This is a genomic window from Streptomyces sp. ISL-87 (genome assembly GCF_018614095.1).
Classification (GTDB): Bacteria; Actinomycetota; Actinomycetes; order Streptomycetales; family Streptomycetaceae; genus Streptomyces.
The window spans coordinates 1-115343 of the sequence record NZ_JAGGOY010000076.1 but is presented as its reverse complement, the minus strand read 5'-3'; the positions used below and the strand labels follow the sequence as shown (position 1 = coordinate 115343).

Genomic DNA, 115343 nt, shown 5'->3' with positions numbered 1-115343 from the left:
AGGGACGGCCACCGCGTGGTTCCGGACCAGGGCGGCGCGGGTTCCGGTACGGAGGTCGACTCGCCCGGCACGGGGCGGACCGAGCCGGCCGGCCCGGAGCCGGGTACCGAGACCCCGCCCGCCTCCCCGGCGCCTACGCCCCCGCCCGGGCCGAAGCCCGCGCCGACGCCCGCCCCGTCACCGACCGCCGACCCGCCGGACGGCGGCGCGAAGACCAGGCCGCCCCTGGTCACGGCCCCGAGTCCCGCTCCCGGCGCCGGGATCCACGTGCCCGGTGACGGCGTCCTTCCGGATACCGGCATGGTCCCCGGCAACGGTTAGGACTCACTCGCGCATCACCCCCTCCACAACACCATGTACCCGGAGGTAACCTCCCGGGTCATGGCGACGACGGACAGGCATCCTCCGCACCCGGCCGGACCGGGTGACGACTCGGCCCACCTGCGGTGGCAGCGCATGTGGGGCCATCGCGAGCAGCTGCTCAAGGTGGCGCGCCGCAGGTCCATGAGCGCCGAGGACGCCGAGGACGCGGTGCAGGAGGCGATGCTGCGCGGCGCGCAGCACACACACCTTGACGAGGCGCGGCTGGGCGCATGGCTGACGACCGTGACCATGCGCCTGTGCGTCGACCGGTACCGGCAGGTCTACCGCGAGGCCCAGCTGAGCGGTACGCCCAAGCTCACCGCCCCCGGCCCGGTCCCCGTCGATGAGGCGGTGTGCGACCGGGCGGAGGCCAGGTGGCTGGCCTTCCGGAGCAGGGAACTGCCCGCCCGCCAGGCGGAGGCACTCCGCCTGAAGTCGGAGGAGCGGGACGTCGGGCAGATCGCCCGCGAGATGGGGCTGAGCTACGAGGCGGTCGAGTCCCTGCTGGCCAGGGCCCGGCGTACGCTGCGCAACTCGCTGGCCGGGACCCTGGCGCTCGGCCTGTGGCTGATCGGGCGCGGCCGGGACCAGGCGGGTCAGGCGGGTGCGCATGCCCCCGCCCTGGCCGCGGCCTCGGCGGCCGCGACGCTGGCCATGGTGGGACTGGCCCTGCCCTTCGCGTACGAGCCGAGTGCGCCGGTGCCGCCTCTGCCGGAGATGGCGGTGGTGGGGGAGGAGCCGGGCGCGGCAGTTGACCGTGTACCGACTGCCTCGTCCGTACGACCGGACGCCCCCGGTTCCGTACGCCCGACCGGAACGGTGTCGCCCACGGCCCGCCCCGGCGCCCTCCCGGCGGTGCTGCCGGAGCTGCCGGAGCTGCCGGAGGTGGCGGCGACCCTGCCCGCCGCACCGGACCTGCCCACCCCGGCTCTGACCGCCCCGGCCCTTCCCGCCCCGGCCCTCCCCGCCCCCGCCGTGTCCGTGCCGCCGCTGCCGTCCACGCCGCCGCTCCCCGACAGCACGACCGTGCCGGACCTCCCCGGTGCCCTCTCCACCCGCCTGTCGTAAAAAATCTTGGTCTCGCCGCGACGGACCCGCCGCCCTTCCCCGTAGAGCAGATGTCGGAGCTGCTCCCCGTTGAAGGGTGAACCGGATGGGTGTCGAGATCTGCGTGGAAGGGTTGACCAAATCCTTCGGCCACCAGGTCATCTGGCAGGACGTGTCGCTGACGCTGCCCGCCGGGGAGGTGTCCGTCATGCTCGGCCCCTCGGGTACGGGCAAGTCGGTGTTCCTCAAGACACTCGTGGGCCTGCTCAAGCCGGACCGGGGATCGATCCGGATCGCCGGTACGGACATCACCGAGCTCCGCGAGCACGACCTGTACGAGGTGCGCAAGCTCTTCGGCGTGCTGTTCCAGGACGGCGCCCTGTTCGGGTCGATGAGCCTGTACGACAACATCGCCTTCCCGCTGCGCGAGCACACCCGTAAGCCGGAAAGCGAGATCAGACGGATCGTCCTGGAGAAGATGGACATGGTCGGTCTGATCGGTGCCGAGGAGAAGCTGCCCGGCGAGATATCCGGCGGGATGCGCAAGCGGGCGGGCCTGGCGCGGGCGCTGGTGCTCGACCCGGAGATCATCCTGTTCGACGAGCCGGACTCGGGGCTCGACCCGGTGCGGGTGGCCTATCTCAATCAGTTGATCGTGGACCTGAACGCGCAGATCGACGCGACCTTCCTGATCGTCACCCACGACATCGCCTCGGCCCGCCAGGTCCCGGACAACATCGGGCTGCTGTTCCGGCGCGAACTGGTGATGTTCGGCCCCCGCGAGAAGCTGCTGACCAGCGACGAGCCGGTCGTAGGGCAGTTCCTCAACGGCCGTATGCAGGGGCCGATCGGCATGGCGGAGGAGAAGGACGCCGCCCAGGTCGAGCAGGAGCTGGCAGGCCTCGCCGACGGGGACGACGCCATTCCCGAAATGACCCCGCGCCTGCTGCCCAGCCCCGGGGTCACCCGGCCGCCCCGCTGGCAGGCGATCGCCGACCGCGAGGCGGAGCTGCACCGCCGGGACCCCTCCGGGGAGGCTGACCCGGCCCCGGCCCCGGCCCCGGCCCCGGGCATGGCGGCAGAGCTGCGCCCAGGGGCTGACACGGACCGGAAGGCGGCGGAGCCGAGCCCGGCACAGGGGGCAGACGGATGAGCTTCTCACCCGGCGGAGCGCTCCGGCATACCGGCAGCCTCTTCGCCATGGCCCTGGACGTCCTCCGGACCCTGCCTCGACGCCCCTTTCAGGTACGGGAGTTCATCCAGCAGGCGTGGTTCATCGCGAGCGTCACCATCCTGCCCACGGCCCTGGTCTCCATCCCCTTCGGAGCGGTCATCGCGCTCCAGATCGGCAGCCTGACCCGGCAGCTCGGCGCCCAGTCGTTCTCCGGCGCCGCCTCTGTCCTGGCGGTACTTCGGGAGGCGTCCCCCATCGTCACGGCGCTGCTCATCGCCGGCGCCGGCGGCACCGCGATCTGCGCGGACCTCGGGGCACGCAAGATCCGGGAGGAGATCGACGCCATGCAGGTGCTCGGTATCGACCCGATCCACCGGCTGGTCGTGCCCCGGGTGCTGGCCACCATGCTCGTGGCGGTCTTGCTCAACGGCCTGGTCTCCGTTGTCGGGGTGGCCGGTGGCTATTTCTTCAACGTGGTCATGCAGAACGGCACTCCCGGTGCCTACCTGGCCTCCTTCACCACCCTCGCTCAGCTGTCCGACCTCTGGGCGGCCGAACTGAAGGCGCTGGTCTTCGGCGCCATCGCCGCGATCGTCGCCTCGTACAAGGGCCTGACCGCCAAGGGCGGGCCCAAGGGAGTCGGTGACGCCGTGAACCAGTCCGTGGTCATCACCTTCATGTTGCTGTTTGTGACGAACTTCGTGCTGACCGCCGTCTACTTCCAAATCGTTCCGCAGAGGGGATGACGATGACTCTGCTGAAACCTCTGAGGGTGCTCAAACAGGCCGGGCGCTCCCTGGAGGAGCTGGGCGCGCAACTGGTCTTCTACGGCCGCTCCCTCGCCTGGACCGGCCGCACCCTGCGCCGCTACAAGAAGGAAGTCCTGCGCCTGCTCGCCGAGGTGAGCTTCGGCCGCGGCGCGCTGGCGGTCGTCGGCGGCACGGTCGGCGTCATCGCCTTCCTCTCCTTCTTCACCGGTACCGAGGTCGGACTCCAGGGCTACGCGGCGCTCAACCAGCTGGGCACGTCCAACTTCGTGGCGTTCCTGTCCGCGTACTTCAACACCCGCGAGATCGCCCCGCTGGTGGCCGGGCTCGCGCTGTCGGCGACGGTCGGCGCGGGCTTCACCGCCCAGCTCGGCGCGATGCGGATCAGCGAGGAGACCGACGCGCTTGAGGTGATGGGTGTCCCGTCGCTGCCGTTCCTGGTCACCACCCGGATGATCGCCGGCTTCGTGGCGGTGATCCCGCTGTACGTGATCGGGCTGCTGTCCTCCTACTTCGCCGCCCGTACCATCACCACCGGCTACTACGGGCAGTCCACCGGCACGTACGACCACTACTTCCAGCAGTACCTGCCACCGGTCGACGTGCTGTGGTCCTTCGGCAAGGTGATTGTCTTCGCCGTCGTGATCATCCTGGTGCACTGCTACTACGGCTACTACGCGAGCGGCGGCCCGGCCGGTGTCGGTGTCGCGGTCGGCCGCGGCGTACGGACGTCCATCGTGGCCATCAACGTCCTCGACTTCTTCCTCAGCCTCGCCATCTGGGGCGCCAACACGACCGTACGGATAGCGGGGTAGACGGATGCGTATACGAATACCGGCCCCGGCACTCACGCGGCCCACCCAACTGCGGCTGTACGGCATCGCCTTCATCGCCGTGATCGCGCTGCTGCTGTCCCTGACGCTCGCCGTCTACCAGCAGGTGTTCACCTCCGTCGTCCGGATCACCCTGGAGGCGGACACCCTCGGCAACCAGCTGGAGCCGCGCGCGGACGTCAAGCTGCGCGGCCTGCTGGTCGGCGAGGTACGCGAGGTCAAGGCCGACGGCGAGAAGGCGACCCTCTCCCTCGCGCTGAGGCCGGAGCATGTCCCCCTCATCTCGGCCGACGTCCATGCCCGGCTGCTGCCCAAGACCCTGTTCGGCGAGAAGTACGTCGACCTGGTCGCCCCCCAGAAGCCGTCGGTACGGCATATCCGGGCCGGTGACGTCATCACCCAGGACCGCACCACGGTCGGCATAGAGCTTCAGCGGCTGATGAACGACCTGCTGCCGCTGCTGCGCACGGTGAAGCCCGGCGAGCTGAACGCCACCCTGTCCGCCCTCGCCAACGCCCTCGAAGGGCGCGGCGACCGGATCGGCGACAACCTCACCCGCTTCGACGACTACCTGCGTCGGCTCAACCCGCATATGCCCTCCCTCAAGGAGGACATCGCCCGGTTCGCCGATGTGGCCGAGGTGTACCGCGACGCCGCCCCGGACCTGCTGCGGATCCTGGACAACACCCTCACCACCAGCCGGACGCTGGTCGAGCAGAAGAATCAGCTCGCGTCCGTCCTCGCCCACACCGCCACCGCCGCGAACACCACGGAAGGCGTACTCGACGAGAACTCCGACCGGTTGATCACCCTGGGCCGCGTCTCCCGTCCCACCCTCGCCCTGTTCGCCCGCTACTCGCCGGAGTACCCGTGCCTGCTGTCCGGGCTGGTGCGCCAGGAAGCGGCGTCCGAAGAGGCATTCAAGGGCGGAAGGATGCGCATCACCCTCGAATTTGTCCACCCACGTCCCCCCTACCGCCCCGGCGAGGAACCGCGCTATGCCGACCGCTCAGGACCCAACTGCAGAGGTCTGCCCCACCCTCACGTACCAGCACCGCCGATCAAGCTCAACGACGGTACGTCGGCGAGTAGTACGGGCCGCACCGTGTCCGGAACCCCGGCCGAACAGCACGCCGTCGCCTCACTCGTGTCCCCGGTCATGGGCGTGCCCGCCGACGAGGTGCCGGCGGTCACGACCCTGCTCTTCGGACCGATGGCACGGGGAACGGCGGTGAGTGTCATATGAGCACGACGAGTCGTATCCGTCGTACGAACGCGATGGCGACAGCCCCCCAGCTGATCAAACTCGGCGTCTTCGCGGTGGTGACCGTAGCGGCGACCGCCGTGCTCGCGGCCACCATCGTCAATCTCTCCTTCACCCCCAAGGAGACCTACACCGCCGTGTTCAGCGATGTCACCAGCCTGGAGGAGGGCGACGACATCCGGGTCGCGGGGGTGCGGGTCGGCGAGGTCGAGAGCATCGCCATCACGGACCGGACGCTGGCCGTGGTGACCTTTACCGTCTCCCGCGACCGGCCGCTGCTCACCAGCACCCGTGCCGTCATCCGCTACCGGAGCCTGGTCGGGCAGCGGTACATCGCGCTGGCGGAAGGGGCGGGGGAGGGGAAGCGGCTGCGGCCCGGCGGGCGGATCCCGCTCTCCCGTACCGAGCCCGCACTCGATCTCAACGCCCTGCTGAACGGGTTCAAGCCGCTGTTCGCCGCACTGAGCCCGAAGGACGTCAACCAGCTCGCCACCGAGATCATCAAGACCCTGCAGGGCGAGGGCGGTACCGTCCGCAGCCTGCTCGCGCACACCGCCTCGCTCACCACGACACTCGCCGAACGCGACAAGCTGATCGGTTCGGTCATCGACAACCTCAATACCGTGCTGAGCACCGTGGACAAGCGCAGCACCCGCTTCTCCGACCTGATCGCGCAGCTGCAACGGCTGATCTCGGGGCTGTCGGCCGACCGTAAGCCCATCGGTGAATCGCTGGCGGGCATCAACGGCCTCGCGGAGGCCACCTCCGGCCTCCTTAACGACGCCCGGCCGCCGCTGAAGACCGATATCGCCGAGCTGGCCAAGCTCACGGAAACGCTGAACGGCCACGAGAAGACCGTGGAGGGTGTCCTGCAGCGGCTGCCCAACAAGCTCAACGAGCTGACCGGCACCGCCTCGTACGGCTCCTGGTTCAACTTCTATCTCTGCGACTTCGACGGCCGGATCGTGCTGCCGAAGACCAACGAGATCATCACCCCCGAACTCCATGTCGCCCGGGCGAGGTGCGGCCGTTGATCCCCTTCCGTGAACGCAATCCCTTGGGTGTCGGCGCCGCCGGCCTCACCACGATCGCGCTGCTGATCGCCGCCGCGTTCAACGTCGAGAGCCTTCCGCTGATCGGCGGTGGCGAGACGTACAGCGCGGCATTCTCCGAGGCCGGCGGGCTGCGCTCCGGCGACGAGGTGCGGATCGCCGGCGTCAAGTCCGGCAAGGTCGACGAGGTCGAGCTGGCCGGCGACCACGTCAAGGTGACCTTCCGGATCAAGGGAGACCCGGAGCTCGGGGCCCGTACCGGTGCGTCGATCCGTATCAAGACGATCCTGGGCGCCAAGTACCTCGCGCTGGAGCCGAAGGGCTCAGGCCGGCTGAAGCCGGGCAGCGAGATCCCACTGAGCCGCACGGTCCCGGCGTACGACGTGGTGGCGGCCTTCAGCGACCTCACCACGACCACCGAACAGATCGACAAGCAGCGGCTGGCCGCCTCCCTGGACACCATCTCCACCACCTTCGAGGACGCCCCCGAGGAGGTCAAAGCCTCCATCCAGGGGCTCTCGAAGATCTCCCGGACCGTGGCCTCGCGCGATGAGGCGCTACGCGAACTCCTCGACCACGCCAACGGGGTCACCGGAGTGCTCGCCGAGCGGAAGGACGAGTTCGGCAAGCTGGTCAAGGACGGCGACAAGCTGTTCAAGGAGATCCACGCGCGGCGCCAGGCCATCCACGCGCTGCTCAAGAGCTCCGTCGCCCTCAGCATCCAGCTCTCCGGCCTGGTCAGGGACAACCAAGCGGAGATCGGGCCGGCGCTCAGCCGCCTGAACACCGTGGTGCGGATGCTGGAACGCAATCAGGCGAGCCTCGACCGCAGCATCCAGCTCATGGCGCCCTTCGCGAGGGTCTTCACCAACACCCTCGGCAACGGCCGATGGTTCGACAGCTACATCCAGAACCTGGTCGCACCCACACCGGTGGTTCCACGGACGGGAGGGACACGATGAGGATCCCGATGCGGCTTGCGCTGAAGCTCCCGAAGCCGCCGGCGAAGCTCGCGCCGAACAGGCGTCTCGTCCGCCGCCTCGCGTTCGCCACCGTGCTGGTGGTGGCCGCCGCCCTGGCCGTCGTACAGCTCTCCGAGTCACCGAAGGTCCGGGTGACCGCGTACTTCCCGCGTACCGTCGGCATCTACCCCGGCTCCGATGTCCGCGTGCTCGGCATCCCGGTCGGCGAGGTCAAGAAGATCACGCCGCAGGGTGACCGGGTGCGCGTGGAGCTGGAGTACGACGCCCGGTACAAAGTCCCCGAGGAGGCCAAGGCGGCCATCATCAACTCCTCGGTGGTCAGCGACCGTTACGTCCAGCTGCTGCCCGTCCACCGCGGCGGCCCGGTGCTGAAGAGCGGCGCGGTCATCCCCGAGGAGCGCACGGCCGTACCGGTCGAGCTGGACCGGGTCTTCGACAGCCTCCGTATGACGGCGGACGCGCTCGGCCCCCAGGGCGCCAACAAGGACGGCTCGCTCTCCCGGCTGCTCGCTGTCGGCGCGGACAACCTCCAGGGCCAGGGCGCGCAGCTGCACCAGACGGTCGAGGACCTCTCGCAGGCCGTCACCACACTGTCCGACGGCCGGCAGGACCTGTTCGGGACCGTACGGAATCTGCAGGTGTTCACCGCCGCGCTGGCGGCCGACGACGCCGACGTCCGGTCGTTCAACGACAGCCTGGCCAAGGTGGCCGAGCAACTGGCCGGGGAACGTCAGGACCTCGCCGCGGCGATCAAGCATCTTGCGGCCGCGCTCGCCGATGTGTCCGAGTTCGTGAAGCAGAACAAGAAGGACCTGACCGCCGATGTGAAGGGCCTGGCCAACGTGACCAACGTGCTCGTCACGCAGCGCGCCGCCCTCCAGGAGCTGCTCGAAGTCGCCCCCGCCGGGCTGTCCAATCTGCAGAACGCCTACAACCCCTCATCCGGCACGCTCGACACCCGCAGCAACCCCGAACAGCTCCACGACCCGGCCGAGCTGCTGTGCTCCCTGCTGAAGACGACCGGGGAGAAGACCGACTGCCGGGATCTGAAGACCCTGTTCGACTCCCTGCCCAAGCTGCCCGCGGCCGACCCGCTCACCGGAGCGGCACTTCCCGTGGCCGGAACGGGCTCGATGGACAAGACGCTCGGCGGAATCCTGGAGGCCCGGACGTGACGTACATGAGAGCTCCGCTCAAGGCAGCCTTGTGGACGGCCGCCGGTTCGCTGCTGCTGACCGGCTGCGAGTTCAAGGGCCTGTACGAAATTCCCCTGCCCGGCGGCGCGGCCGCGGACGGGCGCAGCTACCGGGTCACGGTCGAGTTCCAGGACGTCCTCGATCTCGTCCCGCAGTCCACGGTAAAGGTCAACAACGTGACCGTTGGAGCCGTCGAGAAGGTGGAACTGGACGGGTGGCACGCCCGGGTGCGGCTGCGGATCTCCGACTCGGTCAAGCTCCCCGGCAACGCGGTCGCCGAGCTGCGCCAGACCAGCATGCTCGGTGAGAAGTACGTGGCACTGTCGGCGCCGGCGGATACCGAGCCGGTGGGCAGGCTCACCGACGGCGCGCGGATCCCGCTCTCCCGCAGCGGCCGCAACCCCGAAATCGAAGAGGTGCTGTCTGCGCTGTCGGCCCTGCTCAATGGCGGTGGAGTCGCACAGCTCCACACCATCACCACGGAGCTGAACCAAGCCTTGGAGGGTCGCGAGGATCGGGTCAAGTCCCTGCTCTCCGAGCTGGACACGTTCCTCGGTGGCCTCGACGCCCAGAAGAAGGAGATCGTCCGCGCGCTGGAGGGCGTCGACAAATTGGCCGCCACCCTCGCCAAGGAGAAGAAGACGATCGACCAGGCCCTCACCACCGTGCCGCCCGCGCTGAAGGTGCTGGCCGACGAGCGGGCCAAGCTGACCACCATGCTCACTTCGCTGTCGGCGCTGGGTGAGACGGGCACGAAGGTGATCAACGCGTCGCGCGACGACGTGATCACGAATCTGCGCGCGCTCCAGCCGATCCTGCAGCAGTTGAACAAGGCGGGCGCCGACCTGCCCAACGCACTGGAACTGCTGACGACCTATCCCTTCCCGCGCAATGTGGTGGACGCGATCAAGGGCGACTACGTCAACCTCAAGGTCACCGCCGATCTCGACCTGCGCAGCGTCTACGGAAACCTGGCCGGTCAGCCTCCGAAGCCCGCCGCGCCCGTGCCTCCTGGGCTGCCAGGCGTCCCCACTCCCGGGCTGCCCGAAGTCCCCGCGCTCCCGGGCCTCCCCGAAACCCCCGCCCTTCCACGAGTTCCCCAGGCCCCGAAGCCGCCTGGGACGCCAGAACTGCCTGGCGGTTCGGGCGGGTCGGGTGGCGTCGAGCTGGACTGCCTGCCGCTCTGCCCGTCGGCTAACCAGGCCTCGTACACCGCTTACAGCGGAGGAGACGGCAACGGTGGCCTTCCGCCGGGTGTCGACCTCGCGCTCGCCGAGCTGCTGATGAAGGGACTGGTGTCGTGATCACCGGTACGGTCAAGACCCAGCTGCTCGCCTTCACGCTCGTCACCGTGATCGGGGTGTCCTACGTCGGCGCCGAGTACACCGGACTGGCCGAACGCGTCCTGGACCGCGGATACACCGTACGGGCCGACTTCGCCGACTCGGGAGGCATCTACTCCGGGGCCGAGGTCACGTACCGAGGGGTGCCCGTGGGCCGCGTGGGCGATCTGCGGCTGACCGGCTCCGGCGGAGTCTCGGTGGGGCTGCTTCTGGAGGACTCCCCGAGGATCCCGGCGGACAGCCTGGCCGTGGTGGCGAACCGCTCGGCCGTCGGCGAGCAGTACGTGGACCTGCAGCCGCGCTCCGGCAGCGGCCCGTATCTGCGGGACGGCAGCTCCATCCCCCGCCATGACACCCGGGTGCCGATGCCAACGACGGACCTGATTCTGAGCCTGGACCGGCTGGTCAACTCGGTGGACAAGCAGGACCTGCGGATCACGGTCGACGAACTGGGCAAGGGGTTCTCCGGCACCGGCCCCCACCTGACGCGGCTGGTGGACTCGGGCAACGCCCTGGTCGAGGCGGCCTCCGATTCCCTTCCCCAGACCATCGCGCTGATCGAGGACTCCCGGAAGGTCCTGAAGACGCAGGCCGATCAAGGTTCGGCGATCACGTCCTTCTCCCGGGATCTGGCGGCGCTCACCGCGCAGTTGAGGGCGAGCGACGGTGATATCCGCGCTCTGATGGCCAACGGCACCTCCGCCGCCCAGCAGGTGGATTCCCTCATGAGGGACACCCGTCCCCACCTCCCGGTTCTGCTGGGCAACCTGATCAGCGGAGGTCAGATCACCCTCGCCCGGCTGCCCGGTGTGGAACAGATGCTGGTCACCTTCCCCGCGGTCGTCTCGGGCAGCTACACAGTGCTTCCCGGAGACGGCACAACCCACTTCGGAATGGTCGTCAACGCCGACGACCCGCCGCCTTGCCGTCCGGGGTACGGAACCCAGCGCCGCGACCCCGCCGACACCACCGACCGCCCGGCCAACACCGGCGCCCGCTGCACGGCCCCGCGCGGCGGCGACACGTCCGTCCGCGGCGCCCAGAACGCACCGGGAAGCCGCGTACAGATCGGCTCGACGGGCGGAGCACAGACCGTATTCGGAAAGGACTCCTGGCAATGGCTGCTCGTGGGCCCCATGGCATGACCCGCATACTCGCCGTCCTGGCTGCCGTACTGATGGCTTCCTCCGGCTGGCTGGGCTTCCAGCTGTACGAGCGCGATGAGGAGGACCGGCGGCACCAGGACATCCTGGCCGCCGCCCGCCAGTCGGCGCTGAACTTCACCTCGCTCGACTACCGCCAATACGAGCGGGACAGCAAGACCGTCCTGAACGGCGCGACCGGGGAGTTCAAGAAGCAGTTCTCGGCCCAGACCGCGGAGCTGACGAAGATTGTCGCCGAGAACAAGTCCGTCTCCGAGGGACAGATCATCGACGCGGGCATCGCCCGGGCCGACGACCGCACGGCCCGTGTCTTGGTGGTCGCCGACGGCAAGGTCACCAACGTCGCCGCCCCCGAGGGCACGTCCCGTAACTACCGCCTTCAGCTCGACCTCGTCTTCGAGGACGGGCAGTGGCTGACGTCCAACGTCGAATTCGTCGGCTGACAGGAGAACTACCATGGCGAACACGACCGTTCGAGCCCGCCAGCGCTCCATGGCGGCAGCCGCGCGCGCGGCAGCCAAACGCGCCGAGCAGGCAAGCCGCCGGCAGGAGGCCGACCTGGAGCCGGCCGCCCCGGAGCCGGCGGACACGATGCCCGCCAAGCCGGCTCGCAGCCGACCCCGTCGCCTCACCGCACTACTCGGCATTGTGGTCCTACTGGCCCTGACCGCAACGGCCACGCTCGCCTGGAAGCACCGAGAGGCCGAGCGCACGACCGAGGCCCGCGCAGCGGCCCTGACGGCGGCCCGCAAGGCCGCCCCGGTGATCCTCTCGTACGACTACCGCCACCTGGACCGCGACTTCGCCGCGGCCCGCGGCCACCTCACCGGCCCCTTCCTCGACCAGTACAGCAAGACCACGGAGACCGTGGTGGCGCCCACTGCCAAGACCTACAGCGGAGTGGTGAAAGCCGCCATCGCGACCGGCGACGCCGCCCCGGCGGCATCGGTGATCTCAGCATCCCCGAACAAGGCCGTCGTCCTGCTCTTCATGAACCAGCTCACCACCAGCACCCAGATCGCCACCCCCCGTCTCGACCTCAACCGCGTCCGCATGACCCTCGTCCGCACTCCACAAGGCTGGAAGGTCAGCGCTGTGGACGCGCTGTGACCGGGGCCGGGGCCCTGGAGCGGATACTCGCTGGTGCACTCGTTGTGCGGGTGGCCGCCCTGGGAGTCTGATGAAGATCTTGAAAACGCGCCCGGCTTGCACCGGTTCGACCCGATTGACATTTACTGGCAATATGGGGTGAATCGGTCGGTCGGAGCAAGATCTTCAAGAGCCTCCTAGGTGTATTGATCACGAGCGTTGTTGACGCTCGACAGGTCTTGAACATGGCGAAGACCTCCGGTGTGGTGGGAGCTGTCTAGCCTCGGGCTTTCACGAGCGGGGCCGTCCAAGGCGTGATCAAAAAAGGTGAGGAGTGCCGCTGACCTGGGACGATGGCCGGTGGCCTCCGACCTGACGGTCTCCCGTCTCATCGCCGCGCTCGCCGAGTCCGGGACGAAGGCTCTGACCGCGATCCGGTCCGCCCGTTCGCGAGCGCGTGAGCGTGTCTGGGCACTGGCCGCAAAGACCCGCCCGGACGCCGGCGGACACGTGGTCGCGGACATCGACGGCGTGCTCGTCATCGCGCACTCGGAGAAACAGGACGCGGCGCCGACCTGGAAGAAGTCCTTCGGGCACCACCCGTTGATGGCGTTCGTCGACCACGGCCCGGGCGGATCCGGCGAGCCGGTGGCCGCGCTGCTGCGGCCCGGGAACGCGGGCTCCAACACCGCAAGCGATCACATCGCCGCCGCCCGGATCGCCCTGGCCCAGCTGCCGAAGCCACTACGGCGGGGACGCCAGACACTGATCCGTACCGACTCCGCCGGTGGCACCCACGAGTTCGTCAACTGGCTGACCAAGCGGGGCCGGTGGCTGTCCTGCTCAGTCGGGATGACCATCACCGCCGACATCCACCAGGCCGTACTCAAAATTCCCGCCTCCGCGTGGACGCCCGCCGTCGACGGCGACGGTCACATACGTGACGGCGCCTGGGTCGCGGAGATCGGCGGGCGCCCGCTGACCGGCTGGCCCACCGGCATGCGGCTGATCGTCCGCAAGGAACGGCCGCACCCCGGAGCCCAGCTGCGGATCACCGACGTCGACGGCAACAGGATCGCCTGCTTCGCCACCAACACCAAGAACATCCCGATCGCCGAGCTTGAACTACGGCACCGCCGCCGAGCGCGGGCCGAGGACCGCATCCGCAATGCCCGCGACACCGGCCTGCGCAACCTGCCCCTGCACGACACCGCGCAGAACCAGCTCTGGCTGGAGATCATCTCCCTCGCCCTGGACCTGCTGGCCTGGATGCCGATGCTCGCCCTACGAGGTGAGGCCCGCCGCTGGGAACCCAAGAAACTTCGCCTCAGACTGTTCTCCGCTGCCGCCCAACTGATCAGGACCGGCCGCCGCCGCTTGCTCCGCTTCAACAACAGCTGGCCCTGGACGGACGTGATCACAGGCGCGATCCGCCGGCTCGACATCCTGCCGAACCCCGGCTCACCCGTCCCGACGACCTGATCAACCTGCCGGAACCGTGGAACCGACGCCCACCCGACGCGACAGCCGGGCCCTCACCATGGCCACGAGCGACCCGACAAGCAGAAACGGCCGCCGGACAACCGACGGCCCGTCACGAAACATCGAGGTTAGGTGGATTTTCGATCCCGGCTTGCCATGATCGGTCGGATTCGGTCCTGTCAGAGGCCCCCTTTTGCCGCCCTGAGGCTGACCGAGTCGATGGCGCATCGCGACCAGTCCAGCTCACCTCGCGCTCCGAGTCCGTCGAGGAACACGCGGTGGAGCCGGGCCCAGACACGGTCTCGGCTCCACTGGGCGAACCTGCGGTAGACCGTCTGCCAGCTCGGGCCGAACACCGGCGGAAGCTGCCGCCACGTGCAGCCGGAGGTCGCCACGAAGATGACTGCCGCCAGCGCCTCGCGGTCACCCGCACGCCGCCGCCCCCCGCCTTGCGGGCGCACAACCTCAGTCGGCGGCACCACCCGCCGGAACAACACCCATAACCCATCCGGCACCAGACGCTCAACCAGATCCATCATGCACGGATCAACGAACGATCAAGCCAAAAGAAACGCCGTCTAAGAGGTCGTTTTCACCTGAGTTGCCCTTATAGGGGGCGGTTCTCAAGGTGTGATGTGATGGGGCGGCAGGGGCCTCAGGTGTGGTTGTGGCCTGTGGGTCGGGTGGGGTGACGGGTGGGCCGGGATGCGACTTGTGCCTGTCTCATCCCAGAACGCCCGGCCTTCGGGGCCGTATGCTTCCGCCGCCATCGCTGTACGCCTGGGCGCACTCGGTTGGCGGCGGTACGTCTGAGGCATGGCTGAGCGACGTCCGTATCCGAGTGATCTGTCCGATGCCCGCTGGGAGTTGATCGAGCCGATCCTTGCCGCCTGGCGCTTCGAGCGCCGCGGCAGGGCCCTGGACTTCGGCCGGCCACCCGAGCACGACCTGCGCGACATCATGGACGCGATCTTGTATCTGGACCGCACCGGGGTCCAGTGGCGCTACCTCCCGCACGACTTCCCGCACTGGAACACCGTCTACGGCTACTTCGCGAAGTGGCAGCAGGAAGGTGTGTTTGCCCAGCTCAACGGCCTGCTCAGACAATTGTTGCGGCAGAAGGAAGGGCGGGACGCCGAGCCGTCGGCCTGTGTGATCGACGCGCAGAGCGTCAAGACCTCCACCAGCGTTCACGCCTCCAGCCAGGGCATCGACGCCGGCAAGAAGATCGTGGGACGCAAGCGGAACATCGTCACCGACACGCTCGGACTGCTGATGGCCGTGCTGGTCACCGCGGCGAGCGTGCAGGACTCCATCGCCGGCGCCCGGCTCCTGGACCAGGTCGCCGCCGAACACCCCGACATTCGCAAGGTATGGGTCGACGGCGGCTACCGCCAACACCTCGTCGAACACGCCGCAACCCTCGGCATCGACATGGAAATCACCACCCGCACCCCCGGGACCAGGGGATTCACCCCGATCCCGAAGCGGTGGGTGGTCGAGCGGACCTACGGCTGGCTCATGCTCCACCGCCGCCTCGCCCGCGACTAGGAAACCCGTCCCGAACGCTCCGAAGCCATGATTCACCTCGCCATGACCGACCTCATGGCCCGCCGCCTCACCAGCGAGAACACCATCTCCTGGCGCAACCCGAAGAATCAGGGCGAAGCCCTGATTCCGGGATAAACACTGAGTGAAAACGACCTCTGATTCTGAAAACGACCTCTTTTTTGCGAGAATGAGCGATGGCGGAAGGCTGCGGTTCACTATCAGGTTGACTCAAGATCATTCAGCTTGGTAGTGTTGCATTTCGTAGTTGCGGGGCGATTCTTTGCGCCTCCGTCATTCTATTCCCAAGGGGGGGAATGCACATGAATTCTCTTGCGTCGCGCATAGCTGGTTCGAAGGTTGCCAAGGGTGTTGTCGTTGGTGCCCTGGCGGCTGCGGCCATCGGCCTGACGGCTCCGATATCGAGCGCGTCCAACGAGGCATCCTGGAACGAGGGATGCCGGGGCTACTGGTACAGCACGTCTGGTCACGGCTATTGCTCCAGCGCGTCGAACTACCCGTCTTACGGGTACTGGACGCTTTATGACTGCAATGTCGAGGTCGACACGCAGAACTACGACAAGCTGTACAACGGATACGTGGGCAAGTATGACACCCACGAGTGCACGTTCAAGATCAACAAGACCCATGTGAGTTACTCTGTCTAGTCAGCTAGTCAGCACTAAGGAGGGCCCGCCAGTATGGCGGGCCCGTCCTTTATTTCGGGGAATCCTGCCAATGACGACACATCCTGTCGCTCGATTGACGACCCTCACGCAGGGTTACAGCGGCCGACGCATCATCGAGAATCTCGACCTGTCCATCCTGCCCGGTGTTACGGGCCTGCTGGGCCCCAACGGCGCGGGCAAGACCACGCTCTTCCGTACCCTCGCCACCATCGCGCCGCCACAGAGCGGGCAGCTGGAGCTGTTCGGCAGCCCCGTCACCAACGAACGGCAAGCGCGGCATGTCCGCCGTCGCATCGGCTATCTCCCGCAGGACTTCGGCTACTACCCGGCCTTCTCCATAACGGACTTCGTCCGCTACTGCGCCTGGCTGCGTGAGGTCCCCTCCAAGAAGGCCGACTCTGCGACCAAGGAGGCACTGGCGGCTGTGGGCCTGGCCGACCGGGCCCGGGACCGCATGAAGTCGCTGTCCGGCGGCATGCTCCGCCGGGCCGGAATCGCCGCGGCCATCGTCGGCTCTCCCTCCCTGCTTCTGTTGGATGAGCCGACCGTCGGTCTCGACCCCGCGCAGCGTCTCGACTTCCGTGAGCTCATCCGTTCCCTCGCCCACGCAGGAACGGCCGTCCTCCTCAGCACGCACCTGGTTGAGGACGTCGGCGCCGCCTGCGACACCGTCCTCGTGCTGAGCGACGGCCAGGTGCGCCACAGCGGCACACCTCAGCAGCTGGCAAACTTGGCAACCCCCGCAGCCCCGGGCGACAGCCCCCTAGAACGCGGTTACATGACGGTACTCGGCAACCGCCGACCCAACGAGGGAGCCGCATGCTGAATGCCTACCGCATCGAGCTGCGCCGCTCGCCGCTGCTGACAGCGTTTCCCGTGATGATCGCCGTGGATTTGCTGGTGCTCTTCGGTCGGTCCCGGTACTGGATCGGCGTGTGGCCCGAAGCGAGTGTGGCAGCCCAGGTCGTCACACTCTTCCTGGGACCCATCCTCGCCGGCGTATCGGCCTGGCAGGCCGGACGCTCCTCCCGCGTGGGAATGCCCGAGACCGTGCTCGCGGCCGCCCGACCAATCTGGCGGATCGAGGCCGCACGTCTGGCCGCCACTCTCACGCTCGGTTTCCTCGCCTACGCGTTCGGATGCCTGACCGCCGCGGTCATCTCGTTCAGCGAGGCGGGCCCCGGCTTCCTGTGGCCCTCTTACCTCCTGCTCGGCGCCTCGACCCTGATCATCTTTGCGTCCGTGGGCCATCTGGCCGGCCGCTGGTGGCCCTCCGCCGCCTTCACCCCCGTCGTCTGCGCGCTGGGCTGCTTCATCAGCATGCTGGCACTCCCCTTCAAGTTCAACGTCCTCGCGGGGCCGCCGGACCAGCACCTGCGCCCCCTTCCTGTCGCCGTGAGGCTGCTGTTTGCAATCGCCCTCGCTACGCTGGCGGTGACGGCACCACGACTTCGGAGGAGCGCCGAGCGCCAGATGCCGCGCCAGGCAACGTCCCTGTACATCCGCAGTGTCGCCATCGGGTCGACAGCAGCCTCCCTCTTCGCACTGGCTGCGGTGCCGGCCAGCGGCGAACTGCGAGTCGAGCGCCCGGCATCGGCGACGGCGTCGCTGTGCGACCGTGCCGAGAGGGGCGCGCCACAGGTGTGCGTGTGGCCCGAGCACCGCAAGTACCTGCCCGAATTGACTGCCATGGCCCAGCGCTTGGGCCAGCCCGTCCAACCCTCGTTGAAGTCACCCGAAGCGTTCTACGAGTTTGGGCTGCGGCGGAACAAGTGGGGCGACCGAGGATTCGATATCGCCGAGGGTCACGTCCGTACCGCAGCGATCGCCATGGCCGACCAGGTGTTCACCCAGTCGCTGGGCCTCTGCATACCTCCCCGCCAGGAGAGCCGGGCCTGGCAGGCGATGGACAACATCCGCCTATGGCTCGAGTACCGCTCCACCGGCCAAGACCCGGCTGTCGCCGACCAGGGACTCCACATGGAAGGTGTCTCCGCCGCCCAGCGCGAAGCGACCAAGGCCGCACGGATGCCCGCAGCCGAGCAGCAGGAATGGCTCGCTGAGGAACGCAGCCACATTATTCGAGACCCTTCCTGGTGCAAGCCTGATGACCGGTTCTGACTTGCTTCGTTACGCAAGAGTTCACCGGGGCGTAGCTGTCCTGGCGACGACGGCCGCTATTGCCCTCCTCTCGGCCTTCTTTGGCGGCACCGATATCGCGCTGCCTTCCATCGGCAGCGGAGGAGTCACCACGGGTGTGCCCTTCCGGCACGAACTCCCACTTCTGTCAGCCGTCTTCCTCACTGCGGCTCTCGACGGAGCCATGTCGGCACACGACGAAATGGGTGCATCCGCGATGCACCGGTTCCGTCTCAACTACTGCATTGGCCTGACACTGACAGCTTGCGCCTTATCCTTCATCACTGAGGCGCTCGCCGTCGGCACGGAAGCCGGGGTCGTCTTCATCCGATCCCTCCTGATCTGGCTCGGTCTCGCCCTGCTGTCGGTGAGGCTGCTCGGCCACCAACTTGGCTGGATCATCCCCTTGGCCTCGGCCTTCTTTTTGATCTGGTACCCCCACAAATGGTGGGACTGGACGTCAAACTCGGCCACCGACCTCTTCAGCTGGGCTGTAGCCGTGCTCGTTTTGTCCCTCGGAGTGGCTGCAACCGCAGCCACTCCGTGGCGAAGAAAAACCTTCCTCCGAAGGTAAATCTGCGAGCAAAACCTCAGATCTAGGTAGCCGCGCTTCGTATGCCGGGATATCCGTTCACGGATATCCCGGCTCTCGTTTGGGCCGGTGCCAGAAGGAGAGGAAGCTGCGGAGGGCGGGGCGGGCGGAGGTTAGCAGCGGGGGCGCGGATCGGGAGCCCGGAGCCGGTGGGGACTGTAAACCCCCGGCCCGGAGGGCCAACCTCCGATCTGGTTGCGCTGTGCCAGGCGCCGTGGTCAGCGAGCCATGCCGAGGGCGCCTGGGATTCAGCCTCCCCCCGCACCGAGCCGTGGCAAGTCCTGGGTGTCGGTCAGGCGCAAGGCGAGGTCGATAACCCCGCTGGACCCGGCTGGATCCGCCCCTACCTCGCCCAGTCGATGCCGAGGTCGCCCAGGCGCTCGCGCTGCTCGGCGGTGAGCCCGCGTCGCGAAACCCGCCCCGAACGCTCCGAAGCCATGATTCACCTCGCCATGACCGACCTCATGGCCCGCCGCCTCACCAGCGAGAACACCATCGTCTCCTGGCGCAACCCGAAGAACCAGGACGAAGCCCTGATTCCGGGATAAAATACTGGGTGAAAACGACCTCTAAGGTCGGGGCGCAGGAGTGTCGTTGGGGTCGAGGTGGAGTGCGTGAGCGTAGAGCTCGTCGAGCGACAGCCCCAGCTCGGCGGCCAGGGCGGCGACGGTGAAGAACTCGGGCGTGGACGTGCGGCCCTTCTCGATGCTGCGCACGGTCTCGACGGAGATTACTGCACTGCGCGCGAGGCTTGAGTGATCTGCTGCCTCGTCATCGTCGCCATGCTGACGGCGACGCCCGCGCGGCAGGGGGCGGTTCCGGAGCGGGCGGCAGTCCACCCCTGCGAGGGACAGTGCGGGCAGTTAAAGCTCAGTAGTACGTCGAGCGCGCCACCAACTCCAGATTGTGTGCCCCACCAGAGCGAACGCAACAGCAACTGCGATGAACCGAACAGTATTCCAGGTATTTATGACAATCAAACCTTGCCCACGCGACTCCCCATCCAAGCGCATAGAGGTCTCGTAAAAGGCTACGAGCGGAATGAGCAGCCGAAAGAAGAGGCCACCAACGCCCGGCACCCGCGCGACGTTACCCAAGAACCCAAGAGGTGCCCCGAATACAAACGCTAGCAGTCCCCATACCCCAATTTTGGAGCCTCCGCCTGAGGCGTCGGCTTGCAATCCGTCCGGGGCGGCGGCAAGAATCGAATCCTTAAATAGGTAGTAAGTAACCACCCCGATAGTCAGCCCAAAAGAAGCAAGAAGGGCTGATTCAATTTTGGATCGACGGGAATAACCCACCAGAAATGCGTAACATGCCCATGACCACCCGCCGGAGAAAACGACATCTCCGACCACACCGGCGGGACTGCCCCACTTTCCAGCAATAGGGCCTGCTAGGCCAAGCAGCAAGCCAACCCCGAGTGGCGCTGCCAGCGACACAGCACGAGCGCCCGGAAAGTTCCCGATTTCTCTTCCCCGTCCATTTTAAACCTAAGCGGAGAGTGCAGCCCTGGGTCCACACGGTTGCCCGCGTGGACCCAGGGTCGCACACCAGTCCACCCCGAATAGCAGGAATTCACCCCGCAATTCGGGGGTCGCGTTTAAACGTTGTTATAGTAGGCGTAGCAAGTGTACGCCAGGCCAATAGTTACATTAGCGTAGGAAGTCTCGCCCTTCGGCACCCAGCCACTGGAGTAGTCGATGTTTCGAACCCTCACCGTAGTGGTGTGGCCCGTGTCCGCGATGTAGTTCGAATAGCACTTCTTGCCATCCGTGCCCGCCGACTGCCATCCGTAGCACCATGTGCCATGAGTGACTTGCTTGCAGGTGTTTGCCAGCGGCTGAACAGACGAATCGTTGATTTCGATCTTTACCACACCCCACTCAGAGGGGTTACCCAGCTCTGCGGGCGACTTCACCCCGTCGCCGCGTGTGTGGATTACGGGCTGCCCGGCCGCGAGACCGTCGGTGGCTTCAATCCTGGCATTACCCGTGGCAATGTCACTCTGAGGGCTGGAAGCAGCTGCCGGGGTGGCAAAGCTACAAACCGCGAGCGCGACGCTCACGATGCCGAAAGTTATTGATCTTCCGAATTTCTTCACGATATCCCCCTCTTCAACCCCTCCCGTGGGAGTTTCGGAAAGATCCTCCATGACGGAATGGCGGCAGTCAATCACATTGAACGTCGCCGAAAATTACTTTGGCTGGTTCGTGGACCCGGCTTGGTGCGCACTGTCCACTTTTTGCCCGAATTTATGGAAATGATCTCACCCTTCCCTCCGGTAGGCGCTGTGACAGATGACTTGATCTTTGCGCTCCTACTTGACTTGTTCTCTATCTTTCAGGGTCTACCGGGACTGCTGCCACCAGTAGGGCGGTGAGGCATGGCAAGGTTGGGGACGCGCTCTCCAGCGGCCGTCGTTCATCCGGGCGTCGCGGCATTAGACACCGTTTTATTTGGTGAGGCGGCGGTGGCAGATGAGGGCTGCGGCTATGCCGACGAAGGCGAGGAAGGTGTTCGGCCTTGCGCTCGTAACGTCGGTGGAGGCGGCGGCAGCCGGCGAGCCAGGACACGGTTCTCTCCACGACCCAGCGGTGTTGGCCGAGCCGTTCGGAGGGCTCGATTCCTTTGCGTGCGATGCGGTGGCGGATGCCGCGTTTGCGTAGCCATCTGCGCAGGTGGGGATAGTCGTAGCCCTTGTCGGCGTGTAGCTTCGCCGGCTTTCGTCTGCGAGGGCCGCGGCGGGACCGGATGGGCGGGATACCGCGCACGAGCGGTTCAAGGCCGAGGCTGTCATGCAGGTTGGCGCCCGAGATCCCCAGCGAGATCGGCAGCCCGTTCCGGTCGGTGATTAGAAAACGCGAGAAGTGCTCCTGACCTGCAATGCCGGTGAGTTAGCGAGTCCGTGCAGGTCAGGCACGTGATGGTGTGGGGTTTCGGCGGGAATATCCCCTGGTGACGTTGCGTGATCCGTCACTTCTGGTGATGTGTCGGCGAGAGCCGGGACACGGCAACGGAGTTCCCGGTAGGACAGAAGATCGACCAAGATCCGACTGTCCGTGAGGGAACTCCGTTGGGTGCTCAGTGTGCCATCGTCCGCATGCCGTCTGCCATCGCCGAGGGCAGCCAGGCCCCGTTGAACGGGCTGGTGGCACCCTCGGACCAGCGCTTTGGCGAGCGCGTCCGGCTCGGCGTGTTGACCGAGGAGATCAGCCCTGGGCTGGTGGACGAGGTCGTGGAGTTGACCGGCTGCAGCGAGCGTCGCCGCCGGTTGCTGCCGGCCCGGGCGGTGGTCTACTTCGTCCTGGCGTTATGCCTGTTCAGCAGCTCCGGCAGTGCCGGTCCGCCGGGATACCGGTCGGTCCTGCGCACGCTGACCGAGAAGCTGCGGCACCTGCCGGGCCTGTGCGTGCAGCGCCTGCCCACCAGCTCGGCCCTGACCCGCGCCCGGCAGCGGCTGGGCGACAAACCGTTGCAGGCGCTGTTCGAGCGGCGGTGCGGCACGCTGGCCACACCCCTCACTCCAGGCGCGTTCGCCTTCGGGCTGCGGCTGGTCGCCTGGGACGGCACCGCGCTGGATGTCCCCGACACCCCTGCGAACGCAGCTGAGTTCGGCTTCACCGGCAAGGGCGGTGTCAACCAGAGCGGACACCCGCAGGTCCGCCTGATGGCTCTGACCGAATGCGGCACCCATGCCCTGGTCGATGCGGCCTTCGACGCGGTGGCCAAGTTCAGCGAGCACAAGCTCGCCCGCCGGCTGTTGGCCTCCCTGCGACCGGACATGCTGCTGCTGGCCGACCGCAACTTCGCCGGGTACGAACTGTGGGGCCTGGCCCGCGCCACCGGCGCCCACCTGGCCTGGCGGATCAAGAAGAACCTGGTCTTCGTGCCGCTGAGAGTGCTGTCCGACGGCTCCTACCTGTCCATCATGAGAACGCCCGCGGAGAACATCCGCCACGGTCAGGCCCGCGCGGCCGGACGCACCCTGCACGAGCCTCCCCGGGGACACCTGGTGCGGATCATCGAATACACCGTGACCATCCACCCACCGGTCGGCCTGCCCCGCACCGAGACATTCCGGCTGGTCACCAGCCTGCTGGATCCCAAGCTGGCCCCGGCCCGTCAGCTGGCGACGGCCTACCATCAGCGGTGGGAGATCGAAAACGGGTTCGCGGAACTGAAGAACCGCCTGCGCGGCGCCGGATTCATCCTGCGCTCCAAGGCGCCCGAGCTGATCTGCCAGGAGATCTACGCCCTCCTCACCGTCTACCAGGCACTGTGCGCACTGCAGACGCGCGCGGCAGAGCACGGCGGCACCGATCCCGACCGGATCTCCTTCACCGTCACAGTGCAGCTCGCCCGGCTGGCCGTCGCCGCTCAAGCCGCAGCCGACGCGACCGTGTTGGACGCCGCACGCCACGAGGTCATCACCGAGCTCCTGGCCGCCCTCCTCCCGACCCGCCGCCACCGACAGTTCCAACGCATCAAGAAGCCGTCCAAGAACACCTTCGAGGTCAGAAAACGCGACCAGCCCCGCACTCCCAGTAACGTCCACTACACACTCAAAGTCACCAAGCACTCCACCTGACCTGCACCAACGCGCTAACTCACCGGCATTGTCCTGACCTGCAGCGATAGGACTTGTCGAGGGTCCAGATCGTGCCGTGGAAAGAAGCACTTCTCAGGTGAAGAAGCGTATCGGGTCGTACCCGCGTGTCCGCGTTGAGGGTGCCGGCCGTGGGGTGGTCTCCCAGGCAGGGGGCATACTCCTGGTCGAGGCCGTCCGCAAGACCGGCCTGGACACCGCGATATCGGCCGCGCTCGCATCGTGGCGGAAGGCCCGGGCGGTGCACGATCCAGGAAAGATCCTTCTGGACGTGGCCCTGGCGGTCGCACTCGGCGGGGACTGCCTGGCCGACGCCGGGATGCTGCGGGCGGAGCCGGGCGTGTTCGGGCCGGTGGCCTCTGACCCGACCGTCTCCCGGCTCATCGACACCCTCGCCGCGGCCGGCCCGAAGGTCCTGACCGCGATCCGGTCCGCCCGGTCCGAAGTGCGCGAACACGTCTGGAAGCTGGCCGGGAAGGCGGCGCCCGACGTCGGCGGGCACGTGGTCGTGGACCTGGACGGAGTGCTGGTGCTGGCCCACTCCGACAAGCAGGACGCCGCCGCGACCTGGAAGAAGACCTATGGGCACCATCCGCTGGCCTTCGTCGACCACGGCCCCGGCGGCACCGGAGAGCCGGTGGCAGCCCTGCTGCGGCCCGGGAACGCGGGCAGCAACACCGCCGCCGACCACATCACCGTGACCCAAGTCGCCCTGGCCCAACTCCCGAAACGTCACCGGCGCGGACGGAGCACACTCATTCGTACCGACTCCGCTGGCGGGACCCACGAGTTCGTGACCTGGCTCGCGAAGCGGGGCCGGTGGCTGTCGTACTCGGTCGGCATGACCATCACCGACTCCATCCACCAAGCCGTGCTGAAGGTGCCTGCCCCGGCCTGGACGCCCGCGATCGAGCCGGGCGGTGAGATCCGCGACGGCGCCTGGGTGGCCGAGTTGGACGGCGACTGCCTGAAGGGCTGGCCGAAGGGGATGCGGCTGATCGTCCGCAAGGAACGACCGCACCCCGGCGCCCAGTTGCGGATCACCGACGCCGACGGACTGCGGCTCACCGCGTTCGCCACCAACACCACCGATGCTCCGATCGCCGCACTCGAAATGCGACACCGCCAGCGAGCACGGGCCGAGGACCGCATCCGGGCCGCCCGCGCCACCGGCCTGCGCAACCTGCCTCTACACGAGAGTGCCCAGAATCAGATCTGGCTGGAGATCGTCCAGCTCGCACTCGACCTGCTGGCCTGGCTGCCTATGCTCGCCCTGACCGGCAAACCCCGCCTCTGGGAACCCCGCCGGCTCCGGCTACGACTCTTTTCCGCCGCCGCCCAGCTCGTCACCACCGCCCGCCGCCGACACCTCCGGTTCGCCCGTCACTGGCCCTGGACCGACGTGATCACCACCGCGATCCAGCGACTTGACGCTCTCCCGAACCCAGGCTGACCAGCAGACTTACCCGTCCCAACAAGCCTGATCACCCCACCGGAGCCGTGGAACCCGGTGCCCACCCGACGCGACAGCCGGGCCACTGGCCTACCCGCGACCAGCCCACTTGGGGTGTGACGTTGCGGCAGCCCAGCAGGCGGGCGGCGGTGCGCAGCCAGCCAGCGAGCCGGGCCGGGCAGGGGCTCGACGCTGTGCACGCCCCCCGAGGGCCCGGCCAGGGCGGCCAGCGTCCATGTGTAGAGGCCGTATTCGGCGCCGATGTCCAGGCAGACATCGCCGGGGGCGACGAACTCGTCGAGTCCGGCGACCTCTTCCTCCACGAAGGAGTAGCGCGATGCCGCCCAGTGCAGGGCGGCGGCCACGCCCGTGGCGCACTTGCCGGGCCGGTTGTCGGTCCGGCTGCCCTCCTGGTTGGCGGTTCGGCTGTTTGCCCGGTGCGTCGGGCGGAGGCCGTCGGCAGAGTGCAGCGGTTGGGCCGAGGACTGGCCGGTCATTGTTCTCCTCCTGTACCGGCGTGGGCGTACGAGTGTCGGGACGGGACCACGAGGGCCATGCCGTCCGGCCGTGCTCCGCGTACCGGCAGGCTGGGAAGCGGTTCACGAGCGTCGACCAACCTGGCCCACCCCATCAGTACGAGGGGCAGTGCGAGATAGCCGAAGCGTCCGGCGGGCGCCAGGGTGAAGGCCACCAACAAGCCGATCGCGAGCCGGTCGGCCGCGGCCCGCAGATGAGCGGGCGGGAGCCGCACGAGGTAAAGGGCAACGGCGAGCGCCCCGCAGACCAGCAGACCTACGGCCGCGTACCAGCCGGCCGGACCCAGATCGGCCAGCAGCCGGCCGGGCAGCGGACTGGCGGCCGGCGTCGGCAAGTTGCCGCGTCCGGTCGGGAAGGCCAGTACCTGCTCCACCATGGCGGCGGGCGAGAGCAGTGCGCTGGGCACGATCAGCAGGGTCGTGCCGACCGCCGCGATGCCCGTGCAGCGCACGGCCGCACGGCGGCCGGCCACACAACCGAGCAGGGCCAAGGCCACGGCGATCGCGGGCCAGGCCGTCCACTTGAGGGAGCACACCACGGCGAGCGCCAGGCCCGCCGCCGCCGGGCGGCCGCGGGCCGCCAAGGCGAGCGCCAGGCAGCACAGGCCGGTCAGCGGGAGGTCCACTCCGCTGACGCACAGGGGCAGGGCCACCACGGGCGACGCGATCAGCACCGCCACGGCCGTTCCGTACGGGATCTGCTCGCGCTGCCCCGTAGAGGGGGCCGGCACGCCGGACCGACGGAGCACCAGGCGCGTCCTGCGTGACGATCGCGAGGAGACCGAACGGCCGTGTCCGGCCGGGGCTCGAGGGCAGCCTCCGAGCCCGCCGCGCAGCGTCGCGCGGCTCATCGACTTCCCGAAGGTCCGCCGCCTTCGCGGTAGGCAACCAGCTCTTGCGCCCGTGAGCACCGGACCGGCCGACAGCGGAAGTGCTCCACCAGCGGAATGGCCCACGTTGAAATCGAGTGAATTGCGGCGGTTTTGAAGTGATGAACCATCGTCAACTTGGCGAGGGTGTCGCCACCGACCTGCCTGCCGCAGATGTCGGCGGCGGCCGGCGAGGTCTGGACCGTGAGCGCGGCAAGCGTCACGAACGCGACCAGGGTCGCCTTCAAGGTGGTAAGTCGGCGCTGTGGGCGGCGCGTTGGTGTGGGCACGCGAGGGCCCCCCTCTCTACGGTTCGTTGGATGTATGGATGATCGGCTGGCCGCCGTGTGACCGTAAGAGGCCCGTCTGGATCCTGGGCGGGGACGGCGAAGGGCCCCACCCGGCGTGTACTTACGGGTGGAGCCCTTCACTGTGAGACGTGACTGCCTGGTCAGGCTACTCCTGCGCGGTGCGGCGGCGCCGCATCCACCACGTCAGGGTGACGCCGGCCGCTGCGAGGGCAGCGGCGACACCGGCGATGAGGCCCACCGGTGTGTTGGAGCCGGTGTCGGCGAGGTCGCCGTCGGGGTCCTCCGGCGTGGGCGGCGTGTTGTCACCGCCGCCGGGGTTGGTGGGGTCCGGGGCCGGGGTCGTCGGGGGGTTGGTCGGCTTGCCGGTGCCCGACGGGGTCGGTGTCGGGGTGGGGGTGGGGTCGTCGCCGGGATCTTCGCCGCCCGGGTCCTCGCCGCTGCCGTCTGTGGCCGGGCCTGCGCCGAGGTACAGGGTGTCGAGGTCCCGGTAGGAGGCGTCATCGGACTTGCCGGAGTTGACGGTCGTGTTGTCCAGGTCCCGGTCCTGGGCGTCGAACTGGGCCTTGGGGATGTTCTGCTTGGGCTGCTTGGAGAAGTCGACGCCGCCGACGCCCTGCTTATACAGCTTGCCGCCGTACTCCAGCTCGAACCACTCGATGCCCTCCTTGATGGACTGCATGTACTTGTCCCAGACCTTTTCACGGGTCCAGTCCTCATGCGGAGCGCGGATCGGCCAGGCCGAGACGTCGTTGGAGTTGATGATGTCGTGGAAGTCCGTCGGGGACTTGGCGTCCTGCTGACGGATGTACTCGGCGGCGACGCGGGCGTTGTAGACGGCGCGCAGCTCGGCGTACTTGGGGTCCTTGTTCACCCGCTCCCGGATGACCGGGACGATGTTGGCGTTGACCGACCGTTCGATGGCCTTCTTCTCGGCGTCCGAGAGGTCGGTGCATTCGGTGGAGCCGGGGACGGTGTAGTCGACGTCCAGCCACTGGGCGGAGACGTCCATCGGCGATTCGAGGATGTAGATCCCGCCGTCCTGCTCGCGGACCTTGGCCTCGTCGGGCTCAATCCAAAAGCGGGTACCGGGGAAGCAGGGGATGCCGTTGCGGCGCGGCGCGGTGTCCCAGTACAGCTTGCCCCCGGGATGCTTGTCGGGGTTCAGGGCCTCGGAGAAGTCGTGCTTCATGACCAGGTCGGCGTCGAGGAGGACGCGGCCGGCGTCGGTCTTGCCGAACTTGGCGTCCATGACCTTGCCCGGCTGGTCCGGGTTCAGGTTGACCCAGAACTTTTCGGGGGTCAGGGCGAGCCAGGTGAACAGGGCGTCGGAGGAGAGCTGCATCCGGGCTTCGCCGCCGAAGCCGGGGTTGTTGTCCGGGTCGGGCATCTGGTCGGCGCGCATGGAGTAGCTCATGCCCTTGCCCTTTTCGAGGCCGCCGACGTACCGGAGTTCCATGGTGGTGAAGTCGACGCCGCCCGGGCCGCCCCTGGGGAGGGTGCCCCTCGGGTCGAGGCGGTTGGCGTCCCGCTGGTAGCGCTTCGCCTCTTCCAGGGTCTTCCCGGAGGACAGGGCCCGGTCGTTGGCGGGGCCGCGGGTGCCGCACGTGTTGGCGCCGGCCGCCGCGAGCTGCGTTGTGCCGGTCTGGCAGGCGGGCGCGAACCACCGCTGATGGTCCGAATACCCCTTGATCGGGGTGGTCTTGGGCACCGGGTTGTATATGCGCTGGTTTCCGCGCACCTGCCCGGTCTTCCCGTTCCGCATGTTGCGGACGTCGCGCTCCAGGTCGTCGATTTGCTTGACCTGGCCCTTGGTGAAGGGCTTCGCGCCGGTGAAGCGGAACTTGTGGTCGGGCATCGACTTGGCGACGACCCGGTCATTCGCAAGCTGCTTCGCCGTCAGCTTCGAGTTCGACTTGAACTCGTTGAACTCTTTGCTCTTCTGGTTGTAGGCGTCGTACCGGCGCTCGCCGACCTTGTCGCCGTTCTTGTCGAACAGCTCGACGGTGACCTCACACAGCCAGTCCGGGCCGATCAGCTTGTAGTCCTTGACGAGCTGCCGTTCGAAGCCCGAGCCCTTGTGGTTGTTGATCTGGTTGCGGATGTACCGCTTGTCGAACCAGTGCTTGAACCCCAGGTTCTCCTTGTTCGCGAAGTACCGGGCGTAAATCTCCATCGCCCGGTCCGCGGGCTTCCCCGACGCGTTGGCGATCTTCTTCCATGCGTCGACGTTCTTGTCCAGGTCCCCGGGGACCTTCGACAGGGCCTCGGTCTTCTGGGCGGCTGTCGGTGTCTGAAGGCCGTCGTACGCCTGTCCCGGAAGGTCGAAGTCGAAGTTCCTGGGGAGGGCAGTGTCCTTGTACAGGTTCCCGGTCGGGTTGTCGGGGAACCCGGAGTCCGGCGGTGTCGTCGGGGCGGTCGGGAGGCCGTTGCGGGTGTCGCAGCGTTTCCCGGATCCCGCCTTCATCTTCGCCGAGACCGGCGGCAGCTTTGGTGGTGCGGCCTCGACGGCCTGGAGCCCGGTTGTGACGATCGCGGCCGTCAGGCCGACAGCGGCCGTGAACCTGGCCGCGAACCGCCACTTGGACGGTATACGAATGTGTTTGTTCAAGAGCTCGTCTTTCCCTCTCTGGTGGGGCCTTGAGGGGGTGCGGGCGGCGCGTGGGCCCCCGTGACGTGTACGCGCCGCCCGAACACCGTAGCCCCCACCCGCCACGAGTAAAGACGAGTTAAAGCGTGTCGACAAAGCGTCAACACCACCGCGCAGGCCGCCAGTTCACCCGTCGCGACCCTCGGCCCCAGGGGCGCCCGCCGACTTGCGCCTAGACGAAGTACAAGCTCTCCATGTCCCTCACCGCGTCCTCGGAGTGCCGTACACGGAACGCCGTCGTCTCCATCTCCTCCCACCCCCACGGATCCGAATGCCCGAGCGCCAAGCCCCCCAGGCCCGCCCAGTAGACCTCGTTCGCGGGCTCGTCCAGGTCGACGCCGGCGTTGTCCACCATCCACCCCCTGAGATCTAGGGACGCGATCACCGCACGCGGATCGCCCGAGATGACGAACGGCTCATCATCCGGCCATCCCGATGCGTGGAACATCGCTCCGTCCGGCAACCACACGATGTTCTCGGTGTGCTCCATCCCCCCGTGGTAGGAGACCCGTCCCACGATCCGCGCATCCGGGAACCGCTCCCGCAACTCCTTCGCCGCCGACCGGAGCGGCTCGTCGTTGCCGTCGGTCGCGAACGCGGGAGTCATGATGCTCAACATGCCGCCCCACGCGGCAGCGTGCACGATGTCCAGATCAGACCGTGCTGCCGATGGGAGCGGGGTCTGCGCGGAGCGCGGCCCGAGGTCCTCCAGGACGGCCTCGATGCCCTCGAACGACTCGACGAACGCGCGTGCGCGCTCAGGGTCGTTGGGGGGCAGGTTACGGGCGTCGACGTTGAATGGCGCCTCGAACGCTGTCAGGTGGCACAGACTCATCGAGCCGCGCACGATCCGGTCCGGCGCAGAGGTCCAGTAGGTGTTCTCGTTCATGCGGGCCACCGTAACGGCCGGCGATGACAGAAGCGCCGCCGCCCAGCCCCTCGGCAGATGTGCGCCCCGTGCGCTGGTGGGAACACGCCTGCGCCCCCGGGCGAGTGACCCCTTCTGGTGATCTGCCCCTGCCAGCCTGGAAGGCGACCCCCGACGGGGGAAGGAGGGAGGTCTCATGATCACGTTCCGCAGGAGTCTCGTGTAGGGCGCGCTGACGGGTCTGGCGCTCAGCGCCGTGGCGGCCACGGGTGCTGTCGCCGCGCCGGTCCAGGCCGCGCCGACCGTGGCGGTGGCGCAGGCCGGTCTGGTGTGCACGGCCAACGACAACGGCGTCAACTACCGCAGCGGGCCCGGCGCGGAGTACCCCGTCTTCGGCACCGTCAACCGGGGCCAGAGCCTCAACTGCAAGGGCCAGGAAGGGTCGTGGGTTCTCGCCGGGGCTGGGTACGGGGACGCGCTGGTGGTGACGCTGCTGGTGCAGCTCGGGATGGTGGCGGTGACTGAGCTGCTGAATCTTCGGCTGCCCCGGGTGGTCGGCTGAGACGCGGGTGGTCGGCCGAGAGCTGAGCGGGACCGGCCGCGCCCGGTACGGCAGCAGAGCCCCGATACGGCGGCAGGGCCCGGACCGCGCGTCGCGGTCCGGGCCCTGCCCCGTGCGGTGCCGCCCTGAGGCGGCGGTGCGTCAGCTCTGTGCGGTGTCGTCGCTCGCCTGCTCGGCGCCCTCAGCTGCGGCTGCCTTCTCGCGCATCTTGCGCACCAGCTCCGCCTTCTGGTCGGCGGCACCCTGGCGGTCGAGGTTGCGGTGCGGGCCGTTGTTCTGCCGTTCGGCGCGGGACAGCTTCTTGCGCTGGCCGCCGCCCTGGCCCACGGGGTTGTTGATGTTCTTGCTGTCGGTCACGGGTTCTCCCGGTGATGATGTGAAGTGATCTACGGATTCATCGGTGGGGGACGGGCGCGGCGACGTCGAAGGACGTCAGCAGGGGCCCGTCACGCTCTCACTCGTAAATCGGCGTCTGGAAGAACATGACAAAGACGTTACCCGGTTCCGTCGGCCCCGCACGCCAAGCTTTTCGCCGCCCCGGCGTCGGCCGGGCCTTCGGCGAGCGCCCGTGGTCAGCTCGGCTACAACCGGGGCCTGCGCGGTGGATGATCTGGCCGGCGTGATCGCCGTTGGAAACAACGCTCTTGCGCCCAGCTGTTCGGGACAACCTTTAGCCATGGGGTCGGACATCGGTGGTCTACGGTCAAGATCCACGGCCATTGGACAACTGCCGACTTGTAGCCGTCCGGCGGGACAGCACGGGCCTGGTGGCGGCGAACGGGTGGCGCAGCAGATGCTGTGCCACCCGTTTTCGTTACCCTCCGCAGCCGCGTGCTGCTGGAGGCGGTCGACGGCGCGGCAGGGGCATTGCCAAGGTGCAGGGGAGCGCCCCGCGGGGGCGGGCTGCGCATTCTCCCCAGATTCTCCCCAGGGGGCCTTGCGGGACGCCTCCATGCGTTCGCAAGAGCTAAGCGATCAATGACGTCGATGTGCCGCCTACAGCCAGTCGCGCTTCTTGAAGATGATGTACAGACTCGTGCACACCACTGCCATCAGCAGGATGGCGAAGGGGTAGCCGCCCGCCCACTTCAGTTCCGGCATGTCTTCGAAGTTCATGCCGTAGATGGTTCCCACCAACGTGGGTGCAAACAGGATGGCGGCCCACGAGGAGATCTTCTTGAAGTCGTCACCCGCATGCCGCTGACCTGCGGAAACTCCCCACTCGGGCGGCCTGACCTGCAGCGATCGACCTTTCCGAGTCTTTCACCCTGCTCCCCGTATGTGCAGCCGATTCCCCCCAGCCGCCCCCCAACGAGGCCTCATTCCCCCCAGATTCCCCCCAGCGGAGCAGCTTCGGGCAGCGGATTGCCGCTGGACGGGACCGTGATCCCGGCTGCACGGATGGCTACGCGACGTAGGAGGAGGGAGCGGTACGACCTGGCGATCGCCTACGACCCTGCGAATCCCGAGTCTAGGTTGGATGAGGAGGCCGTGGTCTCTGTGGCCGATGACGCTGTTGCTCTTCCGCGAGGGCCTCGGCGGGCTTGCGCCGGGTGTCCCGGTGGACCCGGCTATTGACCTCGTCGCCGAAGGTATGGCAGGCCGCCTCGAGATGCCCGAAGGCCGGGTACTGCTCCAGGAGATTCGTATCCGTGGGCACCAGATCGGCCTTCGAGATCCGCGCCGTCGCCTCGGATCCGTCCTTGGGTTCCGGGTCGGCCGGCAGACAAGTACGGATCGTCAGCCCGTAATACCTTGCGACCTCGACGATCTCCGGATTGCGGACCGCGATGTTCGCGACGTGCGCCACGCGTCGTGGTGAGCGTCTTCTCTCGTCGGTCAACGCATAGGCTGGCACTCCTCCTATGCGCCGCAATGTCGCATCGAGGCAGGCCACGATCGTCGGCAGTGTCTTGTCGAAGACCGGAACCACGACTCGGAACCTCGACCAGGCCGGCCACGCGCACCACAGTTGCGTCTGCCGCCCGCCGATCTTGGGACCATGGCTCCAGTCCCACTTCAGCCACAGACCCGGCTCGGTGATTCACGGCCAATGACCCGCCGCGAGCCCGCAGGCTCGCTTTCACCTCCGAGAGCACCCGCCGCGTCGTTCGCTCCCCGCCTGTGAAGCCCATCGCCGGGATCCGCCGGTGTACCAGATCCGCTCGGACCGGCCGTGGGAGTCCACCACCAGTTCCTCGATCTTCGCCAGGAACTCGTCGATCGGACGGGCCCGGTGCCGGCGGGCCGTCGGGCTGGCGCTCTCCGCCCGCATCCGCACATACCGGGCCACCGTGTGATGGTCGCAGCCAGCCAGCCAGCCAGCCAGCCAGCCAGCCAGCCAGCCAGCCAGCCAGCCAGCCAGCCAGCCGGCTTGGCCGCCGCTCAGCAACTCCCCGTGAGGTTGCATGCGTCCAGGATCTCCGTGATCTCCCTGCTGTTCTTCACACCGGGCCAGCTTCGCTGACCGGTATCGGTCCAGTTTCGGGGAGACATCTGGCCGTGGCCGCCTACGGGGAGTATCTACTGACAGCCGTCATTCGGCACTGCCTTCCCCTCGGATGGCGAGCCGTTTGAACTGGTGTGGCAGGGCGAAGGTCTGCTCAGCAGCAGGCTGCCTGCGAGTGACGGCAGGTTCTGCGTCTAGTCCAGCCGCCGCCCGGGCCTGTCCGGTTGCTCCCTACCGCGCGGTGGGCTCCGGAGGTGTAAGAGGTCGTTTCATCCTGCTGTTTCATTCCGGGATGCGGCTTTGCTGTACTGGTGACGGCTCGCGCCAGGAGATGGTGCTCTCGCCGGTGAGGTGGCGGGCTCGGGGTCGGTGCGAACCCTCAGGCCCTAGGGGTGCGTTGGACGATTTCGAGGTCGATGCCGAGGGTGGCGGCGTGGTCGACGAAGTGCTTGCGGTAGCCGCCGTCGACCCAGGCTTTGCGCAGGGTGGGGTGGTCGGCGGCGGACTGCTCCAGGAGGGTGCGGCCGACGGTGGAATCCTGCTGCTGGCAGCGGTGACCAGCGCTGCCAGCAGCAGGCCAAGGGTGTCAATGACGATGCTGCGCTTGCGGCCCACGATCTTCATGCCCGCGTCGATGCCCTGGCTTCGGGCGGGGACGCGGGTGGAGGTCTTGACGCTCTGTGCGTCGATCACGCAGGCCGACGGGTGGCGGTTCTTGCGCTCCTGCCGGTAGTAGGCCCACTGGCAGCCGGTGCGGTCCACGTAGAGGGTCGCGTTCGTGATCTCACGCAGTTCATGCCGTGGTGGCCGGCCGAAGTCCAGGGCCCGCCGGCGACGTTCGAAGCGCCAGGCAAGCAGCCTCCGCTCAGCTCCCAGCGGGCATCAGACAGGTCACCTGGGTACGCACGGCGCTCCGTGCACTCTCATGCCCAGTCGAGCCGGTGGGCGAGGAAGAGCCGCTTCTGACAATCCCCGCTGACCTGTGCGAACGGCGTGCCGCGACCGCTCACCCGCCTGTCGGCCCGCCCGCGGCGGGCGTATCACCACCGCACCGGCAGGGTCCGCCTCCCCCGGATCAGCATCCCCGGGAGCCATTCCCCCGGCTCCCCGTCCGCCGTCAGATCCGGGCAGCGCTCGAACAGCGTGCGCAGCGCCACCTGGCCCTCGAGGCGGGCGAGGGGGGCTCCCAGGCAGAAGTGGATCCCGTGTCCGAAGGAGAGATTGCTCCGGGCCTCCTCGCGCCGTACGTCGAAGCGTTCCGGATCGGGGAAGCGCGTCGGGTCGTGGTCCGCGCCGGCCATGGTGATCAGCACGATGGCACCGCGCGGCACCCGTACGCCGCCGATCTCGGTGTCCTCCAGGGCGATGCGCGGCGTGGTGGTCTCCACCGGCCCGTCGTAGCGCAGCGTCTCCTCCACCAGCCCCGCCGCCAGCCCTGCCGGATCGGCCCGTACGGCCGCCAGCTGCTCGGGGTGCGCGAAGAGCGCGCGCACCGCGTTGCCGATCGTGTTGACCGTCGTCTCGTGCCCGGCGACGAGCATCAGGAAGGCCAACGAGACCAGTTCGTCCTCGGTGAGCTGGTCGCCGCCCTCGTCGACCGTGTGGACGAGGGCGCTGAGCAGGTCCTCCCCGGGGTTCTCGCGCTTGGCGGCGATGAGCCCCTGGAGATACGGCATGACCTGCTCGTACGCCTCCTTCTCCGCCTCGGGGCTGGTGGGCGCGAGGGTCTCGTTGGACCAGGCGTGGAAGGCGGCGCGGTCCAGGTTGGGGACGCCGAGCAGCTCGGAGATGACGATCATGGGGAGCGGGGAGGCGAACGCCTCGATGAGGTCGGCGCCGCGCGCGCCGTCCGCCGTCATGCGGTCCAGCAGATCGTCGGTGATCTCCTGGACGCGCGCCTGCATCCCCATGACCCGCCGGGCCGTGAACTCCTGCGACACCAGCTTCCGCAGCCGGGTGTGGTGGGGCGGGTCGCTCATCAGCATGTTGGCGTTGCCGAGCATGTTCAGGGCGTACGGCGGGCTCCAGCCGGGCTGCCGGTACTCGCGCTGCCAGTCCCGGCTGAGCTGCGGGGAGATGAAGGCCTCGCGCGCGGCCTCGTACCCGACCACGAGCCACACCACGCCCCTGTCGGGGCCCACCACCTGGTGCACCGGACCGCGCTCGCGCAGCTTGCGGTAGGCGATGTAGGGGTCGGCGGTGAAGTCGGGGCTGAGCGAGGCGAGAACCTCGATCCCGCCGAGGCTGTCGGGCCGGTCTGTTCTGTCGGGTATCGCGGTATCGGCGGCGGATTTCTCGGTCTCGGTCACGACGGAATTCCCTTCGCTCAGGCTCGGGTTATCGGCCCCAGCCGACCACTCCGAGCACGGCGGCTCACTGTAATCACGCACCTCCACCCGCACAACTGGTTACTTGCCCCGCCTTCACCAAACCGACAAAGAACATCAACAGAATTCACTTAGCCAGAGCCACATATGAGAGTGCGTCGGCAACACGCCTTTGCGCACAAGCGGACTCCGTCCCCGTGCTTCGACGGGGGGGTTGCACCGCATCGGCCGCGCTGTCCGCAGGTGGACGGGGAAACCGCGCTGCTCCTGGCCGGATTTGGACGTCGATTGTTGCCTTATGCACCGTTTTTTGCAGACGTCGTCTCGGTTTCGTCGCTGCCAACGCCGCCGGGGGGTCTGAACTCAGCCTGGTTTCAGGCCAATTTGAAATCAGTCACACCCTCCGCTCTGAGCGAACGGCTTCTCAACCGCTCGTGGATGGGTGCGGAGTGCGTGTTAGCTTCGTTAAGCGCTAGGGGGCGAGTGGAGTGCTGCTTCCGGCTCCAATTGGTCGGACGGCAGCTGAACGGACTCGGTGCAAGCCCTTTAGCGGACACGCAACGACAGAGGAGTGGAATCGCATGAGCTCTCGGCAGTTTCCTCTCGAAGCAGGCCAGATGATGCCCTACGCCCGCGGCGGTGCCGGTGATGTGGTCGGCGTGGATGCGGTTTACAACCGTCTTCTCGAGGACCGCATCATCTTCCTTGGCAAGGAAGTTGACGACGACATCGCCAACCGCGTCACCGCGCAGATGCTGATGCTCGCGACGGATCCGACCCGTGACATCTACCTGTACATCCACTCACCGGGCGGCTCGGTTACCGCCGGCATGGCGGTCTACGACACCATGCAGTACATCAAGAACGACGTCGTGACCATTGCAATGGGATTCTGTGCCTCCATGGGCCAGTTCCTTCTCACCGCCGGTGCGAAGGGAAAGCGGTTCGCATTGCCGCACACCAAGATCCTCATGCACCAGCCCTCGGCCGGTTTCGCCGGCTCGGCTTCGGACATCAAGATCTACGTGGACCAGTTGGTCCGCACCAAGCGGGAAATGGCTGAGCTCATCGCGCAGCACTCCGGCCAGGACACCGAGACGATCACCCGTGACTCCGACCGGGATCGCTGGTTCACGGCCCAGGAGGCCAAGGAGTACGGCCTGATCGACGAGGTGATGACCGCGGATCACCCGGGCCTCGGCGCCGTCGGCTAGTCCTCCGCCCCGCGGATCAGCACATCCATTCACCTCGGGAGGACCACGCCCAGTGAGCACTTCTATGCCCACAGCAGCCTCGCCCCCGTTCGGGGCCGGTAACTTAAGTCCGGAAAGCCGTTACGTCGTACCCCGATTCGTGGAACGCACGTCGCAGGGAACCAGGGAGTACGACCCCTACGCGAAACTCTTCGAGGAACGCATCATCTTCCTCGGCACCCAGGTCGATGACGTCGTGGCGAACGACATCATGGCCCAGCTCTTGTGCCTCGAGTCGCAGGACGCTGAACGGGACATCTCTCTCTACATCAATTCGCCCGGTGGTGACCTCACTCCGCTCACGGCGGTCTACGACACCATGCAATTCGTGCGGCCCGACATTCAGACGGTCTGCCTCGGGCAGGCCGGTTCGGTGGCGGCCGTGATCCTGGCGGCGGGCACACCCGGGAAGCGTCTGGCTCTGCCGAGCGCCCGGATACTCCTCCAGCAGCCGCACAGCGACGGCACCCAGGGCCAAGTGTCCGACCTGGAGATCCAGGGCCGTGAGGTCCAGCGTCAGCGGGAGTTGGTCGAAGGGCTTCTCGCTAAGCACACCGGCCGGGACGTCGCGCAGATCAACAAGGACGTCGACCGAGCCCAAGTCCTCACCGCCGACCAGGCGCTGAAGTTCGGAATTGTCGACAAGGTGGTTGCTCCTCGCACCATCGCGGGTATGCGTTGACGCAGCAGGATGCAGCGGCCCGAGGTTCGACTGCGAAGGCAGGCCCAGGAGAGTGCTGACGCCGAGGTGATCGGCTTCCACAGGTGATGCTCCGCGGAGAATTCTCCAGGGCTGCCTGCCGCAGGAGAGATGCCCTGCGCGGCCCGGTCTCTGGATGGCCCCCTCCCCTGTCCTGCGGTCGTCGTCGCCGGCGACGGCGGGCGCGGCGCGTCGTCGTATCGACCGTTGCCGAGGTCAACGGCGGCCTGTCCTCCATGCCGGTGACGTGCCGGGACCGAGATCGGCGACCTGCCGGCCATCAGCGCACTTCAGCGAGGTACCGGCGTGGTCCGGTCGGCCCTGTCGGTCCGATCGTCCTGGCCGGGAGGTCGCTACAATTCGGCCCCATGATCACGGTTACCACACGCTCGGTCGCCTACCCGGCCGACGGTCTGACGATGGTCGGGCACCTGGCGCTCCCGGCCGGCTCGGATCGCCGGCCCGCAGTTCTGGTCGGGCCCGAGGGGACCGGACTGAACGACTTCCAGCGCAGCAGGGCCGATGCCCTGGCCGAGATGGGGTACGTGGCGTTCGCCTTCGACATCCATGGGGGACGGTGGTTCACCGACCCTGCCGAGATGATGGCCCGAGTGATGCCCCTGCTCGCAGATCCCGACCGGATGCGCGGGATCGGTCACGCGGCGCTCGACGTGTTGCGTGCCGAACCGCGCACCGATCCCGACCGGATCGCCGTCATCGGCTACGGTACCGGGGGCGCCATCGGGCTGGAACTCGGGCGCGACGGTGTCGACCTGCGTGTGATCGGGACGGTCAACGGCCTGACCACGGGCCGGCCGGGTGAGGCGGCGCGCATCCGCTGTCCTGTGTGGGCAGGGGTCGGATCGGAAGACCCGATCATGCCGCCCGCGCAACGGGACGCCTTCGCCGCCGAAATACTGGCCGCGGGAGTCGACTGGCGTCTCGTGGTCTACGGCGGTGCCCTGCACGCCTTCCACCACCCTCCGGTGGACCAGCGGGTGCGCCCCGGAGTGGGCCACCACCCTCGACACGCGCGACGTGCCTGGAATGATGTCGTCGGTCTGCTCGACGAATGTCTGCCCGTCGTGGAGTGATGCTTCCGGGAGCGCCGGCGCTCTCGGAAGCACGCGCTGTCGAAACATGGCCGCTTGAACGCCGCCCTCGTCCTGCCGTCCTGTCGAAACAGCCAGGTAGCGCAACAGGCCGCGAATAGTGCGCGGGTCCGTGGCTCCGTACTTCGGCAACGTCTTGTGGCCGGGTGCGGAGTAGACGCGCTGCTGGGCTTCGAGATAGGCACGGCGTCGGCGGGATCCTTTCACTGCGCGTCGCGCAGAAATATTCCCGAGCGGATCCTCGACTGCAATCGCCGAATGGGGCGTCGCGGATTCCGGCGATCTGTCCGTTTTGGGAAAGATAATCCAGCTTCCTGCCGTTCTATCCCGTGGGGCGATTTTCAGCCCCTTGATCGCTCAGATTGAGGTCAGGATTGGCGATTCTTCGGCCAAGAATGAAGGGGTTCGGAGGCAGAAGCGATCGATTCACGCCATCAGCGGGGGTGTGAGGGCGTTAATGGTCTTGTGCCATTCTCGGCTTTGGTGTTGCCTCGTGGTGTATCGCGGCCTAACGGATTCGTCATTCGGACAGGACGCGTCAACGGGGAGGAAACTTTCAATGACGCAGGTGAAGGTGATGGTCTAACCCCGCCCACTTGGTGCCGCGTCCCCGGGACGGGGTGCGGCACGCTGCGGGGATCTCGCTTCCACTGTCTGTCTCAATGCTGCCAATCGGTTTATCCGGACGTTGTTGGATTTCGCCACGCCACGACACGGCCGAGGGTGCACGCCCGAGGCTCGTAGCACCGTGAAGGAGATCACCATGACCGCACCGTCAGCGACCGCCCTGGACGAGCTGTGGAAGCTGGTTTACACCAGCTTCCGGTTCCCGTTCCTGCACGCCGCACTGCGCCTGAAGTTGTTTGCCCTCCTCAAGGAGCGGCCAGGCATAACTCGCGAAGAGATAACCCGGGCACTGGAGTTGGAGGAACGTGCGGGTCGCGTGCTGCTGCTGGGGTGCAGCACATTCGAGCTCGTGCGCAAGGAAGACGACGGGTATCACAACACCGCCGCGACTGATATCCTCGCGGGCGATCCGGGCGAATTCATGCCGGTCATCATCCGCTACACCCACGAGATGTTGTATCGCCCGATGAGCTGGCTCTACGAATCTCTGGTGGAGAACGAGAACGTGGGGCTGGACCGGGAGCTGCTTGCCGGCTCGTCGGCGACCACGCTCTACGAGCTGCTCGGCGAGGACAAGAACCTCGAAAAGGTATTCACCGCCATGATGGAGCATCAGAGCCGCTCGGTGGTGGAAGACTTCGTCAACTCCGTGGACTTCTCCTCCTACCAGCACGTGCTGGACGTCGGCGGCGGCACGGGAACGAATGCCATCGCCTTCGCCCGGCGGTGGCCGCACCTCCAGGCGACCATTCTCGAACTCCCCAACGTGGCGAAGATGGCGGAAGAGCAGATCGCCGAGGCGGGTCTCGCCGACCGTGTCCAGGCAGTCGGAGCCGACATCTGGCAGGAAGAGTTCCCCACTTCCCACGACTGCGTCGTATTCTCTCGATTCCTTGAGATCTGGTCGCCGGAGCAGGTTCGCGACCTCTTCGCGAAGACCTACCGGGCGCTGAAGCCGGGAGGTCACCTGGTGATCGTGGCGTGCGCCCAGGACGACGAGGAGACCGGTCCCGCCCACGCCGCGTTCATGTCGGCGTACGTGCAGACGATCGCGTCGCCCGAGGGCAGCATCTACACGCCGAAGGAATTCGAGCAGTGGTACACCGAAGCGGGGTTCGAGCCGATGGACCGGCAGTATCCCGGGCGGTACGACGTCATCCTGCGCGCCCGTAAGCCCGACGCCGCCTGAGTCATCCCACAGCTGAGGGCATGGGTCGCGCTGCCCGGTGGGGGCGTGCGCCAGGCCGTGCGGCGGGTCCGCCGCACGGCCTCTGTCCGGCCGCGTACGCCTCCTCGGCCGCCGTGATGCCGCCACGGCAGGGGAAAGAACGAACAACCCACTATGCGGAGCTTGAATGAAATCGCCTGATAAACTGGCTTTAGTTACCGGTGGAACCAAGGGAATCGGGCTCGAATTCAGCCGCAGACTCACGCGGATGGGATATCGAGTAGTCGCTACTTTTCGTAGTGACGAGGATTCGGCGAACCGGGCTGCACAGGAGATGAAGAAGAGCCTCTCGGTGGTCCGGTCCGATGTGTCGGATCCCGATGACGTGGCGCGGCTGGCCGACCTGGTGCGTACCGGTCACGGAACCCCCCATGTGCTGGTCAACAATGCTGGACTGAACATAGACCGGCCGGTGCTCGAGATCTCGGACACGGACTGGCGCCAGGTGCTGGACACCAACCTTTCGGGTCCCTTCTACATGACCCGGGCATTTGCTCCGCACATGTTGGAGGCCGGCGGTGGTTCCATTGTCAACATCGGTGCGACCACGGCGATCCGCCCCCGGCTGAACGGCGCCAACTACTGTTCGAGCAAAGCGGGGCTGCTCCACCTGACCAAGTGCCTGGCCATGGAGCTGGCTCCTACCATCCGGGTGAACTGCCTTATTCCGGGAATGATCGACACGGAGGAGATGCGGACTCGATTCCGCACCGCCGAGCCGGAGCACCTGAACTCGCTCCTGGACGAAATTCCGCAGCGGAGGATCGGCTCCACCGAGGAGATGGCGGACGCTCTGGAATTCCTTGTGGGTGCAGGAGCCGCCTACGTAACGGGCCAGAAGCTCATCGTGGACGGTGGCCAGTTCATGTGGTAGGGGCCTCGGCCGCCGACTGAAGTTCGTGAATCAATCACTGACGTGAGAAACCACACAGAAGGAGAAGGTCATGCGACCGCGCCTTGAACGCTATCAGGAATTCCTGGAGCAGGAGTACCGCTCCGGTTTCACGAAGTCGGATGAGTACGACATCTCCGGGATCTCGGAAGATCTCGTGAAAAAGCTGGGGAGCGGTCATTTCACCCGCATCGTCTTCAGCGGTATGGGCTGCTCGGCCATCGTGTCGGACGTGATCAAGGTCTTCTTCAGCTCGATCAGGAGCGACCTCGAAGTACATGTCTTCAACGACTACGACTTCGAGTACCTGATACCGCGCTCGGTGATCGAGGACGACCGGACGCTCATCATCCTGAGTTCGTACAGCGGCCACTCCAACGAGCCCGTCCGGGCCTTCCACGCCTTGAGCCCGGTGAACGACCGGGTACTGCTGCTCACCTCGGGCGGCCGGCTCGGCGAGCTGGGGGAGGAGCACGGGGTGTCCATCGCACGCTGGACCCTCAGTAAGCCGGACCGCGAGTACCCGCTGTTCCACGTCGGCCAGTACTTCTCGATTCTGGTCGACATGTTCCTGAAGCTCGGGCTCCTGGACGAGGACCACGGTCCGGAAGTCCGTGCCCTGGCCCAGACCCTGGAGACCGACTTCACGCCTTCGCTGCGCGAGTTGGCGGCCGATGCCGCCGTCCGGAGCGAGGACTCCAACATCATCATGCTCGGCTCGCCCAAGTGGCACGAGAGTCTGTTGAAGCTCGCGAAGATGCACTTCAACGAAATCGCCATGGTGCCCGCGACGCGGAACTACTTCCACGAGTTCTGCCACAGCGAGGTGGCCACGCTCTCGGATCCCGTGCGTCGTCACAGCATCCTCATCTTCTCCGACCCGGAGGAGGATGAATACACCCGCGCCAAGCGCAAGAACCTGGTGGCGTTGCTGACCGCGCCGATCCCGCAGAACGCGAACGTCACGGTGACCGAGGTCGAGCTCGACCAGCCGACCTTCATGCGGCAGTACTTCACCGCTCTGGAATTCGTCCAGTACCTGACCCTGGACCTCGGAAAGGGTCGGGAGACGGCGTCGCGGAACCTCATTTCGGAGGCGGCGGGAAACCCCTGGTACCACGGCACCACGATTGACGCGGAGAACGCCGGCTGACGCATCCGTACAGCCCGAGGATCGAAAGCGACAGCCGAGGAAAATGGAGCGATCGTGAATTTACGGGGGCGTAGCACTCTCACGGCCTACCAGCAGGACATCTGGGCGGCGAATTCCCTCTTCCCCGACCTACCGCAGTTCAACTGTTTCATCGCTGACCGGTTCACCGGCGAGGTCGACGTCGATCTGCTCAAGGAGTGCCTACGCCGTGCGGTCGCCCGCAATGACGCGTTCCAGCTCCGGATCGACCCCGAGGACGGGACTCCGAGCCAGTGGGCCGAGCACGAGACGTTCGACATCCCGACGATCGACCTGTCCGGGAGTGCCGAACCGCGTGCGGCCTGTGAGGCGTGGATCAAGGATGCGTTCGACGTCGCGTTCGAGGTCGAACGTCGTCGGTTGTTCACGACCGCCGTGCTCAAGGAGGGCGAGGGCACCGTCCACGCCTACGTCAAGGTGCATCACATCGTTGCGGATGCCTGGGGCCTGAACCTGTTCATGTCCCAGGTACGCGCCGAGTACGACCAGGTGCGGCGGACCGGGAGGTTCGACGACCGGTCCGTGCCGTCCTACCTGGACTTCGCCGAGGACGAGCGCCGCTACCGGGACTCGGCCGGCCACGAGGCGGACCGCGAGTTCTTCCAGGAGCAGTTGAAGGGCCTCGCGCCGGCCTTCTTCCGCCGCACCGCACCGGCAGGGTCCCGCGGGAGCGCCCGCCACAGCTTCCTGATCGAGCGTTCTCTCATCGACCGCATACGTGAGGACGGGCATTCCGTGTTCGCGTTCGTCGCGAGCGCCTTCTCCGTCTATCTCTCCCGCATCCACGGCAGCGACGAGGTCGTTCTGGGCGTACCGCTGCTGAACCGGCCCACTGACGGGCAGAAGCGGACCGTCGGGCATTTCGCCAACACGCTGCCCCTGCGGGTGAACCCGCGCCAGGACCTCGCGATGAGCGAACTGGTCGCGGAAGTGCAGTCCGCCACCAGGGCGCTCAAACCCCACGAGCGATTCTCCTTGGGCGACCTGCTGCGCGCGGTTCCGCTCCAGGACAGCGGCCGCAAGCGGCTGTTCGACACCACCATCGCCTACCTGCGCTGGCCGAGCCCGGCCGGCGTACAGGGCACGACGTACGAAACCGTCGTACAGGCCCGGGCCCATGACGATGACGTCCTGGCGGTCGTCGTGAATGAGCTGGACGATGTCCGTGACGTCCTGGTCGACATGGACTACGCCCTCGACGTCTTCGACGCGGACTTCCCCATCGAGTCGGTGGCCGCCCACCTGGAGGCGATCCTCAAGGGCGCGCTCGACCGGCCGGACCGTCCCCTGTCGGAGATATCCATGGTCGGCGCCGCAGAGCGCGCCGCCCTGGTCGCCGTGGGCAGCGGTCCGGTGACCGACTACACGCGGGACTCCACGGTCCATGCTCTCTTCGAGAAGCAGGCGGCCAGGACGCCGAACGCGGTGGCCGTCATGGCGGAGGATCCCGCCGATTCGCTCACCTTCGCTCAGCTGGACGCCTGGGCGAACCACGTCGCACACCAGTTGCAGGGCGACGGCGTGACCACGGGTGACCGGGTGGCCGTGGCGGTCGAGCGCGGCCCGCAACTCGTCGTCGCAGTGCTGGCGGCGCTCAAGGCGGGCGCCGCGTACGTACCGGTCGACCCGAGCCATCCCGCGGAACGGGTCAGGTTCCTGCTCACCGACAGCGGGGCCAAGTCCGTACTGCTGGGCACCACCGTGTCCGGACGAGTGGTGGGCGACACCGTACCGGTGCGCCGCCTGGAAGCCGCCCCGCGCCCGAGCGCCGAGCCCGCGCCGCTCGTGCCTGCCGGAGGCCCGCACGATCTCGCGTACGTCATCTACACCTCGGGGTCCACGGGGCAGCCCAAGGGCGTGCAGGTCGAGCACCGGTCCGTGGTGAACCGGCTGGAGTGGATGCAGCGCGGCTATCCGGTCGGCTCCGGCGACGTCCTGCTGCAGAAGACACCGGCGACCTTCGACGTTTCGGTGTGGGAGTTGTTCTGGTGGTCGATCACGGGCGCCGGACTCGCACTCCTCCCGCCCCGGGGTGAGCGCGATCCCCGCGCCATCCTCACGACGATGCAGGCGCACCGGGTGAGCGTGGCCCACTTCGTGCCCTCGATGCTCGGCCCCTTTCTCGATCTGCTCGAAGAGGACCCGGCGCTGCGGGACGGGATCACCGCCCTGCGCCTGGTCTTCTGCAGCGGTGAGGCGCTGACGCCCGCACACGTGCACCGGTTCAACCAGGTCTTCGCGGCGGCCGGCACCTCGGCGCCACGGCTCGTCAATCTCTATGGTCCGACCGAGGGGACGGTCGACGTCACGTACTACGACTGTCCGGCGGACCCGGCCGACGAACCGCGGCGCGTGCCGATCGGACGGCCCATCGACAACATCCGGCTCCACGTGGTCGGTGCTCACGGCGACCTCCAGCCCATCGGAGTTCCCGGTGAGTTGTGCATCTCGGGCGTCGGCGTGGCACGCGGCTACCTGGGCCGGCCCGATCTGGACGCCGCGGCGTTCGTCGACGACCCGTTCACTGCAGGCGAGCGGATGTACCGCACCGGGGACCGCGCGCGGTGGCTCGCGGACGGCGCCCTCGAGTACCTGGGCAGGCTCGACGACCAGGTCAAGATCCGCGGAAGCCGGGTGGAACTCGGCGAGGTACGCAATCACCTGACGGCCTTGGCCGGCGTCAGGGACGCCATCGTGGTGGACCGGACCACACCCTCCCGGGGCACCCATCTGGTGGGCTACTACGTGGCGGACGAGGGAGCGGAACTCACCGACCTACGGCCCCAACTGCTCGACTCCCTGCCGGAGTTCATGGTTCCCGCATTCTTCGTCCGGATCGACTCGATACCCCTCACGGCGAACGGGAAGGCCGACCGCGGCAGGCTGCCCGACCCCGCCGTCGAAGCGGACGGCGGAGCAGCAGCACCCGCCAACGAGATCGAGGCGAAGATCGCGGCGGCTTGGGGGGCGGTGCTGGGAATCGAGGAGGTCGGAGTCGACCAGGACTACTACTCCCTGGGCGGCGACTCGATCCTGATGCTTCGCATCCAGGCCGAGGCGCGCCGCGCTGGCATCCACTTCACCCTGGCCGACATGGTCCGCAACCCCACCGTGGCGGCGCTCGCCGCCCGCGCGACCACTTCGTCACCGGACGTGCGGGACGCACCGCTGGAGCCGTTCGCACTGGTGTCCGGAGTCGACCGCGCCCGACTGGCGGGTCTGGTGGACGCCTACCCGGCGACCCGGCTGCACCTCGGCCTGCTCTACCACAGCCGGGAGCACGAGAGGACGGCCGTGTACCACGACGTCTTCCGCTACTCCCTCAAGACGGCCTGGAACGAGAAGGCGCTGCGCAGTGCCTTCGACGACCTGGTGCGACGCCACCCCGTGATGCGCTCCGCGTTCGACCTCGGCGGATTCTCCGAGCCCCTTCAACTCGTCCACCGGGAGGCCGTCGGCGGGCTGGAGATCGCAGATCTGCGAAACCTGGGTGACCAGGAGGCGCAGGCGGAGATCGCCCGGCACATCGAGGAGCGGAGGTACCACGCATACCGGCTGGACAGGCCGCCGCTCTACCTCTTCCGCGCGCATGTCCTGGACGACGACACCGTGGAGCTGGTGTTCAGCTTCCACCACGCGATACTGGACGGCTGGAGCGTGGCCACCCTCGTTCGCGAACTGCTGCAGGACTACCTCCACCACGCCGGCCGTCCTGTCGAAGCCGTCTCGTCCGGACAACTGCCTTCTCCCGCCCTCTACGTACGCGAGGAACGGCGGGCCCTCGCCTCCGAGGAGACCAAGCGGTACTGGCAACGGCTGCTCACCGGCGTCGAACTGGCCCAGATCGACGGACTGAGGCCCCACGAGCCCGCAGGCGGCGAGGGCGTCATCCACCACCAGGTGGAACTGCCGGACGGCCTCGGTACAGAGCTGGGCCACCTGGCGCGCACCCACGGCCTGCCCGTCAAGTCCCTGCTGCTTGCCGCCCACTGCCTGACCCTGCGGCTGTTCTCCGACACACAGGACATCACCACCGGTCTCGTCACCGGCGGCCGGCCGGAGACGGCCGACGCCGAGAGGATCACCGGGCTCTTCCTGGAGACGCTGCCGCTGCGCCTCGACACCCGGCCGCGCAGCTGGATCGACTCGGCGCGCGAGGTGTACCAGCAGGAGCAGGACAGCCACCCCCACCGTCACTACCCGCTCAGCGCGATCCAGGAGGACCGCGGTGGCGACGTCGTCTTCGAGACGGCCTTCAACTACGTCAACCCGCACGTCCTCAGCTCGCTCTTCGAGGGCACCGACATGGAACTGACCGACTTCAGGACGTGGGAGGAGACGAACTTCAAGATCCTGGTTAACGCGGTCACCGACCCGGTGGACGAACGCCTCTGGCTGCGGATGGACTGTGACGGGCGCACTTTCTCCGCATCGCAGGTGGAGAGCATCGGCCAGACGTACCTGGCCATTCTCCGGCAGATGACCGAACACCCCGAGGAGCCGGCCGATTTCGGCTTCCTGCGCGTCTCGCCGACCGAGGCGGTACTGCGGACCGACGCCGAGCACCGCACCCCCGGCGAGCCTCCCAAGGACGTCGTACGGCGCATCGACGAGCACGTCGCAGCCACTCCGGACGCGATCGCGGTGTCCTGCGGAACACGGCAGTGGACGTACGCCCGGCTCGACGAGGCGGCGAATCGAATCGCCCAAGGCCTGAGCGGCGCCGGAGCACGGCCCGGATCGACCGTCGGCATCGCCATGGACCGCTCTCCCGAAACACTGGCGACCGTCCTGGGCGTCGGGAAGGCAGGCGCCACCTGCGTCCCGCTCGACGTGACCTATCCGCCGGCCAGGCTCGCGGCGATGGTCGCGCAGGCCGATCCGGTACGGATCCTCACGCACGAGGCGCACGCGCACCTCTTCGAGGACTCCTCCCGGCTGTTGTACGTCGCCGACCTGCTCGCCGCAGAGCCGGCGCCCGGGGGCGGGCCGGACCTGCCGGACATCACCGGCGAGACTGTCGCCTACCTGCTGTTCACCTCCGGATCCAGCGGCGAACCCAAGGGCGTCGAACTCCCGCACCGCGTGCTTGCCAACTACCAGGAGTGGCAGATCCCCTCGGCCAGCGGAGCGGCCGGAGGCAAGACCCTCCAGTTCGCACCGCTCAGCTTCGACGTGGCGTTCCAGGAGATCTACTCCACGCTGTGCGGCGGCGGCACCCTGCAGCTGATCGCCGAGGACGAGCGGAAGGACATGCCGGCCCTGCTGCGGCTTCTGGACCGCGAGGAGGTGGAGCGGGTCTTCATGCCCTACGTCGCGCTCCAGCAGCTCGCGGAGACCTCCCAGGCGCTGGGCATCCGCCCCGCTGCCCTGCGGGTGGTCATCTCCTCCGGAGAGCAGCTGAGGATCACCGACGAGATCCGCCAGTTCTGCGCGGCGCGGCCGGACACGGTCCTGGAGAACCAGTACGGACCCACCGAGACCCACCTGCTGACCCATCACACGATGACCGGCGACCCGGCCCTCTTCCCCGACCTGCCGCCCGTCGGCGTGCCCGTGGACGGGATCGAGCTGCACCTGCTCGACGGCCTGATGCGGCCGGTGCCGCCGGGCGCGAAGGGCGAGATCTACGTCGGAGGGGTATGCCTGGCCCACGGCTACCGCAACCGCCCCGACCTGACCGAGCAGCGGTTCGTCCCGGACCCGTCCGGTGAGCCGGGCGCCCGTCTGTACCGCACGGGCGACCTGGCCCGGGTCATGCCCGATGGCAACCTCGTCTGGCTCGGCCGCGCCGACTCCCAGGTCAAGGTGCGCGGCTTCCGGGTCGAGCTGGCCGAGGTGGAACTCGCCTTCTCCAAGCTCGCCGAGGAGCAGGCCGCGTCCGGTATCCGCGAGGTGGCGGTGGTGTCCCGGCGCCGGGAGAGCGGAGACGCGTTCCTCGCGGCTTTCCTCGTCGGCGACGCCGACGTCGTGGACCTGGACGAGGTGCGCAGCCGACTGCGCGCGGTGCTGCCGGACTACATGATGCCCGCGCACCTGGAGTGGCTGGCGAGCCTGCCCCTGACGCCCAGCGGCAAGCGGGACGACGCACTGCTGCGCCGCATGCCGCTGGCCGTTCCGTCGTCGGACGCCACCCCGCCCGCCGACGAGCACGAGAAGGCACTGGTGGGCATCCTGGCAGAACTGCTGGAACTGCCCACGGTGGGCGTCCGGGACAACTTCTTCGACGTCGGAGGCACGTCACTGACCGCGATGCGGCTGGTGATGACGATCGAGAAGCGCTACGGCGTCAACGTCCCGCTCTCCGCGTTCGTCGCCGCCCCCACCGTCGCCGGTCTGGCACAGCACCTGCGGGGCAGCGGCTCCGAGGCCCGGTTCGACCCGGTCGTGCCGATCCGCACCGAGGGCGACAAGCCGCCGCTGTTCCTGGTCCACCCGCTGGGCGGCCATGTGCTGTGCTACGTACGCCTCGCCCGTCACCTGCCGCAGGACCAGCCGGTCTACGCGCTCCAGGCGTCGGGGACCGTGGCGGGCACCGAGCCCCTCAGCTCGATCCCCGAGATGGCGGCGGTCTACCTGGAGGCCGTGCGGCGCGTGTGCCCCGAAGGGCCCTACGTGATCGGAGGATGGTCCTTCGGCGGCTTCATCGCTTTCGAGATGGCGCGACAGCTGCGGCGCAGCGACCCGGACGCCTTGCACGGCACCGTGCTTATCGACCCGATCGCCGTCAAGCAGGGGGAGCGGCCCGACGTTGCCGACCACTCGCTGCTGGAATGGTTCTTCTGGGAGCTGCTGTGGATGGGGCGCGGCGGCACCGCACCGGTGGTCTCGCTGCCGGACGGCCTGGAGGAGGAGGCGAAGTTCGACTTCATCGTCGAACGGGCCACCCAGGAGGGCGTCCTGCCGGCGGGCAGCTCACGCACCACCGTGCGCCGCCTGTTCGAGATGTTCAGGGCGCACTGGCAGGCGATCCTCACCTACCGGCCCGAACCGGCCGACGGGGACGTGGTGCTGCTCCGTGCGACCTCGGAACTGCCGGAGATCCTCCAGCCGATGCACGGGGCCGCGCAGAGCCTGCACACGGACCCCACCAACGGCTGGGGCGAGCTGACCACGGGACGGCTCCAGGTGGTCGACGTCCCCGGTGACCACCTGGTGCTCCTGGAGGAACCGCACGTGAACGTCGTCGCCGAGAACCTGGTTCAGGTGATGACGGCCGGCCAACCGGGCCGGAGGCGGCCGTCGAAGAGGAGTGGGAAATGACGCAGCACCCCCCGCGCAAGGCGCTTGTCATCGGAGCGGGCATCGGCGGCCTCGCAGCCGCCGCGACACTGCGCCGCGCAGGCGTCGAGGTACAGGTCTTCGAGCGGGCTCCCGAACTGCGGCCGGGCACCACGGCGGTGTCGTTGATGTGCAACGCGGTCCTGGCGCTGCGCACCCTCGACATCGACATCGCCCCGGGGCTCGACAAGCGTGCCGAGGTCTTCGACGAACTCAAGTTCCTCACCCGGCGCGGCCGTCCGATCAGGAGCATGCCGTTCCGTGAGCTCTCGGACCGGTTGGGGGCCTCGAACTACGCCGTACACCGGGCCGACCTCCAACAGACGCTGCTGGACGCGCTCGGCGACGAGAGCTCCATCGAATTCGGGGCCACGGCAGCCGGGTTCGTCAGCGGTGAGGACGGGGTCGAGGTCACCTTCGCGGACGGTAGGACCGTTTCGGGCGACGTCCTGATCGGAGCGGACGGCTTCAACTCGGCGATTCGCAGGCAGGTGGCGGGCACCGATGAACCGCGGCCCGGCAACTACGCGTGCTGGCTGGCCACGGTGCCCTTCACCCATCCGCGGATGAGCAAGGGCTACGCAGCGCACTACTGGGGGCGTGGACAGCGCTTCGGCCTCGCCGACATCGGCCGTGGCCGCGCCTACTGGTGGGCGACGAAGAACGTGCCCCCGGGTGCCTCCGGACACCTGCGGCGCGGCAAGGCAGGGCTTGAGGGCATCTTCGCGGGGTGGGCCGACGAGGTGCGGGAGGCGATCCGCACCACCCCCGAGGAATCGATCGTCCGCATCACTGCCCAGGACCGCCCGTTCCTCCAGCGGTGGGGCGCCGGGCGCACGACCCTGCTCGGCGACGCGGCCCACCCGATGCTCGTGAGTCTGGGCCAGGGGGCGGCGCTGGCCATCGAGGACGCCGTGGTCCTTGCCCAGCACCTGCGCGCGACAGCGGATCCGGTCGCGGCGCTGCGCGGCTACGAGGACGAGCGCAGGCCGCGGACGGAGGGACTGGTCGCCGCGGCACGTGCGTTGAGCGAGACCGAGCAGTTGGAGGGCCTCTTCCCCGCCCTCGCCCGTGACCTCTACACGCGGTTCGTACCGCTGTCCAAGCTCACCGGGCAGAACGAAGCGGTCCTCACCTGGCCCCCTCTGGGCTGACCACACCCCGGGACCGCTGATGGCCGGCTCGCGGGTGGGCACACACGCGCCCACCCGCGGGAGCACCCGTTTCCGCACTTTCCACAGGAGCACCTCATGGACTTCGACCCGCAGCCGGTCGCTCTCATCACCCCTGAGGGCATGCCGGTTGACCACCCGCAGTTCGACGTCACGCTGTCACCGGAGGAACTGACCGAACTGTACGAATGGATGGTCGTCACCCGCGCCGTGGACACGGAGTTCGTCAACCTCCAGCGGCAGGGACAGCTGGCCCTGTACCCCTCGTGCAGGGGGCAGGAAGCGGCCCAGGTCGGCTGCGCCGCCGCCCTGCGCAACGACGACTGGCTCTTCCCGCAGTACCGCGAGCTCGGCCTGTTCCTGATGCGCGGGATTCCCGCCTCCGCGGTCGGTGCGGTGTGGCGCGGTACCTGGCACGGCGGCTGGGGCTTTCCCGAGCACGCCTGCGCGGCGATGTCCATCCCCATCGGTACGCACGCCCTGCACGCCGTCGGTGCGGCCATGGCGGCGCCCAGGCTCGGCGAGGACTCCCTGACCGTCGCCTTCATCGGGGACGGCGCGACGAGTGAGGGAGACGTGCACGAGGCGCTGAACTTCGCCGCCGTGAAGGCGGCACCGTGTGTGTTCTACATCCAGAACAACCAGTGGGCGATCTCCGTGCCCCTCTCCGAGCAGACACGAGCCCCCTCCCTCGCACACAAGGCGATCGGTTACGGCATGCCGGGCGTACGGGTCGACGGAAACGACGTCCTCGCCTGCCGGGCGGTGACCGAACAGGCCGCCGCCCGGGCCAGGTCGGGCGGCGGACCGACCCTCATCGAGGCGGTCACCTACCGGCTCGCTCCCCACACCACCTCCGACGACCCGACCCGGTACCGCACGCAGGACGAGGTCGACCACTGGGAGCGGCTCGACCCGTTGCCCCGCTACCGGCGCTACCTCACCCACCGGGGCCTGTGGCACGAGGAGGTCGAGGAGCGTGCACGGGACAAGGCAGCCCGGATGTGCGCCGAGCTGCGGGACGGCGTGTTCGACGCTCCCGACGTGCCGCCCACCGAGTTGTTCGCCCACGTACTGCACGAGCCGACGAAGGATCTGCTGGAGCAGTCCGGGCAGCTGCTCGCCGAACTGTCCCGGAAGGAGTGAGCCGTGGCTGCGACCATGGTGGAAGCGATCAACACGGCGCTGCGCGAGGCCATGGCGGAGGACGAGCGGGTCGTCGTCTTCGGTCAGGACGTGGCGCGCCAAGGCGGAGTCTTCCGGGTGACCGAGGGCCTCGCCGAGAGGTTCGGCTCCCAGCGCTGCTTCGACACACCGCTCGCCGAGTCGGCGATCGTCGGAGTGGCCCTGGGCATGGCGATGCGGGGACTGCGTCCGGTGCCCGAGATCCAGTTCGACGGGTTCACCTATCCCGCACTGGACCAGATAGTCAGCCACCTGGCCAAGTACCGCAACCGCACCCGCGGGCAGCTCTCGGTGCCCGTCACCCTGCGCGTCCCGTCCTTCGGCGGCATCGGCGCGGTGGAGCACCACTCGGAGTCCACCGAGTCGTTCTGGGTGCACACGGCGGGGCTGCGGGTGGTGACGCCCGCGACGGCTGCGGACGCCCATGCCCTGCTTCGGCAGTCCATCGACTGTGACGACCCGGTGATCTTCCTGGAGCCCAAGCGGCGCTACTGGCAGAGCGGTGACGAGACGGCCGAGGCGCCTGCGGCGCGTCTGGACCAGGCACTGGTCCGCCGCAGCGGTACGGACGTCACGGTGGTCGCCTACGGCGGCACCGTCGGCACCGCGCTCGACGCCGCGGAGACCGCCCGGCGCGAGTACGGCTGGGAGCTGGAAGTGGTCGACCTGCGCTCCCTGGCCCCCCTCGACTTCCCAACGATCGCCGCCTCGGTGACCCGCACCGGGCGCTGCGTCGTGCTGCACGAGGGCCCGCGCACCCTGGGACTTGGAGCGGAGATTGCGGCCAGGGTGCAGGAGGAACTGTTCTGGGACCTGGAGGCCCCCGTGCTGAGGGTCACGGGATTCGACACTCCGTATCCACCCGCACGATGGGAGAAGGCATGGCTTCCGGGCGTCGACCGGTTGCTCGACAGCATCGACCGGTCCTTCGGGTACAGCAATGACTGACGCCGCCGACCGCACGATCCGAGAGTTCCTCGTGCCCGACTTGGGCGAGGGGCTGCTCGACGCGACCATCGTCGAATGGCTGGTGGTGCCGGGGGACACCGTCACCGTCAACCAGCCGCTGTGCGTCCTGGAGACGGCCAAGGCCGAGGTGGAGATCCCGTCCCCGTACGCCGGGACCGTCGTGGAACGGCGCGGTGAGCCGGGACGGACCCTGCTGGTGGGCACACCGCTGATCTTCATCGACAGCGGGGCGCCCGCGGGCACCGGCAGGGGACCGGGCGTCGCCGAGGACCCGAGCGCGGCCACGAGCGCCGGGCCGGACACGGCCGCCGGCGCGGTCAGTGCCGACCGTACCGGCGCTGATTCCGGACCGGTGCTCGTCGGATACGGCACGAGCGCGGGGACGGACACCGGGCGGCGCGCGGTCCGCAGACGCCCCGCTCCCCGCCGTTCGCCGTCCACCGTGCCGACCGACACCGGGCGCCCCCGCGCCAAGCCACCCGTACGGCATCTCGCCCGCAGGCTCGGGGTGGACCTGGCCGTGCTGGGCGCCGGCTCGGGTCCGGAGGGCACCATCACCCGCACGGACGTCCACGCGGCGGCGGCTTCCCTCAGCACGGGCACTGCCGGGGACGGCGGCAGCGAACCCGGGACCCGTTCGATCCCCGTGCGCGGCATCCGCGCACGCACGGCAGCACACATGGAGCGTGCACGCCGGGAGATCCCGGACGCCCACTGCTCCCTCACCGTCGACTTCTCCCGCCTGCTCGCTCTGCGCGACAGGCTGCGCGCACGGGACGCAGAGAGCGCCGCCACGCCCTTCGCCCTCCTGCTGCGGCTCCTGACGCTCACGCTGCGCGGACACCCCCGGCTCAACGCCACGTACGTCCAGGACGGCCCCGTGGTCCGTACGTACGACGCGGTGCACCTGGGCATCGGCACGGCCACACCGCGCGGCCTGGTCGTGCCCGTGGTGCGCGATGCCCAGGACCTGTCGACCGTGCGGCTCGCCCAGGAACTGGCGCGGCTGGCGGACGGGGCGCGCGTGGGCACGCTCACCCCCCGCGAGCTGACCGGCTCCACCTTCACGGTCTCCAACTTCGGCGCACTCGGCCTGGACGAGGGCGTGCCGGTCGTCAACCACCCCGAAGCGGCGATCCTCGGCGTGGGGGCCATCCGTCCCCGCCCCCACGTCGTGGACGGCGACCGGCTCGTCGTACGGCCCACTGCGAAGCTCACCTGCGCGTTCGACCACCGGGTGTGTGACGGCGCCGAGGCCGCGGCCTTCCTCACCGCACTGGGCGCACTTGTGGAGGACCCCGACACCATCCTGCTGCGGCTGTGAGCGGGCACCCCCGCACTCCCTCCCTGTCCCAGACTCCTGACTCCCTGTACCCGAGGAAAGGACACCACCACAGTGCCGTCGGCACAGCCCCTGCCGCCCACGCGCCCGCGCCTGCTCAGGGCCGATCGCATCCAGAACTTCCGCCCGTCCGTTTTTACCGAGACCCGCGAGCTCGCCGAGCGGTACGGTGCGATCGACCTGGGTCAGGGGGCACCCGGGCTGAGCGCCCCCCGCGTCCTCCTGGACGACGCCATGGCGGCCATCGCCGAAGGGCACAACCAGTACCCGCCCGCAGCGGGCCTGGCCGAGCTGCGGAGGGCGATAGCGAACAGCCGGTTGCGTCGCTTCGGAATCCATTACGACGCCGACCGCGAGGTCGTCGTCACCGCCGGAGCGACCGAGGCCGTCACAGCGGCCTTGCTGGCACTGTGCAACCCCGGGGACGAGGTCCTCACGCTTGACCCCTGCTACGACGCCTACGAAGCCGCCGCCTCGCTGGCGGGCGCCCGGCTCGTCGCCGTCCCGCTGGCGACGGAGGGCGACCGGTTCTGCCTGGACGAGGCCGCGCTGCGGGCGGCGGTCACCCCGCGCACCCGGTTGCTGCTGCTCAACTCACCCCACAACCCCACGGGCAAGGTCTTCACCGCTGCGGAACTGGCCGCCATGGCCCGGGTGTGCCTGGACCACGAACTGACCGCCGTCACGGACGAGGTCTACGAACACCTTGTGTACGACGGGGCCGGGCACCACTCGCTCGCCTCGGTCCCCGGCATGCGGGAGCGCACCCTGGTGGTCTCGTCTGCGGGCAAGACATTCAACGTCACCGGCTGGAAGGTCGGCTGGGCCTGCGGACCGGGCAGGCTGGTGGAAGCCGTCCTCTCCGTCAAGCAGTTCCTCACCTTCGCTTCCGGCACCCCGTTCCAGCTCGCCGTGGCGCGCATGCTCGGCGACGAGGAGGCGTGGACGGCGGCCCTGCGCGGCACGCTGCAACGCCACAGGGACCTGCTGCGCACCGGTCTCGAACAGGCCGGACTGCGCACCTATCGCGGCGAAGGCGGGTACTTCCTCCAGGCGGACGTACGGGGAGCCGGCTATCTGGACGGGACGCGGTTCTGCCGCGACCTTCCCGCGCGCGCGGGGGTAACGGCCATTCCCTGCTCCGCATTCCGACACAACCCGCAGAACCCGCACACCGACCATCTCGTGCGCTTCTCCTTCTGCAAGCCTGCGGACGTGGTGCGCGAAGCCACCTCGCGACTGACCGGGAAGTGGCAGGCCTGACCCGCCGGGCGGACTGACCCCGCCGGCTCTTCTTGTGTACGAACCCTCTCACTTAAGGACCGCCGAAGACCATGGACCATCGCCTCACCGTCGAGCACGATGAACTGCGCCGCACCGTAGCCGAGTTCGCCCATGACGTGGTGGCCCCGAAGATCGGAGATCTGTACGAGCGCCACGAGTTTCCGTACGAGATCGTGCGGGAAATGGGGCGGATGGGGCTGTTCGGGCTGCCCTTCCCGGAGGAGTACGGAGGGATGGGCGGGGACTACCTGGCCCTGGGGATCGCGTTGGAGGAGCTGGCGCGGGTGGACTCCTCGGTGGCGATCACGCTGGAGGCGGGTGTCTCGCTGGGTGCGATGCCGGTGTTCCGTTTCGGGACGGAGGAGCAGAAGCGGCAGTGGCTGCCGAAGTTGTGTGCGGGGGAAATGCTGGGGGCGTTCGGGCTGACGGAGCCGGAGTGCGGTTCGGATGCGGGCGGGACGCGGACGACGGCGGTGCGGGACGAGGCGACGGGTGAGTGGGTGATCAACGGGTCGAAGTGCTTCATCACCAACTCGGGTACGGACATCACGGGCCTGGTGACGGTGACGGCGGTGACGGGTCGCAAGCCGGACGGGCGGCCGCTGATCTCGTCGATCATCGTGCCTTCGGGGACGCCGGGCTTCACGGTGGCGGCGCCGTATTCAAAGGTGGGCTGGAACGCGTCGGACACACGTGGGCTGTCGTTCTCGGACGTGCGGGTGCCGGGTGGGAATCTGCTGGGTGAGGAGGGGCGTGGGTACGCGCAGTTCCTGCGGATCCTGGACGAGGGGCGGGTGGCGATCGCGGCGCTGGCAACGGGGTTGGCGCAGGGGTGTGTGGATGAATCGGTGAAGTACGCGCGTGAGCGTCGCGCGTTCGGGCGCCCGATCGGCGATTACCAGGCCATCCAGTTCAAGCTGGCGGACATGGAGATGCGGGCCCACATGGCGCGGGTTGGTTGGCGGGACGCGGCGTCGCGGTTGGTGCGGGGGGAGTCGTTCAAGAAGGAGGCGGCGGTGGCGAAGCTGTACTCCTCGACGGTGGCGGTGGACAACGCGCGTGAGGCGACGCAGATCCATGGTGGGTACGGGTTCATGAACGAGTACCCGGTGGCGCGGATGTGGCGGGACTCCAAGATCCTGGAGATCGGCGAGGGCACGAGCGAGGTGCAGCGCATGCTGATCGCGAGGGAACTGGGCCTCCCGGCCTGAGTTCTCGCAGGCTGCAGCGCAAGGCAGCCCTGGACGGCGGAGCCTGGGCGAGACATCGGACGCAGGGCCCGTCTGCCGGGAGCCTCGACCCAGATACGACGCTCATGCCCCATGCAGGGTCCGCCCAGGAGCCTGCTGGGCCGTGATGCGCGTTTGACGCTCCAGCCCCGGCCACCCGGCGTTCAGAAGCCGGAAAATCTTCCTGAGCTGCGCATTCTTCGGCAGCTCGAAATCGTGCTTGTTTCCGATGGCCCATCACATCGAGCGGGTCGCGACTCCTAGCGGCAGTCGCGAGGTACTGCCGCCGTGCGGAGTCAGCCATGGGCTGGAGCGTCAAGGACCCTCCGGCGAGCCGGACCCTGCCAGGTTCTGGGCGGCTCATGCGCGGGGTCCGGTCTCGTCGATCGACGGTTGCAGCTGCCGTTGACAGTCGCGCGGCCTTCCCGCAGCTCCAGGCGGCGGCGCCAGGCACTGTCCGGTGTCACTCCCTGCGATTGGCCACGGCGTCGCTGCGCGGTTGCAGGGGGCGGCGAACCGGAGGACAGGCGGCCTTGACGGCGTAGGTGCGACGTCCTGCTGGCGGGCTGGGTTCTCCCCAGATTCTCCCCAGCGTTCCCGGGTCCCTAAAAGGCCAGGTCAGAGGCCCTCTGGAGGGAGGGCGAGGAGATCACCCGCATCTATTCCCCCCAGGGACTCCCCACGGCCGCTTCTGGGCCGATCTGTGAGCGATGCGAAAGTGAAGTGCGAAGGATGGCTGAGCGTGACGCGAGGGGAATTAGAGCCAGTCACGCCGCTTGAAAATCACGTACAAACTGACACAAACCATCCCCATGAGGCAGATCGCGAGGGGGTATCCGAAGCTCCAACCCAGCTCCGGCATGGACTCAAAATTCATGCCGTAGATAGTTCCTACGAGTGTGGGAGCAAACAAAATGGCAGCCCATGAGGAAATCTTCTTGATCTCCTCGTTCTGTTCGAAGCCCGCTTCGGCCAGGGCGCGCATTTCGGCGTTCTGTTGTTGGGAGACGAGGGTGGCGTTGACGGTCAGGATTTCGGTGAGGGCCTGGCGGAAGCCGTCGACGCGTTCGCTGGTGTGGGTCACGTGGTCCGCTACGTCGCGGAGGTAGCGCTGGAGTTCCTCGTCCGTGCCGTACTTGGCGAAGCCGGCCATCAGGCCGTGGAGCATACCCACCAGGGGGCGGGTGGCGCGCTGGAACTCGACCATTTCGCGGGAGAGTTCGTAGATGCGGCGGGAGACTTCCGGGTCGCCGCGGAAGACCTCGGTCTCGATCTCGTCCATGTCGTTCTGGACGCCCTCGACCACCGGGGCGTAGCCGTCGACCACCGAGTCGAGGATGGCGTACAGGGCGGCCTCCGGGCCGAGGGAGAGGAGTTCCGGGCTCGCCTCCATGCGGCGGCGGACGGCGGAGAGGTCCGGGGCGGCGCCGTGGCGGACCGTGATGAGGAAGTCCGGGCCTACGAAGATGTGGAGCTCGCCGAAGTCGACCTCCTCCAGGGCGTCCAGGTAGCGGGCGGCGCGCAGTACGACGAAGAGGGTGTCCCCGTAACGCTCAAGCTTGGGCCGCTGGTGGGCCTCCAGGGCGTCCTCGATGGAGAGCGGGTGGAGGTTGAACTCGGAGGCCAGGGAGTGAAGTTCGGGCTCCGTGGGGCGGTGCAGGCCGATCCAGGCCATGCCGTCGGGCTGTTCGCGCAGCCGCCGGAAGGTCTCGGCGAGGGTGGCCGGGGAGGCGACGCGGCGTCCGTCGCGGTAGACCGCGGAGTCGATCACGCTGCGGTGGTTCCCGGGCGACGGGGCCGGCGGGGCGGGCTGCGGGGCGTCCGGAGGCGAGGTGGGCGGCGTCGCGGACGGGGACGCGGGGCGGCGCCAGCCCGGGCGCTTGCCGGACGACGGGGAGGGGCGGCGGTCTGGGCGCTCGGCCATCTCTGGTCACCTCCCGGTCGAACGTGCGTTTACGGGCAAGGGGCAGGATATCTGGGGAAAGGGGCGCTGGGGTTCTGCCCGGGAATGCGGCCGGGGTCGAGTTGCGGACAGGAGGTGTCCGCAAGGAGAGGTTAGCTTGCTGTCATGGCCTCCAGGACGATGTATTCGACGCATCCGACGCATCCGGCGTATCCCGTACTCGATACGCGGTCACTGAACCGTGCCACCCTTGCCCGGCAGCTCCTGCTGAGCCGCGCCGGGATGTCCGCGCGGGACGCCGTCGCGCACCTCGTGGGGCTCCAGGCCCAGAACGTGAAGCCGCCCTACTTCCAGCTGCACGCCCGGCTCGCCGGATTCCGGCCCGCCGAGCTGGCCGGGCTGATGGAGTCCCGGGAGGTGGTCCGGATGGTCACCATGCGGTCCACCATCCACACGCACACCGCGCACGACGCGCTGACCTTGAGGCCGCTCGTCCAGGCCGCCCGGGACCGGGAGGTCAACTACTTCCGCAAGGGCCTCGTCGGGGTGGACCTCGAGCGCCTCGCGGAAAGCGCCCGGGCCTACGTCGAGGCCGCGCCGCGCACCATGGGGGAGATCCGCGACGAGCTCCTCAAGGAGTGGCCCGACGCCGACCCGCAGTCCCTGTCCGTGGCCGCGCGCTGCCGGCTGCCCCTCGTCCAGGTGACCCCGCGCGGCGTGTGGGGGCGAAGCGGTCAGGTGCGGCTCACCACCGTCGACAACTGGCTCGGAAAGCCGGCCGGGGAGGCCCAGGCCGTGGACGACGTGGTGCTTCGGTACCTCGGCGCGTTCGGCCCCGCCTCCGTCAAGGACATGCAGACCTGGGCGGGGCTGACCCGGCTGCGGGACGCCTTCGAGCGGCTGCGGCCCCGGCTCGCCGTCTTCCGGGACGAGAACGGGGTGGAGCTCTTCGACCTGCCCGACGCGCCCCGGCCGGATGCCGGGACGCCCGCCCCGCCGCGCTTCCTCCCGGAGTTCGACAACCTGCTGCTCTCGCACGCCGACCGCAGCCGCGTGGTCGCCCCCGAGCACAAGGGGCGCAGCTGGGCGGGGAACCAGGCCTACTCCACCCTCCTGGTCGACGGATTCCTCGCCGGGCTGTGGAAGGTGGGGGTGGGGGCGGGGGCGAAGGCGGGAGCGGAGGCGGGGGCGGACCGGGACGTGCTCACCGTCGAGCTGTTCGGCTCGGCCTCGAAGGCGGTCAAGGACGAGATCGTCGCCGAAGGGGAGCTGCTCCTCGCGGGGATGAACGAGACGCCGGCCGGCCGGGGCTCCGTACGCTTCGGGTCAATCCGCGGCTGACGCTGCTCTAGTGATCCTTACTTCCGACGCGGCACGATGCCTCTCATGACGGAGAACAGTGCCACCGAACAGTTCCTGGCCGCTCGGGACTTCCTGCTGGAGCGCCGCGGGGACTACGACGCCGCCCGCGCCGGATTCACCTGGCCCCGCCCCGAGCGCTTCAACTGGGCCCTGGACTGGTTCGACCACATCGCCACCGGGAACGGGGCCGACGCCCTGCGGATCGTCGAGGAGGACGGCACCAGCCGCGGGCTCTCCTTCGCGGAACTGAGCGTACGGTCAGGATCGGCCGCCACCTGGCTGCGCGCCCAGGGCGTCGCCGCCGGCGACCGGATCCTGGTCATGCTCGGCAACCAGCGCGAGCTGTGGGAGGTGATGCTCGGCGCGATGAAGCTGCGCGCCGTCGTCATCCCCGCCACCCCGCTGCTCGGCCCGGCCGACCTGCGCGACCGCATCGAGCGGGGCCACGTCCGCCACGTCATCGCCCGCGCCGAGGACACCGCCAAGTTCGACGACGTCCCGGGCGGCTACACCCGGATCGCCGCCGGGCCGGAGGTTCCCACCGCGTGGCGCCGCCTGGAGGACATGTACGACGCTGACTGTAATTTCAGTCCGGACGGCGAGACCCTGGCCACCGACACCCTGATGCTGTACTTCACTTCAGGCACCACCGACCGGCCCAAGCTCGTCGAGCACACGCACGCCTCGTACCCCATCGGCCACCTGTCGACCATGTACTGGCTCGGGCTGCGCCCCGGCGACGTCCACCTCAATATCGCCTCGCCCGGCTGGGCCAAGCACGCCTGGTCGAACCTGTTCGCCCCGTGGAACGCCGGCGCCACCGTCTTCGTGCACAACTACACCCGCTTCGACGCCGAGCGGCTGATGGCCGAGATGGACCGCGGCGGCGTCACCACCTTCTGCGCCCCGCCCACCGTGTGGCGGATGCTGATCCAGTCCGACCTCACCAAGCTCCGCAACCCCCCGCGCGAGGCCGTCGCCGCAGGTGAGCCGCTCAATCCCGAGGTCATCGAGAAGGTCCGCCAGGCCTGGGGCGTGACCATCCGCGACGGCTTCGGCCAGACCGAGACCACGCTCCAGGCGGGCAATTTCCCGGGGGTCCCGGTGAAGCCCGGCTCCATGGGACGCCCCGCGCCCGGGTACGAGATCGTCCTCCTCGACCCGGTCACCGGCAAGGAGTCCCCGGACGAGGGCGAACTCTGCGTGGACCTGCGCCACCGGCCCGCCGGGGTGATGACCGGCTACCGCGACGACCCGGAGCGCACGGCCGAGGCCATGGCGGACGGGCTCTACCGCACCGGTGACATCGCCTCGCGCGACGCCGACGGCCACCTCACCTATGTGGGCCGCTCCGACGACGTCTTCAAGGCCTCCGACTACAAGATCTCCCCGTTCGAGCTGGAGAGCGCCCTGCTGGAACACGAGGCCGTCGCCGAGGCCGCCGTCGTACCGGCCCCGGACCCGCTGCGGCTCGCCGTACCGAAGGCGTACATCACGCTCGCCGCCGGCTGGGAACCCGGGGAGGAGACCGCCCGGGCGCTGTTCCAGCACTCCCGCGCGGTCCTGTCCCCGTACAAGAGGATCCGCCGCATCGAGTTCGGTGAGCTCCCGAAGACCGTGTCCGGCAAGATCCGCCGGGTGGAGCTGCGAGAGCTCACCGCCGCCGGTTCCGGGAAGGAGTACGACGAGGCAGAGCTGAGTTGAGCTGAGCCGAGGCCAGCCGAGCTGAGCGACGGAGCGGCCTTACGCGGGCAGCTGCGCCTCGATCGCGGCGACGAGCTCGGGGGACTCGGGCTCGGTGCGCGGACGGAACCGGCCGACGACCTCGCCGGCGGGGGAGATCAGGAACTTCTCGAAGTTCCACTGGATGTCCCCCGCCTCGCCCTCGGAGTCCGGGTTCTTCACCAGCTCCTCGTACAGCGGGTGCCGGTTCTCGCCGTTGACCTCGGACTTCTCCAGCATCGGGAAGGTCACGCCGAACCCGGCCGCGCAGAACGTCTGGATGTCGTCCGCGGTGCCCGGCTCCTGGCCGCCGAACTGGTTGCACGGTACACCGATGACCGTGAAGCCCTTCTCGGCGTACTTGAACTGCAGCCGGGCCAGCCCGGAGTACTGCGGCGTGAGCCCACACTGCGAGGCGGTGTTGACCAGCAGGATCGCCTTGCCCTTGAAGGCCGCGAGGCTGGTGGGCTCGTCGGACAGGGAGGTCAGCGGGATGTCGTACAGGCTCAAGGGGATCTCCTCGGCAGGAAGGGCTGATCGCCGGGCAATAGCCGACAGGCAACAGGCAACAGGCAGCGGCAACCGGCAGCGGCAACAGGTATCGCCTCCGAGCCTAGGCCCCCGCACCCATCAGCTGGTCCGCCGGGTCGTTGACCGGCTGCGGCATGCCGGTGAGATCCATGACGAACAGCGGTATCCCCAGCTCGTCCGCCCGGGTCCGGGCGTCCTCCGTGTACCCGGCGAGTGCGAAGTAGACGCTGGTCGCGGAAGCTGTCAATCCGTTCAGCCACACGCACTCCACCGCCCGCAGCCCGGCCGGCGCGGTGGTCGGGTCCACCTGCGCGACCAGCCCGGGAGCCCTCAGGTCCACCGCCGCCGAGGGGATCGGCCGCCCGTCGGGCTGCCGTACGTCTTGGAAGCCGAGCCAGCGCAGGTACAGCGCGGCCGTGGCCACCGCGTCGCGTGCGGTACGGATGGTCACCGGCCGGAACGCGGGCCGCGGGACGGGCGGCGCGCCCGGCGGCGGTGCTCCGTGCGCCGGATTCGTGCCGGACGGGTCCGGCCGCCGCGGGTCCCCCGGCCGGGGATTCCCCGGGCGCGGGTCATGCGCCTGCGGGTCCTGTGCCTGCGGGTCCTGCGGCTGCGGTTCCTCCGCCTGCGCGCCCGCCGACCGCGGAGCGGTCCGGGGCGTGCCCGCCCCTACCTCTCCCGGTGCGTGCACCGGGATCCGTACCACCGTCCCGCACGAGCCGCACCCCACCTCGGGATGCGGCCACTCGCTCTCCCGCCCGCAGGACGCGCACCGCGCCGTCACCCAGCTCTCCGACCAGGTCCGATGGGTCAGTGGCACGGCTGGCGCCGCCAAGTCCAGCGGCGGCGTGACCGGACTCCCGCAGGCACACGGGAAAACCGGGGCGGTGTAGCTGTTCTCGCGCAGGCACGCCGGGCAGCGCACTGGTACCGCTTCCGCCATGAGACCTGGACCCCCTCGTCGCTGTGCGTAGGTACATGCTCCACCACCGGCGACCGTCACGGCGACCGTGCCCGCCTTGTCCGGGCCGATGTCCCGGCCATTTGTGCAACTCACGGAACAAGACGCGGCTTTTGGTGGCTTCCGGGGTCCCGTACCGCCTTGACGTGCGCGGAGCCGCCACTTAGCTTGTTCCGTATAGCAGAACAAAACTTCCGGATTACGGAAAAGCCTGACCGCCAGACCCGCAGGAGAACTCGATGCCTCGTATGACAGCCGCCGCCGCTGCAGTGGAGATCCTCAAGCGCGAGGGTGTCGCGCAAGCGTTCGGCGTGCCCGGCGCTGCGATCAACCCGTTCTACCGCGAGCTCAAGAACGTGGGTGGCATCAAGCACACGCTGGCCCGCCACGTCGAGGGCGCCTCGCACATGGCCGAGGGCTACACCCGTACCAACCCGGGCAATATCGGTCTCTGCATCGGTACCTCCGGCCCCGCCGGCACCGACATGATCACCGGTCTGTACTCGGCGATCGCGGACTCGATCCCGATCCTCTGCATCACCGGTCAGGCTCCGGTCGCGAAGCTCCACAAGGAAGACTTCCAGGCTGTCGACATCGCCTCGATCGCCAAGCCGGTCACCAAGAAGGCCACCACCGTCCTGGAGGCCGCGCAGGTCCCGGGCGTCTTCCAGGAGGCCTTCTACCTGATGCGCTCCGGCCGTCCCGGCCCGGTCCTCATCGACCTGCCGATCGACGTCCAGCTGACCGAGATCGAGTTCGACCCGGACCTGTACGAGCCGCTGCCCGTCCACAAGCCGGCCGCGACCCGCAAGCAGGCCGAGAAGGCCATCCAGTTCCTGCTGGAGTCCGAGCGCCCGCTGATCGTCGCCGGTGGCGGCATCATCAACGCCGACGCCTCCGACCTGCTGGTCGAGTTCGCCGAGCTGACCGGCGTCCCGGTCATCTCCACCCTGATGGGCTGGGGCACCATCCCCGACGACCACGAGCTGGCCGCCGGTATGGTCGGTGTCCAGACCTCGCACCGCTACGGCAACGCGACGTTCCTCGAGTCGGACTTCGTCCTGGGTATCGGCAACCGCTGGGCCAACCGTCACACCGGTTACAACCTGGACGCCTACCTCGGGGACCGCAAGTTCGTCCACGTCGACATCGAGCCCACCCAGCTCGGCAAGATCTTCGCCCCCGACCTCGGTATCGCCTCCGATGCCAAGGCCGCGCTGGAGATCTTCATCGAGGTCGCCAAGGAGCTCAAGGCCGAGGGTAAGCTGCCCGACTTCAGCGCCTGGGTCGCCTCCCACCTGGAGCGCAAGAGCACGCTGCAGCGCCGTACGCACTTCGACAACATTCCGATGAAGCCGCAGCGCGTCTACGAGGAGATGAACAAGGCCTTCGGCCCGGAGACGCGTTACGTCACCACCATCGGTCTCTCCCAGATCGCCGGCGCGCAGATGCTGCACGTCTTCAAGCCGCGCCACTGGATCAACTGCGGCCAGGCCGGCCCGCTCGGCTGGACCATCCCGGCCGCGCTGGGTGTCGCCACCGCCGACCCGCAGACCCCCGTCGTCGCCCTCTCCGGTGACTACGACTTCCAGTTCATGCTGGAGGAGCTGGCGGTCGGTGCGCAGCACAAGATCCCGTACGTCCACGTCCTGGTGAACAACGCCTACCTGGGCCTGATCCGTCAGGCGCAGGGCGGTCTGGGCATCAACTTCGAGGTCAACCTCGAGTTCGAGAACATCAACGCCCCGGAGCTGGGTGTCTACGGCGTCGACCACGTCAAGGTCGTCGAGGGCCTGGGCTGCAAGGCGATCCGCGTCACCGACCCGAACGAGCTGGGTGCCGCCTTCGAGGAGGCCAAGAAGCTGGCCGCCGAGTTCAGCGTCCCGGTCGTCGTCGAGGCCATCCTGGAGCGCGTCACCAACATCTCGATGAGCAAGACGGTCGACATGAGCGACGTCACCGAGTTCGAGGAGCTCGCGACCGAGCCGGGCCACGCCCCGACCGCGATCCGCCCGCTGTCTGTCTGATCGCGAAGGCAGTAGTGCCGGTCCAACTGGTTTAGCTGGTCCAGCTGGTTTAGCCCGACGGCCCCCGTCCCTCCCTGAGGAGGAACGGGGGTCGTTGTGCGTAACGCCCGCCTGGGCTCTTGTCACTCGGGTTCTGTCACTCGGACTAGCTACTCGGGCTGTGCTACTCGGGCCCGAGCTCCGCGTCCACCGCGCCGGCAAACAGCTCGCGGGCCCGGGTCCAGGGTGAGCGAACCGCTCAGCCAGCGCTCGCTGAGGCCCTCCACCAGGGCGGTGAGCCGCTCGGCTGCGTCCAGCGGCGTGACGTGCAGAGCGGCCAGGCCGGCCGCCTGGGCGTCCGAGATGGCGTCGGCGGTGTCCTGGGACCAGCTGCGCGTGGACTCGGCCAGGGTCTCGCGCAGATCGGTGTCGAAGATGGCGCTGGCCCGCAGCTCGCCCCAGGCGATGCTGTTCCCGCGGACCCGGTCGGTGTCCTGGAGCTCGCTCAGGAGCAGCTGGAGGAGGACGCCGCGGGCGTCCTCGGTGTCCGCCGTGGCCTCATCGGTGTAACCGGTGGTGCGGTCACTGATGAAGGCGAGGGTGCGCCGGATCAGGTCCGCCCGGTCCTTGAAGTGTTCGTAGTGAGCGGTGTTCGTCCTGCTGGCCGCAGGCCCCCTCGGCTTCCTGTTCTTCTGTCGGCTCCAGCGCCGGCGCCCCTCACCCCTGATGGCCCCCAGCCTGCTCACCAACCGGGGCTACACCAGCGGAATCCTGGTCGCGGTCGTCTTCTTCGCCTCGTTCACCGGCCTGATGCTGGTGCTGTCCCTGTTCCTCCAGGGCCCGTTGGGGCTGTCCCCCGAAGGGGCGGGCATCAACGCGGTGCAGCAACTGGCCAACGCGGTGGGCGTGGCCCTGCTGGTCACGGTCTGGTCGGCCTTCACCGAACACGGCCGCCCGCCATCCGCCGCCCTGTCCGGCACGGCCCTGGTGACGGTGGCCCTGCTGGCGGCCGCCCTCGTCCTCTCCACCCGTCTTCCCCGGCACGCCCGGGCATGACAAAGCACCGAGTCACGGGACCGTCCGTGACTCGGCGCTTTGAGTGTGACCGCCCGACGGAGCGAGGCTGGCGCGACAGGACGTTCGCACCGCCGGGCGGAGTGTTTGTGGCCGCGGGGGGAACCCGACGGCCGGAGATGGTGGGAGGTGTCCCCGTGTATAGGGGGCTCTGTGCGTGGCCCCTATACACAAGGAATGGCTGGGACCGCGGTGGGCGGCGACGAGAACGTCGGCATCGTCTCCCTCAGGTCAAGAGACGGGCCTCGGAACCCATTACCACCGCACTGGCTCGACGCCCACCACGGTCCTCGTCCTGCCCTTACCGCGTACCACCCCTCATCCGGGTCCGCGGCTCGGGCTCAACACCCGGGGCCTGACCTCCCGTCAGGCCCCCGGTGCAGCTTTGCGGCTCAGGCGTCGCGCAGGGCGCGGACGGCCTCCTCGACGCGCTTGCCGTAGTCGGCGTCGGCGGCGTGGAAGTGAGCCAGGTTCTTCTCGATGACGTCTTCCAGGGTGACCTGAGACAGACCGCCGGCGATGTTCGCCACCAGACGCTGCTTCTCGGCCTCCGACATCAGGCGGTACAGCTCACCGGCCTGGAAGAAGTCGTCGTCCTTGGTGTGGGCCGGGGCCTCGTGGGTGCCCGTGTAGCCGGAGACGGCCTTCGGGGCGCCCAGCGCCAGACCGGTCTCGGCCGGGCCCTGGTACGAGTTGGGCTCGTAGTTCTTGTCGTGGCGCGAGCCGTTGCGCAGCGCCATGACACCGTCGCGGCCGTAGTTCTCGGCCTTCGTCGCCTTCGGGGCGTTGACCGGCAGCAGGGTGTGGTTCACACCGAGGCGGTAGCGCTGGGCGTCGGCGTACGCGAAGAGACGGCCCTGGAGCATCTTGTCCGGCGAGGCGGTGATGCCCGGGACGAAGTTGTTCGGGGAGAAGGCGGACTGCTCGACCTCGGCGAAGACGTTGTCCGGGTTGCGGTCGAGGACCAGGCGGCCCACGCGCTGGAGCGGGTAGTCGCTGTGCGGCCACACCTTGGTGAGGTCGAACGGGTTGAAGCGGTAGTCCGCGGCCTCGGCGGCCGGCATGATCTGGACGTAGAGGGTCCAGCTCGGGTTCACGCCGCGCTCGATCGCCTGGAGCAGGTCGGTCTGGTGCGAGTTGGCGTCCTTGCCGACGAGCTCGGCGGCCTGCTCGCCCGACAGGCAGCGGATGCCCTGGTTCGTCTTGAAGTGGTACTTGACGAAGAAGGCCTCGCCCGCCTCGTTGGTCCACTGGTACGTGTGGGAGCCGTAGCCGTTCATGTGACGGTACGACGCCGGGATACCGCGGTCACCCATCAGCCAGGTGATCTGGTGCGTCGCCTCGGGGGCGTGCGCCCAGAAGTCCCAGACGTTGTCCGGCTCCTGCTTGCCCGTGAAGGGGTCGCGCTTCTGGGAGTGGATGAAGTCGGGGAACTTGATCGGGTCCTTGATGAAGAACACCGGGGTGTTGTTGCCGACGAGGTCGTAGTTGCCCTCTTCGGTGTAGAACTTCAGCGCGAAGCCGCGCGGGTCGCGGACCGCGTCCGCGCCGCCCAGCGAGTCGGCCACGGTGGAGAACCGCAGGAAGGTCTCGGTCTTCTTGCCGACCGTGTTCAGGAACGCGGCGCTGGTGTACGCGGTGACGTCGTCGGTCACCTCGAAGTAGCCGTACGCGGCCGAGCCGCGGGCGTGCACCACACGCTCCGGGATGCGCTCACGGTTGAAGCGGGCAAGCTTCTCAAGGAGCTGCTGGTCCTGGACCAGGAGCGGGCCACCGACGCCGGCGGTAGCGGAGTTCTGGTTGTCGGCGACCGGGGCGCCAGACTCGGTCGTCAGCGTGCGCTTCGACATGGTGACCTTCCGTACGGGGAACTGCTGACGGAATCCGTCTTCCGTCATGCGGAACAGCCTAATTTCGGCGTGAACGCGACGTCAACAGTTTGTTGAAAAGAAAAAGTGAGGAGAGGGTAATCCGGACGGTGCCGGCGCTTGGGCGCGACAGGACAGGTGTCAGCACCGGCACCATCCGGAAACTCAGGTCCCCCTGAACGAACGAGGGGGAGCGGAGGCGCTCAGATCCGAGATCAGATCTGGGCGCCGGAGAGGCGCTCGACCGCGCGGAGCAGGGCCGAGTGGTCCAGGCCACCGTCACCCTGGGCGCGCAGCGAGGCGACCAGCTGGGCGACGACCGCGCCGACCGGGAGGGCCGCACCGACATTGCGGGCGGCGTCGGTGACGATGCCCATGTCCTTGTGGTGCAGGTCGATCCGGAAACCGGGCTTGAAGTCGCGGTTCAGGAAGTTGTCCTTCTTGCGGGTCAGGACCGTGGAGCCGGCCAGACCACCGTTGAGGACGTCCAGCGCGGCCTGGAGGTTCACGCCCGACTTCTCGAGGAAGACGACGGCCTCGGCGCACGCCTGGATGTTCACCGCGACGATGAGCTGGTTGGCAGCCTTCACCGTCTGGCCGGAGCCGTGCGGACCACACAGGACGATGGTCTTGCCGAGCGCCTGGAGGACCGGCAGGGCCTCGTCGAAGTCGGCCTGCTCGCCACCCACCATGATCGACAGGACGGCCTCGATGGCGCCGGCCTCGCCGCCGGACACCGGGGCGTCGATGACGCGGATGCCCTTCTCGGCGGCGTTCTTCGCGAGGTCGATCGAGGTCTGCGGGGTGATCGACGACATGTCGATGATCAGCGCGCCGGACTTCGCGTTCTCGAGGATGCCGTTCTCACCGTAGGAGATGGCCTCGACCTGCGGGGAGGCGGGAACCATCGTGATGATGACGTCGGCGTCCTTGACGGCCTCGGCGATCGAGCCGGCCGCGGAACCGCCGGCGGCGGCCAGGCGGTCCAGCTTGTCCTGCTCCAGGGTGAAGCCGGTGACCGAGTAGCCGGCCTTCAGGAGGTTCTCGGCCATGGGGGAGCCCATGATTCCGAGACCGATCCAGGCAATCTTGGGGAGGGTGCTCATGATGAGGGTCCTTCTCTTAATGCTTTGTACGAAAAGTGCGTGACGTGCCTGGCTGATCGCCTGGACTTTGTCCGCCTACTTGGCGGCGCGGGCCTCCGCCGGCAGCCACGCGAACGAGGCGGCGGCGTCGGCGGCCTTGTACTCCAGGCCTACGTAGCCCTCGTATCCGGCCTTCTTCAGCTGGTCGAGCAGCTCCTCGAGGGGCAGCTCGCCGGTGCCGGGGGCACCGCGTCCCGGCTTGTCCGCGATCTGGACGTGCCCGGTCTTGGCGGCGTACTTTTCGATGACCTCGGAGAGGTCCTCATCGTTCATCGCCAGGTGGTACAGGTCGAGCAGGAACTTGGCGTTCCCGAGGCCGGTGGCCTCGTTCACCTTGTCCACTACCTCGATGCCGGCCGGGGCGCTCACCAGCGGGTAGAGCGGCGACTCGGGCTTGTTGAGGGTCTCGATCAGGAGGATCGCACCCACACGGTCGGCGGCCTGAGCGGCCACGACCAGGTTCTTGAGGGCCAGCTCGTCCTGAACCGCCGGGTCCACACCCTCGACGCGGTTGCCGTAGAGGGCGTTCAGCGCCTTGCAGCCGACCGAGGCGGCGAAGTCCGCGGCCACGTTGATGTTGGCGTTGAAGCGGTCCGACTCCTCACCGGGTACCGAAACCGCACCGCGGTCCGGGCCCGGCAGCTGGCCGGCGTAGAAGTTCAGGCCCACCAGCTGGGTGCCGGCGTCCTCGAGAGCCTTCTTGAGGGCGTCGAGCTCGGCCTGAGCGGGGGTGGGGGTCTCGATCCAGGGCCACCACAGCTCGACCGCCGTGAAGCCCGCCGCGGCGGCAGCCGCGGGACGCTCCAGGAGCGGGAGTTCCGTGAAGAGGATCGAAAGGTTTACATCGAAGCGCTGGTCCGTGTATCCCATGAGGGGTGTGCGCTCCTTCCGTATTGCGGAAGTTAGTTTCTGCTTGATGGAAGACTGCATCGGGCTCGCCGTAGATGTCAAGTACGGACTGACGAAAAATCGTGACTGCGCAGTAGGTTGACCTGCGTGCGATTGAGAGTGGAGTTCACGACCGAGCCCTTCGATCTCGAAGAGGCCCCCGCCCATGCCGTGGCCGCTCGCGAGGTCATCCAGAAGGCCCAGCTGGACGCGGTGGATGTCGGCCCGTTCGGCAACACCGCCGAAGGCGAGTCCGACCAGGTGCTCACCGCGGTGGCCGCGCTGCTGCGCGACTCGCTGGAGTCCGGGGCGACCCGCGTGTCGCTCCAGGTCAATGTGATCGGGGAGGACACCCCATGACCGAGCCCCGCGACCACCCGTTCGTCACCGCGGTCAAGCCGCTGGTCGACGCGATGGGCGGCGAGCTGATGGATCCGGCCCTGGCGTCGCCCGACGACGTCGTGCTGACCTGGGAGGGTCAGGAGCTGCTGGCCGTACGCCTGCCCCAGCTGTCCGACTCGCTGGACCACATCCTGGCCGCGCTGGAGCGCCGGCACGGCGTACCGCTGTCCCAGCTCGACCGGAAGTCCAAGCAGGACGTCGTGCGGATACTGGAGGCGCGTGGCGCCTTCTCCGTGCGGCACGGCGTGGAGACGGTCGCGGGCGCCCTGGGCGTAAGCCGTTTCACGGTCTACAACTACTTGAACAGGGAAAACCCCAACAAGAGCAGCAAGGCGTGAAACCTGCTTGACCCACAGTGACGAGCCGCCGCCCAATTCACCCGGGCGGCGGCTTTTGTGTACGGGAAGTTTCAACAAAGTGTTGACGCCCGGTTGTCGAGGGCGTTAGCTATGCGCAGCCCGTCAAAGCAACAACAGGCCACGGAGGCCTACCGTGACTTCGAGTCCGACCCCGGGTCTCACCCGGTTCAACGCCTTGGACGACAGCGCGGCCACGGCCGAGCTCCACGAGGTGTGCGCCAGTTCGGCATGGGGGAGCAAGCTGCTCGCCCAGCGCCCCTTCGCCACCGCCGACTCCCTCTTCGCCGCGAACGAGGCCGCCATGGCCGAGCTCACCGCCGAGGACCTCGGCGAGGCGATGGGAGGCCACGCGCCGATCGGCCGGCCGAAGCCGGGAGACCCGACCTCCGCCCGCGAGCAGCGTGGCATGGCCGGCGCCTCGGAGGAGCTCAAGAACGAACTCCTCGAACTGAACCTGGCGTACCAGGAGAAGTTCGGCCACGTCTTCCTCATCTGCGCCACCGGTGCGACCGGTGAGTTCATGCGGGACGCGGTCAAGGTCCGGATCGACCACTCGCCGGAGCAGGAGCGAGAGATCGCCCGCGGCGAGCTTGTGAAGATCAACCGGATCCGCCTGACCCGCCTCGTAGAAGGAGAGTGAAGCCGCGCATGAGCACTGAGACCACAGCGTCGGTGTCCACCCACATCCTGGACACCAGCATCGGCAAGCCCGCCGGGGGCGTCGCCATCTCCCTGTCGGCCCGCACGGGCCTGGACGGCGAGTGGGCGGCCCTGGGCGGCTCCGCCACCGATGCGGACGGACGCTGCAAGGACCTGCCGGCCCTGCCGGAGGGCACCACCCACGTACGTCTCGACTTCGAGACCGAGACGTACTTCTATAAGAAGCAAGCCGAGGCGCAGCAGGACGCCCCCCGCGTAAGGGACAGCGGTGCGTTCTTCCCCGAGGTCACCATCACCTTCGCGGTGAACCCGGGCGAGCATTACCACGTACCGCTGCTGCTCAACCCGTTCGGCTACTCCGTTTACCGAGGGAGCTAGCAGACATGCCCACGATTCTCGGCCAGAACCAGTACGGCAAAGCAGAGAACCGCGTAGTCAAGATCACGCGGGACGGCGACACCCACCACATCAAGGACCTGAACGTCTCGGTCGCCCTCTCGGGTGACATGGACGACGTCCACTACTCCGGCTCGAACGCCAACGTCCTGCCGACGGACACCACCAAGAACACGGTGTACGCGTTCGCCAAGGAGTACGGCATCGAGTCCGCCGAGCAGTTCGGCATCCACCTGGCGCGCTGGTTCGTCAACAGCCAGGAGCCGATCCAGCGCGCGCGCATCCGGATCGAGGAGTACGCCTGGGACCGGATCGCCACCTCGGACGCCAACTCGAAGTTCATCGGCTCCGATGAGGTGAACCACTCCTTCGTCCGTCAGGGCATGGAGACCCGGGTCACCCAGATCACGTACGACGGCCAGAACTGGGAGGTCATCTCCGGCCTCAAGGACCTGGTCGTCATGAACTCCACGAACTCCGAGTTCTGGGGTTACGTGAAGGACAAGTACACGACCCTGAAGGAGGCCTACGACCGGATCCTGGCCACCCAGGTGTCGGCCCGCTGGCGCTTCAACTGGTCGGATGACGAGCAGCGGATGCCCAACTGGGAGAAGTCCTACGCCGAGACCCGCAAGCACATGCTCCAGGCCTTCGCGGAGACCTACTCCCTGTCGCTGCAGCAGACCCTGTACCAGATGGGTTCGCGCATCATCAACCACCGTTCGGAGATCGACGAGGTTCGCTTCTCGCTCCCGAACAAGCACCACTTCCTCGTCGACCTCGAGCCCTTCGGCCTCAAGAACGACAACGAGGTCTACTTCGCCGCGGACCGGCCGTACGGTCTGATCGAGGCGACGGTTCTCCGCGACGGCGTTGACGCCCGTATCCCCGTGGACATGACCAACCTCTGATGCGACACGCGCGTCCCGGGGCTCCGCAGTGGCCCCGGGACGGCGCGCAACACTCTCAACTTCCTGAATCGGCACCCGGACGCACCACTCGGGGCGGCAGTACTGTCAGCTGTCAAGGCCCCCGGCTCCGGCACTCAAATCCCCTGGGTTTTGCCGTGCCCGCACCGCCACTGAAAGCACGAGGAAGTCCCATGGCAGCATCGGCAGCCCATGACAGCGCCGTCGAGCGCATCGTCATCGAGAACTGTGCGATTGCGACGGTCGACGCGAACGACACCGAGTACGCCTCGGGTCACGTCGTCGTGGCCGGCAACAAGATCGAGTCCATCGGCGCGGGCAAGGCCCCCGAGAACCTCGAGAACGTAGTCCGCCGCATCGACGGCACCGGGCACCTCGTGACTCCCGGTCTGGTCAACACCCACCACCACTTCTACCAGTGGATCACGCGTGGTCTGGCCACCGACCACAACCTCTTCAACTGGCTCGTCGCGCTGTACCCGACGTGGGCGCGCATCGACGAGCAGATGGCGTACACGGCCGCCCAGGGCTCCCTGGCGATGATGGCCAAGGGCGGCGTCACCACCGCCATGGACCACCACTACGTCTACCCCAAGGGCTCCGGCGACCTCTCCGGCGCGATCATCCGCGCCGCGTCCGAGATGGGCGTCCGCTTCACCCTCGCCCGCGGCTCCATGGACCGCAGCGAGAAGGACGGCGGCCTGCCGCCGGACCACGCCGTCGAGACCCTCGAAGGCGCGCTCGCCGACACCGAGGCGACCGTCAAGAAGCACCACGACTACTCCTTCGACGCGATGACCCAGGTCGCCGTCGCCCCCTGCTCCCCCTTCTCGGTCTCCACCGAGCTGCTGAAGCAGGGCGCCCAGCTGGCCCGCCGCCTCGGTGTGCGCATGCACACGCACGGCAGCGAGACCGTCGAGGAAGAGCAGTTCTGCAAGGAACTGTTCGGCATGGGCCCGACCGACTACTTCGAGTCGACCGGCTGGCTCGGCGAGGACGTGTGGATGGCGCACAGCGTCCACATGAACGACTCCGACATCGCCGCGTTCGCCCGTACCAAGACCGGTGTCGCGCACTGCCCGTCCTCCAACGCCCGTCTGGCCGCCGGCATCGCCCGCGTCCCGGACATGCTCGCCGCCGGTGTCCCGGTCGGCCTCGGCGTGGACGGCACCGCCTCCAACGAGTCCGGTGAGCTGCACACCGAGCTGCGCAACGCGCTGCTGATCAACCGCCTGAACCCGGTCCACCGCGAGCGCGCCCTCAACGCGCGCCAGGCCCTGCGCCTCGGTACGTACGGTGGCGCCCAGGTCCTCGGCCGCGCCGACAACATCGGCTCGCTGGAGGTCGGCAAGTGCGCCGACCTGGTGATGTGGAACCTGAGCACCCTGGCTCACTCCTCCATCGCCGACCCGGTCACCGCGCTCGTCTTCGGTGCGGCCGCCCCGGTCACCCTCTCGCTGGTCAACGGTAAGCAGATCGTCGAGAACAACCGACTGCTCTTCGCCGACGAGGACGCCATCGCCGTGTCCACGCGGGAAGAGGCCCAGCGCCTCGCGCGGATCACCGCGCAGGGCTGATCTTCCCCCTGGCTTCGCCGGGGGGATCCCCCACCAGGCTTCGGCGGGTGGGACCCCCAGGAGTCCGGCCGAGGGGGACGGCCCTCGGCCGGCGGCCGCGGACCCGAGCGGGGTCCGCGGCAGCCGTTCCCGGGACGCGCCCGAGGTTCTTTCCGAAGGCGCCCCCGGGGGCGGTGACTTGTGCCACTGCTTCCTCGTTTTCGCGGAACGACTCGGGCGAATCGTTTCCGCATGCGACGAATCGTTTTCGCATGCCCTGAATCACTGCACCACCCCCCACCGCGCCACCACCACAACTGAACACAGGCTCGACTCGCACAGCTTTCGCACCACCTCCAAGACACCCACGTCCCTGCCGACGTGTTAACCGACCGGAGGAAGCCGTGGCCCCTACGCCCAGGTTTCGCAAAGACGCAGTCGCAGTACCGGAGGAGAAGCACCCGGTCGACGAGACCTTGCCTCCGCTGAAAATGTTCACGAGCGGTCTCCAGCACGTGGCCGCCATGTACGCGGGTGTTGTCGCCCCGCCCATGATCGTCGGCCCGGCCGTCGGTCTCTCCGCCACCGAGACCGCCTTCCTGATGGGCGCCTCGCTCTTCACCGCAGGCCTCGCCACCCTCCTCCAGACCCTCGGGTTCTGGAAGATCGGCGCCAAACTCCCCTTCGTCAACGGCGTCTCGTTCGCCGGTGTGACCCCGATGATCGCCATCGGCAAGGGGGAGGGGGACAACGCCATCCCCGTCATCTTCGGCGCGATCATCGTCGCCGGACTTCTCGGCTTCCTCGCCGCCCCCTACTTCGGGAAGCTCGTCCGCTTCTTCCCGCCCGTGGTCACGGGTACGGTCATCACCCTGATCGGCGTCTCACTGCTCCCCGTGGCCTTCAACTGGTCGCAGGGAGGCAACCACGCCGCCCCCGACTACGGCTCGGTGAAGAACATCGGCATGGCCGCCCTCACCCTGGCGATCGTCCTGCTGATGCGCAAGTTCCTGCGGGGCTTCCTCCAGCAGATCGCCATCCTGCTCGGCCTGGTCGCCGGCACCCTCATCGCGATCCCGCTGAACATGACCAGCTTCGACGCCGTCAAGAACGCGGACCTGGTCGGCTTCCCGACCCCGCTGCACTTCGGCGCCCCCCAGTTCCAGGTCGCCGCCATCATCTCGATGTGCATCGTCATGCTGGTCTGCATGACCGAGTCCACCGCGGACATCCTGGCCCTTGGCAAGATCGTGGGGCGCCCGGCGGACGAGAAGACCATCGAGGGGGGCCTGCGCGCCGACACCCTCGGCAGCGCGCTCAGCCCGCTGTTCAACGGCTTCATGTGCAGCGCCTTCGCCCAGAACATCGGGCTCGTGGCGATGACCAAGGTGCGCAGCCGGTTCGTCGTCGCGGCCGGCGGCGGCATCCTGATCCTGCTCGGTCTGTGCCCGGTGGCCGCCTCCGTCATCGGCGTCGTCCCGCTGCCGGTCCTCGGCGGCGCCGGCATCGTGCTCTTCGGCTCGGTCGCGGCCAGCGGTATCCAGACCCTGGCGGGCGCGGCCATGGAGAAGGGCGAGAATGCCCTGATCGTGGCCGCCTCGGTCGGCATCGGCCTGATCCCGATCGCGGCGCCCGAGTTCTACCACGCCTTCCCGAAGGACCTGCTGGTCGTCCTCGACTCCGGCATCAGCACGGGCTGCGTGGTGGCCATCGGGCTGAACCTGGCCTTCAACCACCTCGGCGCCGGGCGGGGCACGGCCTCGTCGGCCGCGGAACCGGTGCCGGTGCACTGAGCCCCGCCGACCCGGACTCGTACCGGACGCGGCGACGAGCGTGCGGCGGTGCGGACGCCACCCACTGCGGGTGTGGCGTCCGCACCGCCGTCGTCCGCGCGGTACTAGTGTGCCCGGACCCCTTGCCGCAACTCCCGGTAGAAGGTGTCCTGTTCCGGGTCCGCGGCCGTATACAGTGCGCCGTCCTGCGTCCGGGTTACGAGACCGGCGCGAGGTACATCCCGCTCTGGTCCGCCCCCGCGGTGTTCTTGCAGCCGAAGTTGGCGGTGGCCGGCTGCGCGGTGACCAGCGCGAGGCAGCGGCCGGCGGCCAGCTGGCCGAAGTAGTTCGGGTGCATCGACTCCTGGACCAGCCCCTGCGTCTCACTGCTGTCGATCCAGCGCGCCCACTCGCTCGTCTTCGCCGACGCCGGGACCGTGGAGGTCACCAGCGTGCTCGCCTTCGCGCACACCTCGCGCCCCTGGAGCATGTCCTTCAGGTCCAGGAACTGCACGCCCTTGGCCGCCGCGACGCCCTTCAGCCGGCCGGCGATCTGCGGCACGAGCGAGTCCCGCGCCCAGTCCGAGTCCCGGTTCCAGAACGGGCACCCGCCGGTGTTGAGGCGGCTCCAGTCGCTCTGCGTGTACCGGTTCTCCGCGCCGCGCGGTATCGGCGACGGGTAGGACTGCAGCACGATCCGGTACGCGGAGTCGGAGTACCCGGCGCCCCGCATGACGGCCCGGATCTCGTCGACGGACTTGCCGACGTTCGCCATCGCCCCGTCGATCTTCTCGTCGACCCCGGCCTGCTGGTCGTCGTAGCAGTAGGAGTTCCAGAGGATGAAGTCGTACGCGCAGGCCTTGATGATGTCCGCGAAGCCGAGGTCGTTCCCGCCGATGGACAGCGCGATCACCTTGACGTCGTGGCTGGCGGCCACGGAGGCGAGCTGGTCGGCCTGCGGGGCCTCGCCCTTGTAGGACACCCCGCCGTTGGACGCCCGGTACACGTTCTCGGAGACGGCTCCCGAACAGGCCAGGTTCACGGCCACGTCGGCGATGGCCCCAGCGCTCTTGACCTCGGCGGAGTCGGAGCGGTGACAGCCGCCGGCGGTGGTCCCGTACACCTTCGCGGGGTCGTACGTACTGCCGCTGACCCAGGCGCGGTCGGTGCCGTTGCGGCTGCCGGTGTTGGTCAGGCTGTTGCCCTTCCAGCGCCCGGCTTCGCCGGATATGTAACTGTCGCCCATGGACACCACCGCGGTGGGCCCGGTCCCGGGACTGGCTACCGAGGTCCCGGCCCCGCCCGCCACGAGCGCGCCGACGGTGAGCGGCAGAACCATCCCGATCCCGGCCATTCGTCGCACTCGACGGCGGTCCCGGTTCTTGCTGACGTTGCGGAATCCGATCACTGCGGAACTCCTGCGGTCGGCCATGGCGAAGCCAGGGAACAACTCCGTGGCATGGCTGGGGAAGTGGGGGTAACCGCCGGCCGGTGGCAAGCAGAAAGGTGGCACGTGGTGCGTTGTTACCACCAGGTAGCGGCGGATTACGATGATGTAACAACCGACCGGTCGTTCGGCTCGTGAATGCCTGGAGTCCTGGCCGAATCCGGCCTGTGCGGAGACGATTCGCGCTTACAGTCACCGAACTGACGGGGGGTGTGCAGGGGGATGGACTGGTGACGCGACGGCGGTACGACCAGCGCGTGCTCGCGCTGGTCGAGGTGCGGGGCGAGCCGCGGGACTTCGAGCAGGCCAAAGCGGAATTCGCCGGGCAGCGCTGGCCCGTCGTGGACGAGTTCGGCAGGGGCGAGGGACCGTCGGCCGGAGTGCTGAGCCCGGACCCCCGGGCGCGGCTGTTCTGGGTCGAGGTGCGGCTCTTCGGGGCGCGCAACGAGAGGACCGAGCGCGCGGCCGGCTGGCGCGTTCGCGGGCTTGCGAAAACGGCCGTCCTGGAGATGTACGTACGGCGGACCCAGCTGGTGGATCCGGACCGGGAGCAGCTGGAGGAGTACCGCTCCCACACCACGGCCCACCGGCCGGATCCCCGCCGCGCGGTCGGCCGGTGGGTGCGGGCCGCGGAGAATTCCGGCTGGTACGACACCGGGTCCATCGCGCTGGGAACGCCGTCGGAGGCCAGACGCCTCGCCCGGATGGGCCTGCCGGGAAGCGCCCCCGCCCGCGCGGATCTCGACGTACGGATGTCGCCCCGGCGCGGGCGGCGCGCGATCGAGCTGCGGCGCGAGGACGACTTCATGCGGCGACTGGCGCGGATGTTCGGCTGGCTGCTCGGGATGGCCTTCGCCGCCGGCTGCTTCAGGGAAGTGGAGGGCCATGCCCGGTGGCTGTGGCTGGCCGTCGGCTGCGGATGCCTCGCGCGGGGGCTCTTCCTCGCGAGCGGCCTCGCAGCCTCCCAGGGGCGCCTGTTCGGGTTCGCGGGCGGATGCCTCGGTGCCCTCGCCCTCCTGCTCTTCGTGTACGGGGTGCCCGGGTTGGGGACGGCCCCGTGGACACCTCGCCTGATGCTGCTCGACACGGCGGTGGTGGTCACCCCCGTCGGCATCTGGCTCCTCGTACGCCAGTGGACGACCTGGACGGAATGGCTCACGGCCACGGTCCCGCTCGCGGTGACCATGGCGGCCGGCCTCGTCGTCGCCTCCGGTTCGGTCCTGCACGGGCTGTACGGGGACGGTCTCGACCTCACCCCGGACGAGCTCGACGTGCCGGGCCTGTGGCAGGTGGTGGCCGGGGCGAAACTGGTTTCCTACCTCGGTGTCGGGCTCCTGGGGCCTGCGCTGTGGGGGATCGCCAAGCACTTCCACTTCGCCTTCACGCGTCCCGGCGAGTACCTGAACGTGGCCGTGTACGTCCTGCTCTACGTCGTGGTCGTCGCCTCACTGGCGAGCTTCGCCATGGACAACGCGGCGAGGGCCGTCGAGCGGACCAAGGCCGCCGCGGAACACCGCGGGCAGGCGCCCCCGTACTTCGGGGTCCAGCCGGAGTGGGTGTGCGTGCAGCCCACTGTTGCGGTGGCCGAGCTCAACGCGGAGGGAGGCCTGCTCGATCCGGGCCGGCCCTATCTGTTCTTCGGCGTGGCCGACGATGTTGCGCTGCTGTGGAACACCGACACGGACGCCCCGTTGAAGGAGCGGACGGACCAGGTGCGGCTCGTGCCCACCCGGGATCCCGCCCGGGCGTGCCCGCGGACGGGCGGCTGACACAGCGGACAGCCCCGCCCCCGACGCGTCAGGCGTGTCGGGAGCGGGGCTGTTCTTCAGGGTTCGGCTGCTGTGCGGTTCAGCCGAAGGCGGGGATTCAGCCGATGAGCTGGTCGTACGCGGGGAGGGTGAGGAAGTCCGCGTAGTCCGCGTCGAGCGAGACCTGGAGGAGCAGGTCGTGCGCCTGCTGCCACTTGCCGGCCGCGAAGGCCTCCTCGCCGACCTCGGCGCGGATGGCGGCCAGTTCCTCGGCGGCGATCTTGCGGGTCAGCTCGGCGGTGGCCTTCACCAGTTCGCCGTCGTGCTCGAAGGCGACCCCGGCGTTGATCCACTGCCAGATCTGCGAGCGCGAGATCTCGGCGGTGGCCGCGTCCTCCATCAGGCCGAAGATGCCGACGGCGCCCAGGCCGCGCAGCCACGCCTCGATGTAACGGGTGCCGACCTGGACCGCGTTGCGCAGGCCCTCGTACGTCGGCTTCGCGTCCAGGGAGTCGATCGCGATCAGGTCGCCCGGGGCCACCGAGACGTCCTCGCGCAGGCGGTCCTTCTGGTTCGGCTTCTCGCCGAGCACCGCATCGAAGGAGGCCATCGCGATCGGGACCAGGTCGGGGTGGGCGACCCAGGAGCCGTCGAAGCCGTCGCCCGCCTCGCGGTCCTTGTCGGCCTTGACCTTCTCGAACGCGACCTTGTTGGCCTCGGCGTCCTTGCGGGACGGGATGAAGGCCGCCATGCCGCCGATGGCGTGCGCGCCGCGCTTGTGGCAGGTGCGGACGAGGAGTTCGGTGTAGGCCCGCATGAAGGGGGCGGTCATCGTCACCGCGTTGCGGTCCGGGAGGACGAACTTCTCTCCGCCGTCGCGGAAGTTCTTCACGATGGAGAAGAGGTAGTCCCAGCGGCCCGCGTTCAGGCCCGCCGCGTGGTCGCGCAGCTCGAACAGGATCTCCTCCATCTCGTACGCGGCCGTGATCGTCTCGATCAGCACGGTCGCGCGGACGGTGCCCTGCGGGATCCCGACGTAGTCCTGGGCGAAGACGAAGATCTCGTTCCAGAGGCGCGCCTCAAGGTGCGACTCCGTCTTCGGCAGGTAGAAGTACGGGCCCTTGCCGAGGTCGATCAGGCGCTGCGCGTTGTGGAAGAAGTACAGGCCGAAGTCGACGAGCGAACCGGAGGCCGGGCTGCCGTCGATCTGGAGGTGGCGCTCCTCCAGGTGCCAGCCGCGCGGCCGCATCACGACGGTGGCGAGCTGCTCGGCGGACTTCAGGGCGTACGCCTTGCCCGTGCGCGGGTCGGTGAAGTCGATGCGGCGCTCGTAGGCGTCGATGAGGTTGAGCTGGCCGAGGACGACGTTCTCCCAGGTGGGAGCCGAGGCGTCCTCGAAGTCGGCGAGCCAGACCTTGGCGCCCGAGTTCAGGGCGTTGATGGTCATCTTGCGGTCCGTCGGACCGGTGATCTCCACGCGGCGGTCGTTCAGTGCGGCCGGGGCCGGCGCGACCTTCCAGTCGCCCTCGCGGACCTGTGCGGTGTCCGGGAGGAAGTCGAGGCTGGAGGTGCGGGCGATCTCGGCGCGCCGTTCGGCGCGGCGGGCGAGCAATTCGGCCCGGCGGGGACCGAACCGGCGATGGAGTTCCGTCACGAAGGCGAGGGCCGCTTCGGTGAGGACTTCGTCCTGCCGGGGCAGGGGCTCGGCGGCGACGATGGCCAGCGGGGACGGCGCTGGTGCGGACATATCTGTCACTCCTTCAGCGGCGGTGCCTGGCGGCCGCGGGGGAATGCTCGCGCGAGACGGCACGCAGTGCCGTCGGGTGTGGAGAGTTCCGGAATACGGTCGCGGGCGCCGTCTGGGGGTTCAGGGCGCTTCTGACCAGTGGATAGTAATTTCCTCATGGTGGAAGTTCAATGGTTTGTTGATGTCGAGATTCTCTGAGTCAACAGATTTTGACGTCCGGTGGCCCTCAGTGCCATCGCGGTCACACCCCGCTCAAGCCCCGTTCAAGCCAGACGTGCCAGGTCGGGCGGGGTGTCGATGTCGAAGGCCTCCGCGATGTCCCCGCACTCCACCAGGGTCAGATCCGCCGCATGCCGTGTCAGGTGCACCCGCGCGCCCTTGTCCCCGGTCGCCGTCGCCGCGATGTCCGCCCACCGGTCCGCCCCGAAGAGCACCGGATGGCCGCGCTCCCCGCCGTACGACGCCGCCACCAGGCTTGTGCGGGAGCCGTACGCCGCGCGGACCCGGGCCACCGCCGCGGGGCCGATGCCCGGCTGGTCCACCAGGGAGACCAGGGCCGCGCTGGCGTCCGTGCCCGCCAGCGAGGCGAGGCCGACCCGCAGCGACGAGCCCATGCCCTCGGCCCAGTCCGGGTTGTCCACGACCACGCAGCCGGTCAGGTCGGCGCGCTCGCGGACCTCGGCCGCCGAGGCGCCGAGCACCACGTGCACCGGGCCGCAGCCGGCCTCGCGCAGCACCCGTACGGCGTTCTCGACGAGCGGGCGCCCGCGATAGGGGAGCAGGGCCTTGGGGCGCCCACCGAGCCGGCGGCCGCCGCCGGCGGCGAGGAGCAGGCCCGCGATCACTGGGGGAGCGGGGTGGGCGGCGGTGTCGTCTGCCGGGTGTGTGTTGGCTGGCATGCCACCGATTCTCGCCCCTGCGCCGAACGGGCGGGCCGCCGCGCCAGAGTGCGTCGTACGGCGGCCAGCGCGGCCCCGATCCGCAGCGGCTCGGAGATCCGGTTCTCGGTGGCGGCGACCAGGGCGCGTTCGTCGCGGTCGGTGAGCCTCGTCAACATTTCGGCTGCTCCTTGCCAATCGGGGGCCAATACCGCGAGTCTGGACCCTGGATTGGCCTGGCGGGCAGAGCCAATCGGGGGAGGTTGGCATGGCAAACGGGCGAGTGGTCCAGACAGCGGACAGAACCATCGGCAGCCGCCAGCTCGCGGCCCTGCTGCCCGCCGAGGTGCTGGCCCGCCCCGGCTACCGGGCGCTCGCCGACGCCGTCCGCACCCTGGTCCTCGACGGCCGGATCGCCCTGCACGTACGGCTGCCCGCCGAGCGCGAGCTCGCCGAGGCGGTCGGCGCCAGCCGGGCCACCGTCACCGGGGCGTACGACCTGCTGCGCGAGAGCGGCTACGTACGCAGCCGGCGCGGCTCCGGCACCTGGACCGAACTCCCCGAGGGCCACGGCCCGGTCGGGGCGCACCTGCTGCTCGGGTCCGGGGGATACCGCCCCGACGGCGATCCGGGGATCGACCTCGCCATCGCCGCCATGGGAGCCCCGGACGGCGCCCTCGCCGACGCGCTCGCCTGGGCCGCGACCCGGCTGCCCGGGGCGGCCCGGGGCCCCGGGTACCACCCGTTCGGTCTGCCCGACCTGCGGACCGCCATCGCCGAGCGGTTCACCCGGCGGGGCCTGCCGACCCGGCCCGAGCAGATCCTGGTCACGGCCGGCGCCCAGCAGGCGTTCGCGCTGGTGATGAGCCTGCTGTGCCGGGCGGGGGACCGGGTCGTCACCGAGAACCCGACCTACGCCAACGCCCTGGACGCGCTGCGGCACGCCCGGTTGCGCACCGGGTCGATCGCCGTGTCCGACGCCGGGTGGGACATGGAGATCGCCGAGTCCACGCTGCGGCAGACCGTGCCGAGGCTGGCGTATGTGATTCCGGACTTCCACAACCCGACGGGTGCGCTGATGCCGCAGGAGCAGCGGCTGCGGCTGCTGGCGGCGACCCGCCGGACCGGAACCTGGCTGGTGGTGGACGAGACCATCGCCGACATCGCCCTGGACGTACCGGCGCCGGCGCCGCTGGCCTCGCTCGCCCCCAGGGGCGGTGCGGACCACGTGGTGACCATCGGGTCGCTGAGCAAGACCCACTGGGGCGGGCTGCGGGTGGGCTGGGTCCGGGCCTCCGCCAAGATGATCACGGAGCTGACGGCGGTCCGGGTCGCCGCGGACATGACCGGCTCGGTGCTGGACCAGCTGGTGGCGCTCCCGCTGCTGGAGGGGCTGGACCGGGCCCTGCCCGCGCGCCTCGCGCAGTTGCGGATCCAGCGGGAGGCGCTGGTGCGGTCGCTCCAGCGGCACGCGCCGGAGTGGTCCTGGCAGCTTCCGCCGGGCGGGCTGTCGCTGTGGGTGAACCTCGGCGAGCCGGTCAGCACCGCGCTGTCGGAGCGGGCCGCGGCCGCCGGTGTGTACATCGGCCGTGGAGCCCGCTTCGGGGTGGACCCCGGGACCTTCGAACACCGGCTCCGGATTCCGTACACGCTGCCCGCCGACCGCCTGGACGAGGGCGTACGGCTCCTCGCGCAGGCCTTCCACGACGGCGTCCCGCTGACCCCGGCGGTGGAACGGCCGTACTGGGTGGCGTAGGCCGGCCCTACGGCCGCTCGCGGAAGTACGCGTTCGCCGCCGGGCGGAACATCAGGGCCACCGCCGTCAGCACGGCCGCCAGGTGGAGCGTCCGGCTCGCGCCGAAGACCCAGGCGAGGGTGTCCGCGCCCGACAGGGCGGAGGTGAGGGAACCCCCGTCGAGGAGGTACCGCAAGGGCTCCACGACCAGCGAGGCGGTACCGACGACGCCGAGGCCGACGGCCAGGGTGATCCGGGCCCAGCGCGCACCCGAGCGCATGCGGAAGGCGACCAGGACGGCCGCGGTGAAGACGGTCAGGCGGACCACCAGGCCGCCGCCGATCTCGTCGGCCGGAACCCGGCCGAGCATGAGGGCGGTCTCGAACGCTCCGGCGGCCACCGCCGTGAGCCAGAGCGCGAATGCCGTGCGGACCTCGGCGGGGGGCGTGACAGGGCGGGGTGCGACGGCGGTGTGCATCGGGGCTCACTCTCCGGTCGGCGGACTCGACACTCCGATGCTCCCGCCGGGCCGGGCCGCGCACCCGCCTGCGTCCTGTCCGCCCTGGGGCTGGCCCCCCTACGGCGTGCGGATCAGGCGGCGGGTGGCGGCGGCCGCGACCGCGGAGGTGCGGGAGTCGACGCCGAGTTTCGCGTAGATGTGGACCAGGTGGGACTTGACCGTGGCCTGGCTGAGGAAGAGCTTCTTCGAGATCTGCTGGTTCGACAGGCCGTCCGCGACCAGCTGGAGGACCTCCAGTTCCCGCTTGGTCAGGGCCTCCGCCGGTGTCCGCATGCGGTCCATCAGGCGCAGCGCCACCGCCGGGGCCAGCGCCGACTGGCCGGCCGCCGCCGTGCGGACCGCCGCCGCCAGTTCCTCCGGCGGGGCGTCCTTCAGCAGGTAGCCCGAGGCGCCCGCCTCCACCGCCGCCAGGATGTCCGCGTCCGTGTCGTACGTGGTCAGGACCAGAACCCGGGGTGCCGAGGGACGGGCGGTGATCGCCGCGGTGGCCGCCGAGCCGTGCATGCCGGAGCCGAACTGGAGGTCCATCAGGACCACGTGCACGTCGGCGGAGGCGGCCAGCTCCACCGCCCGCTCGGCGGTGGCCGCCTCGGCGACCACCTCGAAGTCCAGCTCGGTGTCCAGGACCGCGCGCAGGCCGGCCCGGACCACCGGGTGGTCGTCGGCCAGGAGGAGACGGATGGTCACGGTGCCTCCGCGGGCAACGGCAGGGTGACGGCCACGGCGGTGCCCTGGCCCGGGGCGGACTCCACCGTGAACAGCCCGCCCAGCGTCTCGGCACGCGAACGCATCGCGGGCAGACCGAAGCCGCCCTCGCCGGAGGGGGCGGACGCGGGGTTGAAACCCTTGCCGTCGTCGACGATGTCCAGCGTGACCGACGTGTCCATGAAGGTGAGGGTGATCTCGGCGCGCCCGGCCCCCGCGTGCCGCACCACATTGGCCAGAGCCGACTGCGCGATCCGCAGCAGCGCCACCTCGTACGGGGTGGGCAGGACCCGCGGTGCCCCGCTCAGGGAGAAGCGCACGCGCGGACCGGGGGCGGCCGAGCACAGCCGTTCCAGCGCCGCCGCGAGCGATCCGTGTTCCAGATCCGGAGGCGTGAGGGCCCGTACGAAACGACGCGCCTCGGCGAGGTTCTCCTGGGCGGCCTCCCGGGCCCGGCCGATGTGCTCCAGAGCCGGGGCGTCGTCGGGCAGCGATCGCTCCGCCGCCCGCAGGAGCAGCTGGATGGACGACAGGCCCTGGGCCAGCGTGTCGTGGATCTCCCGGGCCAGCCGCTCCCGCTCGGCCAGGATCCCCGCGCTCCGCTCGGCGGCCGCCAGCTCCGCCCGTGTCGTGATGAGCTCTTCGATCAGCTCTCGGCGCCGCTCGCTCTCCCGGTACAGCGCCTGGTAGCCCAGTACGGTCGCCACCGCCACCGCCGCGCCCAGGAGCGGCCCGAGGAACGCCCCCGGGGTCACCGTGGTGCTGTGCGCCAGGAACCCGCCGATCGCCGCGCAGGCGGTCACCGCGACAGCTGTGATCCCCCAGCGCAGCCGCAGCAGGTGCAGCTCCAGGAAGTACAGCGGGAAGGCGAGCCACAGCCCGTCGGGGGAGAGCGCGAGCAGCCCCGCCCAGACGGCCCCGAGCCCCGCCAGCCACACCGCCCCGGCGACGGGCGAGCGGTGCACGGAGGGCGCCCGCACCCCGGCGAGGTACACAGCGGCGGCGACCGCGCACCCGGCGACCACCCATCCGGCGTGCGGGGCGGAGTCGGCGACGGGCCGTCCGGCGGCCAGCGCGAGCAGCCCGAAGAACAGCGCGTGCAGGCACAGGCGCAGCACGCGCGAGACGGGGGTCAGGGGGCGGGAGGCGGGGTGATCCGTAGCAGCCATGGCCCGACCAGCGTAAGTGGGCGCCGACGACCCCCGGTCAACCAAAAGTTTGATGTCCGGATGCGTCCTTCGATACCAGGATCGCTCCCGTGGCGCGATGTCCCGTGGCCACGCGGACGACGAAGGTGGGGCACATGTTCGTCGCATGGAGAGATCTACGGTTCGCCAAGGGCCGCTTCGCCCTCATGGGCTCCGTCGTCCTGCTGATCACGCTGCTGGTCGGCCTGCTTTCCGGGCTCACCTCCGGACTGGCCCGGGAGAACATCTCGGCAATCACCGGACTGCCCGCCACGCATCTGGCCTTCGCGGCGCCCGCCGGGGACCAGAAGGTGTCCTTCACCAACTCCCAGGTGCCCGAGAGCGCCTGGCAGGCCTGGCGCGGGCAGCCGGGGGTGAAGGCGGCGGAGCCGCTCGGCATCCGGACCACTAATGCCGTCTCCGGTGAGCGTGCCGCCGCCGTCTCCGTCTTCGGCGTCGACCCGGCCGGGAGGCTCGCGCCGCCGAAGTCCGGCCTCACCCAGGGCAAGGCGATCCTCACCGAGAAGGCCGCCAAGGAGCTCGGCGGGCTCACGGCGGGCGCCAGGCTCAGGGTCGGCCCCCTCGAACTCACCGTGGCCGCCGTCGCCGGCACCGCCGCCTTCAGCCACACCCCCGTGGTCTGGATGGACCTGGGCGACTGGCAGCGGATCGGCAACCCCGGCACCTCCCTCGACACCCTTGCCACCGTGATCGCCCTGGACGCCCCCGGGGCCGACCTCGCCGCCGGTGACAAGGCCGCCGCCACCAAGACCCGGACCGTCGACGGAGCGCTGAGCGCCATCGGCTCCTACACGTCGGAGAACGGCTCGCTCCAGCTGATGCGCGGCTTCCTCTTCGCGATCTCGGCCCTGGTGATAGGGGCCTTCTTCACGGTGTGGACGATCCAGCGCAGCGGTGACATCGCCGTCCTGAAGGCACTGGGTGCCTCCACCCCGTACCTGCTGGGGGACGCCCTCGGCCAGGCCGTCGTCATGCTGGCCCTCGGCACCGGACTGGGCACGGCTCTCGCCGCCGCCTTCGGCGCGCTGATCAGCGGGGGCGACGTGCCCTTCGTACTCGACGCCGCGACCGTGCTCTTCCCCGCCGCGATCATGATCGTGCTCGGCGCGCTCGGGGCGGCCCTGTCCATCCGGCGGATCACCGCCGTCGACCCCCTGACCGCCCTCGGGAGCGCCCGATGACCCTGCTCGTGCACGACGTCACGCTCACCTACCCGGACGGCGACAGCCGGCTCACCGCCCTCGACGCGGTCCGCCTGGAGGTGCCCGCGGGCACGCTGACGGCGGTGATCGGACCGTCCGGCTCCGGTAAGTCCAGCCTGCTCGCCGTAGCCGCCACCCTGGTCACCCCGGACTCCGGGCAGGTGGTGGTGGCCGGCCAGGACACCGCGCGGCTCAGCGCCGCCGAGAAGTCGGCCCTGCGCCGCGAGAAGATCGGCATCGTCTTCCAGCAGCCGAATCTGCTGGCCTCGCTGACCGCCGCCGAGCAGCTCCAGGTCATGGCCCACCTCTCCGGCCGCCCCTCCCGGCAGCTGCGCCGGCGCGCCCTGGAGCTGCTGGACGCAGTGGGCCTGGCCGACAAGGCCGACAGGCGCCCCCATCAGCTCTCCGGCGGCCAGCGACAGCGGGTGAACATCGCTCGCGCCCTGATGAACGAGCCCGCCGTGCTGCTGGTCGACGAGCCGACCAGCGCCCTCGACCACGAGCGCGGCGCGGCCGTGCTCGACCTGCTGGTCACCCTGACCCGTGAGCGCTCCACCGCGACGGTGCTGGTCACCCACGACCACGCCCACCTGGAGCGGATGGACCGCACGGCGACCATGACGGACGGCCGCCTGACGGAGACCGAGAGAGTGTCCGCCGCCTGATCCGGAGGTACGCCGGGTGCACGAAGGCCCCGGCCGCCCCTCGTGCGGGGGGCGGCCGGGGCCTTCGTACGACGGTGCCCTAGGCGGGGTTCTGGCTGGCCAGCGCCACCGACAGCTCGGCCGCGACACCCTGGAGGATCGGCACGATCGAGTCGGTCAGGGCCTCGGTGACCCGGCCCGCCGGACCGGAGATGGAGATCGCGGCGGCGGTCGGCGAGTTCGGCACCGACACGGCGAGGCAGCGGACCCCTATCTCCTGCTCATTGTCGTCGACCGCGTAGCCCGCCCTGCGGACCTGCTCCAGCGCCTCGAGGAAGCCCTCGGGCGTGGTGATGGTCTTCTCGGTCGCGGCCGGCATCCCGGTGCGCGCGAGCAGGGCCCGTACCTCGTCGGCGGGGGTGTACGCGAGCAGCGCCTTGCCCACCCCCGTGGAGTGCGGCAGGACGCGCCGGCCGACCTCGGTGAACATGCGCATGGAGTGCTTGGACGGCACCTGGGCGACGTAGACGATCTCGTCCCCGTCGAGCAGGGCCATGTTCGCCGTCTCACCGGTCTCCTCGACCAGCCGGGCGAGGTACGGGCGGGCCCAGGTGCCCAGCAGCCGCGACGCGGACTCGCCGAGGCGGATCAGCCGGGGCCCGAGGGAGTACCGTCGGTTGGGCTGCTGCCGGACATAGCCGCACGCGACGAGGGTGCGCATGAGCCGGTGGATGGTCGGCAGCGGCAGGCCGCTGGCGGCGGAGAGCTCGCTGAGGCCGACTTCGCCTCCGGCGTCGGCCATACGTTCGAGCAGATCGAAGGCGCGCTCAAGGGACTGGACGCCACCGCTGGCGGCGGTGGGCTTGGCGGAAGCGTCGGTGGTGCTGGCGCTGGACGTCGGCACGGCGCGGTCCTTTCGGTGCTGGCAGGCAAGGAAGCAGCCTACCGGTCGGTCGGCGTCGGCCCTAGAGCCGGGGCAAATGCCGTCCCCGCCGGTCAGAGGCGGTTTGTCCGGGTGGCGGACATCCTCGGGAAGTTACCTTCCCGCCCCCGGGTAGTGATAGCTACATTCTGGATAGTGAAATCTTAATTCCATCCTGTGGAAACATCCAATTGCGATGGAGACGTGTCAGTGGTCCGTCCGGGCGCTCTTGACTGGCTCCGGATCGGCGTGAAGACTCCGTCAACAGAACGTTGAATTTCGCTCTGTGGAAGTAGATGGGGAGGTTCCGTGTCCGACGTGGCTGTGGAACTGGTACTGCGCTCGACGCGCGTCATCACCCCCGAGGGGACGCGTGCCGCTTCGGTGGCCGTCGCCGGCGGGAAGATCACGGCCGTGCTGGCGTACGAGGCCGAAGTGCCGGCCGGAGCCCGGCTGGAGGACTTCGGAGACGACGTCCTGCTCCCCGGCCTGGTGGACACCCACGTCCACGTGAACGATCCCGGCCGCACCGAGTGGGAGGGCTTCTGGACGGCCACCCGCGCCGCCGCGGCCGGAGGCATCACCACGATCCTCGACATGCCCCTCAACTCCCTTCCGCCGACCACCACCGTGGACCACCTGCGCGTCAAGCAGGAGGTCGCCCGTACCAAGGCGCACGTGGACATCGGCTTCTGGGGCGGCGCGCTGCCGGACAACGTCAAGGGCCTGCGCCCGCTGCACGACGCCGGCGTCTTCGGCTTCAAGTGCTTCCTGTCGCCCTCGGGCGTGGACGAGTTCCCTCAGCTCGACCAGGAGCAGCTGGCCACCTCCCTCGCCGAGATCACCGGCTTCGGCGGTCTGCTGATCGTGCATGCCGAGGACCCGCACCACCTGGAGTCCGCGCCGCAGAACCCGGGCCCCAAGTACGCCGACTTCCTCGCCTCCCGCCCCAAGGATGCCGAGAACACCGCGATCGAGAACCTGATCGCCCAGGCGAAGCGACTGAACGCCCGCGTCCACGTCCTGCACCTGTCCTCCTCCGACGCGCTGCCGCTGATCGCCGCCGCGAAGGCCGAGGGCGTGCAGATCACGGTCGAGTCGTGCCCGCACTTCCTCACCCTGACTGCCGAGGAAGTCCCGGACGGCGCCACCGAGTTCAAGTGCTGCCCGCCCATCCGCGAGGCCGCCAACCAGGACCTGCTGTGGGACGCGCTCGCCGACGGAACGATCGACTGCATCGTCTCCGACCACTCGCCCTCCACCGCGGACCTGAAGACCGGCGACTTCGCCACCGCCTGGGGCGGCATCTCCTCGCTCCAGCTGGGCCTCCCGGCGATCTGGACCGAGGCCCGCCGCCGCGGACGCACCCTGGAGGACGTCGCCCGCTGGATGTCCGCCGCCCCGGCCGCGCTGGCCGGACTGGGCAGCAAGGGCGCGATCGAGGCCGGCCGCGACGCCGACTTCGCCGTCCTGGCCCCCGAAGAGACCTTCACCGTGGACCCGGCCGAGCTCCACCACCGCAACCAGGTCACGGCGTACGCGGGCAAGACGCTGCACGGCGTCGTGAAGTCCACCTGGCTGCGCGGTACGCAGATCGCCGACCACGGCACCCCGACCGAGCCCACGGGCCTCCTCCTCGAAAGGCAGAACTGACAGTGGCGATTCCCTCTTTCACCGGTAACGCGAACCCGTACGGAGGCGGCGACCCGTACGCGGACTACCGCACCGCGGACTTCCCCTTCACCCAGTACGCGAACCTCGCCGCCCGTGAGCTGGGCGCCGGTGTCATCGCCGCCAACGACGAGTTCTTCGCCCAGCGCGAGAACCTGCTCATCGCCGAGGCCGGGCACTTCGACCCCGAGCACTTCGGCCACAAGGGCAAGATCATGGACGGCTGGGAGACCCGCCGCCGCCGCGGTGTCTCCGCCGAGCAGCCCTGGCCGACCGCCGAGGACCACGACTGGGCGCTCGTACGCCTGGGCGCCCCCGGCGTCATCCGCGGCATCGTCGTCGACACCGCCCACTTCCGCGGCAACATGCCGCAGGCCGTCTCCATCGAGGGCACCAACTGGGAGGGCGCCCTCGCGCCGACCCCGGAGGAGCTCCAGGGCGACGACGTGAAGTGGACGACCATCGTCGCCCGCACCCCGGTCGGCGGCCACGCGGCCAACGGCTTCGAGGTGAACGCCGAGCAGCGCTTCACGCACCTGCGCGTCAACCAGCACCCCGACGGCGGCATCGCCCGCCTGCGCGTCTACGGCGAGGTCCTGCCCGACCCGAAGTGGCTCGACGCGCTCGGCTCCTTCGACGTGGTGGCCCTGGAGAACGGCGGCTCCGTCCAGGACGCCTCCAACCGCTTCTACTCCCCGCCGACCAACACCATCAACCCGGGCCGTTCCCGCAAGATGGACGACGGCTGGGAGACCGCCCGCCGCCGCGACAACGGCAACGACTGGATCCGCTACCAGCTCGTCGCCGAGTCCGAGATCCGCGCCGTCGAGATCGACACCGCCTACCTCAAGGGCAACTCGGCCGGCTGGGCCTCGCTGTCGGTCAAGACCGGCGAGGAGGGCGAGTGGACTGAGTTCCTGCCGCGCACCCGCCTGCAGCCCGACACCAACCACCGCTTCGTACTGGACGCCCCGGCGGTCGGCACGCACGTCCGGATCGACATCTTCCCGGACGGCGGCTTCTCCCGCCTGCGCCTGTACGGCTCGCTGACGGAGACGGGCGCGGCCGCGCTGACCGCCCGCCACCAGGAACTGGGCGGCTGACGCCCCCCGCCGACTGCCCCGGGGGCCGACACCCCCGGGGCGCGCACGGCCCGAAGGGGCACCGTCGACGGTGCGCCCCTTCGGCGTATTCGCACGCCCGGCGAGGGCTACGCCGCTCCGCACGCCCGGCGAGGGCTACGCCGCTCCGCACGCCCGGCGAGGGCTATGCCGCTCCGCACGCCCGGCGAGGGCTATGCCGCTCCGCACGCCCGGCGAGGGCTATGCCGCTCCGCACGCCCGGCGACGGCTATGCCGCTCCGCACGCCCGGCGAGGGCTATGCCGCTCCGCACGCCCGGCGAGGGCTATGCCGCTCCGCACGCCCGGCGAGGGCTACGCCGCGTAGCCGCCGTCCACCGCGAATTCCGCGCCCGTCACGTACACGGAGTCCGGCCCGGCCAGGAAGGACACCATGGCCGCCACCTCCGGCGCCGCGCCGAACCTGCCGAGGGCCGTCATCGCCGCCTGCGGGTCCGCGTAGGGGCCGTCCGCCGGGTTCATGTCCGTGTCCACCGGCCCGGGATGCACCAGGTTCGCGGTGATGCCGCGCCCGCCGAGCTCCCGGGCCAGCGCCTTGGTCAGCCCGGACAGCGCCGACTTGCTCATCGCGTACAGCGCGCCGCCGGGGCCCGGGACCCGCTGGGTCATGCAGCTGCCGATGGTGATGATCCGCCCGCCGGAGCCCATCCGCCCGGCCGCCGCCTGGGCGGCAAGGAACGCCCCCCGCACGTTGACGGCCAGCACCCGGTCCACATCGGCCAGGCCCAGCCCGTCGAGGGGCCCGAGTACGCCCACCCCGGCGTTGTTGACCAGGACGTCGATCTGCCCGAAGCCCCGTACGGTCTCCTCCACCGCGGCCACGGCATCGGCCGCCTCGCCCGCGTCGGCCCGTACGGCCATCGCGCGCCGCCCGAGGGCCTCCACCTTGCCGACCACCTCGGCCGCCGCCCGCGCGTCGTTGACGTACGTGACCACGACGTCGAGCCCGTCCTCCGCCAGCCGCAGCGCGCTCGCCGCGCCGATCCCGCGGCTGCCGCCCGTCACCAGTGCCACAGATCCGTTCATGGTGTCCTCCTCCGCCGAATGGTTGCGGGTTCAATGAAATGGGAGTCCGTGATCGGGCGCTGGCGGGAATCGGACATGGAGTTTTCGCGCGCCGCACCGATGAGTCCGCGGCGGCCCGGGAGTCTGAACCTGCGTACGGACGACCGAGCTAGGAGCGCAGAGCCATGGGCAAGCTGACCCTCACCACTTTCCTGACCCTCGACGGCGTGATGCAGGCCCCCGGCGGGCCGGAGGAGGACACCAGCGGCGGATTCGCGTACGGCGGGTGGGTGGTGCCGTACGCCGACGAGGAAATGGGGGAGTTCGTCACCGAGGTCTTCGGCCGGACCGGGGCGTTCCTGCTGGGGCGGCGGACGTACGAGATCTTCGCGTCGTACTGGCCGCAGCACGACGACCCCGCCGACCCGATCGCGGGCAACCTGAACAGGCTGCCGAAGTACGTGGCCTCGACCACGCTCAAGGAGCCCGCCTGGGGCCCGGCGACCGTGCTCGACGGGGAGCAGCTGCAGAGCGAGATCGTCCGGGTCAAGGACGGGCTCGACGGCGAGCTGCAGGTGCACGGCAGCGGGCAGCTCGCCCAGTGGCTGCTGGCCCGGGACCTCGTGGACGAGCTGAACCTGCTCGTCTACCCGGTGTTCCTGGGCGCCGGGCGCCGGCTGTTCCCGACCGGCGGGCTGCCGACGGCCTGCGAGCTGACGAGCTCCCGTACGACGTCGAGCGGCATCGCCATCCACACCTACCGGCCGACGGGCCGCGCCGCCTTCGGCTCGTTCCTGGATTGACCCAGGACCCGAAGCAACCGTGGCCACCGGGGGTCCAGCTCCGGCTGGACCACGTGCCCGCCGATGCCACGGGGCCGTTCATGCCACGTCCCCGCCGATGAAGGGGCCGCCGCCACCGGCCCGCAAAAGGGGTCGACCGGTCATGATCGGCTCCGGTACGGTGAGCCGCACCCGTGCGAGTCACCGAAGCCTCCACCCGCTTCCCGCCGTTGGAGACCCCGGTGACCTCGACCGCCCTGGCCGCCCTCGCCCTCGCCCCCCGCAGGGCCTGGCTCGCCGATCTGCCCGTCCTGGCCTTGGCCGTCGTCTGGGGCGGGAGCTACCTCGCCGCCAAGGGCATCACCGCCACGCACACCGTGGTCGCGGTGCTCGTCCTCCGCTTCGCGCTGGTGCTGCCGGTCCTCGTCGTCGCCGGGTGGCGGAGGCTGCGCGGGCTGAGTCCCGCCCAGCTGCGCGGCGCCGGACTGCTGGGCCTCGTACTCGGCGGGATCTTCCTGCTGGAGACCTACGGGGTCGTGCACACCTCCGCCACCAACGCCGGGCTGATCATCAGCCTGACCATGATCTTCACCCCGCTCGCCGAGGCCGCCGTCCGCCGCACCGCACCCTCGCCGGCCTTCCTCGGCGCGGCCGCCGTCTCCGTCGCCGGCGTCGTGCTGCTCACCCAGGGCGCCGGGTTCAGCGCGCCCAGCACCGGCGACCTGCTCATCCTCGGCGCCGCCCTCGCCCGCACCGCGCACGTGCTGCTGATGGCCCGGATCAAGGCCGTCCAGGACGCCGACTCGCTGTCGCTGACCACCGTCCAGCTCGGCGGCGCCGTGCTCGTGTTCGCCGTACTGGCCGCACTGCCCGGCACCGGCGACAGCCCCTGGGCCGCCGCCACCGCCTTCGGCCCCGCCGAGTGGGCGGGACTCGCCTTCCTCTCCGTCTTCTGCACCCTCTTCGCCTTCTTCGTGCAGATGTGGGCCGTACGCCGTACCTCGCCCTCCCGCGTCAGCCTGCTCCTCGGCACCGAACCCCTGTGGGCGGCCGCCGCCAGCATCGCCATCGGAGGCGAACACCTCGGCCCGGCCGGCTTCGCGGGCGCCGCGCTCGTCCTCGCAGGCACCGCCTGGGGCCGCCGCGCGGCCACCGCGTGAGTGGCCGGAAAACGGCGGGTCCAGCGCCGAACTGCCGCCGTAGGGTGGCTACATGCCACAGCCGGACATCAGCATGAACTCCGCGGACTTCCATGACGACCCGTACGCCTTCTACGCCCGACTGCGGGCGGCGGGCCCGGTTCACCGCGTCGATGTCTCGGCCACCGAGTACGCCCCGACCTGGCTCGTGGTCGGCTACGAAGAGGCCCGGCAGGCCCTCAACCACCCGGGCCTGTTGAAGAACTGGCGCGACAGCGGCGGCAACATACCGGGCCTGGTGCCCACCGCCGCCAACACCAACATGCTGGAGTCCGACCCGCCGCACCACACGCGGCTGCGCCGCCTGGTCGCCCGCGAGTTCACCGCCCGCCGCATGGAGGGCCTGCGCCCCCGCGTCGAGCAGGTCACGGGGGAACTGCTCGACGCCATGGCCGCACGCCCGCAGCGCTCCGCCGACCTCATCAAGGCCGTCGCCTTCCCGCTGCCCATGACCGTCATCTGCGAACTCCTGGGCGTCCCCGACCTGGACCGCGAGCGCTTCAGCTACTGGTCCAAGGAGGTCGTCGCGCCCAGCGGCGCCCCGGACACCAGCGCCCACCAGCAGCTCAGCGTCTATCTCGGCGAGCTCATCGAAGCCAAGGCCAAAGCCCCGGACGAGGACCTGCTCGGCGCCCTGATCCGCACCCGCGACGAGGACGGCGACTCCCTCTCCCCGGACGAGCTGATCGGGATGGCCTTCCTGCTGCTGGTCGCCGGCCACGAGACGACGGTGAACCTCATCTCCAACGGCATACGGGCCCTGCTGGCCCACCCCGACCAGCTCGCCGCCCTGCGCGCAGACTACGACGGCCTCCTCGACGGGGCGATCGAGGAGATGCTCCGCTACGAGGGCCCGGTGCAGAACGCCACCTACCGCTACGCCCGCGAGGACATGGAGCTCGGCGGCGCCCTCATCCCGGCCGGGGCCACCGTCCTGGTCTCGCTGGCCGGCGCCGACCGCGACCCCGGGCGCTACGCCGAGCCCGACACGTTCGACATCCGGCGCGGCCCCCAGGGGCACCTCGCCTTCGGGCACGGGCTGCACTTCTGCATCGGCGCCCCGCTGGCCCGTATGGAGGGCCGCACAGCCATCCGGGGCCTGCTGGAACGCTTCCCGGAGCTGGCCGAGGACCCCGACGCGGGCCCGCCGGTCTGGATCGGGGGCAGCCTGATGCGGGGCGTGACCCGGCTGCCGGTGCGCTGGTAGTCCCGGCCCATGGCCACCGGCACACCCCCCTCACAGGTCCGGGACCTCCTCCATCCGGACCCGGCGCCGCTCCCGCCGCGACAGCTCGCACGCCTCCGCCACGCGCATCGCGGCCAGGGCCTCCCGGCCGTCGCACGGGTTGGGGCCCTCTCCGCGCACCAGCCGCACGAAGGCCGCCAGCTCCGCCTCGTAGGCGGGGGCGAATCGTTCCAGGAACCCCGTCCACGGCTTGCTCGCCGGGGGCGGGCCGTGCGGTTCGGTCGAGGCGATCGGCGTACGGTCGTCCAGCCCGGAGGAGACCTGGTCCAGCTCCCCGGCCAGCTCCATCCGTACGTCGTACCCGGCGCCGTTGCACCGCGTACCGGTACACGTCGCCAGCGTCCCGTCGTCCAGCGTGAGCACGGCCGCGGCCGTGTCGATGTCACCGGCCTCCCGGAACCGCGCCGGACCCGCGTCCGACCCGGTCGCGTACACCTCGGCCACCTCGCACCCGGTCACCCAGCGCACCATGTCGAAGTCGTGCACCAGGCAGTCGCGGTACAGCCCCCCGGAGGTCGCCAGGTACGCGGCGGCCGGCGGGGCGGGATCGGCCGTCATCGTCCGTACGGTGTGCAGCCGGCCCAGCGCGCCCGAGCGGACCAGCTCCCGCGCGGTGCGGTATCCCGCGTCGAAGCGGCGCATGAACCCCAGCTGGAGCAGACCGTCCATCGCGGCCACCTCGCGCAGCACCGCCAGGCTCCGTGCCAGATCAGGGGCCACGGGCTTCTCGCAGAACACCGGCAGCCCGCCGCGCACGGCCCGGACGACCAGCTCGGCGTGTCCGTCGGTGGCGCAGGACACGACCACCGCGTCCACTCCCCAGGTGAAGATCTGTTCCACGGAGGGCGCGGCCGTGGCCCCGAGCCGGTCCGCGAGCCGCACCGCCCGCGCGGGATCGGCGTCGGCGAGCAGGAGGGAGCCCGCCTCCGGGTTGCGGGCCAGTGCCGCCGCGTGGAACGAGCCGATCCGGCCCGTTCCGATGAGCCCGATGCGCATGCACTCAACCTGACCCCGTCCGGGGGACCTGTCAATCGGCCCGGGGCGTCTCGATGGTCCTGAAGGCCCCGATGGGCTCCCGTGGTCCACTGTGGCGGATACTGGGCGGCTGGAACCGGAATGACCGCTTTGACATCAGTGGCACGCACGACGAGGGAAAGGCACGGCGACGTGGCTAGGGTTCGGACAGGGGTACGCGTCGTCGGCGCCGTGCTCGCGGCGGTGCTGGGAGCCTCCCTCGCGGGTTGCAGCAGCACGGGCGGCAAGCGCGCCGAGGAGCGGGCGAAGGCCGCCGAGGCGGGCCGGCCCGCCGTGTCCACCCCGCGCTGGACCTTCGCGATGGTCACCCATGCGGGCGACGGCGACACCTTCTGGGACATCGTGCAGAAGGGCGCCAAGGAGGCCTCGGCGAAGGACAACATCAACTTCGTCTACGCCCACGACGACCAGGCGCAGCAGCAGGCCCAGTTCGTCCAGAACGCCATCGACCAGAAGGTGGACGGGCTCATCGTGAGCCTCGCCAAGCCCGAGGCCCTCAAGGACGTGATCGCCAAGGCCGTCAAGGCCGGCATCCCGGTGGTCACCGTCAACTCCGGATCCGCCCAGTCCGCCGAGTACGGCGCCCTCACCCACATCGGCCAGGACGAGCAGATCGCCGGAGAGGCGGTCGGCACCGAGCTGACCAAGCGCGGCAGGAAGAAGGCCGTCTGCGTCCTGCACGAGCAGGGCAACGTCGGCCACGAGCAGCGCTGCGCCGGGGCCAAGAAGACCTTCGGCGGGTCCATGGAGAACCTGTACGTCGAGGGCACGAACATGCCCTCCGTCCAGGCGGCCATCCAGGCGAAGCTCCAGGCCGACCCCGCCGTCGACTCGATCCTCACCCTCGGCGCCCCCTTCGCCCCCACCGCCGTCAAGGCGAAGGACGCGGCGGGCAGCAAGGCCGAGGTGGACACCTTCGACCTCAACGAGTCCGTGGCCCGCGACCTGAAGTCCGGCGCCCTCGGCTTCGCCGTGGACCAGCAGCCCTACCTCCAGGGGTACGAGGCCGTGGACCTGCTCTGGCTCTACCGCTACAACGCGGACTCGCTCGGCGGCGGCCGCCCGGTGCTCACCGGACCGCAGATCGTCACCGGCGCCGAAGCGGCCAAGCTGGAGGAGTTCATCAAGCGGGGCAGCCGATGAGCGCGGCCACCGCCGTGGACGAACGGCTCGCGCCCACCTCCCTGGTCCGCAAGCTCCTCGGCCGCCCCGAGCTGGGCTCGGTCGTCGGCGCGGCCGCCGTCTTCGTCTTCTTCTCGTTCGCCGCCGACAGCTTCCTGCAGGCCTCCAGCCTCAGTACGGTCCTCTACTCGGCCTCCACCATCGGGATCATGGCCGTCCCGGTGGCCCTGCTGATGATCGGCGGCGAGTTCGACCTCTCGGCCGGCGTCATGGTCACCACATCGGCGCTGGTCAGCTCGATGTTCAGCTACCAGATGACCGCCAACGTGTGGGTGGGCGTCGGGGTGTCCCTGCTGGTCACCCTGGCCTTCGGCTTCTTCAACGGGTTCATGCTGACCCGCACCAAGCTCCCGAGCTTCATCATCACGCTCGGCACCTTCCTGATGCTGACCGGTCTGAACCTCGGTTTCACCAAGCTGATCAGCGGCTCGGTCTCCACCAAGACCATCGCCGACATGGAGGGCTTCTCCTCCGCGCGGGCCCTCTTCGCCTCGCAGTGGAACGTCGGCTCGGTCACCCTCAAGGTGACCATCCTGTGGTGGCTGGCCCTGGTCGCCGTCGCCACCTGGATCCTGCTGCGCACCCGCGCCGGGAACTGGATCTTCGCCGTGGGCGGCGGGGCGGACGCGGCCCGCGCGACCGGCGTGCCGGTCGTGAAGACCCGCATCGGCCTCTACATGGGCGTGGCCCTGTGCGCCTGGATCTCCGGGCAGCACATCCTCTTCTCGTTCGACGTGGTCCAGTCGGGCGAGGGCGTCGGCAACGAGTTCCTCTACATCATCGCGGCCGTCATCGGCGGCTGCCTGATGACCGGCGGCTACGGCTCCGCGATCGGCTCGGCCGTGGGCGCCTTCATCTTCGGCATGACCAGCAACGGCATCGTCTACGCCCAGTGGAACCCGGACTGGTTCAAGTTCTTCCTCGGCGCGATGCTGCTCCTGGCGACGCTGCTCAACGCATGGGTCCGCAAGCGGGCGGAGGCGAAGTGACCGTGCAGAACCCCACCGATACCGCTACCGCGCTCGTGAGGCTGACCGGCGTCAGCAAGTTCTACGGCAACATCCGCGCCCTCCAGGGGGTCTCCCTGGAGGTCTCGGCCGGCGAGATCACCTGTGTCCTCGGCGACAACGGCGCCGGCAAGTCCACCCTCATCAAGATCATCGCAGGGCTGCACCGGCACGACGCCGGAACCTTCGAGATCGACGGCGAGGAGACCGAGCTGGCCAACCCGCGCGCGGCCCTCGACCGCGGTATCGCCACCGTCTACCAGGACCTCGCCGTCGTCCCGCTCATGCCCGTCTGGCGGAACTTCTTCCTCGGCTCCGAGCCCACCAAGGGCCGCGGCCCCCTCCGCCGCCTCGACGTGGAGCTCATGCGCGAGACCACCCGCGCCGAACTGCTCCGCATGGGCATCGACCTGCGCGACGTCGACCAGCCCATCGGCACCCTGTCCGGGGGCGAGCGGCAGTGCGTGGCCATCGCCCGCGCCGTCTACTTCGGCGCGAAGGTCCTCGTACTGGACGAGCCCACCGCCGCCCTCGGCGTCAAGCAGTCCGGCGTCGTCCTCAAGTACGTCGCCGCCGCCCGCGACGCCGGCCTCGGTGTGGTCCTCATCACCCACAACCCGCACCACGCCCACCTGGTCGGGGACCGGTTCGTACTCCTCAAGCGCGGCACCATGGCGGGCAGTCACACCCGCGACTCGATCACCCTGGACGAGCTCACCCGGCAGATGGCGGGCGGCTCCGAGCTGGACGAACTGAGCCACGAGCTGGAGCGAGTGGCAGAATCAGGTCCGGACGACAACGCGTCCGGCTCCGCCACCACCACCGCACCCTGAGGGACGACACGACTCGATGAGCACGTACCGGGACTTCACGCTCACCCACCGGGGGTCGGCGCGAGGCACCGTCCTGCGGACCATCGGGACCCGTGAGCGCCGGTCGCACCTGACCGCCCCGCGCGTCCCGACCGTCGGCATCGACATCGGCGGCACCAAGGTGATGGCCGGCGTCGTGGACGCCGACGGCATCATCCTGGAGAAGATCCGCGCCGAGACCCCGGACAAGTCCAAGAGCGCCAAGGTGGTCGAGGACACCATCGTGGAGCTGGTGCTGGACCTGTCCGACCGGCACGATGTGCACGCCGTGGGCATCGGCGCCGCCGGCTGGGTCGACGCCGACCGCTCCCGGGTGCTGTTCGCCCCGCACCTGGCCTGGCGCGACGAGCCGCTGCGCGACGCGCTCCAGTCCCGCCTCGCGGTCCCGGTCATGGTCGACAACGATGCCAACACCGCCGCGTGGGCCGAGTGGCGATTCGGCGCCGGCCGCGGCGAGGACCACCTCGTCATGATCACGCTGGGTACCGGCATCGGCGGCGCCATCCTGGAGGGCGGCCAGGTCAAGCGCGGCCGCTACGGGGTGGCCGGCGAATTCGGCCATATGCAGGTCGTCCCCGGGGGCCACCGCTGCCCCTGCGGCAACCGCGGCTGCTGGGAGCAGTACAGCTCCGGCAACGCCCTGGTCCGCGAGGCCCGCGAGCTCGCCGCCGCCGACTCCCCGGTCGCGCACAACATCATCGCCCGGGTCGGAGGCAACGTCTCCGAGATCACCGGCCCGCTCATCACCGAGCTGGCCCGCGAGGGCGACGCCATGTGCGTCGAGCTCCTCCAGGACATCGGCCAGTGGCTCGGCGTGGGCATCGCCAACCTCGCCGCCGCCCTCGACCCCTCCTGCTTCGTCATCGGCGGTGGCGTCAGCGCCGCCGACGACCTGCTGATCGGCCCCGCCCGGGAAGCGTTCCGCCGGCACCTCACCGGCCGCGGCTACCGCCCCGAGGCCCGGATCGCCAAGGCCCAGCTCGGCCCCGAGGCCGGCATGGTCGGCGCCGCCGACCTCTCCCGGCTCGTCGCCCGCCGCTTCCGCCGCGCAACGCGCCGGCGGGTCGAGCGGTACGAGCGCTACGCGCAGCTGGGCCGCCGCGGCACCACAGGCTCCGCGGACCCCAATGCCGCGGGCTCCAACGCCGCGGACTTCAAGGATGGGGACACGCAGTGACAGCGCCCCTTTTGCCCCGTCAGGCCACCGCCCCCGACGAAGGCGGCACGCCGCCGCCCACCGCCGAGGACCGGAAGCACGTGGTGCGGCGCCGCTGGATCACCGCGACCATCATCCTGCTGCTCGTCGGCGTCCCGGCCGGCTACCTCGCCGTGTCCGCCCAGCAGAGCCGCGAGGCCGGCCGGGACAAGGCCGCCAAGGTCGGCGCGGTCCACGTGCGGCCGTCCTGGCCATCCAAGGTGCAGCGCAGCGTCTACGAGGTCCCGATCCCGATCACGGCCTGGAGCGTCGGGTTCCTGGAGACAAACAACTGGCACACCAGCCGCCTGTACACGCAGTTCACGGTCAAGGAGAAGGACCTGGAAGCCTTCCTCACCGCGGTCGGCACCAGCCGGGCCCAGCTGACCCCGGGGGCCGCCGGGGAGGCGTTCTCCGCGCACGACGTCAAGGCCGCCGGCTGGAAGTGGAACCCGGGCACCACCCTGTACGCCACCACCATCGAGCAGCCCGACCCGCGCCCCACCCGGGACATCGCGGTCGACTTCAGCGGCCCCAACCCCAGGGTGTACGCGGTCTCGACGGCGACCCCGTAGAGCTCGGTCCCGCGGCTACGCTGGGATCATGAAGCTTACGAAGCGGCTGCACTCCTGCGTTGAGCTGGAGAAGGACGGGCGCAGGCTCGTCATCGACCCGGGCGCCTTCAGCGAGCCGGACGCGGGCCTCGGGGCGCAGGCCCTGCTGGTCACGCACGAGCACCCGGACCACTTCGAGGAGGGCCGGCTGCGGGCCGCCCTCGACGCCGATCCGGCGGCCGAGCTGTGGACCCTGCGCAGCGTCGCCGAACTGCTCGCCCCCGCCTACCCGGGCCGGGTGCACACCGTGGGGCACGGCGACACCTTCACCGCCGCCGGGTTCGAGGTCCAGGTACACGGCGAGCTGCACGCCGTGGTCCACCCGGACATTCCGCGGGTCACCAATGTCGGCTACCTCGTGGACGGTTCGCTCTTCCACCCCGGGGACGCGCTCACCGTGCCCGACGCCCCGGTGGACACGCTGATGCTGCCCGTGCACGCGCCCTGGAACAAGATCGCCGAGGTGGTCGACTACCTCCGCGAGGTCAAGCCGCGCCGGGCCATCGACATCCACGACGCCTACCTCGCGGACATCGCCCGCCCCATCTACGACTACGCCCTGGACACCCTGGGACGCACCGACCACGGACGGCTCACCGCCGGGGACGCCACCGACCTCTGAGGACCGGCGCGGGTGGCTGTCAGTGCCGGGCGGTAGGTTGGGACGCATGCGTATCGCCACGTTCAACGTCAACTCGATCACCGCCCGGCTGCCGCGCCTGCTCGCCTGGCTGGAGAGCTCCGGCACGGATGTCCTGTGCGTCCAGGAGACCAAGTGCTCCGCGGAGCAGTTCCCGCACGCCGAGCTGCGCGAGCTGGGCTACGAGTCGGCCGTCAACGCCACCGGCAGGTGGAACGGCGTGGCCCTGGTCTCGAAGGTCGGCCTCGACGATATCGTGCTCGGGCTGGCCGACGGGCCCCACTACGAGGGCGTCCAGGAGCCCCGCGCCATCTCCGCGACCTGCGGCGGGGTGCGCCTCTGGTCGGTGTACGTGCCGAACGGCCGCGAGGTCGAGCACGACCACTACGGCTACAAGCTGGACTGGTTCCGCTCCCTGACCACCGCCATCGCCGAAGACGCGGCCGGCCCGCGCCCGTTCGCGGTGCTCGGCGACTTCAATGTGGCCCCGACCGACGAGGACGTCTACGACCCGGCCGTCTTCGCGGGCCTCACCCACGTCACCCCGGCCGAGCGAGCCGCCCTGGAGGCGCTGCGGGCGGCCGGGCTCTCCGATGTGCTGCCGCGCCCGCTCAAGTACGACCGCCCGTACACGTACTGGGACTACCGCCAGCTCGCCTTCCCCAAGAACCGGGGCATGCGCATCGACCTGGTGTACGGCAACGAGCCCTTCACCAAGGCGGTCACCGACGCCTACGTGGACCGCGAGGAGCGCAAGGGCAAGGGCGCCTCCGACCACGCTCCGGTCGTCGTCGACCTGGACATGGAGCAGTAGTCCTGGAGTAGTAGTCCGGAGCGGTAGGCCCGACGGGAGCAGCCGGCGGATCCGGCCCGGCCGGTCCAGGCGCGTCCTGTGGCCAGCGGCGGATCCTGGTGCCAGGCTGGAGCGTATGAACATCCCCTTCCTGGACCACTGGCTGAACCGGCACGAGGCGGACCGGGGCGCGGGGATCGCCGCCGCCATCGCGGAGGACCCCGAGGGTGTCAGTGAACTGTTCTCGGAATGCGAGATGCTGCGCGTCCAGGCGCGGGCGGCCGGGCTGGAACTCGACGAGAGCCCGGCCTCGTTGGAGGCGCTCGACCAGCTGATGCCCCGCTGGCGGCGGGACCCCGAGGCCGTGCCCTGGCTGGGCAACGACGCCGGTTTCTACCTGGGGACCGTGATCGTCCGCACCATCCCGGGGGCGGGCTGGCAGGTGTGGCCGAACGGCCACCCGATGATCCGTCTGGCCTCGGGACGCGAACTGAACGTGGTCGAGTCGGGGGTGTCCTGGGCGATGACCGGATCCCCCGAGCTCTGCCAGGCGTACGCGGAGGCCTCCGAGGGCTAGGGGGTGTCCGGCGGAAACCCCGACGAGTCCCGGCGCGCCTGGCGCGCCCGATGTGCTTTATGTGGCCTTTAGGCGTGTCGCCGTGAAGTGCCCTTCCGCGGCTGGTTAGTTTGCGCTGACCTGGAACGCCGACAAGTGGGCAGGGCAGCGTATGGCCGTCGATCCGTTGATCGAGCTGCGGGACGTCAACAAGCACTACGGGGACTTGCACGTCCTCCAGGACATTAACCTCGCCGTCAGCCGCGGGGAGGTGGTGGTGGTCATCGGCCCCTCCGGCTCCGGGAAATCCACCCTCTGCCGGACCATCAACCGGCTGGAGACCATCGAGTCGGGCACGATCCTGCTTGAGGGGCAGCCGCTGCCGGCCGAGGGCAAGGAGCTGGCCAAGCTGCGCGCCGACGTCGGCATGGTCTTCCAGTCCTTCAACCTCTTCGCGCACAAGACCGTCCTGGCCAATGTCTCCCTCGCGCAGATCAAGGTCAGGAAGCGGAAGAAGGAGGACGCCGACAAGCGCTCCCGGGAACTGCTGGAGCGGGTCGGCCTCGCCGACCAGGCGGAGAAGTACCCCGCCCAGCTCTCCGGCGGCCAGCAGCAGCGCGTGGCCATCGCCCGGGCCCTGGCCATGAACCCCCAGGCGCTGCTGTTCGACGAGCCCACCTCGGCGCTCGACCCGGAAATGATCAACGAGGTGCTGGAGGTCATGCGGCAGCTCGCCGCCGAAGGCATGACCATGGTCGTGGTCACCCACGAGATGGGCTTCGCCCGCTCCGCCGCCAACCGCGTGGTGTTCATGTCCGACGGGAAGATCGTCGAGGACCGAACCCCTGAGGAGTTCTTCACCCGCCCAGAGAGCGACCGGGCCAAGGACTTCCTCTCCAAGATCCTCAAGCATTGAGGGGCGCCCTGGTTCGCGGCCTGGACGGCGGGATGCCAGCGGCGCAGCGTGAAGACCGAGGCGGTCGAAGCCGCCCCGGCCGAACCGAGACCGGTGCTGCCGGGCACACGCCGGTGGTTCCGACGAGCCACCCTGCCCGGCAGCAGCCGCGGATCACTGCTCGCGCAGTGGCACCGAGACGTACGAGGGGTCGGTGCGAGGCGAGGAGAAGGTCAGCTGCGCGCCGGTGGGGTTGTGCTCGACGTACAGCGGGTCGACGGTGTCGATGACGAGCGCGAGGCGGTGGCCCGCGGGTACGTCGTAGGCGGTGGAGAAGAGGCCCAGGTCCACGCCGAATCCCTGCCCCGGGGTCTTGCCGTGGAAGGTGTAGGGGGCGTTGCTGACGAGTTTGCCGATGCCGAGGGGGCCCACGTCGTAGAGGTACGCGACGAACGTGCCGTCGGACTTGGTGGGCGTGACGGTGGTGTGCAGCGTGACCGTGCCGCGGATCCGGCGGGCCTCGTCGTAGCGCTGCGACTGCCAGACGGCGGCGAAGGCGCGGGGGAGGAGCGGGATGGAGGCGGCCGGGGGCGTCCTGAAGAACTGGTCGAGGGCGCTGGACAGGAGCACGATGCCGCCGTTGGCGCCGGAGTCGATGTTGGCGTAGAGGTGTTCGCTGTCGGAGAGGGCGAGCTTCTCGGTGCCGCCGGAGCCGACCGACTTCCAGTCGGGATAGCCCTCGTACCCGTCGTCGCTACGGGATTTGATCTGCACCGGGGCCTCGCTGTCGACCCCGTTGCGCTCGCCCTTGAGGTAGCGGTCGAACCAGCGGTGTGCGTTGGTCCAGGTGTCGTTGGGCAGGCCGAACAGGCCGGTGCCCTCGGCGGTGGCGTGGTCGCCCGGCCGGAACTCCAGCCGTTTGGGGCCGGTCAGCTTCTCGTAGAAGGCGGCGTACTGGTTGGGCGGGAAGATGGTGTCGCCCCACGCGTTGCCCAGCATGATCGCGGCGCCGTTGGTGTTGATCTGGTCGATCTTCTCCGACGGTGAGCGCTTCTTGCCCCACTCGATCATCTCCGCCTCCCGGTCCAGATTCGAGCCGAGGAAGTCGCGCAGGAGCTGCTGGAGTTCGGGGCCGGGGCGGCCGGTGAGGTAGCCGGCGGCGCCGAGCAGTCCGGCGGCCTGGCGGTGCTGGGTCCGCCCCGAGTAGATGGACTCGATGAGGTCGGCCCAGCCGCTGAGCGCCACCACGGCCTTGATGCGCGGATCGTGCGCGGAGGCCAGCAGGCTGATGCCGGCGCCGTACGAGACGCCGCCCAGGCCGATGTGCTCGGCGTCGGCTGGGGTGGTGGCGAGGGCCCAGTCGATGACGGCGGAGACGTCGGCGGTGTCCCGCGGGCCGGCCGTCTCGATCTCGCCGCCGGATAGCCAGAAGCCGCGGGAGGTGTAACTGACCACGACATAGCCGGAGTCGGCGAGCTTCTTGGCTTGCGCGATGTATTCGATCTGCGGCATGCCCCAGCTGGTGGGGAGCACGATCAGCGGGTACTTCTGGCCGGCCCTGGCGCCCGCCGGGGTGAAGACGTTGCCCTTGAGGGTGATGCCGCCGGAGCCCGGGATGTCGTGGAAGGTCAGCTCCGACGCGCTGGACGCGGCGGCTGCGGCGGTGAACGCGGGCGCCGCCTGGGCCTGGTGGGGGGACAGGCCCAGGGCGGTCGCCGCCAGTACGGCTGCCACGACTGCTGCGGTGCTGGTGGTGCGGACCATCAATCGCTCCTCGCGTGCGCCGGTGTCAAAGTGACCCGACGGTAACCGGAGGGCCTTACTGGAGGTAACCCATCAGTAAGTTACGCGCTGGTAACGATTGGGTGAGAGTCAGGCTATGGCCGGGCGATAGCCGGCTCCGGTATGTCAGCCGTTCTGCGAGGCGGCGTTGAGCGCGCTCCTGGCCTTCCAGTCGTCCCACGACAGGTTCCACTCGCCGTAGCCGTTGCCGATGTCCGCCTTGCCCTTGGAGCCGCTGCCCACGACCTCGAAGAGGTCGCCGGCCTGGACGCTCTCGTAGAAGGCGGCCGCGTTGGCGTCGCTCATGCCCACACAGCCCGAACTGGTATTGGCGCTGCCGAAGTTGCCCGAGTTCCACGGCGCGGCGTGCACGTACATGCCCGACCAGGCATGCCCTCGGAGCGGACGAATACGACATGCGCGGGGTACCCTCCACCCTCGACCCCGACGAACGTTCCTTCGGACTGCTGCGCTGGAAGCTCGGTACCGGCGGGCGGGTCGTCGAAACGCTCGGCGAGTGGGAGACACCGATGGACGGATACGCCAACACGGCCCTCTACAAGGCGTTCCAGGCCTACCTGGCCGGCCGGTGACCACCACCGACACCCGGCCGGCCGCCCCCGGCGCGCCCGCGGCGCCGCCGAAGGCCTCCGTGCTGCGCAGTGGCGTGCTCATGGCCGCGGGCTCCATCGTCTCCCGCGCTACCGGCTTCGTCCGCTCCGCGGTCGTCGTCGCCGCACTCGGCACCGGACTGCTCGGCGACAGCTACGCCGTCTCCAACACCGTCCCGAACATCCTGTACATGCTGCTCATCGGCGGCGCGCTCAACGCCGTCTTCGTGCCCGAGCTGGTCCGGGCCGCCAAGGAGCACGAGGACGGCGGAGCGGCGTACACCGACCGGCTGCTCACCGCCTGCACGGCCGCGCTCGTGGTGCTCACCGCCGTCGCCGTGCTGGCAGCGCCGCTGATCGTGTCCACGTACACCGATTACGACGGTGCGCAGGCGAGCACCACCGTGGCCCTGGCCCGGTACTGCCTGCCGCAGATCCTCTTCTACGGGCTGTTCACCCTGCTCGGCCAAGTACTGAACGCCCGCGGCCGGTTCGGCGCGATGATGTGGACCCCCGTCCTCAACAACCTCGTGATCATCGGGGTCTTCGGGCTCTTCCTGCACCTGTCCCACGACGCGACGGACGGCCTGACCGCCGCCGAGACCCGGCTGCTCGGCCTCGGCACCACCGCCGGCATCGTCATCCAGGCCCTCGCGCTGATCCCCTCGCTGCGCGCCGCCCGCTTCCGCTGGCGGCCACGCTTCGACTGGCGCGGCAAGGGCCTTTCCCGCCCCCTGCGCAACGCGGGCTGGCTGGTGATGCTCGTCTTCACCAACCAGATCGGCTACTGGGTCGTGACCCGGCTCTCCACCACCACCGGACAGCGCGCCGTCGAGGCGGGCCTCGCCGGCGGCGCCGGCTACACCGCCTACAGCAACGCCTACCAGCTGTGGATCGTCCCGCAGGGCATCATCACCGTCTCTCTTGTGACCGCCCTGATGCCCCGGATGAGCTCGGCCGCCACCGACGGCGACCTCGCCGCGGTGCGCCGCGACATCTCGTACGCCCTGCGCTCCAGCGCCGCCCTCGTCGTCCCCGCCGCCGCGGTCTTCGCCGCCCTCGCCCCCTGGGTGATGGGCGGCGTCTTCGAGTACGGGCGCACCCGCGCCGCCGACATCGAGGTCATGGCGGGCATGCTCATGGCCTTCGCGCCCGGCCTGATCGCCTTCTCCGGCCAGTACGTCCTCTCGCGCGGGTTCTACGCCCTCTCGGACACCCGGACCCCCTTCTTCCTGAACCTGGTCATCGCCGCCCTGAACGCCGCGCTCTCGGCCGCCGCCTACCTGCTGCTGCCCCCCCGCTGGGCGGTCACCGGGATGGCCGGCGCGTACTCCGTCGCGCTGTTCGCGGGCCTCGCGGTCACCGCGTACACCCTCGCCCGGCGGCTCGGCCCCCGCGCGGGCACGCGCGACGGACGCCGCACCAACGTGCTGGGCACCCACCTGCGGCTACTGGCCGCCTGCGCCCCGGCGGCCGCCGCCGGGTACGCGGCCGCCCGCGCCGCCGACGGCCTCGGCAACCTCGCCGCCGCCGGAGCGGGAACCGCGGTCATCGCCCTCGTCGTCGTCCTTCTCGCCAGGCCGCTGCGCCTGACCGAGATCACCGACCTGCTCGGCTCTTCCCTCGGCCGCAAGACGGGCCGCAAGACGGGCCGCTAGCGGGAGGAACCGCCCCGAACCACCTTGGATGCCGACCGGATGCCACGCGTACTGCTGATCGAGGACGACCCTTCCATCCGCGAAGGCGTGGGCCTGGGCCTGCGCCGCCGCGGCCACGAGGTGAGCGCCGCCGAGACCGGCGAGGCGGGCCTCGGCCTGATGGCGGGCTTCCGCCCCGAACTGGTGCTGCTCGACCTCATGCTGCCCGGGATCAACGGCGTACAGGTCTGCCGCCGGATCCGCGAGACCAGCCAGGTCCCGATCATCATGCTCACCGCACGCGGCGACGACTTCGACATCGTCGTCGGCCTGGAGGCCGGGGCCGACGACTACATCGTCAAGCCCGCCCGCACCGAGGTCATCGAGGCCCGCATCAGGGCCGTGCTGCGCCGCCTCAGCGCCCCCGCCGGCCGCCCGGCGAAGGCCGCCGGCCTGGGCACCCGGCTGCCGGAGCTGAACGCGGAGCAGCTCTCGGCGCTGGATGTCAGCTCGCGGTCGGGCTCGGACTCGGGCTCGGGCTCGGGCTCGGACTCGGACCCGGTGCTGGAGGTCCGGCTGCCGGTCAAGGTCGGGGACCTGTCCTCCGCCGCCCGCCGGCAGGTGGTGTGCACCGTGCTGTCGACCAGCGGGTCGCAGTACCGGGCGGTGCTGCGCGGCCCGGACACCGCCCTCGACCCGGCCGACTGCGACACAGGGCCCTGACCCCACCCCTTGCGGGCCGTCCACCTGCGAGGCGTGCGAGGCGTCTCCTTGCGGGCCGTCCTCTTGCGTGGCGGCCGTTCCTGCCGCCACCGTGGCCCCATGGACCCCGCCGCGGACGCCCCCGACGTCTTCGACCCCCGCATCTACGCCGAGGGCATCCCGTACGAGCGCTACCGGCTGCTGCGCGACCGGCACCCGGTGGCCCGGCAGGAGGAGCCGGAGATCCTGGGCTGGCCCGCCGGCCCCGGTTTCTGGGCCGTCACCCGGCACGCCGACGTCGTCCGGGTCCTGCGCGACCACGCCACGTACTCCTCCTGGCTCGGCGCCACCCAGATCCGCGACCCCGACCCGGCCGACCTGCCCTTCCTGCGCCGCACCATGCTCAACCAGGACCCTCCCGGCCACGGGCGACTGCGCCGGCTGGTCGCCCGGGCCTTCACCCCGGCCCGCGTCGACGCCTTCGCCGGCCGCGTCCGCGAGCGGGCCCGTACGCTGCTCGCCGCCGCCCGCGAGAAGGCCGAGGACGGGGCCGCCGACCTGGTCTCCGCCGTCACCGACGAGTACGCGCTGCTCAACCTGACCGACCTGCTGGGCGTCCCGGCCGCCGACCGGGGCCTGCTGCTGGAGTGGACCGTACGGGTCATCGGCTACCAGGATCCCGAGGACGCGCCCGCGCCCCTGCTCGGCCCGGACGGCAAGCCCCTCAACCCGCGCTCCCCGGCGCTGCTGGGCGAGATGTTCTCGTACGCCCGCGAACTGGCCGCCCACAAGCGGGCCCACCCGGGCGACGACGTGATGACCGCCCTCGCCGAGGCCGGACTGGACCCGGCCGAGCTGGAGATGTTCTTCTTCCTGCTCACCGTCGCGGGCAACGACACCGTACGCAGTGCCGCGCCCGGCGGGCTGCTCGCCCTGGCCGACGATCCGGACGCCTACCGTCAACTCGCCGACGGGCGGGCCCCGATGGACCGCGCCGTGGACGAACTCCTGCGCGTCCACCCGCCGGTGCTCAGCTTCCGCCGCACGGCCGCCGTGGACACCGAACTCGCCGGACGCCGCATCCGGGCCGGAGACAAGGTGGTGGTCTTCCACGCCTCCGCCAACCACGACGAGCGCGTCTTCACCCGCCCGGACCGGCTCGACCTCGGCCGGGCGCCCAACCCGCACGTCTCCTTCGGCGACGGCCCGCACGTCTGCCTAGGCGCGCACTTCGCCCGGCTCCAGCTGCGCACCTTCTACGAGGAGTGGCGCACTGCCATGCCCGCACCCGAACTCGCGGGCCCACCCCGGCGGTTGGTGTCCAACTTCATCAACGGGATCACGCGGCTGCCGGTACGGGTGTCTGGGCGCCGCGGGTGACGTCCGCGACCAGCTCGGTCACGTCCGGCCCGTAGGCATCGGAGTTGATCACCTTCAGCAGGAGGCAGAAGGAATTCCCACCGAACTTGCGCGCCAACTGCACGTGATGCCGGGCCAGATAGCGGGCGGCGGCCTGGTTGCTGTTCGCGGTCTGCCCGGACAGCAGGAACACCGGTCGGGCGCCGTGCCCGTTCGTCAGCCGGGCCAGCAGCACGTATTCCACGGCGCCCTTCTCCCAGCGGTAGGCCTCCCCGCCGATCTCGATGGCACCGCGGTCCGGGCCGGGAGCGCTGGTGGTGTCCACGCGCACGCCCGGCAGCAGGGAGTTGAGATGGGCCGCCGTACGGGCGTTGGAGACGGGCCCGCCGACACAGAACTCGGCCCGCTCGCCGAAGCCCTGGCGGGCCCCGTCGTGCGTGACGATCTGCAGGTTCGCCCCGCAGTCCTTGATCAGCGCGGAGAGCTCCAGCAGCGCGAAGGTGTCGCTGCGGTGCACCGAGCCATCGGTGCCGCCCATTTGACGGTTCACCACGAACAGACAGTCCGAGCCGTTCGGCAGTCCGAAGAAAGCCTGCTTGCGGCGCAGGGCGCGGCGCCACAGGTAGGTCCGGGCGAACCACCCGAATCCGCCGCTGACGCCCGTGGCTATCACCCCGAGCACGATGTTGCGCACGTCGTCGTCCATGCGCCGGATGCTAGGGCATCCGGCGCATGCTGAAGCCGGACTCCGAGCTCGCCGCCGGGCGACGGAGCCTCCCCGTCAGGAGGCTGTCGCGGCCGGGGCGCGTGCCGCGACAGCCTCCTGACGGGAGGGCGGGGCGGCCGCTAGGCTCGGCGGACGCTGCCACTGGAGGTCCGGATGCACCGTCCCGTCGCCCGCACGTTACCGATGCTCGCCCTCGCCGCGGCCCTCGTCTCGACCGGCGCCGCCGCCCCGCCGTCGGCGGCCTCCACCCCCGCGAAGGTCCCCGTCGCCGCCGGATACGGCGGGGCCGTCGCCAGCGTCGACGCCGATGCCTCCGCGGCCGGAATCGCGGTCCTGCGCTCCGGCGGCAACGCCGTGGACGCCGCGGTCGCCACCGCCGCCGCACTCGGGGTCACCGAGCCGTACTCGGCCGGCATCGGCGGGGGCGGCTACTTCGTCTACTACGACGCCGCGTCCCGCCGGGTGCACACCATCGACGGCCGCGAGACCGCGCCCGCGTCGGCCACCGCCACGCTCTTCCAGGAGAACGGCGTCCCCATCCCCTTCGCCGAGGGCCAGACCAGCGGCCGCGGGGTCGGCGTCCCCGGTACCCCGGCGACCTGGGAGAGCGCTCTGGACGCCTGGGGTTCGCGGCCCCTCGGCCAACTCCTCAAGCCCGCCGAGAAGCTGGCGCGCGACGGATTCACCGTCGACAGCACCTTCCGGGCCCAGACGGAGCTCAACCAGGACCGGTTCAAGGACTTCCCGGACACCGGAAAACTGTTCCTGCCGGGCGGGGCCCTCCCGGTGGTCGGCTCCACGTTCAAGAACCCCGACCTGGCCGCCACCTACGCCGAGCTCCGCCGCAAGGGCGCCAGCGCGCTCTACCGGGGTCCGATCGCCGAGGACATCGTCAACGCCGTGCGCACACCGCCGGTCGACCCGGCCGCGACCCGGAAGGTCCGGTCCGGCGACCTGACCACCGCCGACCTGCGCGCGTACGAGACCAAGCGGCAGGCCCCGACCCGGGTCGGCTACCGAGGCCTGGACGTGTACAGCATGGCCCCGTCCTCCTCCGGCGGCACCACCGTCGGCGAGGCGCTGAACATCCTGGAGCGCACCGACCTCGGCTCGCTCTCCGAGGCGCAGTACCTGCACCGGTTCATCGAGGCCTCGCGGATCTCCTTCGCCGACCGGGGCCGCTGGGTAGGGGACCCGGCCTTCGAGCAGGTCCCCACGCGCGAGCTGCTGACGCAGCGGTACGCGGACTCGCGCGCCTGCCTGATCAGGCCGGACCGGGCGCTGACCAGCCCGCTGGCCCCCGGCGACCCGCGTCACCCGGCGCCCTGCGCCACCGCCGGCCAGGCCGCGCCGACCACGTACGAGGGCGAGAACACCACCCACCTGACGGTCGCCGACCGGTGGGGCAACGTGGTGTCGTACACCCTGACCATCGAGTCCACGGGCGGCAGCGCGATCACCGTGCCCGGGCGCGGCTTCCTGCTCAACAACGAGCTGACCGACTTCTCCTTCGCCCCGGCCTTCCCCGGCGTCCCGGACCCGAACCTGCCCGGACCGGGCAAGCGGCCGCGCTCGTCCATGTCACCGACCATCGTGCTGGAACACGGGCGTCCCGTCCTCGCGGTCGGCTCCCCGGGCGGGGCCACCATCATCACCACCGTCCTCCAGACCCTGATCGGGCATCTGGACCGGGGCCTGCCGCTGGTCGACGCCATCGCCGCACCGCGGGCCAGTCAGCGCAACCAGACCACCACCGAGCTGGAGCCGGGCCTGTGGAACAGCCCGGTGCGCGCCGAACTGGAGGCGATCGGCCAGGGCTTCCGGCAGAACCCGGAGATCGGCGCCGCCACCGGCGTCCAGCGCCTGCCGGACGGGCGCTGGCTGGCCGCGGCCGAGACGAGCCGGCGCGGCGGCGGCTCGGCGATGGTGGTCCACCCGCACGGGCACCCGTAGGACCTCCGGGGCACCTACGGTGCGGTGAGGATCCTCGGGCCGTCGGCGGTGATCGCGACCGTGTGCTCCGCATGCGCGGCGCGGCTGCCGTCGACGGTCCGCAGGGTCCAGCCGTCGCCGTCGCACCGGTAGTCGTCCGTGCCGCCCGCGATCAGCATCGGCTCGATCGCGATGACCATGCCGGGGCGCAGCTTCATGCCGCGACCGGGCGGGCCCTCGTTGGGCACGCCCGGGTCCTCGTGCATGGTGCGGCCGACGCCGTGTCCGCCGAAGCCGTCCGGGATGCCGTATCCCGCGGCGCGGCAGACCGTGCCGACGGCGTGGGCGATGTCGCCGATCTTGTTTCCGGGCACGGCGGCGGCGATCCCGGCCGCGAGGGCCGCCTCGGCGGTCTCGATCAGGCGCAGATCGGCGGGGCGGGCCTGCCCGACCGTGAAGCTGATCGCGGCGTCGCCGACCCAGCCCCCGAGCTCGGCCCCGCAGTCGATGCTGACCAGGTCGCCGTCGCGCAGCCGGTAGCCGTCGGGGATGCCGTGCACGATCGCGTCGTTGACCGAGGCGCACACCACCGCCGGAAAGGGCACCGGCGCGAACCGCGGCCGGTAGCCGAGGAAGGGCGAGGTCGCGCCGGCCTCGCGGAGCACCCCGCGGGCCACCTCGTCCAGCTCCAGCAGGGAGATGCCCACCCGCGCGCTGTCCCGTACGGCGGCCAGGGCCCGGGCGACCACCCGGCCGGGGGCGCGCATCTCGTCGATCGACTGTTCTGTCTTCAGTTCCACCATGCCAATAACTATACCGGTATAACTTTAACGGGATAGTTATTGGGGCGCGGGGTAGGATGGGGGCATGGTCCGTACCCCTCTCACCCCTGAAGAGCGCGAGCGCGGCGAGCGTCTGGGCGCGCTGCTGCGCGAGGCGCGCGGCGGCCGCAGCATGGTCGAGGTCGCGGCCAGCGCCGGGCTCTCGGCCGAGACCCTCCGCAAGATCGAGACCGGCCGGGCCCCTACCCCTGCCTTCTTCACGGTCGCCGCCGTGGCCGAGGCGCTCGGGCTCTCGCTGGACGACGTGCTGCGGCGCTGCGCCTTCGTCCCGGTCTGAGGCGCCGGTTCGGGGGCCGGTTCGGTGCCGGTTCGGGGTGCCCGGCGAGTGCGCCCGCGCTGACGTGCCGATCGGCTGATTGGCGGCCCGGGCCTGCCGTTCGGGCGGGCTCGGGCGGCCGAACGGCCCAATCGGGGGTGGGATCGCCGGGGCGCGGGGCAAGCGTGAAGGCGTGTCAGCCAAGAACGCATCGAACGCATCGAAGCAACTCGGTCTCGGAGTCGTCGGCGCCCTCCTCGCGGGCGGCCTGCTGCTCGCCGCCTGTGCCGTCCCCGAAGGGCAGGTACGTGCCAAACACCCGGGCGATGCGGTCTTCCGCCCCCCGGGCTCCGTCGCCGACCGCACCCAGGTCCAGCACGCGAAGCAGGGGGTCCCCGCGTCGGTAGGGAGCCGCGAGACCCGGCCTGCCGGGCGCTCCTGAAGAACCGATACGCCTCGCTCGACCGACGGCGAGGACGCCCCCGCGCGGCGTGACGGGCGGGCTCAGGGGGCTTTGGCGGGGGCGGGGGCCCTAGCTCCGTTCTTCGCGGG

The 115343-nt window shown here is 69.5% G+C and carries 99 protein-coding genes and 8 pseudogenes (1 of these 107 running past the window's edge); 72 read left to right on the top strand and 35 right to left on the bottom strand.

The genetic code is table 11. From position 1 onward, the window contains the following. From J7I97_RS27160 to J7I97_RS27095, 14 genes and pseudogenes are all read left to right on the top strand, one after another. A protein-coding gene (locus J7I97_RS27160; protein WP_374195516.1) for a lytic transglycosylase domain-containing protein crosses the window boundary here: on the top strand, positions 1 to 321 show its 3' end. 717 nt of this gene lie to the left of the window's left edge; the window shows 321 of its 1038 coding nt (coding positions 718–1038); its start codon lies off the left edge, out of view; its stop codon occupies positions 319 to 321. Between the two features lie 60 nt (positions 322 to 381). Further along, positions 382 to 1431, top strand: a complete 1050-nt coding sequence (locus tag J7I97_RS27155; RefSeq protein WP_214939636.1) for an RNA polymerase sigma factor — start codon at positions 382 to 384, stop codon at positions 1429 to 1431. A gap of 85 nt (positions 1432 to 1516) precedes the next feature. After that, the gene (locus tag J7I97_RS27150; RefSeq protein WP_251059205.1) at positions 1517 to 2563 is read left to right on the top strand and encodes an ABC transporter ATP-binding protein; all 1047 of its coding nucleotides are present in this window, start codon (positions 1517 to 1519) and stop codon (positions 2561 to 2563) included. Next, positions 2560 to 3330: an ABC transporter permease gene (locus J7I97_RS27145; protein ID WP_214939634.1), complete on the top strand. Its 771-nt coding sequence runs from the start codon at positions 2560 to 2562 to the stop codon at positions 3328 to 3330. Before J7I97_RS27150 ends, J7I97_RS27145 begins: the two co-directional genes overlap by 4 nt. A gap of 2 nt (positions 3331 to 3332) precedes the next feature. Next, positions 3333 to 4166, top strand: a complete 834-nt coding sequence (locus J7I97_RS27140) for an ABC transporter permease (RefSeq protein ID WP_214939631.1) — start codon at positions 3333 to 3335, stop codon at positions 4164 to 4166. 4 nt (positions 4167 to 4170) lie between these two features. Further along, entirely contained in the window at positions 4171 to 5430 is a 1260-nt protein-coding gene (locus J7I97_RS27135; RefSeq protein WP_214939628.1) for an MCE family protein, read from the top strand. Beyond that, positions 5427 to 6482, top strand: coding sequence for an MCE family protein (locus J7I97_RS27130; protein WP_214939625.1), 1056 nt, complete (start codon positions 5427 to 5429; stop codon positions 6480 to 6482). The genes J7I97_RS27135 and J7I97_RS27130 overlap by 4 nt, the downstream gene beginning before the upstream one ends. Then, on the top strand, positions 6479 to 7462 hold the full coding sequence (locus tag J7I97_RS27125; protein WP_214939622.1) for an MCE family protein: 984 nt from the start codon (positions 6479 to 6481) through the stop codon (positions 7460 to 7462). Before J7I97_RS27130 ends, J7I97_RS27125 begins: the two co-directional genes overlap by 4 nt. After that, on the top strand, positions 7459 to 8658 hold the full coding sequence (locus J7I97_RS27120) for an MCE family protein (protein WP_251059204.1): 1200 nt from the start codon (positions 7459 to 7461) through the stop codon (positions 8656 to 8658). Before J7I97_RS27125 ends, J7I97_RS27120 begins: the two co-directional genes overlap by 4 nt. 5 nt (positions 8659 to 8663) lie before the next feature. After that, positions 8664 to 9983, top strand: a complete 1320-nt coding sequence (locus tag J7I97_RS27115; protein WP_214939658.1) for an MCE family protein — start codon at positions 8664 to 8666, stop codon at positions 9981 to 9983. Beyond that, on the top strand, positions 9980 to 11167 hold the full coding sequence (locus tag J7I97_RS27110) for an MCE family protein (protein ID WP_214939615.1): 1188 nt from the start codon (positions 9980 to 9982) through the stop codon (positions 11165 to 11167). The genes J7I97_RS27115 and J7I97_RS27110 overlap by 4 nt, the downstream gene beginning before the upstream one ends. Next, entirely contained in the window at positions 11164 to 11628 is a 465-nt protein-coding gene (locus tag J7I97_RS27105) for a hypothetical protein (RefSeq protein ID WP_214939612.1), read from the top strand. Before J7I97_RS27110 ends, J7I97_RS27105 begins: the two co-directional genes overlap by 4 nt. Before the next feature lie 13 nt (positions 11629 to 11641). Continuing rightward, positions 11642 to 12295 (top strand): hypothetical protein, encoded by a 654-nt coding sequence (locus J7I97_RS27100; RefSeq protein WP_214939609.1) that lies wholly within the window; start codon positions 11642 to 11644, stop codon positions 12293 to 12295. Positions 12296 to 12631: 336 nt separating this feature from the next. Continuing rightward, positions 12632 to 13756, top strand: a pseudogene (locus J7I97_RS27095) (IS1380 family transposase); the annotation flags it as partial. A gap of 129 nt (positions 13757 to 13885) precedes the next feature. On the opposite strand, the pseudogene J7I97_RS27090 reads toward J7I97_RS27095, so the two are convergent. Continuing rightward, positions 13886 to 14295: pseudogene (locus tag J7I97_RS27090) on the bottom strand (transposase); the annotation flags it as partial. Between the two features lie 277 nt (positions 14296 to 14572). On the opposite strand from J7I97_RS27090, the pseudogene J7I97_RS27085 reads away from it, so the two are divergent. From J7I97_RS27085 to J7I97_RS27060, 6 genes and pseudogenes are all read left to right on the top strand, one after another. Further along, positions 14573 to 15442: pseudogene (locus tag J7I97_RS27085) on the top strand (IS5 family transposase). Between the two features lie 185 nt (positions 15443 to 15627). Continuing rightward, positions 15628 to 15972 (top strand): hypothetical protein, encoded by a 345-nt coding sequence (locus J7I97_RS27080; RefSeq protein WP_214939606.1) that lies wholly within the window; start codon positions 15628 to 15630, stop codon positions 15970 to 15972. A gap of 70 nt (positions 15973 to 16042) precedes the next feature. Continuing rightward, entirely contained in the window at positions 16043 to 16819 is a 777-nt protein-coding gene (locus tag J7I97_RS27075) for an ATP-binding cassette domain-containing protein (RefSeq protein ID WP_214939603.1), read from the top strand. Beyond that, the gene (locus tag J7I97_RS27070) at positions 16813 to 18114 is read left to right on the top strand and encodes an ABC transporter permease (RefSeq protein WP_214939600.1); all 1302 of its coding nucleotides are present in this window, start codon (positions 16813 to 16815) and stop codon (positions 18112 to 18114) included. The genes J7I97_RS27075 and J7I97_RS27070 overlap by 7 nt, the downstream gene beginning before the upstream one ends. Next, positions 18101 to 18706 (top strand): hypothetical protein, encoded by a 606-nt coding sequence (locus J7I97_RS27065; protein ID WP_214939597.1) that lies wholly within the window; start codon positions 18101 to 18103, stop codon positions 18704 to 18706. The genes J7I97_RS27070 and J7I97_RS27065 overlap by 14 nt, the downstream gene beginning before the upstream one ends. Before the next feature lie 428 nt (positions 18707 to 19134). Beyond that, positions 19135 to 19272, top strand: a pseudogene (locus J7I97_RS27060) (IS5/IS1182 family transposase); the annotation flags it as partial. Between the two features lie 21 nt (positions 19273 to 19293). On the opposite strand, the gene J7I97_RS27055 reads toward J7I97_RS27060, so the two are convergent. The 3 genes and pseudogenes from J7I97_RS27055 to J7I97_RS27045 all read right to left on the bottom strand — a co-directional run. Next, positions 19294 to 19563 carry a helix-turn-helix transcriptional regulator gene (locus J7I97_RS27055; RefSeq protein ID WP_214939594.1) on the bottom strand — a complete coding sequence of 90 codons (270 nt, stop codon included), beginning with the start codon at positions 19561 to 19563 and terminating at the stop codon, positions 19294 to 19296. Between the two features lie 764 nt (positions 19564 to 20327). Continuing rightward, the gene (locus tag J7I97_RS27050) at positions 20328 to 20879 is read right to left on the bottom strand and encodes a lactococcin 972 family bacteriocin (RefSeq protein ID WP_214939591.1); all 552 of its coding nucleotides are present in this window, start codon (positions 20877 to 20879) and stop codon (positions 20328 to 20330) included. Positions 20880 to 21179: 300 nt separating this feature from the next. Continuing rightward, positions 21180 to 21582: pseudogene (locus J7I97_RS27045) on the bottom strand (IS5 family transposase); the annotation flags it as partial. 245 nt (positions 21583 to 21827) lie between these two features. Between J7I97_RS27045 and J7I97_RS27040 the strand changes: the two are divergent. Beyond that, the gene (locus tag J7I97_RS27040) at positions 21828 to 23315 is read left to right on the top strand and encodes an IS4 family transposase (protein ID WP_251059203.1); all 1488 of its coding nucleotides are present in this window, start codon (positions 21828 to 21830) and stop codon (positions 23313 to 23315) included. 97 nt (positions 23316 to 23412) lie between these two features. Continuing rightward, a complete protein-coding gene (locus J7I97_RS27035; protein WP_214939588.1) occupies positions 23413 to 24786 on the top strand; it encodes an IS1380 family transposase in 1374 nt (457 codons plus the stop codon). Here J7I97_RS27035 and J7I97_RS38935 read toward each other — a convergent pair. The 5 genes from J7I97_RS38935 to J7I97_RS27010 form a co-directional block, all read right to left on the bottom strand. After that, positions 24717 to 25283: a hypothetical protein gene (locus J7I97_RS38935; RefSeq protein WP_251059202.1), complete on the bottom strand. Its 567-nt coding sequence runs from the start codon at positions 25281 to 25283 to the stop codon at positions 24717 to 24719. The genes J7I97_RS27035 and J7I97_RS38935 overlap by 70 nt on opposite strands. Further along, a complete protein-coding gene (locus J7I97_RS27025) occupies positions 25280 to 26071 on the bottom strand; it encodes a glycosyltransferase 87 family protein (protein WP_308369348.1) in 792 nt (263 codons plus the stop codon). Before J7I97_RS27025 ends, J7I97_RS38935 begins: the two co-directional genes overlap by 4 nt. A 98-nt stretch (positions 26072 to 26169) precedes the next feature. Further along, positions 26170 to 26439, bottom strand: coding sequence for a hypothetical protein (locus J7I97_RS27020; protein ID WP_214939582.1), 270 nt, complete (start codon positions 26437 to 26439; stop codon positions 26170 to 26172). A gap of 208 nt (positions 26440 to 26647) precedes the next feature. Continuing rightward, positions 26648 to 29110: a hypothetical protein gene (locus tag J7I97_RS27015; protein WP_214939580.1), complete on the bottom strand. Its 2463-nt coding sequence runs from the start codon at positions 29108 to 29110 to the stop codon at positions 26648 to 26650. Between the two features lie 211 nt (positions 29111 to 29321). Further along, on the bottom strand, positions 29322 to 30038 hold the full coding sequence (locus tag J7I97_RS27010) for a DUF6333 family protein (protein WP_251059201.1): 717 nt from the start codon (positions 30036 to 30038) through the stop codon (positions 29322 to 29324). Positions 30039 to 30273: 235 nt separating this feature from the next. Here J7I97_RS27010 and J7I97_RS39660 point away from each other — a divergent pair, with 235 nt between their 5' ends. After that, positions 30274 to 30579 carry a hypothetical protein gene (locus J7I97_RS39660; protein WP_285441148.1) on the top strand — a complete coding sequence of 102 codons (306 nt, stop codon included), beginning with the start codon at positions 30274 to 30276 and terminating at the stop codon, positions 30577 to 30579. A gap of 141 nt (positions 30580 to 30720) precedes the next feature. Here J7I97_RS39660 and J7I97_RS27000 read toward each other — a convergent pair whose 3' ends face one another. The 5 genes and pseudogenes from J7I97_RS27000 to J7I97_RS26980 all read right to left on the bottom strand — a co-directional run bounded on the left by J7I97_RS27000 (position 30721) and on the right by J7I97_RS26980 (position 35337). Further along, positions 30721 to 30936: a DUF6243 family protein gene (locus J7I97_RS27000; RefSeq protein ID WP_214939575.1), complete on the bottom strand. Its 216-nt coding sequence runs from the start codon at positions 30934 to 30936 to the stop codon at positions 30721 to 30723. Between the two features lie 639 nt (positions 30937 to 31575). Next, positions 31576 to 31767 (bottom strand): annotated as a pseudogene (locus tag J7I97_RS26995) (CorA family divalent cation transporter); the annotation flags it as partial. A gap of 298 nt (positions 31768 to 32065) precedes the next feature. Beyond that, positions 32066 to 32896: pseudogene (locus J7I97_RS26990) on the bottom strand (IS21 family transposase); the annotation flags it as partial. A gap of 520 nt (positions 32897 to 33416) precedes the next feature. Then, positions 33417 to 33918 (bottom strand): annotated as a pseudogene (locus J7I97_RS38930) (transposase); the annotation flags it as partial. A gap of 150 nt (positions 33919 to 34068) precedes the next feature. Further along, a complete protein-coding gene (locus J7I97_RS26980; protein WP_308363529.1) occupies positions 34069 to 35337 on the bottom strand; it encodes a cytochrome P450 in 1269 nt (422 codons plus the stop codon). 599 nt (positions 35338 to 35936) lie between these two features. Here J7I97_RS26980 and J7I97_RS26975 point away from each other — a divergent pair. The 13 genes from J7I97_RS26975 to J7I97_RS26915 all read left to right on the top strand — a co-directional run bounded on the left by J7I97_RS26975 (position 35937) and on the right by J7I97_RS26915 (position 56803). After that, complete coding sequence (locus J7I97_RS26975; protein ID WP_374103563.1) at positions 35937 to 36569, top strand: ATP-dependent Clp protease proteolytic subunit; 633 nt, start codon at positions 35937 to 35939, stop codon at positions 36567 to 36569. Positions 36570 to 36633: 64 nt separating this feature from the next. Next, on the top strand, positions 36634 to 37290 hold the full coding sequence (locus J7I97_RS26970; RefSeq protein WP_214939569.1) for an ATP-dependent Clp protease proteolytic subunit: 657 nt from the start codon (positions 36634 to 36636) through the stop codon (positions 37288 to 37290). 386 nt (positions 37291 to 37676) lie between these two features. Then, positions 37677 to 38402, top strand: coding sequence for a dienelactone hydrolase family protein (locus J7I97_RS26965; protein WP_214939566.1), 726 nt, complete (start codon positions 37677 to 37679; stop codon positions 38400 to 38402). Positions 38403 to 39168: 766 nt separating this feature from the next. Further along, on the top strand, positions 39169 to 40236 hold the full coding sequence (locus J7I97_RS38925; protein ID WP_214939563.1) for a methyltransferase: 1068 nt from the start codon (positions 39169 to 39171) through the stop codon (positions 40234 to 40236). A gap of 166 nt (positions 40237 to 40402) precedes the next feature. After that, positions 40403 to 41149, top strand: a complete 747-nt coding sequence (locus tag J7I97_RS26955) for an SDR family NAD(P)-dependent oxidoreductase (RefSeq protein WP_214939559.1) — start codon at positions 40403 to 40405, stop codon at positions 41147 to 41149. Positions 41150 to 41219: 70 nt separating this feature from the next. Further along, entirely contained in the window at positions 41220 to 42320 is a 1101-nt protein-coding gene (locus J7I97_RS26950) for an SIS domain-containing protein (RefSeq protein ID WP_214939556.1), read from the top strand. A 54-nt stretch (positions 42321 to 42374) separates the two neighbouring features. After that, positions 42375 to 49622, top strand: coding sequence for a non-ribosomal peptide synthetase (locus tag J7I97_RS26945; RefSeq protein ID WP_214939553.1), 7248 nt, complete (start codon positions 42375 to 42377; stop codon positions 49620 to 49622). Then, the gene (locus tag J7I97_RS26940; RefSeq protein WP_214939550.1) at positions 49619 to 50794 is read left to right on the top strand and encodes an FAD-dependent monooxygenase; all 1176 of its coding nucleotides are present in this window, start codon (positions 49619 to 49621) and stop codon (positions 50792 to 50794) included. The genes J7I97_RS26945 and J7I97_RS26940 overlap by 4 nt, the downstream gene beginning before the upstream one ends. A 96-nt stretch (positions 50795 to 50890) precedes the next feature. Further along, a complete protein-coding gene (gene pdhA, locus J7I97_RS26935) occupies positions 50891 to 51958 on the top strand; it encodes a pyruvate dehydrogenase (acetyl-transferring) E1 component subunit alpha (RefSeq protein WP_214939547.1) in 1068 nt (355 codons plus the stop codon). Between the two features lie 15 nt (positions 51959 to 51973). Continuing rightward, positions 51974 to 52945, top strand: a complete 972-nt coding sequence (locus tag J7I97_RS26930; protein WP_214939647.1) for an alpha-ketoacid dehydrogenase subunit beta — start codon at positions 51974 to 51976, stop codon at positions 52943 to 52945. Continuing rightward, positions 52938 to 54290 carry a dihydrolipoamide acetyltransferase family protein gene (locus J7I97_RS26925; RefSeq protein WP_214939544.1) on the top strand — a complete coding sequence of 451 codons (1353 nt, stop codon included), beginning with the start codon at positions 52938 to 52940 and terminating at the stop codon, positions 54288 to 54290. The genes J7I97_RS26930 and J7I97_RS26925 overlap by 8 nt, the downstream gene beginning before the upstream one ends. A gap of 72 nt (positions 54291 to 54362) precedes the next feature. Continuing rightward, positions 54363 to 55571, top strand: a complete 1209-nt coding sequence (locus J7I97_RS26920) for an aminotransferase class I/II-fold pyridoxal phosphate-dependent enzyme (protein ID WP_308363540.1) — start codon at positions 54363 to 54365, stop codon at positions 55569 to 55571. Between the two features lie 71 nt (positions 55572 to 55642). Beyond that, positions 55643 to 56803: an acyl-CoA dehydrogenase family protein gene (locus J7I97_RS26915; RefSeq protein ID WP_214939541.1), complete on the top strand. Its 1161-nt coding sequence runs from the start codon at positions 55643 to 55645 to the stop codon at positions 56801 to 56803. A 775-nt stretch (positions 56804 to 57578) separates the two neighbouring features. Here J7I97_RS26915 and J7I97_RS26910 read toward each other — a convergent pair. Next, positions 57579 to 58745 (bottom strand): magnesium and cobalt transport protein CorA, encoded by a 1167-nt coding sequence (locus J7I97_RS26910; RefSeq protein WP_214939538.1) that lies wholly within the window; start codon positions 58743 to 58745, stop codon positions 57579 to 57581. A gap of 144 nt (positions 58746 to 58889) precedes the next feature. Between J7I97_RS26910 and J7I97_RS26905 the strand changes: the two genes are divergently transcribed. Both J7I97_RS26905 and J7I97_RS26900 read left to right on the top strand, forming a co-directional pair. Further along, complete coding sequence (locus tag J7I97_RS26905; RefSeq protein ID WP_251059200.1) at positions 58890 to 60065, top strand: winged helix DNA-binding domain-containing protein; 1176 nt, start codon at positions 58890 to 58892, stop codon at positions 60063 to 60065. A gap of 45 nt (positions 60066 to 60110) precedes the next feature. Further along, entirely contained in the window at positions 60111 to 61790 is a 1680-nt protein-coding gene (locus tag J7I97_RS26900) for an AMP-binding protein (RefSeq protein ID WP_214939534.1), read from the top strand. Positions 61791 to 61829: 39 nt separating this feature from the next. On the opposite strand, the gene J7I97_RS26895 is transcribed toward J7I97_RS26900, so the two are convergent. Together J7I97_RS26895 and J7I97_RS26890 are read right to left on the bottom strand one after the other, a co-directional pair. Then, positions 61830 to 62318 (bottom strand): glutathione peroxidase, encoded by a 489-nt coding sequence (locus J7I97_RS26895; RefSeq protein ID WP_214939531.1) that lies wholly within the window; start codon positions 62316 to 62318, stop codon positions 61830 to 61832. A gap of 103 nt (positions 62319 to 62421) precedes the next feature. Then, positions 62422 to 63069, bottom strand: coding sequence for a hypothetical protein (locus J7I97_RS26890; protein ID WP_308369349.1), 648 nt, complete (start codon positions 63067 to 63069; stop codon positions 62422 to 62424). On the opposite strand from J7I97_RS26890, the gene J7I97_RS40025 reads away from it, so the two are divergent. Both J7I97_RS40025 and gcl read left to right on the top strand, forming a co-directional pair. Beyond that, complete coding sequence (locus tag J7I97_RS40025) at positions 62999 to 63232, top strand: hypothetical protein (protein WP_308363554.1); 234 nt, start codon at positions 62999 to 63001, stop codon at positions 63230 to 63232. The two genes, J7I97_RS26890 and J7I97_RS40025, sit on opposite strands and share 71 nt — an antisense overlap. A gap of 307 nt (positions 63233 to 63539) precedes the next feature. Continuing rightward, entirely contained in the window at positions 63540 to 65327 is a 1788-nt protein-coding gene (gene gcl / locus J7I97_RS26885) for a glyoxylate carboligase (protein WP_214939525.1), read from the top strand. A 149-nt stretch (positions 65328 to 65476) separates the two neighbouring features. On the opposite strand, the gene J7I97_RS26880 is transcribed toward gcl, so the two are convergent. Next, complete coding sequence (locus J7I97_RS26880; protein WP_308369347.1) at positions 65477 to 66052, bottom strand: TetR family transcriptional regulator C-terminal domain-containing protein; 576 nt, start codon at positions 66050 to 66052, stop codon at positions 65477 to 65479. Here J7I97_RS26880 and J7I97_RS26875 point away from each other — a divergent pair. Further along, positions 66033 to 66362 carry a hypothetical protein gene (locus J7I97_RS26875; protein WP_214939522.1) on the top strand — a complete coding sequence of 110 codons (330 nt, stop codon included), beginning with the start codon at positions 66033 to 66035 and terminating at the stop codon, positions 66360 to 66362. The two genes, J7I97_RS26880 and J7I97_RS26875, sit on opposite strands and share 20 nt — an antisense overlap. Positions 66363 to 66772: 410 nt before the next feature. Here the strand turns inward: J7I97_RS26875 and J7I97_RS26870 are convergent, their stop codons facing one another. From J7I97_RS26870 to J7I97_RS26860, 3 genes are all read right to left on the bottom strand, one after another. Next, positions 66773 to 68230 (bottom strand): catalase, encoded by a 1458-nt coding sequence (locus tag J7I97_RS26870; RefSeq protein ID WP_214939640.1) that lies wholly within the window; start codon positions 68228 to 68230, stop codon positions 66773 to 66775. Positions 68231 to 68463: 233 nt separating this feature from the next. Continuing rightward, a complete protein-coding gene (locus J7I97_RS26865) occupies positions 68464 to 69354 on the bottom strand; it encodes a 2-hydroxy-3-oxopropionate reductase (RefSeq protein WP_214939519.1) in 891 nt (296 codons plus the stop codon). 75 nt (positions 69355 to 69429) lie between these two features. Then, entirely contained in the window at positions 69430 to 70263 is an 834-nt protein-coding gene (locus tag J7I97_RS26860) for a TIM barrel protein (protein WP_214939516.1), read from the bottom strand. Positions 70264 to 70389: 126 nt separating this feature from the next. Between J7I97_RS26860 and J7I97_RS26855 the strand changes: the two genes are divergently transcribed. From J7I97_RS26855 to J7I97_RS26825, 7 genes are all read left to right on the top strand, one after another. Continuing rightward, positions 70390 to 70641, top strand: a complete 252-nt coding sequence (locus J7I97_RS26855; RefSeq protein WP_214939513.1) for a thiamine-binding protein — start codon at positions 70390 to 70392, stop codon at positions 70639 to 70641. Beyond that, entirely contained in the window at positions 70638 to 71021 is a 384-nt protein-coding gene (locus J7I97_RS26850) for a helix-turn-helix domain-containing protein (protein WP_214939510.1), read from the top strand. Before J7I97_RS26855 ends, J7I97_RS26850 begins: the two co-directional genes overlap by 4 nt. Positions 71022 to 71175: 154 nt before the next feature. Further along, positions 71176 to 71682, top strand: coding sequence for a 2-oxo-4-hydroxy-4-carboxy-5-ureidoimidazoline decarboxylase (gene uraD, locus J7I97_RS26845; RefSeq protein WP_214939507.1), 507 nt, complete (start codon positions 71176 to 71178; stop codon positions 71680 to 71682). Positions 71683 to 71690: 8 nt separating this feature from the next. Then, a complete protein-coding gene (uraH, locus tag J7I97_RS26840) occupies positions 71691 to 72080 on the top strand; it encodes a hydroxyisourate hydrolase (protein WP_214939504.1) in 390 nt (129 codons plus the stop codon). A 5-nt stretch (positions 72081 to 72085) separates the two neighbouring features. Further along, complete coding sequence (pucL, locus tag J7I97_RS26835) at positions 72086 to 73009, top strand: factor-independent urate hydroxylase (RefSeq protein ID WP_214939501.1); 924 nt, start codon at positions 72086 to 72088, stop codon at positions 73007 to 73009. 191 nt (positions 73010 to 73200) lie between these two features. Then, the gene (locus J7I97_RS26830) at positions 73201 to 74604 is read left to right on the top strand and encodes an 8-oxoguanine deaminase (protein ID WP_214939498.1); all 1404 of its coding nucleotides are present in this window, start codon (positions 73201 to 73203) and stop codon (positions 74602 to 74604) included. A gap of 383 nt (positions 74605 to 74987) precedes the next feature. After that, positions 74988 to 76376, top strand: a complete 1389-nt coding sequence (locus J7I97_RS26825; protein WP_214939495.1) for a nucleobase:cation symporter-2 family protein — start codon at positions 74988 to 74990, stop codon at positions 76374 to 76376. Between the two features lie 196 nt (positions 76377 to 76572). Here J7I97_RS26825 and J7I97_RS26820 read toward each other — a convergent pair whose 3' ends face one another. Next, positions 76573 to 77763: a GDSL-type esterase/lipase family protein gene (locus tag J7I97_RS26820; RefSeq protein ID WP_374103564.1), complete on the bottom strand. Its 1191-nt coding sequence runs from the start codon at positions 77761 to 77763 to the stop codon at positions 76573 to 76575. 269 nt (positions 77764 to 78032) lie between these two features. Here J7I97_RS26820 and J7I97_RS26815 point away from each other — a divergent pair, with 269 nt between their 5' ends. Further along, entirely contained in the window at positions 78033 to 79571 is a 1539-nt protein-coding gene (locus J7I97_RS26815) for an NnrS multi-domain protein (protein WP_214939489.1), read from the top strand. 97 nt (positions 79572 to 79668) lie between these two features. On the opposite strand, the gene aceB is transcribed toward J7I97_RS26815, so the two are convergent. The 3 genes from aceB to J7I97_RS26800 form a co-directional block, all read right to left on the bottom strand. Beyond that, on the bottom strand, positions 79669 to 81297 hold the full coding sequence (gene aceB / locus J7I97_RS26810) for a malate synthase A (protein WP_214939486.1): 1629 nt from the start codon (positions 81295 to 81297) through the stop codon (positions 79669 to 79671). A 263-nt stretch (positions 81298 to 81560) separates the two neighbouring features. After that, the gene (locus J7I97_RS26805) at positions 81561 to 82196 is read right to left on the bottom strand and encodes an NTP transferase domain-containing protein (RefSeq protein WP_214939483.1); all 636 of its coding nucleotides are present in this window, start codon (positions 82194 to 82196) and stop codon (positions 81561 to 81563) included. Then, the gene (locus J7I97_RS26800) at positions 82139 to 82354 is read right to left on the bottom strand and encodes a hypothetical protein (RefSeq protein ID WP_214939479.1); all 216 of its coding nucleotides are present in this window, start codon (positions 82352 to 82354) and stop codon (positions 82139 to 82141) included. Before J7I97_RS26800 ends, J7I97_RS26805 begins: the two co-directional genes overlap by 58 nt. 89 nt (positions 82355 to 82443) lie before the next feature. Between J7I97_RS26800 and J7I97_RS26795 the strand changes: the two genes are divergently transcribed. Continuing rightward, complete coding sequence (locus J7I97_RS26795) at positions 82444 to 83931, top strand: PLP-dependent aminotransferase family protein (protein ID WP_214939476.1); 1488 nt, start codon at positions 82444 to 82446, stop codon at positions 83929 to 83931. 7 nt (positions 83932 to 83938) lie between these two features. On the opposite strand, the gene J7I97_RS26790 is transcribed toward J7I97_RS26795, so the two are convergent. The 3 genes from J7I97_RS26790 to J7I97_RS26780 form a co-directional block, all read right to left on the bottom strand. Next, on the bottom strand, positions 83939 to 84388 hold the full coding sequence (locus J7I97_RS26790) for a hypothetical protein (protein ID WP_214939473.1): 450 nt from the start codon (positions 84386 to 84388) through the stop codon (positions 83939 to 83941). A 99-nt stretch (positions 84389 to 84487) separates the two neighbouring features. Beyond that, positions 84488 to 85117 carry a response regulator transcription factor gene (locus tag J7I97_RS26785; protein WP_214939470.1) on the bottom strand — a complete coding sequence of 210 codons (630 nt, stop codon included), beginning with the start codon at positions 85115 to 85117 and terminating at the stop codon, positions 84488 to 84490. After that, positions 85114 to 86304 (bottom strand): sensor histidine kinase, encoded by a 1191-nt coding sequence (locus J7I97_RS26780; protein ID WP_214939467.1) that lies wholly within the window; start codon positions 86302 to 86304, stop codon positions 85114 to 85116. The genes J7I97_RS26785 and J7I97_RS26780 overlap by 4 nt, the downstream gene beginning before the upstream one ends. A 134-nt stretch (positions 86305 to 86438) precedes the next feature. On the opposite strand from J7I97_RS26780, the gene J7I97_RS26775 reads away from it, so the two are divergent. Together J7I97_RS26775 and J7I97_RS26770 are read left to right on the top strand one after the other, a co-directional pair. Next, positions 86439 to 87524 carry an ABC transporter permease gene (locus J7I97_RS26775; protein WP_214939463.1) on the top strand — a complete coding sequence of 362 codons (1086 nt, stop codon included), beginning with the start codon at positions 86439 to 86441 and terminating at the stop codon, positions 87522 to 87524. Continuing rightward, a complete protein-coding gene (locus J7I97_RS26770) occupies positions 87521 to 88210 on the top strand; it encodes an ABC transporter ATP-binding protein (RefSeq protein WP_214939461.1) in 690 nt (229 codons plus the stop codon). Before J7I97_RS26775 ends, J7I97_RS26770 begins: the two co-directional genes overlap by 4 nt. Before the next feature lie 79 nt (positions 88211 to 88289). Here J7I97_RS26770 and J7I97_RS26765 read toward each other — a convergent pair whose 3' ends face one another. Next, entirely contained in the window at positions 88290 to 89093 is an 804-nt protein-coding gene (locus tag J7I97_RS26765) for an IclR family transcriptional regulator (protein WP_214939460.1), read from the bottom strand. 336 nt (positions 89094 to 89429) lie between these two features. Between J7I97_RS26765 and allB the strand changes: the two genes are divergently transcribed. Next, entirely contained in the window at positions 89430 to 90764 is a 1335-nt protein-coding gene (gene allB / locus J7I97_RS26760; RefSeq protein ID WP_374195517.1) for an allantoinase AllB, read from the top strand. 2 nt (positions 90765 to 90766) lie between these two features. After that, complete coding sequence (gene alc / locus J7I97_RS26755; protein WP_214939456.1) at positions 90767 to 91885, top strand: allantoicase; 1119 nt, start codon at positions 90767 to 90769, stop codon at positions 91883 to 91885. A 331-nt stretch (positions 91886 to 92216) separates the two neighbouring features. On the opposite strand, the gene J7I97_RS26750 is transcribed toward alc, so the two are convergent. Beyond that, positions 92217 to 92948, bottom strand: coding sequence for an SDR family oxidoreductase (locus J7I97_RS26750; protein WP_214939454.1), 732 nt, complete (start codon positions 92946 to 92948; stop codon positions 92217 to 92219). A 164-nt stretch (positions 92949 to 93112) separates the two neighbouring features. On the opposite strand from J7I97_RS26750, the gene J7I97_RS26745 reads away from it, so the two are divergent. The 3 genes from J7I97_RS26745 to J7I97_RS26735 all read left to right on the top strand — a co-directional run bounded on the left by J7I97_RS26745 (position 93113) and on the right by J7I97_RS26735 (position 96115). Then, entirely contained in the window at positions 93113 to 93730 is a 618-nt protein-coding gene (locus tag J7I97_RS26745) for a dihydrofolate reductase family protein (protein ID WP_214939452.1), read from the top strand. Positions 93731 to 93939: 209 nt separating this feature from the next. After that, a complete protein-coding gene (locus J7I97_RS26740) occupies positions 93940 to 94869 on the top strand; it encodes a DMT family transporter (RefSeq protein WP_251059209.1) in 930 nt (309 codons plus the stop codon). Between the two features lie 52 nt (positions 94870 to 94921). After that, positions 94922 to 96115 carry a cytochrome P450 gene (locus tag J7I97_RS26735; RefSeq protein WP_214939449.1) on the top strand — a complete coding sequence of 398 codons (1194 nt, stop codon included), beginning with the start codon at positions 94922 to 94924 and terminating at the stop codon, positions 96113 to 96115. Positions 96116 to 96145: 30 nt separating this feature from the next. On the opposite strand, the gene J7I97_RS26730 is transcribed toward J7I97_RS26735, so the two are convergent. Next, positions 96146 to 97150: a Gfo/Idh/MocA family oxidoreductase gene (locus J7I97_RS26730; RefSeq protein ID WP_214939447.1), complete on the bottom strand. Its 1005-nt coding sequence runs from the start codon at positions 97148 to 97150 to the stop codon at positions 96146 to 96148. A gap of 171 nt (positions 97151 to 97321) precedes the next feature. Between J7I97_RS26730 and J7I97_RS26725 the strand changes: the two genes are divergently transcribed. From J7I97_RS26725 to J7I97_RS26685, 9 genes are all read left to right on the top strand, one after another. Next, on the top strand, positions 97322 to 98332 hold the full coding sequence (locus J7I97_RS26725; RefSeq protein WP_214939444.1) for a sugar ABC transporter substrate-binding protein: 1011 nt from the start codon (positions 97322 to 97324) through the stop codon (positions 98330 to 98332). After that, positions 98329 to 99360 (top strand): ABC transporter permease, encoded by a 1032-nt coding sequence (locus J7I97_RS26720; RefSeq protein ID WP_214939441.1) that lies wholly within the window; start codon positions 98329 to 98331, stop codon positions 99358 to 99360. Before J7I97_RS26725 ends, J7I97_RS26720 begins: the two co-directional genes overlap by 4 nt. After that, positions 99330 to 100211 (top strand): ATP-binding cassette domain-containing protein, encoded by an 882-nt coding sequence (locus tag J7I97_RS26715; RefSeq protein ID WP_214939438.1) that lies wholly within the window; start codon positions 99330 to 99332, stop codon positions 100209 to 100211. Before J7I97_RS26720 ends, J7I97_RS26715 begins: the two co-directional genes overlap by 31 nt. A 16-nt stretch (positions 100212 to 100227) precedes the next feature. Next, positions 100228 to 101427, top strand: coding sequence for an ROK family glucokinase (locus tag J7I97_RS26710; protein ID WP_214939435.1), 1200 nt, complete (start codon positions 100228 to 100230; stop codon positions 101425 to 101427). Beyond that, a complete protein-coding gene (locus J7I97_RS26705; RefSeq protein WP_214939432.1) occupies positions 101424 to 102020 on the top strand; it encodes a hypothetical protein in 597 nt (198 codons plus the stop codon). Before J7I97_RS26710 ends, J7I97_RS26705 begins: the two co-directional genes overlap by 4 nt. Positions 102021 to 102048: 28 nt before the next feature. Next, positions 102049 to 102681, top strand: a complete 633-nt coding sequence (locus J7I97_RS26700) for an MBL fold metallo-hydrolase (protein ID WP_214939429.1) — start codon at positions 102049 to 102051, stop codon at positions 102679 to 102681. Positions 102682 to 102727: 46 nt separating this feature from the next. Beyond that, on the top strand, positions 102728 to 103513 hold the full coding sequence (locus J7I97_RS26695) for an exodeoxyribonuclease III (RefSeq protein WP_214939426.1): 786 nt from the start codon (positions 102728 to 102730) through the stop codon (positions 103511 to 103513). A gap of 115 nt (positions 103514 to 103628) precedes the next feature. Next, positions 103629 to 104069: a DUF6278 family protein gene (locus J7I97_RS26690; protein ID WP_214939423.1), complete on the top strand. Its 441-nt coding sequence runs from the start codon at positions 103629 to 103631 to the stop codon at positions 104067 to 104069. A 151-nt stretch (positions 104070 to 104220) separates the two neighbouring features. Beyond that, positions 104221 to 104964, top strand: coding sequence for an amino acid ABC transporter ATP-binding protein (locus tag J7I97_RS26685; protein WP_214939421.1), 744 nt, complete (start codon positions 104221 to 104223; stop codon positions 104962 to 104964). Positions 104965 to 105117: 153 nt separating this feature from the next. On the opposite strand, the gene J7I97_RS26680 is transcribed toward J7I97_RS26685, so the two are convergent. Together J7I97_RS26680 and J7I97_RS40020 are read right to left on the bottom strand one after the other, a co-directional pair. Next, a complete protein-coding gene (locus J7I97_RS26680; RefSeq protein WP_214939418.1) occupies positions 105118 to 106707 on the bottom strand; it encodes a CocE/NonD family hydrolase in 1590 nt (529 codons plus the stop codon). A gap of 144 nt (positions 106708 to 106851) precedes the next feature. Next, positions 106852 to 107400, bottom strand: a complete 549-nt coding sequence (locus J7I97_RS40020; RefSeq protein ID WP_308378371.1) for a L,D-transpeptidase — start codon at positions 107398 to 107400, stop codon at positions 106852 to 106854. Here J7I97_RS40020 and murJ point away from each other — a divergent pair. The 3 genes from murJ (at position 107315) to J7I97_RS26660 (ending at position 111055) form a co-directional block, all read left to right on the top strand. Beyond that, a complete protein-coding gene (murJ, locus tag J7I97_RS26670) occupies positions 107315 to 108994 on the top strand; it encodes a murein biosynthesis integral membrane protein MurJ (protein ID WP_308369405.1) in 1680 nt (559 codons plus the stop codon). The genes J7I97_RS40020 and murJ overlap by 86 nt on opposite strands. A gap of 39 nt (positions 108995 to 109033) precedes the next feature. Continuing rightward, positions 109034 to 109696 (top strand): response regulator transcription factor, encoded by a 663-nt coding sequence (locus tag J7I97_RS39655; protein ID WP_285441183.1) that lies wholly within the window; start codon positions 109034 to 109036, stop codon positions 109694 to 109696. A 99-nt stretch (positions 109697 to 109795) separates the two neighbouring features. Continuing rightward, the gene (locus tag J7I97_RS26660) at positions 109796 to 111055 is read left to right on the top strand and encodes a cytochrome P450 (protein ID WP_214939409.1); all 1260 of its coding nucleotides are present in this window, start codon (positions 109796 to 109798) and stop codon (positions 111053 to 111055) included. On the opposite strand, the gene J7I97_RS26655 is transcribed toward J7I97_RS26660, so the two are convergent. After that, positions 111015 to 111740, bottom strand: a complete 726-nt coding sequence (locus J7I97_RS26655; RefSeq protein ID WP_214939406.1) for a hypothetical protein — start codon at positions 111738 to 111740, stop codon at positions 111015 to 111017. The genes J7I97_RS26660 and J7I97_RS26655 overlap by 41 nt on opposite strands. Before the next feature lie 174 nt (positions 111741 to 111914). Between J7I97_RS26655 and ggt the strand changes: the two genes are divergently transcribed. Next, a complete protein-coding gene (gene ggt / locus J7I97_RS26650; RefSeq protein WP_214939403.1) occupies positions 111915 to 113714 on the top strand; it encodes a gamma-glutamyltransferase in 1800 nt (599 codons plus the stop codon). A gap of 14 nt (positions 113715 to 113728) precedes the next feature. Here the strand turns inward: ggt and map are convergent, their stop codons facing one another. Next, on the bottom strand, positions 113729 to 114496 hold the full coding sequence (map, locus tag J7I97_RS26645; protein ID WP_214939400.1) for a type I methionyl aminopeptidase: 768 nt from the start codon (positions 114494 to 114496) through the stop codon (positions 113729 to 113731). 64 nt (positions 114497 to 114560) lie between these two features. Between map and J7I97_RS26640 the strand changes: the two genes are divergently transcribed. Together J7I97_RS26640 and J7I97_RS26635 are read left to right on the top strand one after the other, a co-directional pair. After that, entirely contained in the window at positions 114561 to 114812 is a 252-nt protein-coding gene (locus J7I97_RS26640) for a helix-turn-helix domain-containing protein (RefSeq protein ID WP_214939397.1), read from the top strand. A gap of 172 nt (positions 114813 to 114984) precedes the next feature. Continuing rightward, positions 114985 to 115233: a hypothetical protein gene (locus J7I97_RS26635; protein ID WP_214939394.1), complete on the top strand. Its 249-nt coding sequence runs from the start codon at positions 114985 to 114987 to the stop codon at positions 115231 to 115233. Positions 115234 to 115343: the final 110 nt, after the last annotated feature.

Coding starts and splice junctions, on each gene's coding strand:
- J7I97_RS27155 (WP_214939636.1), top strand. CDS start 382: ATGGCGACGACGGACAGGCATCCTCCGCACCCGGCCGGACCGGGTGAC.
- J7I97_RS27150 (WP_251059205.1), top strand. CDS start 1,517: ATGGGTGTCGAGATCTGCGTGGAAGGGTTGACCAAATCCTTCGGCCAC.
- J7I97_RS27145 (WP_214939634.1), top strand. CDS start 2,560: ATGAGCTTCTCACCCGGCGGAGCGCTCCGGCATACCGGCAGCCTCTTC.
- J7I97_RS27140 (WP_214939631.1), top strand. CDS start 3,333: ATGACTCTGCTGAAACCTCTGAGGGTGCTCAAACAGGCCGGGCGCTCC.
- J7I97_RS27135 (WP_214939628.1), top strand. CDS start 4,171: ATGCGTATACGAATACCGGCCCCGGCACTCACGCGGCCCACCCAACTG.
- J7I97_RS27130 (WP_214939625.1), top strand. CDS start 5,427: ATGAGCACGACGAGTCGTATCCGTCGTACGAACGCGATGGCGACAGCC.
- J7I97_RS27120 (WP_251059204.1), top strand. CDS start 7,459: ATGAGGATCCCGATGCGGCTTGCGCTGAAGCTCCCGAAGCCGCCGGCG.
- J7I97_RS27115 (WP_214939658.1), top strand. CDS start 8,664: ATGAGAGCTCCGCTCAAGGCAGCCTTGTGGACGGCCGCCGGTTCGCTG.
- J7I97_RS27105 (WP_214939612.1), top strand. CDS start 11,164: ATGACCCGCATACTCGCCGTCCTGGCTGCCGTACTGATGGCTTCCTCC.
- J7I97_RS27100 (WP_214939609.1), top strand. CDS start 11,642: ATGGCGAACACGACCGTTCGAGCCCGCCAGCGCTCCATGGCGGCAGCC.
- J7I97_RS27080 (WP_214939606.1), top strand. CDS start 15,628: ATGAATTCTCTTGCGTCGCGCATAGCTGGTTCGAAGGTTGCCAAGGGT.
- J7I97_RS27075 (WP_214939603.1), top strand. CDS start 16,043: ATGACGACACATCCTGTCGCTCGATTGACGACCCTCACGCAGGGTTAC.
- J7I97_RS27070 (WP_214939600.1), top strand. CDS start 16,813: ATGCTGAATGCCTACCGCATCGAGCTGCGCCGCTCGCCGCTGCTGACA.
- J7I97_RS27065 (WP_214939597.1), top strand. CDS start 18,101: ATGACCGGTTCTGACTTGCTTCGTTACGCAAGAGTTCACCGGGGCGTA.
- J7I97_RS27050 (WP_214939591.1), bottom strand. CDS start 20,879: ATGGAGGATCTTTCCGAAACTCCCACGGGAGGGGTTGAAGAGGGGGAT.
- J7I97_RS27040 (WP_251059203.1), top strand. CDS start 21,828: ATGCCGTCTGCCATCGCCGAGGGCAGCCAGGCCCCGTTGAACGGGCTG.
- J7I97_RS38935 (WP_251059202.1), bottom strand. CDS start 25,283: ATGACCGGCCAGTCCTCGGCCCAACCGCTGCACTCTGCCGACGGCCTC.
- J7I97_RS27010 (WP_251059201.1), bottom strand. CDS start 30,038: ATGAACGAGAACACCTACTGGACCTCTGCGCCGGACCGGATCGTGCGC.
- J7I97_RS26975 (WP_374103563.1), top strand. CDS start 35,937: ATGAGCTCTCGGCAGTTTCCTCTCGAAGCAGGCCAGATGATGCCCTAC.
- J7I97_RS26970 (WP_214939569.1), top strand. CDS start 36,634: ATGCCCACAGCAGCCTCGCCCCCGTTCGGGGCCGGTAACTTAAGTCCG.
- J7I97_RS26965 (WP_214939566.1), top strand. CDS start 37,677: ATGATCACGGTTACCACACGCTCGGTCGCCTACCCGGCCGACGGTCTG.
- J7I97_RS26955 (WP_214939559.1), top strand. CDS start 40,403: ATGAAATCGCCTGATAAACTGGCTTTAGTTACCGGTGGAACCAAGGGA.
- J7I97_RS26950 (WP_214939556.1), top strand. CDS start 41,220: ATGCGACCGCGCCTTGAACGCTATCAGGAATTCCTGGAGCAGGAGTAC.
- J7I97_RS26940 (WP_214939550.1), top strand. CDS start 49,619: ATGACGCAGCACCCCCCGCGCAAGGCGCTTGTCATCGGAGCGGGCATC.
- pdhA (WP_214939547.1), top strand. CDS start 50,891: ATGGACTTCGACCCGCAGCCGGTCGCTCTCATCACCCCTGAGGGCATG.
- J7I97_RS26930 (WP_214939647.1), top strand. CDS start 51,974: ATGGTGGAAGCGATCAACACGGCGCTGCGCGAGGCCATGGCGGAGGAC.
- J7I97_RS26925 (WP_214939544.1), top strand. CDS start 52,938: ATGACTGACGCCGCCGACCGCACGATCCGAGAGTTCCTCGTGCCCGAC.
- J7I97_RS26915 (WP_214939541.1), top strand. CDS start 55,643: ATGGACCATCGCCTCACCGTCGAGCACGATGAACTGCGCCGCACCGTA.
- J7I97_RS26910 (WP_214939538.1), bottom strand. CDS start 58,745: ATGGCCGAGCGCCCAGACCGCCGCCCCTCCCCGTCGTCCGGCAAGCGC.
- J7I97_RS26905 (WP_251059200.1), top strand. CDS start 58,890: ATGGCCTCCAGGACGATGTATTCGACGCATCCGACGCATCCGGCGTAT.
- J7I97_RS26900 (WP_214939534.1), top strand. CDS start 60,111: ATGACGGAGAACAGTGCCACCGAACAGTTCCTGGCCGCTCGGGACTTC.
- gcl (WP_214939525.1), top strand. CDS start 63,540: ATGCCTCGTATGACAGCCGCCGCCGCTGCAGTGGAGATCCTCAAGCGC.
- J7I97_RS26875 (WP_214939522.1), top strand. CDS start 66,033: ATGGCCCCCAGCCTGCTCACCAACCGGGGCTACACCAGCGGAATCCTG.
- J7I97_RS26870 (WP_214939640.1), bottom strand. CDS start 68,230: ATGTCGAAGCGCACGCTGACGACCGAGTCTGGCGCCCCGGTCGCCGAC.
- J7I97_RS26865 (WP_214939519.1), bottom strand. CDS start 69,354: ATGAGCACCCTCCCCAAGATTGCCTGGATCGGTCTCGGAATCATGGGC.
- J7I97_RS26860 (WP_214939516.1), bottom strand. CDS start 70,263: ATGGGATACACGGACCAGCGCTTCGATGTAAACCTTTCGATCCTCTTC.
- J7I97_RS26850 (WP_214939510.1), top strand. CDS start 70,638: ATGACCGAGCCCCGCGACCACCCGTTCGTCACCGCGGTCAAGCCGCTG.
- uraH (WP_214939504.1), top strand. CDS start 71,691: ATGAGCACTGAGACCACAGCGTCGGTGTCCACCCACATCCTGGACACC.
- pucL (WP_214939501.1), top strand. CDS start 72,086: ATGCCCACGATTCTCGGCCAGAACCAGTACGGCAAAGCAGAGAACCGC.
- J7I97_RS26830 (WP_214939498.1), top strand. CDS start 73,201: ATGGCAGCATCGGCAGCCCATGACAGCGCCGTCGAGCGCATCGTCATC.
- aceB (WP_214939486.1), bottom strand. CDS start 81,297: ATGTCCGCACCAGCGCCGTCCCCGCTGGCCATCGTCGCCGCCGAGCCC.
- J7I97_RS26805 (WP_214939483.1), bottom strand. CDS start 82,196: ATGCCAGCCAACACACACCCGGCAGACGACACCGCCGCCCACCCCGCT.
- J7I97_RS26800 (WP_214939479.1), bottom strand. CDS start 82,354: ATGTTGACGAGGCTCACCGACCGCGACGAACGCGCCCTGGTCGCCGCC.
- J7I97_RS26795 (WP_214939476.1), top strand. CDS start 82,444: ATGGCAAACGGGCGAGTGGTCCAGACAGCGGACAGAACCATCGGCAGC.
- J7I97_RS26790 (WP_214939473.1), bottom strand. CDS start 84,388: ATGCACACCGCCGTCGCACCCCGCCCTGTCACGCCCCCCGCCGAGGTC.
- J7I97_RS26780 (WP_214939467.1), bottom strand. CDS start 86,304: ATGGCTGCTACGGATCACCCCGCCTCCCGCCCCCTGACCCCCGTCTCG.
- J7I97_RS26775 (WP_214939463.1), top strand. CDS start 86,439: ATGTTCGTCGCATGGAGAGATCTACGGTTCGCCAAGGGCCGCTTCGCC.
- J7I97_RS26770 (WP_214939461.1), top strand. CDS start 87,521: ATGACCCTGCTCGTGCACGACGTCACGCTCACCTACCCGGACGGCGAC.
- J7I97_RS26750 (WP_214939454.1), bottom strand. CDS start 92,948: ATGAACGGATCTGTGGCACTGGTGACGGGCGGCAGCCGCGGGATCGGC.
- J7I97_RS26745 (WP_214939452.1), top strand. CDS start 93,113: ATGGGCAAGCTGACCCTCACCACTTTCCTGACCCTCGACGGCGTGATG.
- J7I97_RS26735 (WP_214939449.1), top strand. CDS start 94,922: ATGCCACAGCCGGACATCAGCATGAACTCCGCGGACTTCCATGACGAC.
- J7I97_RS26730 (WP_214939447.1), bottom strand. CDS start 97,150: ATGCGCATCGGGCTCATCGGAACGGGCCGGATCGGCTCGTTCCACGCG.
- J7I97_RS26720 (WP_214939441.1), top strand. CDS start 98,329: ATGAGCGCGGCCACCGCCGTGGACGAACGGCTCGCGCCCACCTCCCTG.
- J7I97_RS26715 (WP_214939438.1), top strand. CDS start 99,330: ATGGGTCCGCAAGCGGGCGGAGGCGAAGTGACCGTGCAGAACCCCACC.
- J7I97_RS26710 (WP_214939435.1), top strand. CDS start 100,228: ATGAGCACGTACCGGGACTTCACGCTCACCCACCGGGGGTCGGCGCGA.
- J7I97_RS26700 (WP_214939429.1), top strand. CDS start 102,049: ATGAAGCTTACGAAGCGGCTGCACTCCTGCGTTGAGCTGGAGAAGGAC.
- J7I97_RS26695 (WP_214939426.1), top strand. CDS start 102,728: ATGCGTATCGCCACGTTCAACGTCAACTCGATCACCGCCCGGCTGCCG.
- J7I97_RS26690 (WP_214939423.1), top strand. CDS start 103,629: ATGAACATCCCCTTCCTGGACCACTGGCTGAACCGGCACGAGGCGGAC.
- J7I97_RS26685 (WP_214939421.1), top strand. CDS start 104,221: ATGGCCGTCGATCCGTTGATCGAGCTGCGGGACGTCAACAAGCACTAC.
- J7I97_RS26680 (WP_214939418.1), bottom strand. CDS start 106,707: ATGGTCCGCACCACCAGCACCGCAGCAGTCGTGGCAGCCGTACTGGCG.
- J7I97_RS40020 (WP_308378371.1), bottom strand. CDS start 107,400: ATGAGCACGCCACTGCGCAGCACGGAGGCCTTCGGCGGCGCCGCGGGC.
- J7I97_RS39655 (WP_285441183.1), top strand. CDS start 109,034: ATGCCACGCGTACTGCTGATCGAGGACGACCCTTCCATCCGCGAAGGC.
- J7I97_RS26660 (WP_214939409.1), top strand. CDS start 109,796: ATGGACCCCGCCGCGGACGCCCCCGACGTCTTCGACCCCCGCATCTAC.
- J7I97_RS26655 (WP_214939406.1), bottom strand. CDS start 111,740: ATGGACGACGACGTGCGCAACATCGTGCTCGGGGTGATAGCCACGGGC.
- ggt (WP_214939403.1), top strand. CDS start 111,915: ATGCACCGTCCCGTCGCCCGCACGTTACCGATGCTCGCCCTCGCCGCG.
- map (WP_214939400.1), bottom strand. CDS start 114,496: ATGGTGGAACTGAAGACAGAACAGTCGATCGACGAGATGCGCGCCCCC.
- J7I97_RS26640 (WP_214939397.1), top strand. CDS start 114,561: ATGGTCCGTACCCCTCTCACCCCTGAAGAGCGCGAGCGCGGCGAGCGT.